The organism is Nesterenkonia aethiopica, from assembly GCF_039534665.1.
GTDB lineage: Bacteria > Actinomycetota > Actinomycetes > Actinomycetales > Micrococcaceae > Nesterenkonia > Nesterenkonia aethiopica.
Window position 1 is genome coordinate 1 of record NZ_BAAAVT010000001.1, and the last position, 115,343, is coordinate 115,343.

General features: G+C 69.2%; 97 protein-coding genes, 2 tRNA genes and 3 pseudogenes. 74 read left to right on the top strand and 28 right to left on the bottom strand.

From position 1 onward, the window contains the following. Positions 1-158 precede the first annotated feature (158 nt). Both ABD658_RS00005 and dapD read right to left on the bottom strand, forming a co-directional pair. A complete protein-coding gene (locus tag ABD658_RS00005; RefSeq protein WP_344682308.1) occupies positions 159-1,304 on the bottom strand; it encodes a hypothetical protein in 1,146 nt (381 codons plus the stop codon). Between the two features lie 112 nt (positions 1,305-1,416). Next, positions 1,417-2,388 (bottom strand): 2,3,4,5-tetrahydropyridine-2,6-dicarboxylate N-succinyltransferase, encoded by a 972-nt coding sequence (gene dapD / locus ABD658_RS00010; protein ID WP_344682306.1) that lies wholly within the window; start codon positions 2,386-2,388, stop codon positions 1,417-1,419. A 132-nt stretch (positions 2,389-2,520) separates the two neighbouring features. On the opposite strand from dapD, the gene dapE reads away from it, so the two are divergent. The 7 genes from dapE to ABD658_RS00045 all read left to right on the top strand — a co-directional run bounded on the left by dapE (position 2,521) and on the right by ABD658_RS00045 (position 10,199). Further along, positions 2,521-3,702 carry a succinyl-diaminopimelate desuccinylase gene (dapE, locus tag ABD658_RS00015; RefSeq protein ID WP_344743644.1) on the top strand — a complete coding sequence of 394 codons (1,182 nt, stop codon included), beginning with the start codon at positions 2,521-2,523 and terminating at the stop codon, positions 3,700-3,702. A 247-nt stretch (positions 3,703-3,949) separates the two neighbouring features. Further along, on the top strand, positions 3,950-4,957 hold the full coding sequence (locus ABD658_RS00020; protein ID WP_344682302.1) for a TAXI family TRAP transporter solute-binding subunit: 1,008 nt from the start codon (positions 3,950-3,952) through the stop codon (positions 4,955-4,957). Continuing rightward, positions 4,954-7,053: a TRAP transporter permease gene (locus ABD658_RS00025; protein WP_344682299.1), complete on the top strand. Its 2,100-nt coding sequence runs from the start codon at positions 4,954-4,956 to the stop codon at positions 7,051-7,053. The genes ABD658_RS00020 and ABD658_RS00025 overlap by 4 nt, the downstream gene beginning before the upstream one ends. Positions 7,054-7,097: 44 nt before the next feature. Beyond that, positions 7,098-7,814 carry an SDR family oxidoreductase gene (locus ABD658_RS00030; protein WP_344743553.1) on the top strand — a complete coding sequence of 239 codons (717 nt, stop codon included), beginning with the start codon at positions 7,098-7,100 and terminating at the stop codon, positions 7,812-7,814. Continuing rightward, the gene (locus ABD658_RS00035) at positions 7,811-8,272 is read left to right on the top strand and encodes a GNAT family acetyltransferase (protein ID WP_344682292.1); all 462 of its coding nucleotides are present in this window, start codon (positions 7,811-7,813) and stop codon (positions 8,270-8,272) included. The genes ABD658_RS00030 and ABD658_RS00035 overlap by 4 nt, the downstream gene beginning before the upstream one ends. 68 nt (positions 8,273-8,340) lie before the next feature. Beyond that, positions 8,341-9,468 (top strand): FAD-dependent oxidoreductase, encoded by a 1,128-nt coding sequence (locus tag ABD658_RS00040; RefSeq protein ID WP_344682290.1) that lies wholly within the window; start codon positions 8,341-8,343, stop codon positions 9,466-9,468. A gap of 296 nt (positions 9,469-9,764) precedes the next feature. Then, positions 9,765-10,199 (top strand): peptidoglycan recognition protein family protein, encoded by a 435-nt coding sequence (locus ABD658_RS00045; protein WP_311023639.1) that lies wholly within the window; start codon positions 9,765-9,767, stop codon positions 10,197-10,199. 93 nt (positions 10,200-10,292) lie between these two features. Here ABD658_RS00045 and ABD658_RS00050 read toward each other — a convergent pair. After that, a tRNA-Asn gene (locus tag ABD658_RS00050) sits at positions 10,293-10,364 on the bottom strand. 242 nt (positions 10,365-10,606) lie between these two features. On the opposite strand from ABD658_RS00050, the gene ABD658_RS00055 reads away from it, so the two are divergent. The 5 genes from ABD658_RS00055 to ABD658_RS00075 all read left to right on the top strand — a co-directional run bounded on the left by ABD658_RS00055 (position 10,607) and on the right by ABD658_RS00075 (position 14,221). After that, positions 10,607-11,125, top strand: coding sequence for an NUDIX hydrolase (locus ABD658_RS00055; protein ID WP_336581890.1), 519 nt, complete (start codon positions 10,607-10,609; stop codon positions 11,123-11,125). Further along, positions 11,122-11,682, top strand: a complete 561-nt coding sequence (locus ABD658_RS00060; RefSeq protein WP_344682283.1) for an LOG family protein — start codon at positions 11,122-11,124, stop codon at positions 11,680-11,682. The genes ABD658_RS00055 and ABD658_RS00060 overlap by 4 nt, the downstream gene beginning before the upstream one ends. Positions 11,683-11,687: 5 nt before the next feature. Then, on the top strand, positions 11,688-12,197 hold the full coding sequence (locus ABD658_RS00065) for a GNAT family N-acetyltransferase (RefSeq protein WP_344682281.1): 510 nt from the start codon (positions 11,688-11,690) through the stop codon (positions 12,195-12,197). 129 nt (positions 12,198-12,326) lie between these two features. Next, positions 12,327-13,202, top strand: coding sequence for a formyltetrahydrofolate deformylase (gene purU / locus ABD658_RS00070; RefSeq protein WP_070159315.1), 876 nt, complete (start codon positions 12,327-12,329; stop codon positions 13,200-13,202). 119 nt (positions 13,203-13,321) lie between these two features. Continuing rightward, positions 13,322-14,221, top strand: a complete 900-nt coding sequence (locus tag ABD658_RS00075; RefSeq protein WP_344682279.1) for a siderophore-interacting protein — start codon at positions 13,322-13,324, stop codon at positions 14,219-14,221. A gap of 24 nt (positions 14,222-14,245) precedes the next feature. On the opposite strand, the gene ABD658_RS00080 is transcribed toward ABD658_RS00075, so the two are convergent. Then, complete coding sequence (locus ABD658_RS00080) at positions 14,246-14,692, bottom strand: TM2 domain-containing protein (protein WP_085437175.1); 447 nt, start codon at positions 14,690-14,692, stop codon at positions 14,246-14,248. A 168-nt stretch (positions 14,693-14,860) separates the two neighbouring features. On the opposite strand from ABD658_RS00080, the gene ABD658_RS00085 reads away from it, so the two are divergent. From ABD658_RS00085 to ABD658_RS00100, 4 genes are all read left to right on the top strand, one after another. Then, the gene (locus ABD658_RS00085) at positions 14,861-15,727 is read left to right on the top strand and encodes a phage holin family protein (RefSeq protein ID WP_344682276.1); all 867 of its coding nucleotides are present in this window, start codon (positions 14,861-14,863) and stop codon (positions 15,725-15,727) included. A gap of 138 nt (positions 15,728-15,865) precedes the next feature. Next, a complete protein-coding gene (locus ABD658_RS00090; protein WP_311023649.1) occupies positions 15,866-16,519 on the top strand; it encodes a CDP-alcohol phosphatidyltransferase family protein in 654 nt (217 codons plus the stop codon). 26 nt (positions 16,520-16,545) lie between these two features. Further along, positions 16,546-17,796, top strand: coding sequence for a glycosyltransferase (locus tag ABD658_RS00095; protein ID WP_344682273.1), 1,251 nt, complete (start codon positions 16,546-16,548; stop codon positions 17,794-17,796). A gap of 52 nt (positions 17,797-17,848) precedes the next feature. After that, positions 17,849-17,925, top strand: a tRNA-Ile gene (locus tag ABD658_RS00100). Here the strand turns inward: ABD658_RS00100 and ABD658_RS15325 are convergent. From ABD658_RS15325 to ABD658_RS00115, 4 genes are all read right to left on the bottom strand, one after another. Continuing rightward, positions 17,882-18,754, bottom strand: coding sequence for a methyltransferase domain-containing protein (locus tag ABD658_RS15325; protein ID WP_425544545.1), 873 nt, complete (start codon positions 18,752-18,754; stop codon positions 17,882-17,884). The genes ABD658_RS00100 and ABD658_RS15325 overlap by 44 nt on opposite strands. Beyond that, a complete protein-coding gene (locus tag ABD658_RS00105) occupies positions 18,697-19,809 on the bottom strand; it encodes a glycosyltransferase family 4 protein (protein ID WP_344682271.1) in 1,113 nt (370 codons plus the stop codon). Before ABD658_RS00105 ends, ABD658_RS15325 begins: the two co-directional genes overlap by 58 nt. Beyond that, on the bottom strand, positions 19,806-20,216 hold the full coding sequence (locus tag ABD658_RS00110; RefSeq protein WP_083277734.1) for a 6-pyruvoyl trahydropterin synthase family protein: 411 nt from the start codon (positions 20,214-20,216) through the stop codon (positions 19,806-19,808). The genes ABD658_RS00105 and ABD658_RS00110 overlap by 4 nt, the downstream gene beginning before the upstream one ends. A gap of 76 nt (positions 20,217-20,292) precedes the next feature. Continuing rightward, on the bottom strand, positions 20,293-21,324 hold the full coding sequence (locus ABD658_RS00115; RefSeq protein ID WP_344682269.1) for a zinc-dependent alcohol dehydrogenase: 1,032 nt from the start codon (positions 21,322-21,324) through the stop codon (positions 20,293-20,295). A 96-nt stretch (positions 21,325-21,420) separates the two neighbouring features. Here ABD658_RS00115 and ABD658_RS00120 point away from each other — a divergent pair, with 96 nt between their 5' ends. Together ABD658_RS00120 and ABD658_RS00125 are read left to right on the top strand one after the other, a co-directional pair. Next, entirely contained in the window at positions 21,421-22,233 is an 813-nt protein-coding gene (locus tag ABD658_RS00120) for a CDP-alcohol phosphatidyltransferase family protein (protein WP_344682267.1), read from the top strand. A 36-nt stretch (positions 22,234-22,269) separates the two neighbouring features. Then, positions 22,270-23,394, top strand: a complete 1,125-nt coding sequence (locus ABD658_RS00125) for a glycosyltransferase (RefSeq protein ID WP_344682265.1) — start codon at positions 22,270-22,272, stop codon at positions 23,392-23,394. Between the two features lie 55 nt (positions 23,395-23,449). Here the strand turns inward: ABD658_RS00125 and ABD658_RS00130 are convergent, their stop codons facing one another. Beyond that, positions 23,450-24,214: a M23 family metallopeptidase gene (locus tag ABD658_RS00130; protein WP_344682263.1), complete on the bottom strand. Its 765-nt coding sequence runs from the start codon at positions 24,212-24,214 to the stop codon at positions 23,450-23,452. Positions 24,215-24,723: 509 nt separating this feature from the next. On the opposite strand from ABD658_RS00130, the gene rpsB reads away from it, so the two are divergent. The 6 genes from rpsB to ABD658_RS00160 all read left to right on the top strand — a co-directional run bounded on the left by rpsB (position 24,724) and on the right by ABD658_RS00160 (position 29,785). Next, the gene (rpsB, locus tag ABD658_RS00135) at positions 24,724-25,578 is read left to right on the top strand and encodes a 30S ribosomal protein S2 (protein WP_070161981.1); all 855 of its coding nucleotides are present in this window, start codon (positions 24,724-24,726) and stop codon (positions 25,576-25,578) included. Positions 25,579-25,720: 142 nt separating this feature from the next. Next, positions 25,721-26,563: a translation elongation factor Ts gene (gene tsf, locus ABD658_RS00140; RefSeq protein WP_070161983.1), complete on the top strand. Its 843-nt coding sequence runs from the start codon at positions 25,721-25,723 to the stop codon at positions 26,561-26,563. 315 nt (positions 26,564-26,878) lie between these two features. Then, positions 26,879-27,646 carry a UMP kinase gene (gene pyrH, locus ABD658_RS00145; RefSeq protein ID WP_344682261.1) on the top strand — a complete coding sequence of 256 codons (768 nt, stop codon included), beginning with the start codon at positions 26,879-26,881 and terminating at the stop codon, positions 27,644-27,646. Positions 27,647-27,772: 126 nt separating this feature from the next. Further along, complete coding sequence (frr, locus tag ABD658_RS00150; protein ID WP_311023665.1) at positions 27,773-28,330, top strand: ribosome recycling factor; 558 nt, start codon at positions 27,773-27,775, stop codon at positions 28,328-28,330. A gap of 5 nt (positions 28,331-28,335) precedes the next feature. Further along, positions 28,336-29,220: a phosphatidate cytidylyltransferase gene (locus tag ABD658_RS00155; protein ID WP_344682260.1), complete on the top strand. Its 885-nt coding sequence runs from the start codon at positions 28,336-28,338 to the stop codon at positions 29,218-29,220. A gap of 4 nt (positions 29,221-29,224) precedes the next feature. Next, positions 29,225-29,785 carry a DivIVA domain-containing protein gene (locus ABD658_RS00160; protein ID WP_344682258.1) on the top strand — a complete coding sequence of 187 codons (561 nt, stop codon included), beginning with the start codon at positions 29,225-29,227 and terminating at the stop codon, positions 29,783-29,785. Positions 29,786-29,918: 133 nt separating this feature from the next. Here ABD658_RS00160 and ABD658_RS00165 read toward each other — a convergent pair whose 3' ends face one another. Further along, positions 29,919-31,583 (bottom strand): solute symporter family protein, encoded by a 1,665-nt coding sequence (locus tag ABD658_RS00165; protein ID WP_344682257.1) that lies wholly within the window; start codon positions 31,581-31,583, stop codon positions 29,919-29,921. Then, the gene (locus ABD658_RS00170) at positions 31,580-31,996 is read right to left on the bottom strand and encodes a DUF485 domain-containing protein (protein ID WP_085437488.1); all 417 of its coding nucleotides are present in this window, start codon (positions 31,994-31,996) and stop codon (positions 31,580-31,582) included. The genes ABD658_RS00165 and ABD658_RS00170 overlap by 4 nt, the downstream gene beginning before the upstream one ends. Before the next feature lie 265 nt (positions 31,997-32,261). Here ABD658_RS00170 and ABD658_RS00175 point away from each other — a divergent pair, with 265 nt between their 5' ends. The 4 genes from ABD658_RS00175 to ABD658_RS00190 are packed head-to-tail and all read left to right on the top strand — an operon-like array spanning position 32,262 to position 35,996. Beyond that, positions 32,262-33,128: a sensor histidine kinase gene (locus ABD658_RS00175; RefSeq protein ID WP_344682253.1), complete on the top strand. Its 867-nt coding sequence runs from the start codon at positions 32,262-32,264 to the stop codon at positions 33,126-33,128. Continuing rightward, entirely contained in the window at positions 33,125-33,973 is an 849-nt protein-coding gene (locus tag ABD658_RS00180) for a LytR/AlgR family response regulator transcription factor (protein WP_344682251.1), read from the top strand. Before ABD658_RS00175 ends, ABD658_RS00180 begins: the two co-directional genes overlap by 4 nt. Next, positions 33,970-34,413, top strand: coding sequence for a hypothetical protein (locus ABD658_RS00185; RefSeq protein ID WP_070161995.1), 444 nt, complete (start codon positions 33,970-33,972; stop codon positions 34,411-34,413). Before ABD658_RS00180 ends, ABD658_RS00185 begins: the two co-directional genes overlap by 4 nt. Further along, complete coding sequence (locus ABD658_RS00190) at positions 34,410-35,996, top strand: sodium/solute symporter (RefSeq protein WP_344682248.1); 1,587 nt, start codon at positions 34,410-34,412, stop codon at positions 35,994-35,996. The genes ABD658_RS00185 and ABD658_RS00190 overlap by 4 nt, the downstream gene beginning before the upstream one ends. A gap of 26 nt (positions 35,997-36,022) precedes the next feature. Here ABD658_RS00190 and ABD658_RS00195 read toward each other — a convergent pair whose 3' ends face one another. The 3 genes from ABD658_RS00195 to ABD658_RS00205 are packed head-to-tail and all read right to left on the bottom strand — an operon-like array spanning position 36,023 to position 37,547. Next, on the bottom strand, positions 36,023-36,580 hold the full coding sequence (locus ABD658_RS00195) for a dihydrofolate reductase family protein (RefSeq protein WP_344682246.1): 558 nt from the start codon (positions 36,578-36,580) through the stop codon (positions 36,023-36,025). Beyond that, the gene (locus tag ABD658_RS00200; protein ID WP_344682244.1) at positions 36,577-36,942 is read right to left on the bottom strand and encodes a YciI family protein; all 366 of its coding nucleotides are present in this window, start codon (positions 36,940-36,942) and stop codon (positions 36,577-36,579) included. Before ABD658_RS00200 ends, ABD658_RS00195 begins: the two co-directional genes overlap by 4 nt. Then, positions 36,939-37,547: a dihydrofolate reductase family protein gene (locus ABD658_RS00205; protein WP_344682242.1), complete on the bottom strand. Its 609-nt coding sequence runs from the start codon at positions 37,545-37,547 to the stop codon at positions 36,939-36,941. The genes ABD658_RS00200 and ABD658_RS00205 overlap by 4 nt, the downstream gene beginning before the upstream one ends. Positions 37,548-37,663: 116 nt before the next feature. Here ABD658_RS00205 and ABD658_RS00210 point away from each other — a divergent pair, with 116 nt between their 5' ends. Then, a complete protein-coding gene (locus tag ABD658_RS00210) occupies positions 37,664-38,212 on the top strand; it encodes a winged helix-turn-helix transcriptional regulator (protein WP_344682240.1) in 549 nt (182 codons plus the stop codon). Between the two features lie 4 nt (positions 38,213-38,216). On the opposite strand, the gene ABD658_RS00215 is transcribed toward ABD658_RS00210, so the two are convergent. Both ABD658_RS00215 and ABD658_RS00220 read right to left on the bottom strand, forming a co-directional pair. Beyond that, positions 38,217-38,864, bottom strand: coding sequence for a hypothetical protein (locus ABD658_RS00215; RefSeq protein ID WP_344682238.1), 648 nt, complete (start codon positions 38,862-38,864; stop codon positions 38,217-38,219). A gap of 102 nt (positions 38,865-38,966) precedes the next feature. Beyond that, positions 38,967-40,007 carry a Gfo/Idh/MocA family protein gene (locus ABD658_RS00220; protein WP_344682236.1) on the bottom strand — a complete coding sequence of 347 codons (1,041 nt, stop codon included), beginning with the start codon at positions 40,005-40,007 and terminating at the stop codon, positions 38,967-38,969. A 218-nt stretch (positions 40,008-40,225) separates the two neighbouring features. Between ABD658_RS00220 and ABD658_RS15330 the strand changes: the two are divergent. Together ABD658_RS15330 and ABD658_RS00225 are read left to right on the top strand one after the other, a co-directional pair. After that, a pseudogene (locus ABD658_RS15330) lies at positions 40,226-40,843 on the top strand (MFS transporter); the annotation flags it as partial. Positions 40,844-40,883: 40 nt separating this feature from the next. Continuing rightward, positions 40,884-41,501, top strand: a complete 618-nt coding sequence (locus ABD658_RS00225; protein ID WP_344682234.1) for an MFS transporter — start codon at positions 40,884-40,886, stop codon at positions 41,499-41,501. Positions 41,502-41,547: 46 nt separating this feature from the next. Here ABD658_RS00225 and ABD658_RS00230 read toward each other — a convergent pair whose 3' ends face one another. After that, a complete protein-coding gene (locus ABD658_RS00230; protein ID WP_070160057.1) occupies positions 41,548-42,018 on the bottom strand; it encodes a GNAT family N-acetyltransferase in 471 nt (156 codons plus the stop codon). Between the two features lie 172 nt (positions 42,019-42,190). On the opposite strand from ABD658_RS00230, the gene dxr reads away from it, so the two are divergent. Continuing rightward, entirely contained in the window at positions 42,191-43,552 is a 1,362-nt protein-coding gene (dxr, locus tag ABD658_RS00235; RefSeq protein WP_344682232.1) for a 1-deoxy-D-xylulose-5-phosphate reductoisomerase, read from the top strand. Beyond that, a complete protein-coding gene (locus tag ABD658_RS00240; protein ID WP_344682229.1) occupies positions 43,549-45,093 on the top strand; it encodes a M50 family metallopeptidase in 1,545 nt (514 codons plus the stop codon). Before dxr ends, ABD658_RS00240 begins: the two co-directional genes overlap by 4 nt. 55 nt (positions 45,094-45,148) lie before the next feature. Here ABD658_RS00240 and ABD658_RS00245 read toward each other — a convergent pair whose 3' ends face one another. Beyond that, positions 45,149-46,348 (bottom strand): ROK family transcriptional regulator, encoded by a 1,200-nt coding sequence (locus ABD658_RS00245; protein WP_311023693.1) that lies wholly within the window; start codon positions 46,346-46,348, stop codon positions 45,149-45,151. A 206-nt stretch (positions 46,349-46,554) separates the two neighbouring features. On the opposite strand from ABD658_RS00245, the gene ABD658_RS00250 reads away from it, so the two are divergent. The 32 genes and pseudogenes from ABD658_RS00250 to ABD658_RS00405 all read left to right on the top strand — a co-directional run bounded on the left by ABD658_RS00250 (position 46,555) and on the right by ABD658_RS00405 (position 82,493). After that, entirely contained in the window at positions 46,555-47,295 is a 741-nt protein-coding gene (locus tag ABD658_RS00250; protein ID WP_344682222.1) for a sugar phosphate isomerase/epimerase family protein, read from the top strand. 50 nt (positions 47,296-47,345) lie between these two features. Continuing rightward, the gene (locus ABD658_RS00255) at positions 47,346-48,497 is read left to right on the top strand and encodes a Gfo/Idh/MocA family protein (RefSeq protein WP_344682220.1); all 1,152 of its coding nucleotides are present in this window, start codon (positions 47,346-47,348) and stop codon (positions 48,495-48,497) included. A 124-nt stretch (positions 48,498-48,621) separates the two neighbouring features. Continuing rightward, positions 48,622-49,929 carry an ABC transporter substrate-binding protein gene (locus tag ABD658_RS00260; RefSeq protein WP_344682218.1) on the top strand — a complete coding sequence of 436 codons (1,308 nt, stop codon included), beginning with the start codon at positions 48,622-48,624 and terminating at the stop codon, positions 49,927-49,929. A 12-nt stretch (positions 49,930-49,941) separates the two neighbouring features. Next, on the top strand, positions 49,942-51,009 hold the full coding sequence (locus ABD658_RS00265; protein ID WP_344682216.1) for a carbohydrate ABC transporter permease: 1,068 nt from the start codon (positions 49,942-49,944) through the stop codon (positions 51,007-51,009). Continuing rightward, positions 51,002-51,841, top strand: a complete 840-nt coding sequence (locus tag ABD658_RS00270) for a carbohydrate ABC transporter permease (protein WP_344682214.1) — start codon at positions 51,002-51,004, stop codon at positions 51,839-51,841. The genes ABD658_RS00265 and ABD658_RS00270 overlap by 8 nt, the downstream gene beginning before the upstream one ends. A gap of 74 nt (positions 51,842-51,915) precedes the next feature. Further along, positions 51,916-52,266, top strand: a pseudogene (locus tag ABD658_RS00275) (Gfo/Idh/MocA family protein); the annotation flags it as partial. Further along, on the top strand, positions 52,264-53,034 hold the full coding sequence (locus tag ABD658_RS00280; protein ID WP_344743646.1) for a Gfo/Idh/MocA family protein: 771 nt from the start codon (positions 52,264-52,266) through the stop codon (positions 53,032-53,034). The pseudogene ABD658_RS00275 and the gene ABD658_RS00280, both read left to right, overlap by 3 nt. A 65-nt stretch (positions 53,035-53,099) precedes the next feature. Further along, positions 53,100-54,119: a sugar phosphate isomerase/epimerase family protein gene (locus ABD658_RS00285; protein WP_070160071.1), complete on the top strand. Its 1,020-nt coding sequence runs from the start codon at positions 53,100-53,102 to the stop codon at positions 54,117-54,119. A gap of 175 nt (positions 54,120-54,294) precedes the next feature. Continuing rightward, positions 54,295-55,464, top strand: coding sequence for a flavodoxin-dependent (E)-4-hydroxy-3-methylbut-2-enyl-diphosphate synthase (gene ispG / locus ABD658_RS00290; RefSeq protein ID WP_070160073.1), 1,170 nt, complete (start codon positions 54,295-54,297; stop codon positions 55,462-55,464). Further along, entirely contained in the window at positions 55,418-56,392 is a 975-nt protein-coding gene (locus ABD658_RS00295) for a GNAT family N-acetyltransferase (protein ID WP_344682211.1), read from the top strand. The genes ispG and ABD658_RS00295 overlap by 47 nt, the downstream gene beginning before the upstream one ends. A gap of 66 nt (positions 56,393-56,458) precedes the next feature. Then, positions 56,459-57,529: a LacI family DNA-binding transcriptional regulator gene (locus ABD658_RS00300; protein WP_344682209.1), complete on the top strand. Its 1,071-nt coding sequence runs from the start codon at positions 56,459-56,461 to the stop codon at positions 57,527-57,529. A 215-nt stretch (positions 57,530-57,744) separates the two neighbouring features. Beyond that, positions 57,745-59,076 (top strand): extracellular solute-binding protein, encoded by a 1,332-nt coding sequence (locus tag ABD658_RS00305; protein WP_344682207.1) that lies wholly within the window; start codon positions 57,745-57,747, stop codon positions 59,074-59,076. Continuing rightward, a complete protein-coding gene (locus tag ABD658_RS00310) occupies positions 59,073-60,041 on the top strand; it encodes a carbohydrate ABC transporter permease (RefSeq protein WP_344682205.1) in 969 nt (322 codons plus the stop codon). The genes ABD658_RS00305 and ABD658_RS00310 overlap by 4 nt, the downstream gene beginning before the upstream one ends. After that, positions 60,038-60,928 carry a carbohydrate ABC transporter permease gene (locus ABD658_RS00315; protein ID WP_179542354.1) on the top strand — a complete coding sequence of 297 codons (891 nt, stop codon included), beginning with the start codon at positions 60,038-60,040 and terminating at the stop codon, positions 60,926-60,928. Before ABD658_RS00310 ends, ABD658_RS00315 begins: the two co-directional genes overlap by 4 nt. Before the next feature lie 92 nt (positions 60,929-61,020). Then, entirely contained in the window at positions 61,021-62,571 is a 1,551-nt protein-coding gene (gene arfA / locus ABD658_RS00320) for an arabinosylfuranosidase ArfA (protein WP_344682203.1), read from the top strand. Positions 62,572-62,748: 177 nt separating this feature from the next. Beyond that, positions 62,749-63,816 (top strand): hypothetical protein, encoded by a 1,068-nt coding sequence (locus ABD658_RS00325; protein ID WP_344682201.1) that lies wholly within the window; start codon positions 62,749-62,751, stop codon positions 63,814-63,816. Between the two features lie 75 nt (positions 63,817-63,891). Beyond that, entirely contained in the window at positions 63,892-65,697 is a 1,806-nt protein-coding gene (locus ABD658_RS00330) for a proline--tRNA ligase (protein WP_344682199.1), read from the top strand. Positions 65,698-65,709: 12 nt separating this feature from the next. Further along, entirely contained in the window at positions 65,710-66,513 is an 804-nt protein-coding gene (locus ABD658_RS00335) for a TSUP family transporter (protein ID WP_085437476.1), read from the top strand. A 245-nt stretch (positions 66,514-66,758) separates the two neighbouring features. After that, positions 66,759-67,829: a hypothetical protein gene (locus tag ABD658_RS00340; protein ID WP_344682197.1), complete on the top strand. Its 1,071-nt coding sequence runs from the start codon at positions 66,759-66,761 to the stop codon at positions 67,827-67,829. Between the two features lie 262 nt (positions 67,830-68,091). Next, positions 68,092-68,634 carry a ribosome maturation factor RimP gene (locus ABD658_RS00345; RefSeq protein WP_344682195.1) on the top strand — a complete coding sequence of 181 codons (543 nt, stop codon included), beginning with the start codon at positions 68,092-68,094 and terminating at the stop codon, positions 68,632-68,634. Between the two features lie 104 nt (positions 68,635-68,738). Next, positions 68,739-69,743: a transcription termination factor NusA gene (gene nusA, locus ABD658_RS00350; RefSeq protein WP_344743572.1), complete on the top strand. Its 1,005-nt coding sequence runs from the start codon at positions 68,739-68,741 to the stop codon at positions 69,741-69,743. 190 nt (positions 69,744-69,933) lie between these two features. Then, complete coding sequence (locus tag ABD658_RS00355) at positions 69,934-70,203, top strand: YlxR family protein (protein WP_237090035.1); 270 nt, start codon at positions 69,934-69,936, stop codon at positions 70,201-70,203. A gap of 202 nt (positions 70,204-70,405) precedes the next feature. Continuing rightward, positions 70,406-73,276: a translation initiation factor IF-2 gene (infB, locus tag ABD658_RS00360; protein ID WP_344743574.1), complete on the top strand. Its 2,871-nt coding sequence runs from the start codon at positions 70,406-70,408 to the stop codon at positions 73,274-73,276. A gap of 125 nt (positions 73,277-73,401) precedes the next feature. After that, the gene (gene rbfA, locus ABD658_RS00365) at positions 73,402-73,890 is read left to right on the top strand and encodes a 30S ribosome-binding factor RbfA (protein WP_311023717.1); all 489 of its coding nucleotides are present in this window, start codon (positions 73,402-73,404) and stop codon (positions 73,888-73,890) included. A gap of 15 nt (positions 73,891-73,905) precedes the next feature. Next, entirely contained in the window at positions 73,906-74,895 is a 990-nt protein-coding gene (truB, locus tag ABD658_RS00370; protein WP_344683670.1) for a tRNA pseudouridine(55) synthase TruB, read from the top strand. Between the two features lie 67 nt (positions 74,896-74,962). Further along, positions 74,963-75,346 (top strand): hypothetical protein, encoded by a 384-nt coding sequence (locus tag ABD658_RS00375; RefSeq protein WP_344683668.1) that lies wholly within the window; start codon positions 74,963-74,965, stop codon positions 75,344-75,346. Between the two features lie 13 nt (positions 75,347-75,359). Then, the gene (locus tag ABD658_RS00380; RefSeq protein WP_344683666.1) at positions 75,360-75,863 is read left to right on the top strand and encodes a hypothetical protein; all 504 of its coding nucleotides are present in this window, start codon (positions 75,360-75,362) and stop codon (positions 75,861-75,863) included. A gap of 64 nt (positions 75,864-75,927) precedes the next feature. Further along, positions 75,928-76,920: a bifunctional riboflavin kinase/FAD synthetase gene (locus ABD658_RS00385; RefSeq protein ID WP_311023723.1), complete on the top strand. Its 993-nt coding sequence runs from the start codon at positions 75,928-75,930 to the stop codon at positions 76,918-76,920. Positions 76,921-77,070: 150 nt separating this feature from the next. After that, positions 77,071-77,826 (top strand): class I SAM-dependent methyltransferase, encoded by a 756-nt coding sequence (locus ABD658_RS00390; protein ID WP_344683663.1) that lies wholly within the window; start codon positions 77,071-77,073, stop codon positions 77,824-77,826. 204 nt (positions 77,827-78,030) lie between these two features. Then, positions 78,031-78,300, top strand: a complete 270-nt coding sequence (rpsO, locus tag ABD658_RS00395; RefSeq protein WP_070161073.1) for a 30S ribosomal protein S15 — start codon at positions 78,031-78,033, stop codon at positions 78,298-78,300. 301 nt (positions 78,301-78,601) lie between these two features. Continuing rightward, positions 78,602-80,860, top strand: coding sequence for a polyribonucleotide nucleotidyltransferase (locus tag ABD658_RS00400; protein WP_344683660.1), 2,259 nt, complete (start codon positions 78,602-78,604; stop codon positions 80,858-80,860). Between the two features lie 361 nt (positions 80,861-81,221). Beyond that, positions 81,222-82,493, top strand: coding sequence for a glutaminase (locus ABD658_RS00405; protein WP_344683658.1), 1,272 nt, complete (start codon positions 81,222-81,224; stop codon positions 82,491-82,493). Here the strand turns inward: ABD658_RS00405 and ABD658_RS00410 are convergent. From ABD658_RS00410 to ABD658_RS00420, 3 genes are all read right to left on the bottom strand, one after another. Beyond that, positions 82,479-83,045 (bottom strand): PIN domain-containing protein, encoded by a 567-nt coding sequence (locus ABD658_RS00410; protein ID WP_344683687.1) that lies wholly within the window; start codon positions 83,043-83,045, stop codon positions 82,479-82,481. The genes ABD658_RS00405 and ABD658_RS00410 overlap by 15 nt on opposite strands. Before the next feature lie 4 nt (positions 83,046-83,049). Further along, positions 83,050-83,535: a helix-turn-helix domain-containing protein gene (locus tag ABD658_RS00415; RefSeq protein WP_344683656.1), complete on the bottom strand. Its 486-nt coding sequence runs from the start codon at positions 83,533-83,535 to the stop codon at positions 83,050-83,052. Between the two features lie 66 nt (positions 83,536-83,601). Next, on the bottom strand, positions 83,602-84,234 hold the full coding sequence (locus ABD658_RS00420) for an NUDIX domain-containing protein (protein WP_344683654.1): 633 nt from the start codon (positions 84,232-84,234) through the stop codon (positions 83,602-83,604). Positions 84,235-84,317: 83 nt separating this feature from the next. Between ABD658_RS00420 and ABD658_RS00425 the strand changes: the two genes are divergently transcribed. Then, positions 84,318-85,523, top strand: a complete 1,206-nt coding sequence (locus ABD658_RS00425) for an MFS transporter (RefSeq protein WP_344683652.1) — start codon at positions 84,318-84,320, stop codon at positions 85,521-85,523. A 24-nt stretch (positions 85,524-85,547) separates the two neighbouring features. On the opposite strand, the gene ABD658_RS00430 is transcribed toward ABD658_RS00425, so the two are convergent. From ABD658_RS00430 to ABD658_RS00445, 4 genes are all read right to left on the bottom strand, one after another. After that, positions 85,548-87,107, bottom strand: coding sequence for an FAD-dependent oxidoreductase (locus ABD658_RS00430; protein ID WP_344683650.1), 1,560 nt, complete (start codon positions 87,105-87,107; stop codon positions 85,548-85,550). Positions 87,108-87,201: 94 nt separating this feature from the next. Further along, entirely contained in the window at positions 87,202-88,023 is an 822-nt protein-coding gene (locus tag ABD658_RS00435) for a hypothetical protein (protein ID WP_344683648.1), read from the bottom strand. Between the two features lie 69 nt (positions 88,024-88,092). Further along, complete coding sequence (locus tag ABD658_RS00440; protein WP_344683646.1) at positions 88,093-88,875, bottom strand: hypothetical protein; 783 nt, start codon at positions 88,873-88,875, stop codon at positions 88,093-88,095. Further along, on the bottom strand, positions 88,872-89,444 hold the full coding sequence (locus ABD658_RS00445; protein WP_344683644.1) for a hypothetical protein: 573 nt from the start codon (positions 89,442-89,444) through the stop codon (positions 88,872-88,874). Before ABD658_RS00445 ends, ABD658_RS00440 begins: the two co-directional genes overlap by 4 nt. 176 nt (positions 89,445-89,620) lie before the next feature. On the opposite strand from ABD658_RS00445, the gene ABD658_RS00450 reads away from it, so the two are divergent. The 6 genes and pseudogenes from ABD658_RS00450 to ABD658_RS00475 all read left to right on the top strand — a co-directional run bounded on the left by ABD658_RS00450 (position 89,621) and on the right by ABD658_RS00475 (position 109,182). Further along, positions 89,621-91,495, top strand: a complete 1,875-nt coding sequence (locus ABD658_RS00450) for a DUF262 domain-containing protein (protein WP_344683642.1) — start codon at positions 89,621-89,623, stop codon at positions 91,493-91,495. 111 nt (positions 91,496-91,606) lie between these two features. Beyond that, on the top strand, positions 91,607-94,483 hold the full coding sequence (locus tag ABD658_RS00455) for a helicase-related protein (protein WP_344683640.1): 2,877 nt from the start codon (positions 91,607-91,609) through the stop codon (positions 94,481-94,483). Next, on the top strand, positions 94,483-99,144 hold the full coding sequence (locus tag ABD658_RS00460; RefSeq protein ID WP_344743580.1) for a DNA methyltransferase: 4,662 nt from the start codon (positions 94,483-94,485) through the stop codon (positions 99,142-99,144). Before ABD658_RS00455 ends, ABD658_RS00460 begins: the two co-directional genes overlap by 1 nt. A 2-nt stretch (positions 99,145-99,146) precedes the next feature. Further along, positions 99,147-105,653: a DEAD/DEAH box helicase gene (locus ABD658_RS00465; protein ID WP_344683635.1), complete on the top strand. Its 6,507-nt coding sequence runs from the start codon at positions 99,147-99,149 to the stop codon at positions 105,651-105,653. A 3-nt stretch (positions 105,654-105,656) separates the two neighbouring features. Further along, positions 105,657-107,993, top strand: coding sequence for a 3'-5' exonuclease (locus ABD658_RS00470; RefSeq protein ID WP_344683633.1), 2,337 nt, complete (start codon positions 105,657-105,659; stop codon positions 107,991-107,993). 159 nt (positions 107,994-108,152) lie between these two features. After that, positions 108,153-109,182: pseudogene (locus ABD658_RS00475) on the top strand (IS481 family transposase). A 3-nt stretch (positions 109,183-109,185) separates the two neighbouring features. On the opposite strand, the gene ABD658_RS00480 reads toward ABD658_RS00475, so the two are convergent. Beyond that, positions 109,186-110,043: a DUF4062 domain-containing protein gene (locus ABD658_RS00480; protein WP_344683631.1), complete on the bottom strand. Its 858-nt coding sequence runs from the start codon at positions 110,041-110,043 to the stop codon at positions 109,186-109,188. A 119-nt stretch (positions 110,044-110,162) separates the two neighbouring features. On the opposite strand from ABD658_RS00480, the gene ABD658_RS00485 reads away from it, so the two are divergent. Next, a protein-coding gene (locus ABD658_RS00485) for an IS3 family transposase (protein ID WP_344683629.1) occupies positions 110,163-111,340 on the top strand; the annotation gives its coding sequence in 2 pieces (ribosomal slippage) (positions 110,163-110,459 and positions 110,462-111,340; 1,176 coding nt in all). A gap of 101 nt (positions 111,341-111,441) precedes the next feature. On the opposite strand, the gene ABD658_RS00490 is transcribed toward ABD658_RS00485, so the two are convergent. After that, the gene (locus ABD658_RS00490) at positions 111,442-112,086 is read right to left on the bottom strand and encodes an Rv1352/Rv1906c domain-containing protein (RefSeq protein ID WP_344683627.1); all 645 of its coding nucleotides are present in this window, start codon (positions 112,084-112,086) and stop codon (positions 111,442-111,444) included. Between the two features lie 223 nt (positions 112,087-112,309). On the opposite strand from ABD658_RS00490, the gene ABD658_RS00495 reads away from it, so the two are divergent. Next, positions 112,310-114,331, top strand: a complete 2,022-nt coding sequence (locus ABD658_RS00495) for a serine hydrolase (protein ID WP_344683625.1) — start codon at positions 112,310-112,312, stop codon at positions 114,329-114,331. A gap of 3 nt (positions 114,332-114,334) precedes the next feature. On the opposite strand, the gene ABD658_RS00500 is transcribed toward ABD658_RS00495, so the two are convergent. Beyond that, a complete protein-coding gene (locus ABD658_RS00500) occupies positions 114,335-115,267 on the bottom strand; it encodes a VOC family protein (protein WP_344683623.1) in 933 nt (310 codons plus the stop codon). Positions 115,268-115,343 lie beyond the last annotated feature (76 nt).

A 115,343-nucleotide genomic window follows, 5' to 3' on the forward strand; every position in this document is an offset into this window, starting at 1 on the left:
CGTAAGACACTTCAGTGGGCCACCCCAGCTGAGAAGATGAGAGACATCATCCTCACCAGCTGACCATCAGCTGGTGCAACGACTCATAGAATCCGCCGCGCTTGAGTACCAGGAGATGTCCGGGAAAGTGACGCCTCGATCTGCGTGGTGCGGGCCGCTCAGAAGCCGATGACGACGGCGTCGTCGGAGATCTCCTCCACCTGTGACCAGCGTCCGGAGTCGCGACTCCATTCAAAGGCCCCGGCGTGGACCGTCTGGGTGCCGTAGACGTCGGCGGTGGCCACGGCCCAGTGCGCCAGGGTCCACAGCTCCCGGGTCGTGTCGGCCTGCTCGTCGTCCTCATCGCCGCCGGGCATGCTCACCGTGACGACGGTCCCGGCCTCCGGACCGGCGCCGTCCGCGTCATCACCGGCGGCGGCGCTGCGGTCGATCAGGATCGGCCCGAACTCCTCGAGCTCGTCCCGCGCGTCCTCATCGGCGCCCTCGTCCTCATCGGCGCCCTCGTCCTCGTCGGCGTCCGAGTCGTCGTCTGCGCCTTCGGCGTCGTCCTCGTCCTCGGACCCGAGAGCCTCCAGTGCCTCCTGGGCGTCGTCGGGCACTTCAAGGGCGGTGCCCAGGACCCCCGCCACCTCGTGGGCGAGGCCGTCAGGGTCCGGGTCGGGGGCGTCCTTGCGGGTGAGGCGGCAGGTCATGCCGATCGGCTGCGCACCGGTCAGCGGCGCCGCGAAGGCCCTGCCGCGCTCCGCGTGGCGTGAGTAGAAGCTGGGGTCCATGGGACGCTCCAGCACGTCGGCGGCTTCGGAGACGCTGAGCTCAGGCGTCCACGGGTCGTCCTCGTGGTCCCGAGCCGACTCCAGGGCGTCGTAGAAGCCCTCCACGGAGCTTGCGACCTCCACCGGGCCGTCATCGTCCGACCAGCTGGGTGACCCGCTGCGGAACAGCTCGCGGGCGTCGTATTCGTCGGTGGCCTCGAGGACCTGCAGGTCAGATTCCTGCAGGGAGATGGCCAAGGCGTCGGCGGCGGCCTCCCGCGGAAGTCCCCGGTCCACCGCCAGTGCCGCCACCAGTGCGGCATTCGCCGACTGGTGCGGGGTCAGCACGTGGAGCTCCCCGCCCACCTGCACCTCGCAGCGGGCGTCCAGCAGATACTCCTGCTCGTCGATGTGACGCCAGGTGGCCCAGACGACGCCCGCCAGGACCATCGCCAGCAGGACAAGCACCGCCAGGGCGCGGCGACGGCGCCGGCGGCGGACCATCTCGCGGGTCGCCACGATCGGGCGCTCCGCCCGGTGTCTGCTCATCATCTCTGCTTCACCATCAGGTGTTCGTCCGTCTCCGCCGCAGTGTCAGGAACCGCCCACCGTCGTGACGCCGGACGCCCGAGGGGCGGGTGGTCCGGCGTCACGACGTTGCGGCTCAGTTGGCGTGGAGGGCCGCGTTGAGCTCCACCTTCTGGCCCTTGCGCGGCACGGCCTCCAGGCGGCCGGACACGGAGTTGCGACGGAACAGCAGGTTCGGGACGCCGGAGAGGGCAGAGCCCTTGACGACCTCCACCACGTTGCCGTGGTCGTCGAGCACGGAGACCTTGGTGCCGGCGGTGACGTACAGGCCGGCCTCCACCACAGAGTCATCGCCGATGGAGATGCCGACGCCGGCATTGGCGCCGAGCAGCACCCGCTCACCCAGGGCCACACGCTCCGTGCCGCCGCCGGAGAGGGTGCCCATGATCGAGGCGCCGCCGCCGACGTCAGTGCCGTCGCCCACCACGACGCCTGCAGAGATGCGGCCCTCCACCATGGAGACCCCGAGAGTGCCGGCGTTGAAGTTCACGAAGCCCTCGTGCATGACCGTGGTGCCCTCAGCCAGATGTGCGCCGAGACGGACGCGGTCGGCGTCACCGATGCGCACGCCCACCGGCGTCACGTAGTCCACCAGGCGCGGGAACTTGTCGATGCTGTGCACGGTGACGTGACCGCGCGAGCGCAGCTTCAGACGGGTGGCCTCGAAGCCGTCCACCGCGCAGGGCCCGAAGTTGGTCCAGACCACGTTGGTCAGGTGGCCGAAGATGCCCTCCAGGTTGAGGGTGTTCGGCTGGGCGAGACGGTGCGAGAGCAGGTGCAGACGCAGCCACACGTCCGAGGTGCCGGCGGCCGGCGCGTCGAGGTCCGCCTCGATGGAGACCACTTCGGTGCGCACTCCTCGGTCGCTGTCCTCGCCGACGGCGGCCTCGAGGGAGGCCAGCAGCGCGGCGTCCTGGTTCTGGGCCAGCGGCGCCAGCACGGGGGCAGGGAACCAGGTGTCGAGCACGGTCCCGTCGGCGGTGACGGTGGCCAGGCCGTGGCCGGAGGCGATGCGGGAGGCGGATGCAGCAGTGTCGGTCGAAGTCATGCCGCCCATCTTACGGATTACAGTGGGGTCATGCCCGTCGATGAGACCTCCGCTGACAGAACCTCCGGCACCTCCTCCGCCACGTCCTCCGACTCTGCTCCCGGCGGTGCCTCCGCCCCCGCCGCTCCGCTGATGCTGGACCTCACCGCAGAGATCACCCAGCTGACCGAACAGGTGATCGCCTGCGAGTCGGTCTCCGGGAACGAGACCCGGTTGGCCGATGCGGTGGAGTCTGCCCTGCTGGGCCTGGGCGGCCTGCGGGTGCACCGGGACGGCGACACGGTGATCGCCCGCACCGAGACCGGCGCGGACCAGCGGGTGGTGCTGGCCGGGCACCTGGACACGGTGCCGCTGCCCAGCGACCCGGAGACCCGTGGCACCCCGGGCTTCCGCGGGACGGTCCCGCCGCAGTGGGTCGCCGCAGACGGTGCGGACGCATCCGCCGATGACGGCGAGCGCCCCGACGGCGACGTCCTCTACGGTCGCGGAGCCACCGACATGAAGGGCGGGGTGGCCGTCCAGCTGGCGTTGGCCGCCGACGTCGCGGACCGGCTGCGGACGATGACGGCCGCACAGAGCTTGGCATGCGACGTCACCTGGGTCTTCTACGACCACGAGGAGGTCGAGGCCGCCAAATCCGGCCTGGGGCGGGTGCTGCGGAGCACTCCGGAGCTGCTGGAGGCTGACTTCGCGGTGCTCCTGGAGCCGACCCACGGTGCCGTGGAGGGCGGCTGCAATGGCACGTGCCGGCTGCGTGTCACCGTGCCGGGGGTCGCCGCGCACTCGGGCCGCGCGTGGAAGGGTCGCAACGCGATCCACGCCGCCGCGCCGGTGCTCGCCGCGTTGGAGGCGTATGAGCCGCGCACGGTCGACGTCGACGGCCTGGCGTATCGGGAGGGCCTCAACGCGGTCTCGATCACCGGCGGCATCGCCGGCAATGTCATCCCGGACGCCTGCACCGTGGAGATCAACTACCGCTTCGCCCCGGACAAGACCGAGGCGCAGGCCCACGACCACGTCCGTGAGGTGCTGCGCGCCGCCGGCGTGGACGAGGAGCTCATCGAGGTCACCGACTCCTCTCCCGGGGCCCGGCCGGGCCTGGAGCATCCCGCCGCGGAGGCCTTCCTGGCCGCCGTCGACGGGGAGCCCAAGCCGAAGTACGGATGGACGGACGTGGCCCGGTTCTCCGCGCTGGGCGTGCCGGCGGTGAACTTCGGCCCGGGCGACGCGCTGCTGGCCCACACCGACGACGAGCACGTCACGGCCGGAGATCTGCGGGCGTGCCTGGCGTCGATGCGCCGCTGGCTGCTCTGAGGACCCAGTCGCCGGCTGCTCTGGGGACCGGGATGTCTGGGGCGTGTCGGCCGGGCCGACAGCGCCGATCCGTCTGACCTGGCACGGTGACGATCCCGTCGGGGCCGATGTGGCGGAGGTAACGATTCCGTAACCAGGGCCTCCCATCCTCCTGCAGAGCGCTGTGTCCGCATAGCCTTACTGGACGAGGTCAGAAGGGGGACCCCCGTTCTGACCTGCTCGCACACGTGAATGAGGAGGACACCCCATGAGGATCCGACGCACTGCCGCCGCTGTCACAGCGGCCGCAGCCATGGTCGCCCTGTCCGCCTGCGGCGACGACGCTGAGGGAAACGGTGAGGACGTGGAGGTCGGCGGCGAGGAGGACTTCGTCACCGATCTCACCTTCGGCACCGGGGGCACCGCAGGGACCTACTACCCGCTGGGCGGTGAGCTCTCGGACATCTTCGAGGCCAACACCAGCGCTGACTCGGTGAACTATGTCGAGTCCGGGGGCTCAGGCGAGAATCTGGGCCAGATGTTCCAGGAGGAGTGGCAGCTCGGCCTGACGCAGAACGACACTGCCAACGACGGCGTCAACGGTCAGCTGGACGACCTCGACGGCGTCGAGCTGAACAACATCGGCTGGATCGCCAACCTCTACCCGGAGGCCGCCCACATCGTGGTGCGGGCGGACTCGGGCTTCGACTCGGTCGATGACCTGGAGGGCGCCACCATCGCCGTCGGCGACGCCGGCTCCGGTACGCGCGCGATCTCCGATGCCATCCTCGCGGCCCACGGGCTGGAGGAAGGGGACTACACCCCGGAGGTCACCGACTTCGGGGCCTCCACCGAGATGCTGGCCGACAACCAGATCGACGCCTCGATCTTCGTCGTCGGCACCCCGGTGGCGGGGCTGACGCAGCTGGCCGCGTCCACGGATGTGGATCTGCTGGGCCTCGACGACGCGACCGCCGACGAGATCTCCGGCGACTCGGGTGCGGAGCCGTATGACATCTCCGCCGAGGCCTACGACTTCCTCGACGAGGATGTCGCGACCGTGTCGGTGTTCGCCGCCCTGGCCGCCTCCACGACCCAGGTCAGCGAGGACCTCGGCTACGAGATCACCGCGGCGATCTTCGAGCACGCGGACGAGATCACCCTGGATGTCGGGGAGTCGATCGACATGGAGGAGGCCCTGCTGGGCATCGGTGACGTGCCGCTGCACCCCGGCGCTGAGCGGTACTACGACGAGCAGGGCATCGACCTGCCGTGAGCGACGCACCTGGTCGGGACGCCCTCCCGGCAGGTGGGCAGGTCGATCCTGCCGCAGAGGCGAAGGCCGAGGAGGTCCTCCGCGAGCACGACACCTCCAGCCGGTTCCGCACGGACCTGGGCTGGTGGGGTTGGCTCGTGGGGGCCATCTCGGTCGTCTTCACCCTCTACCACCTGTACGCGGCGCTGGAGCGACCGTTCAACAACTGGATGCACGGCTCCCTCCATCTCGCGGGGGCGACGTCGCTGATCTTCCTGCTGTACCCGGCGAGCAGGCGTCTGCTGGACCGCCCCGCCACCGGGGTGCTCTGGAAGGACACGCTGCTCGGGCGGGGCCGCGGAGTGCCGTGGTACGACGCACTGCTGGCCGCGGCCGGCGTGTACTGCAACCTGTACATCTTCGTCGAGTATGAGCGCCTGACCGGCAACGCCGTGCAGATCCTGGGCTACTCGGACCTGGACCACGTCGTCGCCGTCGCCGGCATCCTGTTGGTGCTGGAGGCCACGCGGCGCTGCGTGGGCCTGCCGATCGTCATCATCGCGACCTTGGCGATGGTCTATGCGATCTTCGGCAACCACAGCCCGCTGTTCCCGCATCGGGGCATGTCCGTGGAGAACTTCGCCACCAGCACGTTCCTGTCCACCGGTCAGGGGGTCTTCGGCACGCCGATCCAGGTGTCCTCGAACTTCATCTTCCTGTTCCTGTTCTTCGCCGTGGTGCTGCTGCGCACCAACATCGGTCAGTTCTTCAACGACCTGGCCTTCCGCGCGGCCGGCCGATTCACCGGCGGCCCGGCCAAGGCGGCCATCGCGGCCTCGGGGCTGCAGGGGATGGTCTCCGGCTCCTCGGTGGCCAACACCGTGGCGTCGGGCTCCTTCACGATCCCGATCATGAAGAAGGCCGGGTTCAAGCCTCATGTGGCGGCCGCCACGGAGGCCACGGCCTCCACCGGTGGACAGATGATGCCGCCGATCATGGGCGCCGCGGCGTTCATCATGGCGCAGAACGTGCCGGACGTGGAGTACAACGACCTGATCGTCATCGCCGTGATCCCGGCCCTGCTGTACTTCCTGGGCGCGTTCCTCTCCATCCACTTCGAGGCGAAGCGCAACCACATCAAGGGACTGCCGATCGATGAGCTGCCCTCGCTGCGGTCGCTGATCACCCGGGCGGACCTGCTGCTGCCTCTGGCGGTCATCATCGGCACGCTGCTCTCGGGGATGTCGCCGATGCGGGCGGCCCTGCTGGGCATCGCCACCGCGTTCGTGCTGAGCTTCCTGCGCTCCTCCACACGGCTGGGGCCGCGGGGCATGGTGGAGCTGCTGGTGGCCGGTGCGCGCACGGCCCTGCCGGTGATCGCGGCCTGTGCCACTGCTGGCATCGTGGCCGGCACGGTGACCGCCACCGGGCTGGGAGGGCAGCTGGGGCGGGGCCTGGTGGACATCGCCGGAGGCAGCTTCCTGCTGGTCCTGGTGATGGTCATGGTGGCCTGCATCGTGCTCGGCATGGGGCTGCCCACCACGGCGAACTACGTGGTCACCGCGACGGTGGCCGCACCCATCCTCTACAACAACTTCGACGTCCCGCTGATCGCCGCCCACCTGTTCGTGTTCTTCTTCGGCATCCTCGCCGATATCACGCCACCAGTGTGTCTGGCCGCCTATGCGGGTGCGGGCATCGCCAATGCCAATCCGATGGCGGCGGGCGTCTCGGCGCTGCGAATAGCCATCGCGGGATTCCTCATCCCGTATGTGTTCATCCTCCAGCCGGCGCTGCTGCTGGAGGGCTCCTGGCAGGAGTTGGTGATCGCCCTGAGCACGGTGATCGTGGGCATGGTCGGAGTCTCCTCGGGGCTGGCCGGGCATCTGGTGGTGCGCGGCACGCTGCCCGAACGGTTCCTGCTCGTCGGCGGCGGCCTGGCGCTGATCTATCCGGATCTGCTGGTCTCCATGCCCGGGCTGGCCGCCATGGGTCTCGCGGTGATCATGCAGATCGTGCGTCGCGGGGCCTCGCGCGGGCCCGGGGCGGCCTCCGACTCGAGCCGCGGCGTCTCCGACGGCACGGACCCGGCCGACCACGGCGCCGCCCGCGCCTGACATGCCGTGAGCACGGGTCAGTCCAGCTCGATAGGCTGAGGCCCATGAGCACATCGACTGCAGCAGCCACTGAACGTCCCCTGGCGCTGGTGACCGGCGCGACGCGCGGCATCGGCCGGGCCATCGCCGAGGACCTCGGCCGCACCCATCACGTGCTGGTCGGCGGGACGACGCCCGATCGTGTCGGGGCCGTGGTCGCCGCGCTGCCGAGCGCCTCTGGCTTCGCGGCGGATCTGACCGACTCCGCCGCGGTGGCCGCCGCCGTCGAGGAGGCCGGGCTCGAGCGCCTCGACGTGCTGGTCCACTCCGCCGGCGTCGCCGACTCCGGAGAGGTCGGCACGGCAACGTCGGAGCTGTGGCGGCACGTGTTCGAGGTCAACGTGTTCGCCGTGGCGGAGCTCACCCGTCTGACTCTGCCGGCCCTGCGGGTGGCCCGCGGCCAGGTCATCGCCATCAACTCCGGCGCGGGCTATTCGTCCCGGGCCGGGGGAGGGATCTACTCCGGCAGCAAGTTCGCCCTGCGGGCGCTGACCGACGCGCTGCGTGACGAAGAGCGCGGCACGGTGCGGGTGACCTCGATCCATCCGGGCCGGGTGGACACGGACATGCAACGTGACCTGCAGACCCAGATGGGCAACACGGACTATGACGGCAGCATCTACATCGCCCCGCAGTCCGTGGCGGACACCGTTCGACTGGCGGTGGACATGCCGGAGGCCTCGATGGTGGAGGAGCTCTCCATCCGGCCGGTGCACCGGTGACCGGTCAGCCGGCGGGAGCGGCTCCCGGAGACGTCGTCGAGCTCCCGACCGACGCCGTGCCGGACGCGGTTGCGCTGTGGCATGAGGCGGGTCTGACCCGACCGTGGAACGACCCGGAGGGGGACTGCCGTCGCGCCCTCGAGGGCAAAGAGTCCACAGTGCTGTGCCTGCCGCCGTCGAGGGCCTCTGACGGGGCGAGCGGAGGTCGGCTGCGCGGCACCGTCATGGTCGGCCACGACGGGCACAGGGGATGGATCTATTATCTGGCCGTCCGTGATGATCTGCGGGGTCAGGGCTTGGGTGAGCGTCTGGTCAGAGCCGCCGAGGACTGGCTCCGTGCCCGGGGCATCCCGAAGCTGATGCTGATGGTGCGCCGGGAGAACCAGGCGGTGCATGCCTTCTATGATCGTCTGGACTATACCGAGCAGGACGTGGTCACCCTGGGCCGGTTCCTGTGACCGGCCGGAGGCACACCGGTCTCACCGGGGTGTGTGCCTGCCGGCGACGGTGAAGGGAGCTGGGACGTATGAGGGAGTCGAGCTGTCACGTGGTGATCGGGGCGGGTCTGGCCGGGGCCTCGGCGGCGTGGCGCCTGGCGCAGGCCGGGCACGAGGTCGCCGTCCTGGAGCGGGACGTGCCCGCCGGGCCTCTGGGCAGCTCCCACGGATCGGCGCGCATCTTTCGCTACGCCTATCCGGACCGGTTCTACGCCGATCTGGTGGTGCAGGCGGCCGCGGGCTGGCAGGAGCTGGAGCGCGAGGCGGAGGAGCCGCTGCTGACCCTGACCGGGGCGTTGGACCACGGGGAGGCGCGCAGGCCCGCTGAGCTGGCACAGGTGCTCGCCGGGGCCGGGGTCGATCACGAGCTGCTCGGCGCCGCCGAGGCCGCTGACCGGTGGCCCATGTTCTCCTTCGACTCGGAGGTGCTGTGGCACCCCGGGGCAGGGGTGCTCGACGCCGAACGTACGGTGGCCGCCATGCTGCGGCTGGCCCAGCGGGCCGGTGCGCGGCTGCAGACCGGCTGGGAGGTCAGCCGGGTGGAGGAGACCGCCTCCGGGGTCCGGCTGACCTCCTCGGACGGGCGCCGTTGGGATGCCGAGCATCTGGTCGTCTGCGCGGGCGGCTGGCTTCCGCGGCTTCTGGGGGAGCTGCCGCTGCCCGCCGGCTTCCTCCCGGCGAACCGCCGGCTGACGGTCCGGCAGGAGCAGGCCTTCCACTACCCCTACCGCGGGGGAGCGGCGGAGGCCTCCGCCTGGCCCACGTTCATCCACGGGGACCGTGACATCACCGTCTATGGGCTGCCCGGCGGGCGCGACGCCGACCATAGGGGCCAGAAGGTCGCCGAGTTCAACGGCGGCAAGGTCATCGGGTCTGCCGCGGATCAGGACGGCAGGATCGACGACGCCGGACGGGCCCGGGTGACCAGGTTCGTGGCCGACAGGCTGCCCGGGGTGGAACCGACCCCGTATGCGGAGACCACCTGTCTGTTCACCACCACCGCCGACGAGGACTTCCTCATCGACCGGCATGAGCGGGTCACCGTGGTCTCGCCCTGTTCAGGTCATGGGGCGAAGTTCGCCCCGCTGCTCGGAGAGTTGGTCCTGGCCGCGGCGACCGGCGACGGGGACGCGCCGGCGACGTTCCGCGCCCGATGATCCGTCGTGACGCGCCTCCTGACCCCTTGATCCCTGCGCAACGCTCCAGTAGCTTGCACCCCATGGATCTCACACGGCGAACTCTGTTCCTCGTCAGCGGTGCCGGAGCGGCGGCCGTCGGGCTCAGCGTCGGGGCTGTCCCCGCCCGTGCGTCCGATGCGAGCTCCTCGACGGATCCGGGTCAGGGCGCTGAGGGGCTGATCCGGCCCACTGCGTATGACGAGGACGGGCGGCGCCGCAATCCGGCGAACCCCCTGGGGTGCCCCTTGGGCCGAGGGGACTGAGCCATGGAGCCGGTGTGGAAGCATACGGAGAACTACTCGGCGGGACGGGAGGGCACGTCGGTGGACCGCATCGTCATCCATTACATCGTCGGCACATTGGCCGCGGCGGATGCGACGTTCGCCGACCCGGGCTCGGGGGTCAGCGCTCACTACGGCATCGGTGAAGGCGCTCTGCACCAGTACGTCAGCGAGATCAACACCGCCTGGCATGCGGGGGACCTGGCGATGAATCGGCGCAGCATCGGCATCGAGCATTCTGCGGACCCGGAGCGGGCGCCGAGCGAGGACACCTACGAGATCTCCATCGAGCTGTGCACCCGGATATGCCGCGAGCGCGGTCTGGACCCGCAGACTCAGATCATCCCTCACGGGGATGTGGTGGCGACCGCCTGCCCGGGGACGGTGTCCGTCCGACGGATCCGCGATGGGGTGGCTGCTCGGCTCTGACCGGCGATGACGAGAGCAGAGGGCGACGGTGTCAGCGAGCGGCAATGGCAGAGGGCCCCGACTCGTGGCGAGTCGAGGCCCTCATGCGATGAGCTCCCCCAGCTGGATTCGAACCAGCAACCCCTCGATTAACAGTCGAGTGCTCTGCCGTTGAGCTATGGAGGATTGCGACTGAAAGAGTGTAGCAGTCGAATCTCGGCCGAGGGAAATCGGACGGGCCGAGGAGGCGCACATCACCACACGCCGGGCGGGGGTGCTGGGGTTCGCCGAGCCTCTGCCGAGGGTCGAGACCCGCGGAATCACGCGGCGGCGGCGGACTGCCACCGTGCCGCTGATCACGTTCTACGACGGGTCTGTGGGCGGCAGGAGGCCTGACCTCGCCATGATCCGTGGTTACCATGGACGCCGTGCTGACCACTGAACATCCCCAGGACGCCTCCCCGCCGAGGCATGCGGCCCTCTCGGACGTGGCGCTGACGGCGCCCGTTCCGGGGCGGGCAGAGTCCGCCGACGCCATCCATGTGAGTGCGGTGGTCATCCGCAACTCGGACGGCGAAGTGCTCACGGTGCGCAAGAGCGGCACCGACCGGTTCATGCTGCCCGGCGGCAAGCCGGAGCCCGGCGAGACCCCCGTGCAGACCGCGGTGCGTGAATGTGCTGAGGAGCTCAGCGTGGAGCTCTGGCCGGAGGATCTGCGCGAACTGGGGACCTTCCACGCCGCAGCGGCCAATGAGCCCGGTCGGCTGGTCACCGGAGAGATCTTCCTCCACGACGCCGCACCTGCCGCCGTCGACGCCGCCCCGGCGTCCGAGATCGCCGAGCTGCGCTGGCTCTCCCCGGCTGCTGAGCCGATGCCGGAAGACCTGGCCCCCCTGCTGGCCGAGGAGGTCCTCCCGGCGCTGAAGGGCGAGGAGACCAGGGCGTGAGATCCTTGACCGTCTTCACCGGGTCCAGCCACGGGCATGACCCGGCCCACGCCCGTGCGGTGCGCCGTCTCGGTGCTCTGCTGGGGCGCCGCGGCATCACGGTGGTCTACGGCGGGGGGAACGTCGGGCTCATGGGCGCCCTCGCCGACGCCGCCCTGGGGGCCGGGGGAGAGGTCCACGGCGTGATGCCGCAGGGGCTGATGGACCGTGAGATCGCCCACCCCGGGTTGACGCGTCTGGAAGTCGTCGCCGACATGCACGAGCGCAAGCGCCGTATGGCCGAGCTGGGCGACGGCTTCCTGGCCATGCCGGGCGGCGCCGGCACCTTGGAGGAGCTCTTCGAGGTGTGGACCTGGCAGCATCTGGGCCTCCACCGCAAGCCGGTCGCGCTCTTCGACGTCGGGGGCTTCTGGCAGCCGCTGCTGGCCATGGTGGACCACATGGTCGAGGCCGGATTCCTCACCCGTCCCCGGCGGGAGGCGCTGATCGTCGACGATCAGGTCCCAGAACTTGTGGACAGTCTGGCCGCCTCCGCGGCCGATCTGACGGAGGTCTGAGTCCCATGGCCGACCCGGAGGTGGAGATCCTCGCCGGAGAGGTCCCCGAGGCCGCCCAGCTGGAGAACCTCTACGGGTCCGTCGGATGGACCGCCTACACCGGGGACCCCGCCCGGCTGCAGCGAGCGGTGGCGGGCTCCTTCGCGGTGGCCACCGCCTGGGCCTCCGATTCGGCTCCTCGAGCCGACGGAGCCGACGGAGCCGACGGAGCAGACGGAGCAGACGGAGGACGCCGCCTGGTCGGCCTGGCCCGGATCCTCAGCGACGGTGAGACGATCGCCTATCTGCAGGACGTGCTGGTGCGGCCGGAGCTGCACCGTCGCGGCATCGCACGACGACTGGTCGAGGAGGTGCTGGCGCCGGTGCGTCAGGTGAGGCAGAAGGTCCTGCTCACCGATTCCGAGCCCGGGCAGCGGGCCTTCTACGAGGCCTTGGGGTTCACCGAGGTCCGGGACGTCTCGCCAACAGGGCTGCGGGCGTTCGTGTCACTGGAGCCGACACCGCCGGAAGCCTGAGGTCGTGGCCCTCGGCGTGACTGCTATCCTCTCCCACGACCCCCGACGCCGGTCGGGCCGCTCCTCATCGGGGCGTCGCCGCCGTCGTCGTCCTCGGACCGCCCCGCCGCCTTCACCTCAGGAGTGACCATGACCTCCGTCGACGCGTCGCCGACCGACATCGCCCGGCTCATCATCAGCTGCCCGGACCAGCCGGGGATCGTCGCCGCCGTCTCGGATGTGATCACCGATCTCGGCGGCAACATCATCTCGCTGGACCAGTACAGCACCGGTGTCGCGGGTGGGCGCTTCTTCCAGCGCACGGTCTTCCACCTGCCCGGACTCGCCGCCGCCCGGCCGAGCATCGAGGAGGCGGTCCAGACGCGTCTGGCGGCGCGCTTCGACATGGAGTGGAGCCTCACCGACGCCGGCACGCCCAAGCGCGTGGCGATCTTCGCCTCCAAGGCGGACCACTGCCTGCTGGATCTGCTGTGGCGGCACCGCCGGGGGGAGATCCCGATGGACATCGCCATGGTGATCTCCAACCACCCGGACCTCGCCGACGACGTCCGGCCCTTCGGCATTCCCTACATCCACGTGCCGGTGGACAAGGGTGACAAGGCAGCGGCCGAGGCCCGGCATCTGGAGCTGCTGAAGGGCAATGTGGACCTCATCGTGCTGGCCCGCTACATGCAGATCATCTCCGAGGACTTCCTCCGCGAGGTGGGCGCCCCGGTCATCAACATCCATCACAGCTTCCTGCCCGCCTTCATCGGAGCCGGACCGTACCGCAAGGCGAAGGAGCGCGGGGTCAAGCTGATCGGAGCCACCGCGCACTACGTGACCAAGGACCTGGACGAGGGGCCCATCATCGAGCAGGACGTCATCCGGGTCTCCCATGAGGACGACGTCGCGCAGCTGACCCGCTTCGGCGCTGACGTGGAGCGTGCAGTCCTGTCCCGGGCGGTGCAGTGGCACTGCGAGGACCGCGTCATCCGCAACGGCCAGACGACCATCGTCTTCTGAGCGACGGCCCCACGGGCATGGATTCCATTACGGATGAGTGACGTTATCGGGGTCAGGCAGGTGAGGCATGCCTTTCCTGTAGACTCCGCGGTGCAGAACCCGTGGAAAGGACCTGCCGTATGTCTGCTCAGACCCCACCGTCCGCACCGGATCAGCCGGCACCGGATCAGCCGGCGCCTGTGCGACCCGACGCCGGCGGTGCCCGGAAGCCCCGGGTCCAGCATGTGCTGACGGTCCAGCAGGTGCGGCGGCTGTCGCCGCACCTGGTGCGTGTGGTGCTCGGCGGCGAGGGGTTCGCAGCCCTCGAGTTCAAGGACGCCACGGACCAGTACATCAAGATGCTCTTCGCTGATCCGGCGCTGGGGCTCGATCGGCCCTATGACTTCGATGCCCTGCGGGAGCGTCTGCCGATGGAGCAGATGCCGGTGACCCGCACCTACACGGTCCGTCACATCGATCACGACGCCGGCCAGCTGTGGGTGGACATGGTCACCCACGGCGAGGAGGGCCTCGCCGGCGGCTGGGCCCAGCAGGTCCGCCCGGGGGAGCTGATCAGCTTCTTCGGGCCCGGGGGCGCCTACGCACCGCGCGAGGAGGCCGACTGGCACCTGCTGGCCGGGGATGAGTCAGCCCTGCCGGCCATCGCGGCGGCGGTCGAAGCCTTGGAGGCCGACGCCCGCGGCGTCGTCGTGCTCGAAGTGCCCTCCGTCGAAGACCAGGTGTCGCTGGCTGCGCCGGACGGGGTGGAGGTGCGCTGGCTGCATCGCGGCGGCGAGTTCACGCCGGAGAGCACCCGGCTGGTCGAGGCGGTGGCGAGCCTGGAGATCCCTGCCGGGGACGTGCAGGTCTTCGTCCACGGAGAGCGTGAGCAGATGAAGCGGATGCGACGGCTGCTCGTCGAGGAGCGGGGACTGCCCCGCCGGGGGATGTCGCTCTCGGCCTACTGGGCCTTCGGGCGCGTGGAGGACCAGTTCCAGGCGGAGAAGCGGACCCCGGTGGGTCAGATCGACCCGGCCTGACCGGGGTCGGCGTACGAAGGATGCTCAGCCGCTGACCGCTGAGCTGGTGCCGATGACCAGGGCGGCGATGAGCAGGCCCACCAGGAACAGCACCGTCACGGCGGCGCAGGGACCGGCCCAGCGGCGGAAGCCGTCCAGCCGCACGTCCTGACGGTCGGACATCGTGCCGCTGAGCAGCAGGAACAGATCGATGATCGTCCAAGCGCCAACCACGCCCATGAAGATGAAGCCGAGGTTGACCGCGCCCGTGGCGAAGCCGACCATCGCGGTGCCGAACATCAGGGTCTTGAGAACCCCGGTGGGGAGTCGGCCCAGGTAGTAGCGCTGGGCGCCCATCGGTCCGAGGAACAGCGCCAACGCCCATGCGACGAGGAACTTCTTCTCGGACGTGGGCTGCGCTTCGAAGGCGGCGCGATCCTCCGCGGTGAAGGTGTTCGCGTAGAGCTCGTCCAGGTCCAGCTGCTCGGGCATGCCTCCATGGTAGTGCCCGCCGCCCAGCGCTCGGCGCACGGGATGGTGGCGGCGGAGCCCTGTCCCGGTCACCAGGGGCGTTGGTGGTAGTTTGGTCACGGAAGGCTGCGCAGCCCGCTGTGCCAGTCCCACAGGTCCGACCAGTCATTTCAGGATGGAGGCGCTGTCTTGGCTCAGCAAGGAGCAGGGCACACCCGCACCGCTGCCCCCCGCCCATCGCTCGTCGACCTGATCAAGGTCGTCCTGCGCCTGGGGCCGAAGCAGATCAATGACGAGATCCAGCTGGCCATCGGCCAGATGAAGACCAAGGGCATCGCGGCAGGCATCGCCGCCGCCCTGATGGTCGTCGGCCTGGTCTTTCTGACCTTCCTGGTGGTCGCCCTGATCGTCGCCGCCGTGGCGGCCTTCGGACTGATCTTCGAGCTCTGGGCGGCCGCCCTGATCGTCGCCGGGATCTTCCTGCTGATCGCGGCGGTCTTCGTGCTCATCGGCCTGCTGCGCCTGAAGAAAGCCATGCCGCTGATGCCCGAGGACGCGATCCGAGGGCTCCGACTGGACCTGGGGGTGGCCAAGGAGGGCAGCAGCTTCGACCCGCGCACGCTGGACCGGCAGGATGCCGAGCGTCGCCGGAAGAAGGAGGAGGCCAAGCGGGAGGCCCAGGAGCGCAAGAAGCAGCAGGCCAAGACTCCCGGCGAGGGCAGCCCGAAGAAGCCGAGCTACCGGGAGCTGCTGCGGCGCACCGCTCAGCGACGGGAGCACCTGGGGTCCCTGCATGATGAGATCCGTGAGCGCAGCGACAAGGAGTCGCTCAAGTCCGAGGCCCAGGGCGGCGTGGCCGGCCTGAAGGAGAAGCTGCGCGGCGCCGGCCGCTCCGCGGGCGACGCCGACGCCGGTGAAGCCCCACAGGGCTCGGGCGCCGACCACGAGGGACCGTCGGCAGGAGACTTCGTCGCGGCCCGGTGGAAGCCGTTGGCGGTGCTGGGCGCCTCCGCGGCTGCCGGCGCGGTGTTCCTGAGGGAACTGACCAAGCGCTGAGCACGGGACTCGGCGGAGAAAGATTCGGCTGACACGAACTCGGGGCACGGTCGCGCTGCCTCTGACCACAACTTCACACGACCCGTCCCCGTCGGCGATCGTCGACGGGGTTCCCCGCCGAGACCAGCAGAGGACCCTGTGAGATTCATCGGTGCCGGAACCCGGGAGGGTTTCGAGTACACCCTGCATGAGACATTCTGGACCGTTCCGAATGTCGTCACGGTCGTGCGCTTTCTGCTGCTTCCGGTCTTCGTGTGGCTGGTCGCCACCGGCTCCTATCTCGGGGCGTTCTGGGTGTTGGCGGTGCTGAGCTCCACCGACTGGGTGGACGGGTACATCGCGCGGCGCTTCGACCAGCTCAGCACAGTGGGGCAGTGGCTGGACCCGCTGGCGGACCGGCTCTCGCTGGTGATCGTCACCATCACGCTGGTGGTGTTCTCGGTGGCGCCGCTGTGGGTGGTGCTCGCTGTGGTGATCCCTGATCTGGTGCTGTTCGTCCACGCGGCCGTGCGCTTCGCCGGCTCCCCGCAACTGACCGTCTCGGTGCTGGGCAAGATCCGCACCGCCTGTCTGCTGGTGGGTGCGCCGCTGATCCTCCTGGGCCGCACACCGCAGCTGGAGGGCACTGTGCTGGTCATCACGGCGGAGCTGGTGCTCGCGGCGGGATGTCTGATGCACATCCTGGCGTCCATCGATTATCTTGTGAAGGCGCACCGCAAAGCGCGCCAGCTCCGAAGCCGGGGCATCAGGCCCCGCGATCGTGCCCAGTGGGCGCGGGAGTCGGGCGGGTGACTATCCCAGGAGGACACGAGCGGCTCATGCCCAGGACCCAGGACACGCTGCGCATCCTCATCGCGGCGGACACCTACCCGCCGGACGTCAACGGGGCGGCCGTGTTCTGTCATCGGCTGGCTCGGCATATGACCCGCATGGGTCACGAGGTCCACATCGCAGCGGCCCGGAACGACTCCGGACCGGACCTGGTCCAGCACACCGAGGATGCGACGGTCCACCGGTTCCGGTCCTTCAAGGCTCCCACGCACGAGTACTACCGGCTGTGCCTGCCCTGGCTGGTGGAACCCGCCATGGACCGGCTGATGGAGGAGGTCCAGCCCGACGTCGTCCACGTCCAGTGCCATTACATGATCGGCAAGGCCGCGATCGAGGCCGCTGAGCGGCGGAGGATCCGCACGATCGCGACGAACCACTTCATGCCGGAGAACCTGGACCCGTTCCTGCCGTTCCCCGACTGGTTCTGCCGCATCGTGGCCGAGAACTCCTGGCGGGACATGGGCCGGCTGATGGGCAAGGCTTCGGTGGTGACCACCCCGACGCCTCTGGCCGCGCAGACCATGCGGGAGCGTGCCGGCTTCGACCACGTGTTGCCGCTGTCCAACGGCATCGATGTGGACCACTATCAGCTGCGGCCGGGCGAGGAGATCGCACCTGGGCAGCGGCCCACCGTGCTGTTCGTGGGTCGGCTGGCCGTGGAGAAGAACGTCGATGTGCTCATCGACGCGGTCGCCGCCACCGATCCTGCCCTCGATATCGGACTGGAGATCGTCGGCGACGGCGAGCAGCGTGATGTGCTCGCGGAGAAGATCCTGGCGCTGGGCCTGCAGGACCGGGTGCGCATGCGCGGCCACGTCGACGAGGACCAGCTGCGCCTCGCGTACCTGGAGGCTGACGTCTTCTGCCAGCCGGGCACCGCCGAGCTGCAGTCGCTGGTCTCCTTGGAGGCGATGTCGGCCGGCCTCCCGGTGGTCTTGGCCGACGCCCTGGCGTTGCCGCATCTGGTGGAGCCGGGCGTCAACGGGCACCTGTTCGCCCCGGGAGACGCCGCAGACCTGGCGGCGAAGCTGGAGGACATCGTCACCCGCAGCTCAGAGCAGCGGGAGGCGATGGGCCGGCGCAGCCGGGAGATCGCCTCGCGCCACAGCATCACCAAGACCATGGAGGCCTTCGAGCAGCTCTATCGCGGTGCCGACTGGGTGGACCCCGGGCAGTACGGCAAGGCTCAGGGGTGGCGTCCGGCGGCTCGCCGTCCGCGCCGCCAGCGCACCCGATAGGATGTCCTCGGTTCACCCTCGGCGTCCAGGCGCCGGGACGGGTGACCGATCTGGGGCGTTAGCTCAGCTGGTCAGAGCAGAAGACTCATAATCTTTTGGTCGCGGGTTCAAGCCCCGCACGCCCCACCAGCACATCCTGGTGGCCGATCTCCAGGTGGAGCCGGCCGGCCGCCAGCTGCCCCAGCCGGTCGTCGCGCCAGCGCCGCGCCCGCTCGGCGCCGTCGGCAGGGGCGGTTCCCTCAGCGTCCAGCTGCTCCGCGGCGACGGCGGCCCGGTCCTCCACCAGCTGCCGCAGGAGAACGGCGTCGTCGGGGCCGAGCCGCCAGGGGGTCTCCCAGGTGCGCACCGGATTCCCCTGGCCGCGGGCGGCGTCCGTCAGGACGGCGACGGCGTCGGGCCCGCAGCGGCCGCCGCGTCGTTGGTGGCGGTTGAAGGCTTCGGTGACCAGCCCGTCCTCGGGGTGCCCGGGGTCCGCCGTCATCCGGCCGGTCACGGTGAGGGCGACGAGCAGGGGAGCGCTGCGCCGGATGCAGGTGTGCACCAGCTCCTGGACCTGGGAGGGGGTGAGCAGGTCCAGCAGTGCGGAGGCGATCGTCAGGGTGTGCCCGGCGGCGCCGTCCAGCGCGGCGCCGAGGTCGGCGACGTCGGCTTCACGCGTCTCCACCGGACCCGTCGCACCCCGCGCAGCAAGACGTTCGGCGGTATCGGCGAGCAGGTCGGGGTCATGGTCCAGCAGGAGCCAGCCCGGATCGCCGGACAGCAGGGGCAGCAGCCACCGGCCGCCGGCCCCTGTGCCGCAGCCGACGTCGACCACCGTGGTGGGACGCAGCTCGGCCAGCAGGGCGGCCACCTCTGGGCGTGTGGGCTCCCGGGCGGCGGCGTCGGCGGCTTCGCGGAGGCTCAGCCATTCGGCAGAGATCCGATCAGCCGACGCCAGTGGTTCGCGGTCTTCTCCCATGTGGGCAGACTATCGGCTCGGGTGCGGGCGGCCTCGGCCCACCGGCCGCGCAGGCTGGGATCCTCCATCCAACGGCGCAGACGCAGGGCCCACTGCTCGGGCCGGCCCGGGTCCGCGACATCGCCGGCGGCGCCGAGCGCCTCCACTGCGCCGGTACCGGCGGAGACGATCCCGGGCACGCCGTGGGCGCAGGCCTCGACCACCACCATCCCGTAGGTCTCGGCCCAGGAGGGCAGCAGCACCAGGTCGGTGTCCTCCCACAGGGCCTTCATCTGCGCTGGAGTGAGGGGACCGTGGTGGATCACCCGGCCGGGCAGGCGGCGTCGCAGCACCGTCAGCACGTGGGAGCCGTGGTCCGTCTCGCCGCCGGGGCCCGCCACCTGGAGGACCCAGGGTTGGTCGAGGAGAGCCGCGAGCGCCTCGGCGAGCAGGAGGTGGTTCTTCCGCGGGGTGAGGGAGGCCGCCACGGTCAGTCGCCAGGGCCCGGCGCGCCTCTCCACCGCTTGGGTGGCAGCCATCCGCCCGGCGTCGGGCCGGTCCACACCGGGGACTACGACGTCGACGTCGTCCCGTCCGTGACGTCGGTGCAGGTCTTCGGCGGCCCACTGACTGGTGGTCACCACTCGGGCGGCGGAGGTCACCGCTCGTTGCTCGGCCGACGACTGATCGGAAGGCGCCGGCCCCGGGACCTGGGCGGGTTCCGTTCCGGGGCGTTCGTGCTCGGCCTCCAGCGGCAGGTGGATCAGTAGCATGTCGGCGACGGGGCGCGCCTGACCGTTCGGGTCCGGGCTGAACAGCTCCGGTGCGGCGGAGCCGATGAGACCGTCCACCACCACGGCCGCGGCGGGGTGCTGAGTCCGTCGGGCGGCGAGGGTGGTTCTCAGTGCCGCGCGGCTGTCCTCGTCCGGGGAGGGCCAGGCGCCGGGGATGCGCAGAACCTCGGTGGGCAGGCCGAGGCGGTCCAGGCCGGCGATGACCCGTGCGTTGTACAGGGAGCCTCCGCTGGGGCCGGGCAGATCCGGCTCGACCCAGATCAGTCGGTCCGGAGGAGTCACAGCTCGATCCGCACGGAGGCGCTGGCCCGAGGGTTCTCCTCGGCCTCGACCTCGATGGCGGTCAGCCCGTGGTCGGCCGGCAGTACCTGGGCCAGCTGCTGGGCCAGGTACGCGATGATCACCTCGGTGGTGCTGAGCTTGTTCTCGAAGGCGGGGTGTTCGTCCAGGTTCTGGTGCCGCAGGGGGTCCAGGACGCCGGAGAGCAGCTCGGCGGCGGCTCCGATGTCCATCACCACCCCGTGCGGATCCAGCCCGGGGCGTTCGAAGGTCGCTCGGATGTGCAGGGTCGCTCCGTGCAGGTTCTGGGCGGGCCCGAAGAACGGGTCCGCCAGGCTGTGGGCGATCATCAGGTGGTCGTCCACGGTGAGCCGGAAACGGGTCATCGACGGCGTGCTCGTGGTGCTCATGGGTGCTCCTGTCGTGTCGGCGTCTGGCGGCGGGGAGGCGCGGGTGGGCGCGGGTGGGCGCGGGAGGCGCTGGCTCTCATCGGTGGTCCACCACGTGGCAGATGGTCCCTGCCCAGGCTGGGTCGCCGTAGGCCAGGGCATCCATGACCTGTGGGAGGTCCTCCAGGGGAGAGCGTCCCGTGATCAGGGAGTCGAAGCGATCGTCAAGCAGGGACAGCCCCAGGCGCAGGCGTGCGCGGCGGTCCCGACGCAGCCGGCGCGGCTGAGCCACCTCGCCCACCTGGGAGGCGATGATCCGCAGCCGGCGGGCGTGGAAGTCGCCTCCCAGCGGAATCTGCGGACGCTCGTCGCCGTACCAGGACTGCTCGATGATCAGCGCGTCGTCGCCGGCCACACGCAGCGCCTCGGCAAGGCCCGCGGCGGTGGCGGAGGAGTGCAGGACGACGTCGCTGTCCGGTGCGGCCGCCCCAGGAGCGACGGCGTGCAGTCCCAGGGCGTCGATGAGCTGCCGCCGGTCCTCGTCGACGTCGACGACCTCGAGCCGTTCCAGGGGGATCCTGTGCGCCAGCAGGGCGGTGCTCAGGCCAATCATGCCGCCGCCGATCACCGTAACCCGGTCGCCCAGACTGATGCCGGCCTCCCAGAGGGCGTTCAGGGCGGTCTCCGCGGCTCCGGCCAGCAGGGCCCGCTCCGCGGAGCAGCCGTCCGGCAGCGGGTGGCAGTCCTGGGCGGGGACGACCACGTGGTCCCGGTGGCCGGCCAGGGTGAACACCGTCCGTCCGCGGAGAGCCGCAGCGTCGGGTCCTTCTCCGTCACGGACGATGCCGACGTTCAGGTACCCGTGGCTGACCGGATGGGGCAGCTCGCCCAGCTGATGCGGAGCGCACATGATCCCGGCCACATCGTCGGGGACCATGCCCCGGTGGACCAGGCTCTCCGTGCCGCGGGAGATCCCGGACAGGAGAGTCTCCACCAGGACCTCGCCGGGGCCCGGTGTGGGCACGGGGGCGCTGACGACCTCACCCCGCCCGGGGGCGGTCGTCCAGTACTGGCGGCTGCGCAGGGCGCCGGACGGCGAGGTGCCGGGGCTCTGGTGCAGTTCCTCCATGGTCGTATCCTGCCACGTCAGCGGGGGCGGAGGACATGGCCGCCGCGGGGCGAGCCCCTGAGATGTGCGGAGGCGGCCGGGCCTATGATCGCTGGCATGGATCATCGCCATCGGCCTGTGCTCGGCACCCTCGCCGTCCTACTGGCAGGGGCGCTGCTGCTGCTCGCCCTCCTGGGGCTCGGCGATCACCTGGCGGCGGCTCTCACGGCCGGATTCTCCCGCGGGCCCGACGGCGGCCCCGTGGCCCATGAGGGATTCGGCGGCCTCGCCGTGGGGGCGGGGCTGCTGGCCTTCGCCGGGTGCCAGCTGCACGCGGTCCGTGGGGCCGGGGGATTCCGTGCCGCCGATGCGGTCACCCTGCTGCGTTCGGGGCTGTTGGGCATCTTCGCCGCCGGGGTGGTCGCAGCGTCCGGTGACCTCCCGGTGCCCACCGGCGTCGGTCTCCCGCTTCCGCTGATCCTGCTGGCCGGGGTGATCCTCCTCATGGACGGGCTCGACGGCGCGGTGGCCCGGGCCGGGGCGGGAGGAACGTCGGCCGGAGCCCGGTACGACGAGACCACTGATGCTGTGGTGCTGATGGTGCTCGCGCTGGCCGCCGCGCTCGCCGTCGGATGGTGGGCCGCACTTCTGGGTCTGCTGCGGCCCGGCTTCGCCCTGGGCGCTCGGATCCGACCGGCCTGGCGTCGCCCGTTGCCGGACTCCCGACGACGGAAGGTGCTGGGCATGGCACCGGGGATCCTGGTGCTGGCCGCACTGGCGCCGTGGCACCTGACTCCGTGGCACCTGGGGGAGGTGGAGTTCCCGCTGGAGCTGCTGCTGCGGGCCCTTCCGGTGGCGTTGGGCCTGGCCCTGGTGACGTTCTCCTTCGGTGTGGACATCCGCACACTGGAACGCCCCGCCGAGGAATGACGGTGCAGGAGGGGAGGACCGCGTCGGGTTGGCACAATGGCACCTGTGCTGCGACTCTTCTTCGACGCCCGATACACCCGCACCCGGGTCCACGACGGGATCTCCCGCTTCTCCGCCTCTCTGGTCGAGGCGGTCGCCGACCGGGCGGACGTCACCATGCTCATCAGCGATCCCGCGCAGCTGCGCCTGCTGCCCGCGGGGGTGCCCTGGCTGCGGATCAGCGCCCCCACCTCGGCGGCCGAGCCGTGGGTCGCCCGGCAGATCAACCCGCACCGTCCCGACGTCGTCTTCTCCCCGATGCAGACCATGGGCGGCTGGGGTCGGCGCTATCCGCTGATCCTCACGCTGCACGACCTCATCTACTACGAGCACCGCACGCCTCCCCGGGACCTGCCCGCTCCCATCCGCATGGGCTGGAGGCTGTACCACCTCAGCCCGTGGCCGCAGCGGCTCGTGCTGGACCAAGCGGACGCCGTCGCCACCGTCTCCGAGACGACGCGCGGGCTCATGCGCGCCCACCGGCTCACTCGCCGGCCGATAGAGGTCATTCCGAACGCGCCGCAACCGGTCCAGCGGCCGCGCGACCCGCACGTCGCACCGGTCCGGCAGCTGGTCTACATGGGATCCTTCATGGACTACAAGAACGTCGAGGGGGTGATCCGCGGGCTGCGTGGCCTGCCGGACCACACCCTGCACCTGTGCAGCCCGATCGACGACCGTCGCCGGGCGGAGCTGGTGGACCTCGCGCCGCGGGAGGACCAGCTGATCTTCCACGACGGGATCTCCGAGTCTGGGTACCGGCAGCTGCTCCGGGAGTCCGCGGCCCTGGTGACGCTGTCCCGCGCGGAGGGCTACGGCCTGCCCGTCATCGAGGCGATGGCTCAGGGGACGCCCACGGTGGTCTCGGATCTGCCGATCTTCCGGGAGATCGTCGGGCAGGCGGGCGCAGGACATGGGGCGCAGTGCGTGGACCCGGATCGCCCGGAGGCCTTCGCCGCCGCCGTCCGCCGGCTGCACGAGCCCGGGGTCTTCGCCGCCGCTTCCCGGGCGGCCCGCGCCAGGAGCCTCGACTTCAGCTGGGAGGACTCGGCTGATCGGCTCGTGCGCCTGGCCGACGGCCTCGCGCAGCGGTGGCGACGACGGAGCGATCCCTGGGACTGAGCCGCCGGGCGCCGTGCCGAGACGGAGCGGAGACGGAGCTGAGACGGAGCGGCCCTCATCCCGCCTCCAGCGGCAGGAGCACGGAAGGCTCCAGGTCGCCCAGGAGCAGCAGCGGATTGATGTAGTCCCCCTGGAGCCGCACGCCCCAGTGCAGGCATCGACGGTCGCAGTGGTGGCCTCCGTCGGCGTAGGTTCCCAGCTCCGCGACGACGTCGCCGGCCGCCACGGTGTCGCCCACGGCGAGCTCCGACGGGGCCGGCTCGAAGGAGCTCACCAGACCGCCGCCGTGGTCCAGGGTCAGCACCTCCCGGTCGACCACCGCACCGGTGAATCTCACTACGCCGTCGGCGGGGGCTCGGACGTCGCCTGTTGCGGCCGCCAGGTCCACGCCTCGGTGTCCGGCCGCCCAGGGAGAGGGCGGCGCGGCGAAGGGACGGATCACCTCCAGGGCTCCGCTGAGGGGAGGGCGCCAGGCCCCTGGGGTGGACGGCCCCGCCCCACCGGGGCCCTCCGAGATCCGTGACAGGGGTGCGACGGGCTCCGTCGGGGCGGCTGTGGCCGAGGGCGCCGGACCGCCGGCGCCGATCAGGGCGAAGGCCAGCAGCACCACGATCAGCACGGCTCCCGCACGCGGCGGCGTGGTCAGCGGCGAGACGAGTTCGACCGGTTGGCATGCGGCCGCCGGGCCGCTCGGCATGCTCCGGGAGACTGTGGCGCCGGTGGGAGGGAGGGGCGCACGGACCTCCGCAGTGCCGGCCGGCAGGCGGCTCGAGAGGTCTGCTGAGGGGACGCCGGAGCGGCGAGTGGGGTGCTGATCCATGGCGCCATGCTGGCCCGCTCGCCGGTCTCTCGGAACGGCCGCAGCCACCCTTGTGGAGGGGCCGGCGTGTCACCGCGGTCACCCGTCGTGCTGTGGAGGACTGCGCGCCGGGGGGATGCGATCCGTCTGTAGTACACTGATCCCCAGCAGTTGACGCTGACGTTCTATCGCCCTGCCCACTTCTGGGACTTTCCCGTCAAGGAAACCGGGAGGGACGAGCGCCCGCAGACGCTGACTACGCGCAGAGCCTGCCTCCTTCGCGTCGCCTGGGGCGTCGCAGGGAGGGTGATCCGCTCGGTCCGCATCGGATGGCCCCTCCAGGGCCGACCCGTCATGGGTCCGGTGCGGTCGGATCCACGATCCTCGCATCCCTGCTCTGCCAGGAGCCCCGGAGAACGGGGCGGCACGACCCGACCAACCGAAAAGAACCAGCCGGTGCTGCACGCACCTGTTCCGATCCTGATGATCGGTCGACCGCGTGTTCGAAGCCCGGCATCGAAAGGAACACCATGCCTGTCGTCACCATGCGCCAGCTCCTGGACTCCGGTGTGCACTTCGGCCACCAGACCCGCCGCTGGAACCCGAAGATGAAGCGCTACATCTTCACCGAGCGCAACGGCATCTACATCATCGACCTGCAGCAGTCGCTGTCCTACATCGACCGCGCGTTCGACTTCATCAAGCAGACCGTCGCCCACGGCGGCTCCATCCTGTTCGTCGGCACCAAGAAGCAGGCGCAGGAGGCCATCGCCGAGCAGGCGACCCGCGTCGGCCAGCCCTACGTGAACCACCGCTGGCTGGGCGGCATGCTCACCAACTTCGCCACGGTCTCCAAGCGCGTCCAGCGCATGAAGGAGCTCGAGGAGATCGACTTCGACGACGTCGCCGGCTCCGGCCACACCAAGAAGGAGCTGCTGCTGCTCAGCCGCGAGCTGGACAAGCTGCAGGCCAACCTGGGCGGCATCCGCAACCTCACCAAGACGCCGTCGGCGGTGTGGGTCGTGGACACCAAGAAGGAGCACCTGGCCGTGGACGAGGCCCGCAAGCTGGGCATCCCGGTCATCGCCATCCTGGACACCAACTGCGACCCGGACGAGGTCGACTACCCGATCCCGGGCAACGACGACGCCATCCGCTCCGTCGACCTGCTCACCCGTGTGGTCGCCGACGCCGTCGCCGAGGGCCTCATCGCCCGCGAGGAGAAGCGCGGCGGCGGCTCCGGCGCCGCCGCCGAGCCGATGGCCGAGTGGGAGCGCGAGCTGCTCGAGCAGCACGCCGCCGAGAAGGCCGGCCAGACCGAGGGCGAGGCCGCCGAGGCCCCGGCCGAGGCTGCCGCCGAGGCACCCGCCGAGAACGCCGAGTAAGACTCTCGTCGCGTCAGCTCCTCACGCTCGTCACCTGGGCTTCGCCGTCCAGGTGGCGGGCGTGAGGGCTGTGCAGAGTGCACTTTCATCGATCTGATCCGATTCATCGATCCCCATCGAACCCCAACGGAGGACGGGACTTATGGCGAACTACACCGCCGCTGACATCAAGGCACTGCGCGAGCGCACCGGCGCCGGCATGATGGACGTCAAGAAGGCACTGGACGAGGCCGACGGCAACTTCGACAAGGCCATCGAGGCCATCCGCATCAAGGGCCTCAAGGGCGCCGCCAAGCGCGAGGGCCGCTCGGCCGCCGAGGGCCTGGTGCTGGCCAAGGTCGTCGACGGCACCACCGGCTACCTGCTCGAGGTCAACGCCGAGACCGACTTCGTCGCCAAGTCCGACAAGTTCGTGGGCCTGGCCGAGAAGGTCCTCGAGGTGGCCGTGGCCAACGGCCTCGGCGACGTCGAGGCCCTCCTGGAGGCTGACGTCGACGGCAAGAAGGTCTCCGACTTCGTGACCGAGGAGGGCGCAGCCGTGCTCGGCGAGAAGATCGTCGTCCGCCGTCTGGCCAAGGTCGAGGGCGCCTACGTGGACGCCTACCTGCACAAGACCTCCAAGGACCTGCCGGCCCAGGTCGGCGTGCTCTTCGCGGTGGACTCCGACTCCGAGGCGGCCCAGACCGCCGCGCACGACGTGGCCGTCCACGCCGCCGCCATCGTGCCGCAGTTCCTCACCCGTGACGAGGTCCCGGCGGAGACCGTGGAGAACGAGCGTCGCATCGCCGAGGAGACCGCCCGCGCCGAGAACAAGCCGGAGCAGGCCCTGCCGAAGATCATCGAGGGTCGCACCAACGCGTACTTCAAGGAGCACGTCCTGGTCGACCAGCCGTTCGCCAAGGACCCGAAGCAGTCCGTCGCCCAGGTCCTTGAGGCCGCCGGCGCCGGCGCGACCGCTTTCGCCCGCTTCCGGGTCGGCAACTGACGCCTCGCACTCCACGCACCCCGACCCCGTCGTCGGGTTCTCGTCTCGGACCGTGCTCATGCCTACAATGAGGCAGAGCACATGATCTGAGACGTCAGGGGGTGGCCACGCACACGCGGTGGTCACCCCCTTTCCATGCCCGGAACCCGACCACATCCGTACGACGCCGACCCCTCGTCCCTGCCGTCTTCTCGCCCACACCGTCTTCTCGCCCACACCGTCTTCTCGCCGCCCGCCGCCGATCCTGTCTGCAGCACCGAGCATCGCTGGAGCGGCTCGGCGGACGGGCTGAGCCCCGAAAGGACTCTGACGCCGATGACCACACAGCCTGCCGTCCCCGTCTCCGCCCAGTCCACCGACCTCGAGCTCCCCGAGGGGGTCGAGCGTCGTCGCGTGCTCCTGAAGCTCTCCGGGGAGGTCTTCGGCGGCGGCAGCGTCGGCGTCGACCCGGCCACCGTGCGAGGGATCGCCGAGCAGATCGCCGCAGTCGGCGGCAAGGTGGAGGTCTCCGTCGTCGTCGGCGGGGGCAACTTCTTCCGTGGCGCCGAGCTTTCCAAGGCGGGGATGGACCGGGCGCGCGCCGATTACATGGGCATGCTCGGCACCGTGATGAACTGCCTGGCCCTGCAGGACTTCCTCGAGCAGGCCGGACAGCCGACCCGCGTCCAGACCGCCATCACCATGGGACAGGTCGCCGAGTCCTACATCCCGCTGCGGGCGATCCGCCACATGGAGAAGGGGCGTGTGGTGGTCTTCGGTGCGGGAGCCGGGATGCCGTACTTCTCCACGGACACCGTCTGCGCCCAGCGTGCCCTGGAGGTCGGCGCGGACATGGTGCTCATGGCGAAGTCCGGAGTAGACGGCGTCTACACCTCGGACCCGAAGACCAACGACGACGCCGAGAAGCTGGACCACCTGACCTACACGGATGCGCTGCGGCGCAACATCCGAGTCATGGACCAGACGGCGATGACCATGTGCAACGACAACGAGCTGCCCATGCGGGTGTTCGGCATGGAGGGCGAAGGCAACGTCACCCGCGCGCTGCTGGGAGACGAGATCGGCACCCTGGTGACCACCTGAGCGAGGCGGACGGCCCCGGTGCAGGTCAGCACGGCCCCGCCGGATGCCGACCCCCGGTGTGGGCCCGCCTCAGCGGGTCCGCACCACGTAGACTGAGACGGAAGTTCCCACCTCAAGGAGACCGACGTGATTGACGAGACCCTGGTTGAAGCCGAAGAGCTCATGGAGCGGGCCGTGGAGGCCACCAGTGAAGACTTCGCCACGGTGCGCACCGGCCGCGCCAACCCTGCGCTGTATTCGAAGGTGATGGTCGACTACTACGGCGCCGCGACGCCGCTGCAGCAGCTGGCCTCCTTCACGGTCCCGGATGCGCGGACCATCCTCATCACCCCCTACGACGTCTCCGCGATGCGAGAGATCGAGAAGGCCCTCTCGGACTCCGAGATCGGGGCGAACCCGTCCAACGACGGCAAGCAGATCCGCATCACCATGCCGGAGCTCACCGAGGAGCGCCGCAAGGAGTACGTGAAGCTCATCAAGGCCAAGAGCGAAGACCACAAGGTCTCGGTCCGCAACGCACGCCGCAAGGCCAAGGACACCATGGACAAGGCCGTCAAGGACGGCGAGGTGGGCGAGGACGAGCGCGACCGGGGCCTCAAGGAGCTCGAGGCGGCCACGAAGAAGCACGTGGAGCGCATCGATGAGATGGCCAAGCGCAAGGAAGCCGAGCTCCTCGAGGTCTGAGGCCCATGACAGGACCCGAGCGCACCGACGAGCCGTCTGAGGCGTCGAAGCCGGTGCGCACGCCGCGGGCAGGACGGGACCTGCCCGCGGCGATCATCACCGGCGCCGCCCTGCTGATCCCGGCGGTGCTGGGGATCATGTTCTTCCCGCTGCTGCTGATCATGGTGGCGGTCGTGCTGCTCTCCATGGGCGTCTGGGAGGTGGCCCGAGCCCTGGAGACGCAGGGGCTGCGGCTGCCCAAGGTGCCGCTGTTCCTGGGTGCGGCCGCCATGCCGCTGTCCGCATACTTCGGCGGGGTGGAGGCGCTCACCCTGGCACTGATGGTGACCTGCACCGCCATCGCGGTGACCGCCGCGCTGCTGCATGTGGAGGACCCCGGGCGGTCGATCATGTCCTCGATGTTCGTGGCCTGCTGGGTGCCGTATCTGATCTCCTTCGCGGTGCTGCTGCTCAGTCAGCCCGACGGGCAGTGGCGACTCGCCGTCGTCGTGCTGCTGGTGGTCTCCAATGACACGTTCGGCTACATCGTCGGCGTCCTGTTCGGCAAGCATCCGATGGCCCCGAAGATCAGCCCGAAGAAGTCCTGGGAAGGCTTTGCCGGCTCGATGGGAGGTTCCATCGCCGTCGGGGTGCTGGCCTCGTGGCTGATCTTCGGCGAGCCCTTGCACGTCGGAGCCCTGCTGGCCGCCGCGGTCGTCGTCGCCGCCACGGCAGGGGACTTCTCCGAGTCGATGGTCAAACGCGAGCTGGGGCTCAAGGACATGTCTCAGGTGCTTCCCGGGCACGGGGGAGTGATGGACCGGCTGGACTCCCTGGTGTTCGCGATGCCCACCGCCTATTTCGTGATCGTGGCGCTCACCCGGGATTCCGGGGGAGTTCCATTAGGCTGAGAGCATGGCGCACACAGAGAACGCACTGTTCACCCTGCTCGACCCCGAGGAGCAGGGCTACAACCGCGACGAGGTCGACGAGTTCATGGCCCGAGCTCGTGTGGCCTACGACTCCGGCACCGGCATGGCGCTCTCGGAGATCCGGGACGCCAGCTTCTCCATGGGCTCCGGCGGCTATGACCCCGCGGAGGTCGACGGCGCCCTGGACCGTCTGGAGGACGCCTTCGCCGCCGCCGAGCGGGACAGGTACATCGAGCAGCACGGCGAGGACGCCTGGTATGAGCTGCTCGCCGAACGGGCCGCGCCCCTGCGCGTGCGGCTGGAGCGTCCCGACGGGAAGCGATTCCGGGAGCCTGCGCACTCCTCGGCGCTGGGCTATCGCAAGGAGCAGGTGGACGAGCTCTGCCGGGAGCTGGAGCAGTACCTGGACGGGGAGAACCCGATGAGTGTGGACGAGGTCCGCACCATCATCTTCGCCGGCGCGCATGGATCCAACGGCTACGACGAGGCCCAGGTGGACGCCTTCCTGGATCGCATGACCGAGATCATGGCCTCAGTGGGCTGAGCGAGCGTCTCCTCCTCCTGCCGCCAGGAGGTCTCCGCCACATCCACGGCGAACGGCCCCCGCACGTCGCGTGCGGGGGCCGTTCGCCGTCTGCGCTCCGGCGCGCTCGGGAGTGGGCCGGGGAAGCCGCCTGTCAGTGCTCGGAGGCCTTCTCCGCGCCCACGCCGGTGAGCGAACGGATCTCCATCTCGGCCTGTTTGGCGGGGTCCTCGCGGACTGTGGAGGTCTTCGACCCGATCCAGCCGAGCAGGAAGGCCAGCGGGATGGACACCAGGCCCGGGTTGGTCAGCGGGTAGAGGGCCAGGTCGATCTCCGGGAAGAAGGAGGTCTCGGCACCCCAGACGACCGGCGAGAAGGCGATCAGCAGGATGGAGGATCCCAGACCCCCGTACATGGACCACAGGGCGCCCCGGGTGGTGAAGCCCTTCCAGAACAGCGAGTACAGGATGGTCGGCAGGTTGGCGGAGGCCGCCACCGCGAAGGCCAGCGCCACCAGGAACGCCACGTTCTGGCCCTGGGCGCCGATGCCGCCCAGGATCGCGAGGATCCCCACGACCACCACGGTCATCCGGGCGGCGCGGACCTCGCCCTTGTTGTCGATCTTCCCCTTCTTGATCACCTGCCCATAGATGTCGTGAGCGAAGGACGCGGAGGCGGTGATCGTCAGGCCTGCGACCACGGCCAGAATGGTGGCGAAGGCGACGGCGGCGATGACGCCGAGCAGCAGCGTGCCCCCGAGCTCATAGGCCAGCAGCGGGGCGGCCGAGTTCTGGCCTCCGGGGGCGGAGAGGATGTCCTCCTGGTTCAGCATGGCGGCGGCCCCGTACCCGAGCACCAGGGTGAACAGGTAGAAGGCGCCGATCAGCCAGATCGCCCAGACCACGGATTTCCGGGCGTCCTTGGCGGTGGGGACCGTGTAGAAGCGGATGAGCACATGCGGCAGGCCGGCGGTGCCGAGGACCAGGGCGATGCCCAGGGACAGGAAGTCCATCTTGGTCAGGAAGTCCAGCCCGTACTGCAGCCCCGGTTCGAGCAGGGCCTCCTGGCCGGTGCGGTCCACGGCGTCGCCCAGCAGGTCGGAGAAGTTGAAGCCGTAGAGTGCCAGCACCCAGACGGTCATGATCGCGGAACCGGCGATCAGCAGGGCGGCCTTGATGATCTGCACCCAGGTGGTGCCCTTCATGCCGCCGATGAACACGTAGACGATCATCAGCGCGCCGACCACGGCGATGATCAGCGACTGCCCGGCATGGGAGTCGATGCCCAGCAGCAGGGAGACCAGCGCGCCGGCGCCGGCCATCTGGGCCAGCAGGTAGAACAGGCACACCGCCAGGGTGGAGGCCGCGGCGGCGATGCGCACCGGCTGCTGGCGCAGACGGAAGCTCAGGACGTCGGCCATGGTGAACTTGCCGGTGTTGCGCAGCAGCTCCGCCACCAGGAGCAGCGCCACCAGCCAGGCCACCAGGAAGCCGATGGAGTAGAGGAACCCGTCATAGCCGTAGACGGCGATCGCTCCGACGATGCCCAGGAAGGAGGCCGCCGAGAGGTAGTCCCCGGCGATCGCGGTGCCGTTCTGGGTCCCGGAGAACGAGCGTCCGCCGGCGTAGTAGTCGGCGGCGGTGTTGTTGTTCTTCGAGGCGCGCAGCACGAAGAACAGGGTCACGCCGACGAAGATCAGGAAGATCCCGATGTTCGCCCAGGGGCTGCCGACCTCGGTGGAGAGCACCTCCTCCTCGCCGGAGGCGCTGAGTCTCGGCAGGGCTGCCAGGGGTGTCGATGACGTCAGGGCGGCGGTCATCGGCTCGCTCCTCCTGCGGGGGTCGTCGGGGTCGGCTCGGACGTGTCGGCGGCCGTGGGGGTCTCGTCGGGAAGCCCGACGCCGGCGGCCTCCAGCTCATGGCGGATGGCGCTGGACTTCGGATCCAGGGCCTTGGTGGAGAACGAGACATAGGCCGCGGTGATCAGGAAGGTGGTCAGGAACTGCGCCAGTCCGAGCACGATGCCGAGGTTGATGTTGCCCAGCACCGGGATGGCCATGATCTGCGGGGCGAAGGCGGCCAGCAGCACATAAGCCAGGTACCAGGCGAGGAAGACCACCGCCATCGGGAACACGAAGCTCCGGTGGGTCCTCTTCAGCTCCTGGAACTCAGGCCGGCTCTGCACCTCCTGATAGTCGACGGTCGCCGCGTGCGTCGCGGTCGGTGAGCTCATCGCTCCTCCTCGTGGTCATCGCTGCGCCGGCCGCCCGGTCAGCGGTCGGCGGGGCGGCGCCGCAGCAGCGGCGTCGCGGGTCGGTGACAGGGGTCTCCCCGTAAGTGCACGCTGACCACAGTGCCGCAGTGATCCAGGTCACGTGAAGCGGATCACGGGGTGACTGCGGCGAGCGGCGTCATCCGTGCGACGAGCGGTCATGTCCTCGTCGGCGGCCACCGCAGCTCAGCAGGAGGGGACGGAGGGCTGGCCTACGATGGTCCCCATGTTCGACGTCAGCCCTGCGATGGTCGCCCTGATGGGCCTGGTCGGTGTCCTCACCGCCTGCGTGCTGCTGCTGGCCACACGGCGCACCAGCCCGTCTGAAGGACCCGCCGCAGCCGCGGAGGGCGCCCAGGGCGCCGACGCCGACGGACAGGGCGGCGCCGCGGGTGCCGAGGCGGAGGGACCGGACTACCGACGCTTGGCCGAGTCGCGCCGTCGACAGCTGGTGGAGGCTGAGCTGCGCACGCTGCGGGCCCAGATCTCTCCGCATTTCATCTACAACAGTCTCAACGCGATCGCGGCGTTCATCCCCACGGACCCTGTCCGCGCCAGGGAGCTGGTCCTGGACTTCGCGGACTTCACGCGATACAGCCTGCGGGCCGAGGGGGACTTCTCCACGCTGGAGGAGGAGCTGGACGCCGTCGAACGCTACGTGCTGCTGGAGCAGGCACGCTTCGAGGACCGGGTGCAGGTGGAGCTGCAGGTCGCTCCTGAGGTCCTGGGAGTGCAGATCCCCTTCCTGGCGGTCCAGCCCTTGGTGGAGAACGCGGTGCTACACGGTCTCGACTCCGAGGACGGACAGGTGACGGTGCGGCTGAAGGCTGCCGACGACGGGACCCACGCGCTCATCTCCGTGGAGGACGACGGCGTCGGGGCAGACCCGGAGCATATGGCATGCGTGCTGGCCGGTCGGGCCGAGGGCTCGCACATCGGGCTGCGCAATGTGGACCTGCGGCTGCGCCAGGCCTACGGCGGCGGCCAGGGTCTGGTGATCGACACCGCCGTGGGAGCAGGCATGATGGTGTCCATGCGCATCCCCAAGTTCCAGCCGCAGCAGGCCCCGGACGCGGAGGTGGGAGCCCCATGAGCGCCGTGCCGTCAGGAGCGTCCCGTCCTGAATCGTCCCGTCCTGAATCGTCCCGGTCGGGATCGGCTCCGCAGGAGCGGGCGCTGCGGGTCCTCGTGGTCGATGACGAGCCGCCGGCGGTCGCGCAGATGCAGTGGCTGCTGGAGGCCGACCCGCAGGTGGGGAAGATCCACACCGCATCGAACGCGGCTCAGGCGAAGCACCAGCTGGACACCCGCCGGATCGACGTCGTGCTGCTGGACATCCACATGCCGGGCCCCTCCGGTCTGGCCCTGGCCCGTGAGCTGCCCGGCGACGATGCCGCACCGCAGATCATCTTCGTCACCGCGGACGCCGCACCGGCGGTGGAGGCCTTCGAACTCGCGGCTCGGGACTACCTCCTCAAACCGGTGCGCGCCGCTCGACTCGCTGAGGCGCTGCGCCGTGCGTCCGACGCCTTGCGGCCGGCCGCCGAACCCGCGCCGGACAGTGCGCCCCAGCGGGTCTCGGTGCTGCAGGGTGACACCACGGTGCTGCTGGACATCGCCTCCATCCGCTGGGTCCAGGCACAGGGGGACTACGCCCGTCTGCACACGGCCGAGGGCTCCTATCTGCTGCGGATCGCCTTGAGCGACCTGGAGGAGCAGTGGGCCGAGCACGGTTTCGTGAGGGTGCACCGTTCCTCGGCGGTCAACCTCCACCATGTCCGTCGGGTGCTCCACCGTCAGGGCCGGATGTCGGTGCAGCTGCGGGATCCTGCCGGCACGGAGCAGGAGATCGCGGTGAGCCGCCGGCTGATGCACCATGTCCGGGAGCGCCTGGAGGTCCACAGGGTCCGCGGCGCCGGTCGAGGCGGCCAGGGATGACCCACCCGGCTCATCCTGACCCGTCCGGGGCAGAGCACCTGGACGCCCAGCGGGCGGCCCGGGTGCGTGTGCGAGGGCCAGCGACGGCTCCGGAGGAGGAGGAGGTCCTGCTCGCCCCACGGCGCGGGCATGTCCGGAGGCGAGCGACCCCCGGACAGGTCAGGGAGCTGATCCGGCACCAGCTGCGACTGGGCGTGCTGCTGGGCCTGGGCTTCTTCCTGCTGGTGGTGGTGCTCTACCTGCTGCTCTCCACCGTGGCGGGGCTCGCGGACGTCACGGTGCTGGGGGTGCCGCTGCCGTGGGTGGTGCCGGCCGTCTGCTTCTATCCGCTGCTGATCCTCGGCGGCTGGCTGCACGTGCGCGCCAGCGATGCCGCCGAGCGACGCCTGCTGACCACGATCGGCGCGGCAGAGGCGCAGGGGGTGGAGCGGCGGCCATGAGCTCCCCGTCTGCGGTGCTTCTCGCGGTCGCCCTGGTCTGCGTGTTCTCGGTGGCGATCAGCGTCGGTGGTCTGCGGTCGCGCACCACCAGTGACTTCTATGTGGCCTCCCGGCGGGTGCCGCCGTGGATGAACGCCTCGGCCATCGCCGGGGACTACCTCTCCGCGGCCAGCTTCCTGGGGGTGGCCGGGCTGATCGTCTCCTACGGGGCACAGGGACTGTGGTTCCCGGTGGGCTACACGGCAGGCTTCTTCACGCTGCTGCTGTTCGTGGCCGCCCCGTTGCGACGTTCCGGGGCCTATACGCTGCCGGACTTCGCCACGCTGCGGTTCCGCTCCGCGCAGCTGCGGCGCCTGACCGCGCTGATCGTCATCATGACCGGCTGGCTCTACGTCGTGCCGCAGCTCCACGGCGCGTCCCTGACCCTGAGCACGACGGCGGGGATGCCCGGGTGGGTCGGCCCGCTGGTGGTGGTGCTGGTGGTGCTGCCCACGGTGCTGGCCGGCGGGATGCGGTCGGTCACGGTCGCGCAGGCGGTGCAGTACTGGATGAAGCTGTGCGCCCTGCTGATCCCGTGCGTGTTCATCCTGCTGCGCCTGCAGCGCGACGCGGCGGCCGGAGGCTCTCCGCTGACCGACGCGCTGCCCCCGCTCGGCGACATCTGGGAGACCGGGCTGCTGCCGCAGGCCCTCGACGGCGGCGCCGGCCTGTACCAGACCGCATCGCTGGCGCTGGCGCTGATGATGGGCACCGTCGGGCTGCCTCACGTGCTGGTGCGGTTCTCCACGAACCCGGACGGGGCCGCGGCCCGGCGCACGACGCTGCTGCTGCTCAGCCTGCTCTCGATGTTCTATCTGCTGCCGGTGATCCTAGGGGTGCTGGCCCGGCTGGTGCTGCCGGTGGCCGAAGGAGGCTTGGGGCCCGCGGCGGACGACGGCGGCGCCGTGACCCCGGCGCCGTCCGGCGGCACCGCCGCGGACGTCGGCGGAGGAACCGCCGATGCGGCGCTGCTGCGTCTGCCCGCTGCCGTCTTCGAGGGCGCGGCCGGCGATGTGCTGGTCGCGGTGGTCGCGGGTGGGGCCTTCGCCGCGTTCCTGTCCACGTGCTCCGGTCTGGTGGTCTCGATCGCCGGAGTCGTGTCCCAGGAGTTCTTCTCCGGCACCGTCCGTGGGTTCCGGCGTGGGGCCGTGGCGGCGGTGGGCCTGCCGCTGCTGGTCGGCGCCGTGACCAGCCAGGTGGCGCTCGCCGGTGCGGTGGCGATGGTGTTCACGTTCACCGCCTCCGCGTTGGGTCCGCTGATCCTGCTGGGGATCTGGTGGCGCGGGCTCACCGAAGCCGGTGCGATCGCGGGCATAGTCTCCGGGGCGGTGGTGTCGTCGCTGTCCCTGGTCATCGGGCTGGGGCTGGGGGAGCACACGGCTGGGGCGCAGGTTTTCCTGTATCCGGCACTGTGGTGCATCCCGCTGTCCTTCCTCCTCACCGTGGCGGTGAGCCGATTCGGTCGGCAGTCGCCGCCGCGCAGTGCCGAGGCCGTGCTGGCCCGCCTTCATCTGCCCGAGGCCGCCCAGGCCCTCTCGCGGTGAGGCGCCGAGGGCTCCACCGGGGTCCGTCAGCTGTCGCTGCGGTCTCGAGGTTCCCCGTCCCGACGCACTCGGAAGAGCCGGGTGCGGGGACTCTCCTCCACCACGTCCAGGTCGATCTGGCCGGTCGAGCCCTGAAGAAGGGGCGTCCCCTGGCCCAGCATCACCGGCACGGTGGTGACCATCACCAGGTCCACGGCTCCGGCCTCAAGGCACTGACGGGCGACGTCTGCGCCCAGGATGGAGACGATGCCGTCCGGGGCGGCGGCGCGGCACGTGCTCAGGGCGACGTCGAGGTCGGTGGTGACGGTGATCCCCGGTGGCGGCGTGGCCGGCGGCCGGTGGGTGAGCAGCACCTGCGGGCCCGACCAGGATCCCTCGAATGCGCCCTCCTTCTCTGCGTCCCCGGCATGCGGGTCGTCCCCGTCGTAGGTGGTGCGCCCCACCAACAGGGCCTGGATCTGCGGCATCAGCCGGTCCAGGATCGGGTCGGGGCCCATGTGGGGGAGGAGCCAGGACATGTCCCCGTCGGCACCGGCGATCCGCCCGTCCACCGTCACAGTGGCTGCGTAGAGGAACTGCGTCATCGCTGGTCCGTCATCAGGGGGCGCACCTCGGTGGAACCATACTCCAGATGCGGCATCTTCTCGGCGATGGCGTGGGCCTCGGCGTCGTCGGCGGCGGCCACGGCATGGACGGCGAAGACGATGCTGCGGCCTTCAGTGGCCTCGGCGTCGGTGGTCTCGGAGACCTCGTCAGTCCCGGCGCCGAAGCGCACCGTCTGCTCCTGGAGTGCGTAGGCGGCCACCAGCTGGCCCGCTTCGCGCAGTTCGGTGTCCAGGGCCTCCCAGGCGCTCATCTCGTCGTCGAGCTCGGTGGTGCCCTCCTGGGGCCCGGTGCCGGGGACGAAGCGGTGAATCAGCAGGTGTGTGGCGGTGTGGCGCGTCATGGTGTCCTCTCGAGAGTGCGGGGGCGGTAGGTGAGCAACGTGTTGCCTGAACGGAAGACGGTGGTGGGGCCGGCGTCGAGCAGCACCCGGTGCCGCAGGGCGTCCGTGAGCCGGCGGCCGCCGCCGAGCAGCACGGGGTGGACGAGGAGCCGCAGCTCGTCGATGAGGCCCTGCTCCAGCAGTGCGCAGGTCAGGGTCGGGCTGCCGAGGACGGCGACGTCCCCGCCGGTCTCGTCGCGGAGCGTGCCGACGACGCCGGCCAGGTCGTCTCCGTCCACCACACGGGTTCCGTCCCAGTCCTGCGGCGGGGCGTCGCGGCCGGTCACGACGGTCTTCGGCACGGTGTTCATGAAGGTCCAGACCTCCGGCATGGCAGCGGCCGCCGAGGGGGTGGTCCAGAACTCGGCGAAGTGGTCGAAGGTGCGGCGTCCCAGCAGCAGGGCGCCGATCTCGCGGGACTGCCGGATGTTCCAGGTGAAGAACTCCTCGTCGGTCAGGTTCCAGTCCAGCTCGCCGTCCGGGCCTTCGACGTATCCGTCCAGCGACATGAACAGGAAGGCGAAGATCTTCCGCGTGGAGGAGGTCGTCTCGGACGGGGACTGCATGGTGCCTCCAGGTGTGTGGGACAACTGCTTGCGTGGTGCATGCGGTGAGTCACATCCCAGCATAACCGGGTGTAGAATGCAAGCAGTCCTGTCCCTGAGGAAGGAGGGCGCCGTCCATGTCAGCTGATCCCGCCCATGAGCACCGCTCCGGCTGCCCTATCAACCTCACGCTGGAGGCGTTGGGGGACACCTGGTCGCTGATCATCATCCGAGACATCATCTTCGGAGACCGCAGGCACTACCGCCGCCTGTTGGAGGAGTCCGAGGAGGGCATCGCCTCGAACATCCTCGGCGATCGCCTCAAGCGGCTGCTGGCAGCGGGGGTCCTCACGCGCGAGCCCGACCCGTCTCATCGGCAGCGCCGCATCTACAGCCTCACCGAAGCCGGCATCCAGCTGCTTCCTGTGCTGGTGCAGCTCGGCGCCTGGGGGCGACGTCATCGACCGGCCACGGAGGAGCTCAGCGTCCGGGCGCAGCTGCTCGAGGAGGGCGGCCCTCAGCTGTGGGAGGAGTTCATGGATGAGCTGCGCCGCCACCACCTCGGGCAGGAGCAGGCCGGTCCCGGCCCGGAGGGGCCTTCGGTGCTGGAGCGCCTGGATGAGGCGTATCACGCCGCCCGGCGGGCCGCCGCGGAGTCGGCCGGCGGCGGTGCTGCCCGGACCTGAACTCTCATGCGGCGTCGAGTGCCCGGGCGCGCAGGGCGGTGAGCTTGGAGGCCACGGCCTCGGGCTCCGGGACTGAGACCACATATTCGGCGGCGAGTCGTCGCACCGTGTCTCCTCCGATGCTTCCCTGGCGGGCCGCTTTGCGATACAGCGGGTGGATGCGGATGACCACCGAGGTGCTCCCGCCCGTGTAGCCGATGCGCCCGGGGCCGTACCAGCGTGGACCGACCTCCATGGTTCCTCCCGTCGGGCCGGGGCGCACCGATTCGATGGCCTGCCAGGGGATCTCGGTGCGCACGACGCGCCACGTGCGCACTGCGACGCCGTCCTCCACCGTTGCGCGCACCGTGATGGTGGAGGCGCTGACCATCCACCACAGCCCGGCCCCCAGCAGAGCGCAGCTCACCAGCAGCGTCGGCAGGGTCCAGGAGCTCATCGGCTCCGCCCCCGGTGCCAGCTGCGCGACGCCGAGGACGGCCGGCGGCAGGAATGTGATGATCGCGATGACCGACAGGGTGAAGGTGTAGGCGGCGTGCTCCGGGCGCGAGACCGTCTCCAGCGAGCTCTCGCAGATGCGCAGCCGTGCGGGCGGCTCGGGGTGCGAGGCCGGGGAGGGCCTGGTCATCGAGCGGTCAAAGGGCACAGTGATCATCCCCTCGTCTGTGCTGTGGGGCCTCGCTGAGCCGACTCTCGTCAGCGACCGTCCGTTCCGCCCCGTGAGGGCCAGTTCATCAGGGGTCGCGGCGCGGTGTCATCATCCTGCGGGCTGAGATCGGTGATCCTCGTCCGGGTGGGGAGATCCCGAAGGCCAGGACTCGGAGGGGTAGCGCAGGCCGATCTGGGCACGGATCTCGTCCAGGGTGCCCATGATGCCCACCGAGTCGTCCACCGTGAGGACATCGCCGTCGAGGGTGGCCTGCTGGACGTACCGTTCGGCGGCACGGGCCTGCAGATGCATCCCCCGGCCCACCACGTCGGACTCATAGCGCTCCACCACGGTGCCGTCCGGCGCGGAGACGGTGAAGTTCGCCGCGGTGTACCAGACCCGATCGACGTCGATGCGGCCCTCCGAGCCCACGACGTGCGCCGTGTTCGGACCGACGCCGCGGGAGGAGGACAACGACGTCGAGAGTGCCCCGCCGCTGTGCCGCAGGATCGTGGCGACCTCGGTGTCGGCGCCGGTCTCTCCGAGGCGCGCCTGGGCCGTCACCGAGGTGGGGGCGCCCAACAGATCCCAGGCGAAGGAGATCGGATAGACCCCCAGATCCAACAGGGCCCCTCCGCCCAGGGCGAGGTCATTGATCCGATGGCTCGGCTCGGTGGGCAGTCGCTGGGTGTGGTCGGCGAACAGGGCGCGGATCTCGCCGATCGCGCCCCCGTTGACCAGCTCACGGATCCTGGCCATATGGGGCAGGTGTCGAGTCCACATGGCCTCCATGACCAGCAGGCCGCGCTCGCGGGCCAGGTCTCGCAGCTGCTCGGCCTCGGCCCGGTTCAGGGCGAAGGGCTTCTCCACCAGAGCGTGCTTGCCGTGCTCGAGCGCCAGACGGGCGTGCTCGACGTGGAAGGGGTGGGGCGTGGCCACGTAGACGATGTCCACGCCTGGGTCCTCGACGAGCTCCTGGTAGGAGCCGTGGGCGCGGGGGACACCATGGTGACGGGCGAAGATGTCAGCCGAGGCTCGGCTCCGGGAGGCGACTGCCGCCACCTCCATCTCCACGGCATGCAGGTCGTCGGCGAAGGAGCGGGCGATCCCGCCGGTGGCCATGATTCCCCAGCGCAGTGATGACGTCATGATGGGCGAGTCTACCCGAGGAATGCGCTTGCCAGTGATGCGCGTCACCGGTGTGTGGCACGATGATCACGCCGCCGCGATCCTGCCGCGATCCTGCCGCGGTCCTGCCGCAGGCGTGCAGCATGCAGGTGGAGAAGCGCAGAGGTCAGTGCAGAGGTCAGTGCAGAGGTCAGTGCAGAGGTCGAGGAACACGCACGGTGAGTCGAGGGGGATCGCGCATGGGGGAGCGGGAGACGCGTCCAGCCCCGGCCGAGCCCCTGCGACGTCGGCCGTTCCTGCGGTTCTTCTCTGCCGATGCCATCACCGCGGCAGGGCTGAGCATCAGCGTGGTGGCCGTGGACGTGTTGGTGGTCCAGGTGCTGGAGGCCACCGAGCAGCAGGTGGGGCTGATCCACGCCGTGCAGTTCCTGCCGTATCTGCTCCTGGGACTGCTGGCCGGCGCCCTGGTGGACCGGTGGCCGCGGCGTCCGGTGCTGGTCGTCTCTCACGCTGCCGCAGGGCTCGCTCTGCTCACCGTTCCGATGCTCTGGTGGCTGGGGCACCTCACGCTGTCGACGACGGCGGCCGTCCTGTTCCTCATCGGCGCCTGCGGAGTCATGAGCGTGGCGGCCGAGCAGTCTGCGGTGCCGGACCTGGTGGGCCGTGAGCAGCTGGTGCTCGCCAACGCCCGGCTGGGCCAGGCCCGCACGGTCGCCCAGACCTCGGGGCCGGCCGCCGCCGGTGTGCTCGTGGCCTGGGTCGGCGCGCCGATGACCCTGCTGCTCACAGCGGGAGGCCGGCTCGTCTCCGCGGGGCTGCTGGCCACGGTGGCGATGGGGCCAGCGCCGGCCCGCGACCGTGGCCGGAGCGGTCTCGACGGCGGCCTGACCCCGTTCCATGGGTCAGGGTCTGGCCTTCGTGTACCGGCATCGGACGTTGGCGCCCCTGGCGCTGTCCACCCACGTCTGGTTCCTGGCCAACAGTGCAGCGATGACGGTGTTCGCGCTCTACGCGCTGCGGTACCTGGGGATCTCTCCGGCCCTCTACGGCGTCGTCCTGGCCTGCGCGGGAGTGGGCGGACTCGCCGGAGCGCTGACGGCCCCGTGGATCGCCCGCAGCCTGGGGGAGGGGAGCACGGTGCTGCTCGGGCGAACGCTGATGCCCCTGGCCTGGACGGCGGTGATCCTGGTCCCGGACGCCTCAGCGGGCTCCGTGCTGGCTCTGGCCGGGGCGAAGACGCTCTATGGGTTGGCCATGGGCGTGGAGGATCCTGCCGAGGCCGGGTTCCAGCAGTCGGTGACGCCGCGGGGCATGCTGGGGCGGATGAACTCCACCATGCGGACGGCCAACCGGGGCTGTGGGGCCGCCGGTGCGGTCCTGGGAGGTGCAGCGGCAGGGGCGCTGGGCCTGCAGGAGACCCTCTGGATCACCGTGGCGGTGTTCGTGGTGGCCGCGCTGATCATCGTGTTCTCACCGTTGCGCGGGGCCCGAACCGCCCGTCATGCTCCGCTGTGAACCTCAGCAGCGAACCGCGGTGGTCAGGAGGCCGCGTGCGCCGGGATCAGCTGAGCTGGAGGATCTTCTCCTGCACGACCGCGGCCCGCACGTTGGAGAAGTTCGACTCCTCGCCGACTTCCACGAAGCCCAGCGCCTGCAGGATCTTCAGGGTTCCCACGTTGTCCACGACTACGCGGGCACGCACGGGGCGCTCCGGGAAGTCATGGAGGAACTTGGAGACGGCCTCGGTGGTGATGCCGCGGCCCCAGAACTGCTTGTCCGTCCAGAACATGATCTCGCGGGATCCGTCGTCCTCGAAGGCGGCGATGGAGCCGATCGGCTGGCCCTCGAAGTCGATGGTGCGCACGATCGTGTCCGGGGAGTTCAGCAGCTCGCCCCAGTGGTGGTCGAAGACGCCGCGGTCAGTCGGGTTCGTGGAGGCGAAGCCGGCCATGTGGGCGGCGTCGGCGTCCTGCTGGAACAGGAAGAACTGATCCAGGTCGCTCGGCTGTACTTCCCGCAGCGTGATCATCATGTGGCTCCTCGTCGTCGGCAGCACGGCCGAAGGTGGGGACAGGTGCAGTGCGTCCAGGGTACCGGCACAAGCTCCACGGACGTGCATCAGGTCTCCTCTCCGGGGCATCAGGCGTCATCAGGGACGGGCCCCCGATTCCCGGATATCCAGGCGGGACCGTGATAATAGGGCCATGTCCTCCCACCCCGCCTCCGATCCTGCCGGGCCGCAGCGTCCGGATCCCGTGCCGAGAATCCGACCCGGCGACGACGGCGCGTCCCGTGTGGTCCTGCTGGGCTCCACCGGCTCCATCGGCACCCAGGCGCTCGAGGTCATCGCCGCGAACCCCGGGCGCTTCGACGTCGTCGGGCTGTCTGCGGGCACCAACACTCGGCTGCTGGCCGACCAGGTGCGCGCCACCGGGGCCCGGGCGGCAGGCATCGCCGTCGACGGCGGCACGGCGGCGAATCCGGATCAGCCTCCCCTGACCCAGGCGCTGCGGGACACAGGTGTGACCCACGAGGTCGAGATCCTCACCGGGGAAGAGGCCGCCGTGGCGTGCGCGGGGGAGCTGGGCGCCGACGTCGTGCTCAACGGCATGACCGGCTCCATCGGTCTGCGGCCCACGCTGGCGGCGCTCGCCTCCGGGACGACGCTGGCCCTGGCGAACAAGGAGTCCCTGGTGGTCGGTGGGGCGCTGGTGGCCTCCGCCCAGCGGCGTCCCGGCCAAGTGGTGCCGGTGGACTCCGAGCACTCCGCCCTGGCGCAGGCGCTCAGCTCCGGACGGCACGAGCGTGGCCTCTGTGCCCCGGTGGTCACCGGTCGCAGCGAGGTGCGTCGGCTGATCGTCACCGCCTCGGGCGGTCCGTTCCGCGGGTGCAGCCCCACTCAGCTGGCCGAAGTGACCCCCGCTCAGGCGCTCCGTCACCCGAACTTTGCGATGGGGCGGGTGGTCACCACCAACTCGGCCACCATGGTCAACAAGGCGCTCGAGGTGGTAGAGGCCCATCTGCTCTTCGACGTCCCTCTGGAGGACGTCACCGCCGTGGTGCATCCGCAGCAGGTCATCCACTCGCTGGTGGAGTTCCAGGACGGCTCCACCCTGGCGCAGGCTGGGCCGCCGCGCATGTATGTGCCCATCGCTCTGGGACTCTCCTGGCCGGAGCGGCTGCCTCAGGTGGACACCGCCATCGACTGGACCCAGACGATGCGCTGGGACTTCGAGCCCCTCGACGACGACGCCTTCCCCGCCGTGAGTCTGGCCAAGCAGGCCTGTGCGGCCTCCGCCACCCACATGGCCGTGTACAACGCCGCCAACGAACAGGCGGTGGACGCCTTCCACGACGGTGCGCTGGGCTTCACGGAGATCCTGCCGACAGTGGAGAAGGTGCTTGCGGCGCATACGGCGAGCACCGGGGCACCGACCTTGGACGAGGTGCTGGAGGTGGAACGTGAGGCACGGGCCCACGCGGATGAGCTCATCGCCGCCGCTGCGGTGACGGTGCCCACGTACCGGGCGCCCCGCGCCGTCGAGGTGGGGGAGAGCCAGGCATGACGGTTCTGCTCATGACGCTGGGCATCCTGGTCGTCGCCGTGGGGATCATCCTGTCGATCGCCCTGCATGAGATCGGGCACCTGGTGCCTGCCAAGCTGTTCAAGGTCCGCGTCACCCAGTACATGGTCGGTTTCGGGCCCACCCTGTGGTCGAAGCGCCGGGGTGAGACGGAATACGGCGTCAAGGCGGTGCCGTTGGGCGGTTACGTGGCGATGATCGGCATGTATCCGCCGCCGGAGCAGGACGCCGGCGCGGATGCTCAGGGCTCGGATGCTCAGGGCTCGGAGGCTCAGGGCTCGGAGGCTCACGATCGCGGCCCCACCGATCCCTACCTGCGGGAGATCGGGGCCCAGTACGCGGCACCTGAGCCCCCCGGCACGCAGGACAGCCCCGGCGCGCAGGATCACGCGGGCACGGTGCCAGGCTCCCCCGACGCCGGGGACGCCCCGGTGCGGACGGTGAGCTCCCAGTCCACCGGGCTGTTCCAGCAGATGTCGGCCGAGGCCCGAGAGGTGGCCGCCGAGGAGCTGCAGCCCGGAGACGAGGACCGCATGTTCCATCGTCTGCCGGTGTGGAAGCGCATCATCATCATGCTCGGCGGACCGGCGATGAACGGGCTGATCGCGCTGGTGCTCACCGCCGGGATGATCACCGTCCACGGCACCGCTGAGCCGAACACCCAGGTCCGCGAGGTCTACGAGTGCGTGGTCTCGGCCGAGGCCGCCGACGCCGGGCAGACCGCCTGCACCGACGACGACCCCGCCGGTCCCGCCTATGAGGCCGGCCTGCGGCCCGGTGACGAGATCGTCGCCTACGGAGGACAGGAGGTCGAGGACTGGGAGGAGCTGACCGGGCTGATCCGGGACTCGGCCGGTGCCTCGACTCCCGTGGAGTACGTGCGCGACGGCGAGCGGCACAGCACCGCCCTGACCCCGATTCTCACGGAGCGTCCCGTGCTGGACGGGCTGGGGCGCGTCGAACGCGACGGCGACGGGGCGCTGGTCACCGAGCCGGTGGGCTTCATCGGCATGGGGGCCGAGCAGGAGCTGGTCCGCCAGCCCGCCTGGGAGGCCGGCCCGATGGTGTGGACGCAGTCCAAGGCTGTGCTCGAAGTGGTGGCCAACCTGCCGGTGCGGCTCTATGACGTGGCCGTCTCCACCTTCACCGAGGCCGAGCGTGACCCGGACGGGCCGCTGAGCGTGGTCGGCGTCGGCCGGATCGCCGGGGAGCTCTCTGTGCAGGACGAGATCCCGCTGGAGTCCCGCTTCGCCTCCCTGATCTCGCTGATCGCCGGCGTCAACGTGGCGCTGATGGTGTTCAATCTGATCCCGCTGCTGCCGCTGGACGGCGGGCATGTGGCCGGAGCTCTGTATGAGGCCTTCCGCCGTCGGCTGGCCCGTCTCTTCGGGCGTCCGGATCCTGGACCGTTCGACATCTCGCGGCTGCTGCCGCTGACCTATGTGGTGGCCGGGATGCTGTTGGTGATGGGCCTGCTGCTCATCTATGCCGACATCGTCAACCCCATACGCCTCTTCGGCTGACCCAGCGGCTGACCCGGACGGGACTGGCCCGGATCGGCGGAGGCGCGGCGACGGCTCAGGCGGAGGAGGCGTCGGCCAGCGCGTCGATGCCCGCGGGGGAGAGCGCATGGTGCAGCGCCAGCAGGCTGGCGCCGAGCAGGCCGGCGTCGCGCGTCTGGGCGGCGGTGTGGATGTCCAGGCGCTGGGTGGCCAGCGGCATGGCCCGCTGGTAGACGACTTCGCGCACCCCCGCCAGCAGGTGCTCACCGGCGCCCGCCATGCGACCTCCGACGGCGATGACCTCCGGGTTCAGGAAGCTGATGCTGGCGGCCAGCACCTCGCCGAGGTCGCGGCCCGCCTGACGCACCGCGCGGATGGCGTCCAGGTCGCCGGCGTCCACGAGCCGCACGACGTCCCGGCCGCCGGAGATGTCCCGGTGGCCGGCGCGGCGCAGCTGCTCGGCCAGTCGTGAGCCGGAGGCGACCGCTTCCAGGCAGCCTTCGTTGCCGCAGTGGCAGAAGACGCCGTCGCCGGAGCGGACGCGCACGTGCCCGATGTCGCCGGCGATGCCCTGGGCGCCGCGCTGCAGGCGGCCCCCGGAGATGATCCCGGCGCCGATCCCGGTGGCGACTTTGACGAACAGGAAGTGTTCCACCGGGCGGGAGAGCCGACTGTGCTCGCCGAGCGCCATGATGTTGACGTCGTTGTCCACCAGCACCGGGACGCGGACGTGCTGGTGGAACCAGCCGGGCACGTCGAAGCCGTCCCAGCCGGGCATGATCGGGGGGCGGGAGGGGCGCCCGGAGTCGAAGTGCACCGGACCGGGCAGGCCGATGCCGACGGCCATGATGTCCTGGCGGTCCCGTCCGAGCCCGGCGAGCAGCTCGTCGGCGAGCTCCATGACCCGGGCCAGTACCGGTTCCGGGCCGGCGGCGATGTCCAGAGATTCCTCATGGGCGCTCAGCTGGGCATTGAGCAGGTTCACCACCGCCAGACGCACATGGCTGGCTCCGAGGTCCACGGCCAGCGCCAGACGAGCGTCCGGCAGCAGGGCGACTCTCCGCGGGGGACGACCTCCGGTGGAGACGCCGTCGGCGGCCGGGCCGATCAGCCCGAGCTCCGTCAGGGCGGAGAGCCGGTCGTTGACGGTGGAGCGGGCCATCCCTGTGAGCGCGGCCAGCTCGGTGCGGCTCTTGGGCACACCGTCACGCAGGAGCTGGAAGACGTCGGAGGCTCCTGTTCCGCCGAGGGCGTTGATGCTTCTGGCCACGTGCATGGGACCAGTCAAGCACACTTCCATCGAAAACTGCGGCGCCTCTGAAGATCCGAGTCACAGTTCTGTTGACGATCGACAGAAGTGCGTCTACTGTGTGCAGAGAACGCAGAGTGACCCGCCTCACAGCTCGGAGAGATCGCTCTCATCAGCATTCGACCAGCGCCGCCCGCATCATCCGTCCACCCTCCCGAAGGAGCACCATCATCGTGAACTCTCTGTCCATCCAGCTCTACACGGTGCGAGACCACCTGACCACGGACGCCGGGGAGACTCTGGAGCGTCTGGCCGGCATCGGGTTCACCCAGGTGGAGCCCTTCGGTCTCGTGGACTTCGCCGATCAGCTTGCCGAGCCCATGGCCCGGCTGGGGCTCTCGGCGCCCACCGCCCACGTCAAGCTCGCGGGGGCAGACCTGGATGCGGTCTTCTCCGCCGCCCGTCGGCTCGGCGTCGGCACCGTCGTCGATCCGATGATCGACCCCGCCCGCTGGAGCAGCCGAGACGGTGTCGAGGGGGTGGCGCGCGAGCTGCGCGAGGCCTCGGCCCGCGCCGCCGACCAGGGCCTGCGCGTGGGGTATCACAACCACGCTTTCGAGCTGGAGAACCGGATCGCCGGCGTCCCCGCCCTCGAGGTCTTCGCGGAGGCGGCAGGGGATGCCGTCGACCTCGAGGTGGACACCTACTGGGCCGAGGTCGGCGGAGAGTCCGCTCCGGACCTGCTCCGCCGTCTGGGAGAGCGCGTCGTGGCCATCCATGTGAAGGACGGACCGAAGACGAAGGAGAACACCGATCAGGTGGCCGTCGGCTCCGGCAGCATGCCCATCGCGGAGATCCTCGCTGCTGCCCCGCAGGCCCTGCCGGTGGTCGAGCTGGACGACTTCGCCGGGGAGATCTTCGACGCCGTCGTCGCCAGCCACGCCCACCTGGCGGGCACCCCGCAGGGCGCCTGACCCAGCGGAGCAGGATGAACCACCCCATGAGAAGACACCAGGAGACCCCCATGGCTTTCAGCACGACCACTGCCGCCTCCCCGGCGGCCGAGCAGAGCTCCCCGGGAGGAGGCCGCGTGGGCGTCGGCGTCGTCGGCGCCGGCGTGATCAGCAACGAGTACCTGAAGAACCTGACCGCCTTCGCCGATCTGGAGGTGCGGTTCATCGCTGATATCGACACGCAGCGGGCCGCCGAGCAGGCTGAGGCCTGGGGCGTGCCGCACTCCGGCAGCTATGAGGAGCTGTTGGCGCGTGACGACATCGAGATCGTGGTGAATCTGACCATCCCGGCGGTGCACGTGGAGGTGGCCCTTCAGGCTGTGGCCGCGGGCAAGCACGTCTGGGGGGAGAAGCCCTATGCGCTGGACCGGGAGTCCGGACGCCGGCTGAAAGAGGCCGCGGAGCAGGCCGGGGTGCGGGTCGCCGTTGCGCCGGACACGTTCCTGGGGGCGGGTCTGCAGACCGCGCTGCGGAGCGTGCGCGACGGCTCCATCGGCACCCCGCTGACCGCGCTGACCCTCTTCCAGGTGCCGGGTCCCGAGTCCTGGCACCCCAGCCCGGAGTTCCTCTTCGCCCGCGGGGCCGGTCCGCTGTTCGACATCGGCCCGTACTACCTCACCACTCTGGTCCAGGTATTCGGGCCGATCCGGCGGGTCGCCGCCACCGGCTCCCAGGCCCGTGCCACTCGGGTCATCGGTTCCGGTCCGAAGGCCGGCACGGAGTTCCCGGTGGAGGTCCCCACCCATGTGAGCGCCCTGATCGAGTTCGAGTCCGGGGCCAGCGCCCAGTCGGTCTTCAGCTTCGACTCGAAGCTGCCCCGGGCGGGCTTCGTGGAGATCGCCGGCAGCGAAGGGACCGCGGTGTTCCCCGACCCCAACATGTTCGACGGCGAGACCACGCTGCACACCGGCGGTGAGGAGCCTCAGGTGATCCCGGCCGAAGGTTCCTTCCATACCCGCGGCACCGGGGTGGTGGAGCTGGCCCAGTCCATCCGCGCCGGTCGCCGGGAACGCGTCCCCGGCGACCTGGCCTTCCACGTGCTGGACGCGATGGTCTCCATCGCCGAATCCGTGGAGTCCGGTCAGTTCGTGGAGGTCACCAGCACCGTGGAGTCCTCCGCCCCTCTCGACGCGGACTGGGATCCGACCCAGCCGTCCCTCTGAGCTCTCCCGGGCCCCTGAAGCAAGGGCCCTCACCATCGCTCGTCACCACTCTCACCTTTGATGAAAGGACCCTGTCATGGCACTCACCGGTCGTTCCGCGCCCCGTCGCCGGACTCTCCGCCGCATGACCACCTTGCCGCTGGCCGTGCTCGCCGTCGGCTCCCTGGCCGCCTGCGGCTCCAGCCCCGCTGAGGAGGTGGACACGGAGAACCTCTCCGGCAGCATCACCTACTGGGCCTCCAACCAGGGCGAGTCGGTGACCCAGGACGAAGAGGTCCTCTCCGAGACCATCGACCGGTTCACCGACGAGACGGGCGTGGAGGTGGAGCTGGAGGTCATTCCGTGGAACGACCTGCAGAACCGCATCCTGACCGCCGTGTCCTCCGGCGACGCCCCGGATGTGCTCAACATCGGCAACACCTGGGCCACCTCGCTGCAGGCCACCGGGGCGTTCCTCGAGTGGGAGGGTGAGGCGCTGGAGGCGATCGGCGGTGAGGAGCGCTTCATCCCGTCCAGCTGGGCCACCGGCGGCGCCGAGGGCCAGGCGCCCACCTCCGTGCCGCTGTACGCGCTGAGCTACTCGCTGTACTACAACACGGAGATCTTCGAGGAGAACGGCATCGACGCGCCTCCGGCGACCTGGGAGGAGTTCGTCGAGGTCGCCCAGGAGCTGACTCAGGACACCAATGACGACGGCAGCATCGATCAGTGGGGCTTCACCATGGCCGGGGCCAGCATCTCCAACAACTCGCATGCCGCCTTCATCAGGGGGCTGCAGCACGGCGGTGAGCTCTACGATGACGACGGCGAGCCGGACTTCACCAACGACGCCGTGGTCGCCGGGGTCAACGAGTGGATCCAGCTGATGGGCGCAGACGGCGTGGTCTCGCCCTCCGATGCGGAGCTGGTCAACGGCGCCGAGTCCGTGGAGCAGGTCGCCAGCGGACAGGCCGCGATGGTCTTCGACCAAGCGCCCGGCAACGTGTTCGACAACCGCGGCTTCGAGGACTACCAGGCGGCCCCGATGCCGATGCTCGACGCCGACGCCACCGGCCTGGAGGCCACTCAGTCTCACGTGGCTGGCATCAACATGAGTGTCTTTGAGAACTCCGACAACATCGATGCCGCCGTCGCGTTCGTCGCCCACATGACCAGCGACGAGGAGCAGACCTACTTGAACCAGGAGTTCACCGGGTTGCCGGTGGTCAACGACCTCTATGAGGACGAGGCGTTCCAGTCCGAGGAGATCCAGCTCAAGCAGCAGATCCTGCAGGACCACGCCCAGCCGATGCCGCTCTACCCGTCCGAGAGCCAGATGGAGACGGTGGTCGGCACGGCGATGCGGGACCTGCTCGCCGACGTCGCCCAGGGCCGCGAGGTGACCGAGGACGACGTGCGCGACGCTCTGACCACGGCCGAATCGCAGATGTGACGGAGGCTGAGCATGCCGGTCGAACCGAAGTTGAAGGACCCGCCGGAGCCTGACCAGGGCGTCGCCGGGGCAGGGCGGGAGGCGTCGACGACGCGCCCCTCGCCCGGTGAGAGGAACCAGCGTCGTGCCCAGGCCGCCGTCGCCAGTCAGGTGGTGCAGACCGCCGGTGCCAGCCGCCGGTCGCGGCTGTTCCCGTACGGACTGATCGCCCCGGCCAGCGTCATGGAGATGCTGATCCACATCATACCGATGGTGCTGGGCGTCTACATCGCCTTCCTGGGGCTGAACCAGTTCACCATCGGCAACTGGCTGCAGGCGCCGTTCGTCGGCCTGGAGAACTTCGTCACCGGTCTGGACCCGGAGGGTCCGATCGGCAGCCAGTTCTACGCCGCGCTGCTGCGCACGGTGGTCTACACCGTGATCAGCGTCGGCGCGGCCTGGGCCCTGGGGATGTTCGCCGCCGTGCTGCTGACCTCCAAGGTCAAGGGGCGGGGCTTCCTGCGCACCCTGTTCCTGACCCCCTATGCGCTGCCGCAGTACGTCGGGGCCATCGCCTGGGCGTTCATGTTCAACCAGCGCGACGGCGTCATCAACAGGATCCTGGTCCAGGACCTCGGCATCCTGGATTCGGGCCCGTTCTGGCTGCTCGGCGGCAATGCCTTCTGGGTGACGGTGATCGTCACGGTCTGGCAGTTCTGGCCGTTCGCGTTCCTGATGCTGCTGGCCGCACTGCAGAACATCCCGGACGACGTCTACGAGGCCGCCGCGATGGACGGCGCGAGCCTGTGGAAGCAGTTCACCTCCATCACCCTGCCGATGATCCGGCAGGCCAACGTGGTGATGCTGCTGATCCTCTCGCTGTGGATCTTCAACCAGTTCAACATCCCCTATGTGCTGTTCGGTCCGGCCTCACCGCCGGAGGCGACACTGATCTCGCCGCTGATCTACGAACAGTCGTTCAACTACTGGAACTTCGGCGTCGGCGGTGCGATGAGCGTGCTGCTGCTGGTCGCCCTGGTGATCGCCTCGGCGTTCTACATCAAGCTGGTCATGCCGAAGGGGAAGGCGCTCCATGATTGAGACCCGGGGATTCAAGATCCTGCGTGCCGTGGGGCTGACGTTCCTCACCGCCATCGTCGTCCTGCCGCTCTACGTGGTCCTGGTGACCAGCGTGAAGCCGCTCGAGGACGTGCGCGGGGTGTTCAGCTGGTGGCCCTCCACGTTCACGCTGCAGCCCTATCTGGACATCTGGTCCACGGTCCCGCTGGCCCACTACTTCATGAACAGCCTGATCGTGGTGGTCACGGCGACGATCTGCTCGGTGACGCTGGCGGTCCTGGCGGCCTATGCGTTGTCCCGGTTCCCGTTCAAGGGAGCGCGCACCTTCTCCATGATGGTGCTCTCCACCCAGATGTTTCCGGGCATCCTCTTCCTGCTGCCGCTGTTCCTGATCTTCACCCAGATCCAGCGGACCGTGGGGATCCAGCTCAACGGGACCCACCTGGGCCTGATCCTGACCTATATGACGTTCTCACTGCCCTTCGCGATCTGGATGCTCAGCGGGTTCTTCGCCTCCATCCCCAAAGACCTGGAGGAGGCCGCCATGATCGACGGCACCGGCAGGATGGGTGCGCTGGTCCGCGTCGTGCTTCCGGTCGCACGGCCCGGGATCATCGCCGTCTCGGTGTACTGCTTCATCACCGCCTGGGGTGAGGTGCTCTTCGCCTCGGTGATGACCAACGCGGACACCCGTACCCTGGCGATCGGGCTGCGCGCCTATGCGTCGCAGACGGACGTCTACTGGAATCAGCTGATGGCCGCCTCGGTGGTGGTCTCGCTGCCGGTGCTCATCGGTTTCATGCTGGTCCAGCGGCACCTGGTCACCGGACTCTCGGCCGGGGCCGTGAAGTGAGGTCCGCCCCCGACGACGGCATCCCGGGCTGAGCAGCCCGGACGACAGACAGACACAGACGTGGTCCACAGAAGGAAGAGACATCCATGCAGAACCTGAAAGTCGGCATCATCGGGGGCGGGTTCATGGCCCGTACCCACACTGCCGCCGCCCGTGCGGCCGGCGCCGAGGTCGTGGGACTGGCCTCCTCGTCCCCGGAGCGCAGTGCGGCGGCGGCCGCTCCGCTCGGACTGGAGCCCGCCGCCGGCGTGGAGGAGCTGATCTCCCGCAGCGACGTCGTCCACGTGTGCTCGCCGAACGCCCGCCATGGCGAGCATGTCCGGGCCGCCCTCCAAGCGGGACGGCACGTGGTCTGCGAGAAGCCGCTGGCCGTCGACGCCGAGGAGGCCGCCGCATTGACCGCGCTCGCCGAAGAAGCCGGTGTGGTCGCCTCGGTGCCGTTCGTCTACCGGTTCCACCCGATGGTCCGGCAGGCTCGGGAGGAGACGGCGTCGGGTCGGATCGGGCGGCTGCTGACCGTCCGTGGGGCCTACCTGCAGGACTGGCTGCTGGACGCCGGCGAGTCGAACTGGCGGGTGGACCCGCAGGTGTCGGGGCGCTCGCGGGCCTTCGGGGACATCGGGTCCCATCTGGTGGACCTGCTGGAGTTCGTCTCCGGGGAGCGGATCGTGCGGCTCAGCGCGGCCACGACCATCGCTCACCCCCGCCGGGGCGGCGTCGAGGTGGTCACGGAGGACGCCGCCGCCCTGACCGTGGAGCTCTCAGGAGGGGCCCTGGGAAGCCTGATGGTCTCCCAGGTCAACGCCGGGCGGAAGAATCAGCTCACCCTGGAGCTCGCGGGCGCAGACGGCAGCGTGTTCTTCGACCAGGAGCACCCCGACGAGCTGTGGCTGGGCCGCACCGACGGCTCGGTGACGATCTCCCGCGACCCGGCGACGATGGGTCAGGACGCCTCGCGGCTCTCCGTGGTGCCCTCGGGCCACCCGATGGGCTACCTGGACGCGTTCACGGCCTTCGCGAGGGACACCTACGCCCGCATCGGCGGGGAGCATCCCCCGGGGCTGCCGACCTTCGCCGACGGCGTCCGGGCCAACTGCATCATCGACGCCGTGCTGGCTTCCGCGGAGTCGGGCGCCTGGGTGGACGTCGCGCCGGTCGGGGAGCCGGCAGGAGTGACGGTCCCTGTCCCGTGAACGCAGCGACCTCCGCCGGAGCGACCGCATCGAATCCCCGATCCCTGGATCTGAGAAGGAGAGACATGACCACAGAACACGCCTCCCATCCCGTCACCCTGTTCACCGGACAGTGGGCCGACATGCCGTTCGAGGAGCTGGCGGCCCGCGCCGCCGAATGGGGCTATGACGGCCTGGAGATCGCCGCCAGCGGAGACCACTTGGACCTGAAACGCGCCGACGAGGACGACGACTACGTGGCCTCGCGCCTGGAGGTCCTGGAGCGTCACGGGCTCAAGGTTTGGGCGATCTCCCACCATCTGGGCGGCCAGGCCGTCTGCGACGACCCCATCGACTTCCGTCACCAGGCGATCCTGCGTGACTATGTCTGGGGCGACGGCGACCCTGAAGGCGTGCGTCAGCGCGCCGCGGAGGACATGAAGCGTTCGGCGCGGGTGGCCCGCAAGCTCGGTGCGGACGTCGTCGTCGGGTTCACCGGCTCGAAGATCTGGCAGTACGTGGCGATGTTCCCACCCGTGCCGGCCGAGGTGATCGACGCCGGCTACCAGGACTTCGCCGACCGCTGGAACCCGATCATGGACGTCTTCGATGAGCAGGGGGTGAAGTTTGCTCTGGAGGTGCACCCCTCCGAGATCGCCTATGACCACTGGACCACCGTCCGAGCGCTGGAGGCGATCGGCCACCGGGAGGCGTTCGGCCTGAACTGGGACCCCTCCCACATGTTCTGGCAGGGGATCGACGCCGTCGGGTTCATCACCGACTTCGCTGACCGCATCTACCACGTCGACTGCAAGGACACCCGCCTGCGTCCGCCCAACGGCCGCAACGGCATCCTGGGCTCCCATCTGCCGTGGGGTGACCCGCGCCGCCGCTGGGACTTCGTCTCCACCGGCCACGGGGACGTCCCCTGGGAGGACGCCTTCCGCGCGCTGGAGCACATCGGCTACTCCGGACCGATCTCCATCGAGTGGGAGGACGCCGGCATGGACCGCCTCCACGGTGCCGCCGAGGCGGTGGGGCGGATCCGCTCGCTGTTGTGGAAGCGTCCTGAGGCCTCTTTCGACGCCGCCTTCTCGAACCAGTAGGCCAACGGGCAGGGCAGCCGTGCCGGTCAGCGTGCAGGGGCGGTCGGGCTCGACCCGAACACGGTGAGCCTGGCCACCCCTGCGGCTAGGAATGGGAGCTCGTCAGCTCGGCGGCGTACCATGGGAGCAGCCGGGAGAACCTCCCCGCTCGCCCAGTCAACACCCAGGAGAGTCCGTGACCGCCATCAACCTCGGCATGCCGTCCGCCCCTCCGCCCGTCCTGGCTCCGCGCCGGAAGACGCGGAATTTCCAGGTCGGCAGTGTCGGCGTCGGCAGTGATCATCAGATCTCCGTGCAGTCGATGACCACCACCAAGACGCACGACATCAACGCCACCCTGCAGCAGATCGCCGAGCTGACCGCCTCGGGCTGCGACATCGTGCGTGTGGCCTGCCCCACGGACAAGGACGCCGAGGCGCTGCCGATCATCGCGATGAAGTCGCAGATCCCGGTGATCGCGGACATCCATTTCCAGCCCAAGTACGTGTTCGCCGCGATCGAGGCCGGCTGCGGTGCGGTCCGCGTGAACCCCGGCAACATCCGGAAGTTCGACGACAAGGTCGGCGAGATCGCCAAGGCGGCCAAGGACCACGGCACCTCGTTGCGCATCGGCGTCAACGCCGGGTCCCTGGACAAGCGGCTCATGGACAAGTACGGAAAGGCCACCCCTGAAGCGCTGGTGGAGTCGGCGGTCTGGGAGGCCTCGCTGTTCGAGGAGCATGACTTCCACGACTTCAAGATCTCCGTGAAGCACCACGACCCGGTGATCATGGTCCAGGCCTACGAGATGCTCGCCGAGCGTGGCGACTGGCCGCTGCATCTGGGTGTGACGGAGGCCGGGCCGGCCTTCCAGGGCACCATCAAGTCGGCGACGGCCTTCGGTGCCCTGCTGGCCAAGGGCATCGGTGACACCATCCGTGTCTCGCTGTCCGCTCCGCCGGCCGAGGAGGTCAAGGTGGGCAGCCAGATCCTGGAGTCGCTGAACCTGAGGCCCCGGAAGCTGGAGATCGTCTCCTGCCCGTCCTGCGGACGCGCGCAGGTGGACGTCTACACGTTGGCGGACGAGGTCACCGCAGGGTTGGAGGGCATGGAGGTCCCGCTGCGCGTGGCCGTCATGGGCTGCGTGGTCAACGGGCCGGGGGAGGCGCGCGACGCCGACCTCGGTGTGGCCTCCGGCAACGGCAAGGGACAGATCTTCGTCAAGGGTGAGGTCATCAAGACCGTGCCGGAGGACCAGATCGTCGAGACGCTGATCGCAGAGGCCAACCGCCTCGCTGAAGAGATGGATCTGGACACCGATGGAGATGCTCAGGCAACGGGTGCCCCTGTGGTCTCCGTCAGCTAACACCCTCGCCGGCCGGATCCACCGGGCCACCGGCGGGGTCGTCCGTGTGCTCGACGCCGGGGACACCCCGGCGTTGCGCCGACTCATGGCGGCGGATCCCGTCTCCAACGTCTCGGTGATCACCACGCTCGCCGCCCGCGGCGGCGCCGGGCCGGGAAAGGGGCGCAACGGTGCGGTCTTCCTGGGCATCGACGCGCCTCCGGAGACGACGAGGCCGCCCGGACAGGAGGGTCCGGCCGTCGGGGGCACCGTCACCCGGAAGGAGCTCGCGGCCGCCTGCTGGGTGGGGTCCAACATCAATCCGGTCGGCGCCGACCTCGCCCAGGCGGAGCTGTTCGGCCTGGCGGTGGGGGCCATGCGGCGCCGGGTCTCATCCATCTATGGCCCCGCCGAGGCCGTGCTGGAGCTCTATGACGCCGTCGGGTGGCTCAGTCCTCGCGACGTCCGTGCCGATCAGCCGCTGCTGACGATCACCCAGGCCTCAACGGTGGAGCCCCTGACCGGGGTGCGGACCGCCACCGTGGAGGACTATCCCCAGGTGGAGCCCGCCTGTGCGGCCATGTTCACCGAGGAACTGGGCTTCTCTCCCTATGCTCAAGGCTCGGCCCAGTACCGCGAGCGGATCCGCGCCCTGATCCTGGCCGGACATTCGCAGGTGTTCACGGATCCTGCCACCGGAGAGGTCATCTTCAAGGCCGAGTACGGGGCGGTCACCGACGACGTCGTGCAGATCCAGGGGGTCTGGGTGCGGCCGGACCACCGGGGGCGCGGCCTGGCGGCCACCGGCATGGCCGCCGTCGTCTCCCATGCCCTCACCCTGGCGCCGACGGTGAGCCTGTACGTCAACAGCTACAACACCGCGGCGCTTCGAGCGTATCTGCGCGTCGGGTTCCGCCAGGTGGGCACCTTCGCCACGGTCCTGTTCTGACAGGCCGGTCTCCTCGACACGGCCCGAGTCGATCCGCGCCCGGGTGGTGATGCGTAGGCTGGAGCCATGCCTCACCCTCGAACGCGCGCCACCATGAAGGACGTCGCCCAGCTCGCCGGAGTCTCCCCGAAAACCGTCTCCAACGTGCTCACCGGCGCGGTGGCCGTCCGGGAGGGGACCCGGGAGCGGGTGCAGGCGGCCATGGATGAGCTGGACTTCGTCCCGAACCTGAGCGCCCGCGGGCTGCGCAACGGGCGCACCGGCATCATCGGGGTGGCGCTTCCGGATCTCGCCACGGCCTTCTCCGCCGACCTCGCCCACACGATCGTGGAGCAGGCCCATGAGCGGGGTCTGGCCGTGCAGTTCGAGGAGACCGCGGCAGAGCCCGAGCGGGAGCATGACCTGGTCTCCCGGGCGCGCACCCACCTGATCGACGGGCTCATCCTCAACCCGGTCCGTCTGGAGGATTCGGTGATCGAACGGGTGGACCATCTGCCGCCCGTGGTGCTCATCGGCGAGGTGGAGCAGCATCGCGCTGATCGGGTGTACGTGGACAGCCGCGTTGCCTCCCGGGAGATCACCGAGCATGTGCTCTCCCGCGGGGCGCGTCGCATCGCTGCGCTGGGCGGCGCGGTGCGCGGACAGGACGGCAAGGCCACCGCCGGTCTGCGCCTGCTGGGATACCTGGACGCTCTGCGCGATGCCGGCCTGGAGGCGGACCCCCAGCTGCAGGTGGACGTGGAGCAGTGGACCATCGGCGGGGCCGCGGCAGCTGTGGAGGAGCTGCTGGCCCGGCAGGTGCCCTTCGACGCCGTCGTCGCCTTCACCGACACGTTGGCCTTCGGTGCGCTGCACGCCTTGCACCGGGCGGGGCTCCGTGTGCCCGAGGACGTGCTGGTCACCGGCTTCGACGACGTGGAGCATGCGGCGTTCACCCTGCCGCCGCTGACCACCGTGGCCTTCACCCGGACCGACTACGTCAGTGCCGCCCTGGACCTGCTCTCAGCGCGGTTCGAGGAACGGGCGGGGCGGCGCGACGATGGCCCCTCTCAGGCGGTGGTGATCCCGCACCGGCTGGTGCTCCGCGAATCCACCCAGGGCACCCCCGCGGGGTATGTCCCGACGGGCTCGCCTTGACGGGCGTCAGGTCTCCAGTAGCATGGTGCCCATCGTGATGTGCGCCACAGGGAGATTCTCTGAGGCGTAGTTCCATCGATGGAATTCCTGTCTTCGATCACGCTCGGCCGAGCGTGGAAGGAAGGGGCTGGGTTCTCCGAGGCAGAATTACATCGATGTAAAGATGATGGGGCGCACCTGCGGACCCCATGGTCCCGACCAAGGAATGAGCATCTATGAGACGACCCATCCTCAGCAGGAGGCAGCTCCTCGGCGGCGCGCTCGCCGGCGCAGGAGCCGCCGCGCTGGCCGGATGCGCGCCCAACGTCGGGCCCGCTGACCGGACCACCCTGCAGTTCTGGCATCTGCTCAGCGGCGGCGACGGCATCACCATGGCCGAGCTGCTGGACGGCATCAATGACTCCCAGGACGACTTCTTCGTCCGCCCCACCGTGCTGGCCTGGGGCACCCCGTACTACACGAAGCTGGCGATGGCCGGGTCCGGCGGACGCGCCCCCGAGGTTGCCGTCATGCACGCCTCCCGCGTGCCCGGCTACGTCCCTGGCGGGCTGCTGGATCCCTGGGAGCTGGACCGCCTCGCCGAGGTCGACCTCGATGAGTCCACCTTCACCGGGCCCATGTGGGAGAACAGCATCGTGAACGGTCAGCTCTACAGCGTCCCGCTCGACGCCCATCCGTTCATCATGATGTACAACACGGACATCTGTGAGCAGGCCGGCGTCCTGGAGTCCGACGGCACCATCACCCGGCCGGACAGCCCGGACCGGTTCGTCGAACTCTGCGAGTCGATCGTCGACGTCACCGGGGGCAACGCCCTGTCCTTCGGGTTCCTGGGTGATGGTGCCCAGCTCTGGAGGCTCTTCTACACGCTCTACGCCCAGCACGGGCACCTCATGGAGTTCCCCGACGGCGGCGAGGCGGTCATCGACGACGACGCCTTCGTCAACTCCCTGGAGCTGATGAGCCGGCTGGTGGACGGCACCATCGCCTCCACCCGCGCCGACTACGACTCGGCAGTGGCCGGGTTCTCCACCGGGCAGACCGGGCTGTTCTTCACCGGCGTCTGGGAGCTCCCCACCATGGTGGGCGCGGGCCTCCCGCTGGACGCCACCACCATCCCGACCCTCTACGGCACGCCGGCCACCTACGCGGACTCCCACTCGCTGGTGCTGCCGCATCAGCTCGACCCGGACCCCGAAGCTCGGGAGCACACCTACGAGTTCGTCTCTGAGCTGCTGAAGAGCTCCTTCAGCTGGGCCGAGGCCGGCCACATCCCGGCGTACCTGCCGATCGTGGACAGCCCGGAGTATGACGAGCTGCTCCCGCAGGCCAACTACGCGGACGCGGCCGACCAACTCGTCTATGACCCGGCGGCCTGGTTCACCGGCTCCGGGGCGAACTTCACCAACGACGTCGGCCAGATCCTGCAGTCCACCGTGACGGCCGGAGATGGCTTCGAGGGAGCGCTGGAGGACTTCCGTTCCCTGGTGAACTCCATCCTGGCGAGCCCGAACCCTGTGGACCCGGAGGGGGCTGAGCAGGTATGAGCGACATCCGAATGACCACCACCGAGAAGACCGACCGCCTCGACGAGAAGGCACCGCCCGGCACCGGCATCGCCCAGGTCGGCGAACGGGCCGCACGCCGGAAGGAGCGCCTGGTGGCCTGGGCCTTTCTGGCCCCCTTCATGATCGCGTTCCTGATGTTCGTCGTCTGGCCGATGCTCCACGGCGCCTGGCTGAGCTTCACCGACCAGTCGCTGGCCGGTTCGGGCGGGAACTTCGTGGGCCTGGACAACTACGCCGAGGCCTTCGCCGACTCCACGATGTGGGGCGCGATCCGCAACACCGTGTGGTTCACGATCATCTCCACTGTGCCCCTGGTGCTTTTCGCGATGGTCATGGCCCTGCTGGTCAACACTGGCCTGCCGGGGCAGTGGCTGTGGCGACTCTCCTTCTTCATGCCGTTCCTGCTGGCCTCCACCGTGATCTCACAGATCTGGGCGTGGATCTTCAACCCGGAGATCGGCGCGGCCAACGCGGTGCTCTCCACCGTCGGGCTGGAGCCGCTGGCCTGGCTGCAGACCCCGCACCTGGACCTGATCTCCATCACCATCGCCACCGTGTGGTGGACGGTCGGCTTCAACTTCCTGCTCTACCTGGCCGCACTGCAGAACATCCCGGAGAGCCAGTACGAGGCCGCGGCGGTGGACGGCGCCGGCCGCTGGCGCCAGCTCTGGTCGATCACGATTCCGCAGCTGCTGCCCGTGACCGGGGTGATCTTCATCCTGCAGATCCTGGCCTCGCTGAAGCTCTTCGACCAGGCCTACCAGATGCTCGGCGGGATCTCCTCGGACACCTCGCGGCCCATCGTGCAGTACATCTTCGAGGCCGGCTTCGTCGGCTACCGCTTCGGCTACGCGGCGTCCATCTCGTACGTGTTCTTCGCCCTGATCGTCGTGGTCGGCGTGATCCAGATGGGCATCCTCAACCGCAGGAAGGGGCAGCGATGACCACCACGGCAGCACTCCCGCAGATCGGGAGCGTCAAGCGCAGCTACAAGCCGGGGGAGGGGCCTTTCACACCGGCCCGCATCCTGGCCTTCATCGCCCTGGCCGTGATGGCTCTGGTCTGGCTCCTGCCCTTCGTGTGGGCCGTGGCCACCTCGTTGAAGACCGAGACCGACGCCGCCTCCGGTCGGCTGACGCTCATCGGCTCGGAGGGCATCTCCTTCGCGGCCTTCGACACGGTCCTCTCCGAGGGCAACGTCTACATCTGGGCGTGGAACAGCTTCTGGACCTCGGCGGTGATCACCTTCCTCACCGTGGCGATCTCCGCGCTGGCCGCCTACGCGTTCTCCCGGATGCAGTTCCGCGGCCGGGCCACCGTGTTCTTCGCCGTCATCGCGTCGATCATCGTGCCGCCGCAGGTGCTGATCATCCCGCTGTACTACCAGATGCTGGCGTTCAACATGGTCGACACCTACTGGGGTCTGATCCTGCCGCAGGTGGTCATGGCGCCGATCGTGTTCATCCTGAAGAAGTTCTTCGACGCAGTGCCCATCGAGCTGGAGGACGCCGCCCGGGTGGACGGCGCCGGACGGCTCCGGGTCTTCTGGTCGGTGGTGCTGCCGCTGTCCAAGCCGATCCTCGGCGCAGTGTCGATCTTCGTCTTCATCCAAGCCTGGAACAACTTCCTGTGGCCGTTCATCATCATCAACGACACGCTGCTGATGACGCTGCCGGTCGGACTGCAGACCGTGATCAGCGCCTACGGCGTCGCCTATGCCCAGGTGATGGCCCAGGCTGTGCTGGCCGCGCTGCCCCTGATCGTGGTGTTCCTCTTCTTCCAACGCCAGATCGTCCAGGGCGTGGCCACCACCGGCTTCGGCGGGAAGTGACCTCCCCACCCCGGCGGCGCCGCCGGTGCCGCCGTCGAGGGCTCTCTGCTCTCCCTCAAGACATCCCCTCACCCTTTAAGAACAGGAGACCCATGTCCAAGGCCCATCTGACCGTCGACCGCGCCTTCACCGTCGCGGATGTCCCCCACCGGCTCTTCGGATCCTTTGTGGAGCATATGGGCCGGTGCGTGTACACCGGCATCTACGAACCCGGCCACCCGCAGGCCGACCAGCGCGGCTTCCGCCAGGACGTCATGAAGCTGGTCAAGGAGCTGGGCCCCACTGTGGTCCGCTACCCCGGCGGGAACTTCGTCTCCGGCTACCTGTGGGAGGACGGCGTCGGCCCGGTGGAGGACCGGCCGACCCGCATCGACGGCGCCTGGCACACCATCGAGACCAACGCCTTCGGCCTGCACGAGTTCGTCGACTGGGCCCGGGAGGCCGGTGTCGAGGTCATGGAGGCGGTCAACCTCGGCACCCGCGGGGTGGAGGAGGCCCGCGCCCTGGTGGAGTACGCCAACCACCCCGGCGGCACCTACTGGTCGGACCTGCGCCGGAAGAACGGCGCCGCCACCGGCACCACCCAGGACCCCTTCGACATCAAGCTGTGGTGCCTGGGCAACGAGCTCGACGGCCCCTGGCAGATCGGCCACAAGACGGCCGACGAGTACGGCCGGCTGGCCCAGGAGACCGCCAAGGCCATGAAGCTGGTGGATCCCACGCTGGAGCTGGTCGCCGTCGGCTCCTCGAACCGGGGGATGCCGACCTTCGGGTCCTGGGAGCACACAGTGCTGTCCCACACCTATGAGGAGGTCGACTACATCTCCATGCACGCCTACTACCAGGAGCACGACGGCGACGCCGTCTCCTTCCTGGCCGAGGCCGTGGACATGGACGCCTTCATCGACGGCGTGGTCTCCACCATCGACGCCGTGAAGGCCGCCGGCAAGCACACCAAGCAGGTCGACATCTCCTTCGACGAGTGGAACGTCTGGTACCAGCGAGGCCTGGACACCGAGGACCAGCCGCACAATGTGGCGAAGGACTGGCAGCAGCACCCGCGGCTGATCGAGGACTCCTACAACGTCACCGACGCCGTGGTGGTGGGCACCCTGATGCACTCGCTGCTGCGCCACGGCGACCGCGTGCGCATCGCCAACCAGGCCCAGCTGGTCAACGTGATCGCCCCGATCCTGGCCGAGCAGGACGGGCCCGCCTGGCGACAGTCGATCTTCTGGCCCTTCGCCCGCATCGCGGCCATGGCCCGCGGGCAGATCATGCGCCTGGCGGTGGACGCTGACCAGGTCTCCACCACGAGGTTCGGTGACGTCGACGTCGTCGACGCCGCCGCCACCTGGGACGAGACCACCGGCAGGCTGTCGCTGTTCGTGGCGAACCGCTCGCTGGAGGAGGCCAACGACCTCACCCTGGATCTGCACGGGCTGGATGCCACGGCGGTGGTCTCCGCCGAGGTGCTGAGCATCCCGGAGGGCCGTGACCGCAAGGCCGCCAATGTGCTGGACGACCAGGACGCCGTCGGGCTGACCCCCCTGCGTGAGGTGGGACTGGAGGACGGCGCGCTGCGGGCGACGCTGCCGCCGCTGTCCTGGGCGGTGGTGCAGCTGGACGTCGCCACCGCCTGAGGGAGCGAGCGACGACGGGCCGCGTGTGAGCTTCGGCTGACACGCGGCCCGTCCGCGCGTCGGTTCAGGTGGTGTCCCGCGGCTGGCCCCATACTGGACACGGATCCTGCGCGCGTGGGCCATCGGGCCCGCAGCGTCCTGCCGAGCCGTCCGCCGTCCCTGCGAGGAGCCTTCGAGATGTCCCAGTCAGCCCCAGGCCGCCGCCGCCGTCGTGTGGTCCCGGTCCTGGCCGTGGGTGTGGCGCTGGCGCTGACCGGGTGCGCTGACGACGTCGCCGTCCGGGACTCCGGCGGCGGGGGAGGGGCCATCGGGGACCCGGGTGGTGCCCAGCAGCTGAGCGCGCCGGAGCCCGAGGGCAGCCAGCTCTCCCATGAGGAGATGCGGGAGGCGCTCGAGAGCGAGTTCACCGGGGCGAGCATCACGGACACCGATGACGTGTTGCCGGGTCTGCGTGACCTGGAGACGGAGCTGCAGCGGCTCCGGGTGAACCCTCAGGAGTGCAAGCAGTATGTGGTGGAGTCCGCCAGCCCGCTGCCCGACGGCGCGCTGATGGCCCATGCGATCCAGCAGGACGACGGTGGGTCAGGCGACTCCGACGGTGACTCTGACAGTGACACGGACGGCGAGTCCGGTGGCGACTCGGACAGCGACGGGGCAGACGGCGCGCGGGAGGCCACCGTGTACTCGTTCACAGACTGGCGCTCCGCCGACGCCTACCTGGCGGGCGAGGAGGACGGCCTGCAGCTGTGCGAGTCCTACACCGTCACCCGTGACGTCGGGGGCGACGAGTCCCCCTTCACGGAGGTGGCGCTGGAGCTCCTCTCGGTGGGCACCGCCGCAGACGCCGGGCTGGGACTGACCCAGGAGATGACGGTCGGAGACGAGAGCACCCACCTGGTCGCAGTCGCGCTGCGCCAGGGTTCGCAGATCGTCCTCGTGGCCGAAGCCCCGAATGAGGAGCCGGAGGACGACGACGTCGAGGACCTGGTGGAGGATCTGCAGGAGCAGGCGGCCGTCGTGCTGTCGGAGCTGACCGGCGACGACCTGTCGCTGGAGGAGGATGAGGAGGACACCGACGGCGACGACGAGGGTGAGGAGGACACCGACGGCGAGGACGAGGGTGAGGAGAACTCCGACGGCGAGGACGAGGGTGAGGAGGACTCCAACGGCGAGGACTCGGACGAGGGTGCCGACGACGCCGCCGACGCCGATGCTGACGAGGACTCCGCTGACCAGGACTCCTGACGGTCAGGACCGACGGTGGGCCCTAGTAGACTTCCCTCTCGGCAGCAGTCCCGACGATCTGGAATTGAGTTCACCGTGCCCCTGAGACTGTCGAATCTGTTCCTCCGCACTCTGCGCGACAACCCCGCGGACGCCGAGGTGGCCAGCCACCGGCTGCTGGTGCGCGCCGGCTACATCCGCCGTGCCGCGCCCGGGGTCTACTCGTGGCTGCCGCTGGGGATCATGGTGCTGCGCAAGCTGGAGGCCATCGTCCGGGAGGAGATGGACCGGATCGGGGCCCAGGAGATCCACCTGCCCGCGCTGCTGCCCAAGGAGCCCTATGAGGCCACCGGTCGCTGGGAGGACTACGGGGACAACATCTTTCGGCTGCAGGACCGCAAGGACGCGGACTACCTGCTGGCCCCCACTCATGAGGAGATCTTCACCCTGCTGGTGAAGGACCTCTACACCTCCTACAAGGACCTGCCGGTCTCGCTGTACCAGATCCAGACCAAGTACCGGGATGAGGCCCGCCCTCGGGCCGGGCTGCTGCGCGGACGTGAGTTCATCATGAAGGACTCCTACTCCTTCTGCCTCGAGGAGGAGGACCAGCGAGCGGCCTATGACGCGCACCGGGCCGCCTACCTGCGGATCTTCGAGCGCCTGGGGCTGGACGTGGTCCCGGTGGACGCCGTCTCCGGGGCCATGGGCGGCTCCGCCAGCGAGGAGTTCCTCTTCCCCTGTGAGATCGGCGAAGACACCTTCGTGGAGTCCGACGGCGGCTACCGCGCCAACGTGGAGGCCGTCACCACGGTGCCCCCGCAGGAGATCTCCGTCGACGGCCTGCCCCCGGCCGAGGTGCACCACACGCCGGGCACCGGCACGATCGAGACGCTGGTGGCTGCGGCGAACGCCGACCACCCGCGCCCCGACCGGCTGTGGACGGCGGCGGACACGCTGAAGAACGTGGTCATCGCCGTCGTCATGCCCGACGGGGAGCGGCGCGTGGCGGTGATCGCCGTGCCCGGTGACCGCGATGTGGACCTCAAGCGCGTGGAGGCCACCGTCGGCCAGCACCTCGGCGCGGCCGGCGAGGTCACCGTGGAGGCGGCCACCGCGGAGGACCTGGAGGCCCACCCCCTGCTGGTCCGCGGATACATCGGGCCCGGCCTGGAGCTGGAGAAGCAGGTGCTCGGCGAGGAGGCCGCCAGCGGCATCCCGTACCTGGTGGACCCGCGCGTGGTGCCGGGCACCAGATGGATCACCGGAGCGAACCACCGGGACCAGCACGTCTTCGGTCTCGTCGCCGGGCGGGACTTCACCTGGGACGGCGTCATCGAGTCTGTGGTGGTCCAGGAGGGTGACCCCGCTCCGGACGGCTCCGGGCCGCTGCGCACCCGCCGCGGCATCGAGCTGGGGCACATCTTCCACCTGGGGAAGCGCTACGCCGAGGCTCTGGGGCTGCAGGTCCTGGACGTCAACGGCAAGCTCTCCACGGTCACCATGGGCTCCTACGGCTTCGGCGTCACCCGTGTGCTGGCCGCGATCGCCGAGGCCAACAACGACGAGCGGGGCCTGGTGTGGCCCGGCTCCGTGGCTCCGGCCGACGTGCACGTGGTGGCCACCGGCAAGGATCCGGCCATCGCTGAGGCCGCCGAGACCCTGGTGGCCTCGCTGGAGGCCCAGGGCGTGTCCGTGATGTTCGACGACCGGCCCAAGGTCTCGCCGGGTGTGAAGTTCTCCGACGCCGAGCTGGTCGGTGTGCCCACCATCGTGGTGGTCGGCCGCGGCCTGGCCGAGGGGACGATCGAGCTGAAGGACCGCCGCTCCGGACAGGCCGAGCAGGTGCCGGTCGACGACGCCGTCACGGCCGTCGTCGAGCGTGTCTCCTCGCTGCGCTGACGGCCGGCGCACGTGGAGGTCGTTCTCGGTTCATTCGCCGAGATCTCGCCGCTGACGATCCTGCTGCTGGTGGTGGTGGGCTTCGCCGCCGGGTGGGTGGACGCCGTCGTCGGCGGCGGTGGGCTGCTGCAGCTGCCCGTGCTGCTCACGGTGCCGGGCATCACTCCGGTGCAGGCGCTGGCCACCAACAAGCTGGGGTCGATCTTCGGCACCACCACCTCGGCGATCACTTACATCCGCCGCGTGAAACCCAGCCTGACCACGGCCGGGCCGACGGCGCTCGCGGCCCTGTGCGCGAGCTTCGGCGGGGCGATGGTGGCCGCGTGGCTTCCGGAGGCGGTGATCCTGCCGCTGATCGTGCTGGCGCTGTTGGCCGTGGGCATCTTCACGGCGGCCAAGCCGAACGTGGGCCAGCTGGAGAAGCTGCGCCATGTGGGGCTCGGGCACGTCTCCCGGGCGGTGCTGATCGGCCTGCTGGTGGGTTTCTATGACGGTGTGCTGGGCCCGGGGACGGGCACGTTCCTGATCATCGGGTTGGTCACCGTGCTCGGGTACAGCTTCCTCAACGCCTCGGCGCACGCCAAGATCGTCAACGCGGCCACGAACCTCGGCGCGCTGCTGTACTTCGGACCCGCCGGCCACGCGCTGATCGCGATCGGACTGCTGCTGGGCGTGGCGAACATGCTCGGCGGATACACCGGCGCGCGGATGGCGATCGCCAAGGGGTCGCGGTTCGTGCGTGTGGTGTTCCTGGTCGTGGTCTTCGCGCTGGTAGCGAACCTGAGCTGGGACCTCATCGTCACCTGGTTCGGCTGAGCGGCTCCTCCGGCCCGCCCCCCGTCCGTCCTCAGTCCGTCCCCGGCCCGCCCCGCCCCGACAAGATGTCGGATCCCCTTGCATCTTCGCGGGGATCAGACATCTTGATGAGGCGGCTTGGCGGGCCCGGGCGACCTCTGGCGCAGTACTCCACAGGATGGTGGGAAGCGCCCGGGCTCTCCACAGACACCGGATGGGTATCGCGGAGAGGGCCCTCCGTCCTGAAGGGTCATGGGATGGACTTCATGACGACGGCCCCCGCGGATGCCATGCAGCTCATCCGTTCACGCCTCCAGGTGGACGGGACCCACTCGACGAGCACATTGAGCCAGGCAGTTCGCCGGGGAGAGATGCTGCGCCTGCGGCGGAGCGTGTACGTCCCCGCTTCGTCGTGGCTTCAGGCCTACCCCTGGGACCGACACCTCATGACGGCGGCCGCCCATGCGCTGTGGCGCCCGGCGAGCGTGTTCTGCCGGGAGACCGCTTTGGCGTTGCACGGGCTCCCGCTGCTCCGCACTCCCCGGGACGTCCACATCCGGACGCTTCGGCGGCAGCAAGTGGGGCGGCGAAGCCCCGCGCCGCTGACCGGTGCCGCGTCGGACGCCGTCGTCCGCCAGATGCTGTCGCGGGAACGCGGTCCCGAGGGGCGGCGGCTCACGGCCCATGATCTGAACGGCGTCAGTACACGACGCGTCTTGACCCCAGAACCGTCCCTGGATGTCGAGGTGCTCGGTGGCCCTCCAGGGCTCGGCCAGGTGCTCCGCGTGGAGCTGCTGGAGGCCGCAGTGATGGACACGCTTCCGCGACTCAGGTTCGATGAGGCCGTCGTCGTGCTCGATGCGCTCCGAGCTGGCCGCCATCGACGTCTCACCGAGCTCTCCCAGGACAGTCTCGGACAGTGGGAGCATCTCCTCACGTCACGGATGGCCACGCAGCGGTGGACCCTTGCGTGGGAGGTGTCTGATCCGGCGGCGGAGTCACCGGGGGAGTCGCTGTCCCGTGCACGAATGGTCGAGGCAGGCCTGCTCCTGCCAGAGCTGCAGAAGGAGTTCGATCTGCCCGATGGCGGCCGTGCACGCGTCGACTTCTGGTGGCCGTCCCTCGGGCTGGTCGGCGAATTCGACGGCAAGGTGAAGTACACCAGGGCTCGAGATCTCACCGGTCGCGACGTCGCCGAGGTGGTCTTCGAGGAGAAGATTCGGGAGGACCAGCTGAGGTCTATGGGGCTGGGGGTCGTGCGGTGGTGCTGGCCGGAGGCCTGGCGACAGCACGTTCTCGGCAGGATCCTTCGGACGGCAGGCGTCCCGCCGCTGTGACAGACGATCGCCTGCTCGCCCCGCGCTCCTGCCCCCATCTGATGAGAGCGCCCCTGTTAGCTGGCAGGGGCGCAGAAATCTTGGGGAGGCGGGACGCTCACCTGGCAGTGGCAGTGGCAGTGGCAGTGGCAGTGGCAGTGGCAGTGGCAGTGGCAGTGCGCTGAGCGGTGCCCCTGGCGCAGCCGGGGGAGCGTGGCAGAAGGCGCCGTCCTGGGCCGATACAATCGAGGCGCACCAGCACCCGATGTCGGAGGTAGACACCATGGCCGCCCCTCGCCGACCCCGTGAGGGGGAGAAGGCCCGCGACCCCCGCGCCGCGGAGCTGCTCCCCGTGATCGAGCCGATCGTCTCTGCGCAGGGCCTGCTCTTGGAGGAAGTGGAGCTGGTCGACGGGGCCACCGCCACGGTACGGGTGGTCGTCGACTACGCCACCGGGACCGAGCAGGTCGACCTGGACTCCGTGGCCGCCGTCTCCGAGGCGATCTCCGCGGCGCTGGACGAGGCGGAGGCGCTGGAGGACCTCACCTCCTACGAGCTGGAGGTCTCCACGCCCGGGGCTACCCGTCCGCTGACCGAGCCGCGGCATTTCGCCCGCAACATCGGCCGGCTGCTGGAGCTGGAGCGGGAGGGACAGCCGGACATGCTGGCCCGTCTTCAGGAGGTCACCGACGACGGCGTGGTGGTCGCCGAGCAGCGGCCGGCGCCGAAGAAGGGGATGCCGGTGAAGTACAGCGAGCCGGTGGAGCTTCCCTTCGATGCCATCAGCCGCGCCCGGGTGCAGGTAGAGTTTTCCCACACGGAGTGACCATACCGAGCGATGAGCCGACCGGACCCCCGGTCGGATGACCAGCGACGGAGCACAGAACGATCGGACCGGGCCAGAGATGTCCGGGCGAACTGGAGGAACAAGTGGATATCGATATGAGCGCCCTGCGCATGCTCGTCAAAGAGCGTGACATTCCCCTCGAGAAGCTGATACCGGCCATCGAGCAGGCACTCGTGCTGGCATACCACAAGTCTCCGGGCGCCCTGAAGCACGCCCGGGCCGAGATCGATCAGTCCACCGGTCATGTGACCGTCTGGGCCAAGGAGTTCGACGAGGACGGCACGGTCCTGGGCGAGTTCGACGACACTCCCAAGAACTTCGGCCGCATCGCCGCCTCCACTGCCCGCCAGGTCATCATGCAGCGCATCCGGGACGCCGAGGACGATCAGGTCCTCGGCGAGTTCAAGGGCCGCGAGGGCGAGCTGATCTCCGGCATCGTCCAGCAGGGGCGGAACCCCCATATGGTGCAGGTGGACCTGGGCTCGGTCGAGGCGGTGCTGCCTCCGCAGGAGCATGTCCCCGGCGAGGTGTACTCGCACGGTTCGCGGCTTCGTGCCTTCGTGGTCGACGTCCACCGGGGGCTCAAGGGTCCCTCGATCACGCTGTCCCGCTCGCACCCGGGCCTGGTGAAGAAGCTCTTCGAGCATGAGGTGCCGGAGATCGCCGACGGCACGGTGGAGATCACGGCGATCGCTCGGGAAGCCGGCCACCGCACCAAGATCGCAGTGCGCAGCACGCAGTCCGGCATCAACGCCAAGGGCGCCTGCATCGGGTCGATGGGCTCGCGGGTCCGGGCGGTGACCACGGAGCTCAACGAGGAGAAGATCGACATCATCGATCACAGCGACGACCCGGCGGAGTTCATCGCCCACGCGCTGTCGCCGTCGAAGGTCACTTCCGTGACGATCCTGGACGAGAACGCCCGCTCCGCCCGCGTGATCGTCCCGGACTCTCAGCTGTCGCTGGCCATCGGCAAGGAGGGGCAGAACGCCCGCCTGGCCGCGAAGCTGACCGGCTGGCGGATCGACATCGCCTCCGACGCCGCCCCCAACACGCCGGCGGCCCCTGCTGCGCCGGACGCCCCCTGACCCATCACGACTGAGGAGTCGCCGCGTCCCCTGACCCACCGGTGGACCTCCGCCATGACGGTGACCGGCGCCGCCCGTGGGGGACGTGTCGCAGGATGATTCTCCAGTGACCACCTTGAGGGGGTAGACTGTCATGGTCCCTGTCCGCACCTGCGTCGGCTGTCGCCGACGGGTTGAGCAGGGAGACGTCGTGAGACTCGCGCTGGCGCCCGAGGCCGCGGAGCCCGATGTCGACCGGTCGCCCGGTCGGCGCCGTGAGGCTTCACAGCCTGGACGCGTGGTGGTCGACGCCGCAGGTCGGATGCCCGGCCGCGGGGCGTGGATCCATCCGGAGCAGGAATGCTTCGACACAGCAGTGCGGCGGAAGGCCTTCTCGAGGGCGTTCCGCCGACCTGTCAGCGTCGAGTCCCTCAGCTTCGACGACGTCGAGGCCGCCGCGCGGTCGAGACGCCGAAGCTGACGATGTCCCAGCACACACCAGATGAAAGCGGGTTGGAAAGAGATGGACACCCGATGAGCACCGACGGATGAGTGCCCAGTGAAGACATCCCTGAGTGACTCCGTCATGAATCTCAGAACGTTCGACGGCTCCGTCCGGTGAACCGCTGACATCAGCCCCGCTGATCTCGGCGGGGCACTGTGCGGGCCAGACAAGGAGTAATGTGGCCAAGGCCCGCGTACACGAGCTCGCCAAGGAGCTCGGCATCACGTCCAAAGATGCTCTTGCCAAGTTGCAGGAGATGGGCGAATTTGTGAAGTCCCCGTCATCCACGGTGGAACCCCCGGTGGCCAAGAAGCTCCGTGCGGCGTTCCCCGGCGCGAAGAAGGACGGCGCCAAGAAGGAGTCCTCGAAGGGCTCCGGCGCCCCCGCGTCGAAGGACGGGTCCCCGGCAGGCGCCTCATCGAAGCCTGCCCCGAAGCCCGGCGCAGGTTCTGCGCCGACCCCCAGCTCGGTCAAGCCCGGTGCGGTCAGGCCCGGTCCCAAGCCGGGGCAGAAGCCTGCTCCCGGCCCGGCCGAGCAGAAGCCCGCCGCCCAGGAGCCTCAGGCTCAGGCGCCGAAGGCTCCTCGCGAAGACGGCGGCCCCTCGGCGCCCGCCCAGGGCACCGACGCCCCCCAGAAGGGCGCGCCCAAGCCCGGCGCCAAGCCGGGTGCCGGCGCTCCGAAGCCCGGCGGCTCCCGTCAGGGTCCGCGTCCGGGCAACAACCCGTTCGCCCCGCAGCAGGGTATGGGCGGCAGCGAGCGTCCGGCTCCGCGTCCGGGCGGATCCGGAGGCCCTCGCCCCGGCTCCCGTCAGGGTCCGCGTCCGGGCAACAACCCGTTCGCCCCGCAGCAGGGTATGGGCTCCGAGCGTGGCGGCGGCCCCCGTCCCGGCGGTGGCCGCGGCCGGCAGGGTGCCCCCTCGCAGGGCGGCCCGCGTCCCGGCGGTCCGCGTCCGGGCCCGGCCCAGGGCGGCGGAGCCCGTCCGAAGCCGTCCATGATGCCCGGCCAGACGCCTGCCCCGGCAGGAGGTCGTGGCGGGCCCGGCGGCGGTCCCGGCCGTCCTGGTGCTCCCGCCGGCGGTCCGCCGCGGGGTCGTGGTGGACGTGGACGCGGCGGCACGGCGGGCGCCTTCGGGCGCGGCGGTCCGTCCCGTTCGAAGTCCCGGAAGTCGAAGCGCGCCAAGCGCCAGGAGATGGAGCAGCGCCAGACTCGTGAGATCGGCGGCGTCCGCGTCCCCAAGGGCGACGGCACCACGATCCTGCGGCTGCGTCGCGGCTCCTCCCTGGCCGACTTCGCGGAGAAGATCAACGCCGAGCCGGCAGCACTGGTCACGGTGCTGATGAAGCTCGGCGAGATGGCCACCGCCAACCAGTCCCTGGACGAGGAGACCTTCCAGCTGCTCGGTGAGGAGCTGGGCTACAAGGTCCAGATCGTCTCGCCCGAGGACGAGGACCGTGAGCTGCTCGAGTCCTTCGACATCGACCTGGCGGCCGAGGCCGAGGCCGAGGACGAGGACGACCTGGAGGCCCGCCCCGCGGTGGTCACCGTCATGGGTCACGTCGACCACGGTAAGACCCGTCTGCTGGACGCCGTCCGGAACTCCAACGTCACCGAGGGTGAGGCCGGAGGCATCACCCAGCACATCGGTGCCTACCAGGTCCACGTGGAGCACGACGGCCAGGAGCGCGGCCTGACCTTCATCGACACCCCCGGTCACGAGGCGTTCACCGCCATGCGTGCCCGTGGTGCGAAGGTCACCGACATCGCGGTGCTGGTGGTCGCCGCCGACGACGGCGTCATGCCGCAGACGGTGGAGGCGCTGAACCACGCCAAGGCGGCCGATGTGCCGGTCGTGGTGGCGGTCAACAAGATGGACAAGGAGGGCGCCGCCCCGGACAAGATCCGTGGTCAGCTCACCGAGTACGAGCTGATCCCGGAGGAGTACGGCGGCGACACCATGTTCGTCGACATCTCCGCGATCCAGGGCACGAACATCGACCAGCTGCTCGAGGCGGTCCTGCTGACCGCCGACGCGGCGCTGGAGCTGACCGCCAACCCGTCCAAGGAGGCCCGCGGCGTCGCCATCGAGGCCAACCTGGACAAGGGCCGCGGTCCGGTGGCCACCGTCCTGGTGCAGTCCGGCACCCTGAAGGTCGGCGACAACATGGTCGCCGGCACCGCCTTCGGCCGTGTGCGTGCGATGTTCGACGAGAACGGCAACGCGGTCGAGGAGGCCGTGCCGTCACGTCCGGTGCAGGTGCTGGGTCTGTCCTCGGTGCCGCGCGCCGGTGACAGCTTCCTGGTCACTCCGGACGACCGCACGGCCCGTCAGATCGCGGAGAAGCGTGAGGCCGCCGAGCGCAACGCGATGCTGGCCAAGCGTCGCAAGCGCGTGAGCCTGGAGAACTTCGACCAGGTCGTGGCCGAGGGCAAGATCGACACGCTGAACCTGATCCTCAAGGGCGATGTCTCCGGTGCCGTCGAGGCGCTGGAGGACGCGCTGCTGGGCATCGACGTCGGCGACGAGGTGCAGCTGCGGGTCATCCACCGCGGCGTGGGTGCGATCACGCAGAACGACGTCAACCTGGCCACTGTGGACAACGCGGTGATCGTCGGGTTCAACGTCCGTCCTGCGGAGCGCGTCCAGGACCTGGCTGACCAGGAGGGCGTGGACATGCGCTTCTACTCGGTCATCTACGCCGCCATCGATGACATCGAGGCCGCGCTGAAGGGCATGCTGAAGCCGGAATACGAGGAGGTGCAGCTGGGCAGCGCGGAGATTCGCGAGGTCTTCCGCTCCTCCAAGTTCGGCAGCATCGCCGGCTCGATCGTCCGCTCCGGCGTCATCCGCCGCAACGCCAAGGCGCGTCTGGTGCGCGATGGCAATGTGGTGGCGGACAACCTGGCCATCGAGTCGCTGCGCCGCTACAAGGACGACGCCACCGAGGTCCGCGACGGCTTCGAGTGTGGTATCGGCCTGGGGTCGTTCAACGACATCAACGCAGGCGATGTCATCGAGACCTGGGAGATGCGGGAGATTCCGCGCTCCTGAGCGTCCTGTGACGTCTGACACCTCCGGGGGTCGCATCCACGCGATGCGGTCCCCGGAGGTGTCCCTGTCTGGCCTGGGACTGTCCTAGGCTGGGTTTCATCTTTCGACTTTTCAAGGAGGCCATCATGGCTGATCCAGCACGCGCGGCACGGCTCGCGCAGCGCATCAAGGTGATCGTCGCCGAGGCGCTGCGCCGTCGGGTCAAGGACGAGCGCGCCGAGCTGATCACGGTCACCGACGCACGCGTCACCAATGACCTGCAGCATGCCACTGTCTATTACACCGTCATGGGCGACGACGACGCCCGCCGGAGTGCCGAGGAGGTGCTCGCCGCGCACCAGGGTGTGCTGCGGCACGAGGTTGGCCGGCAGCTGACCATCCGCCTGACCCCGACTCTGGAGTTCGTCGCCGACGAGATCCCGGAGTCCGCCGCGCATCTGGAGGACCTGCTGCGCAAGGCCAAGGAGCAGGACGAGAAGGTCGCCGCTCTGCGGGAGCAGGCCGCTCCGGCCGGAGGGGAGGACCCGTACCGTTCGCTCGCCGAGGGTGAGTCCGCAGGGTCCGGCGCCGAGGGTGCCGCGTCCGAGGGGACCGACTCCGCTGACGGACGCTGAGGGGCTGCCGCACCTATGGGCAAGAAGCAGCGCGCCGAGGAGATCGCCGTCGGCTCCGGCCTGGTGCTGGTGGACAAGCCGGCCGGTTGGACCAGCCATGACGTGGTCGGGCGGATCCGTCGGCTGGCGGGCACCCGCAAGGTCGGGCACGCCGGCACCCTCGACCCGATGGCTACAGGGGTGCTCGTGGTCGGGATCAATCGAGCCACCCGGCTGCTGACCCATATCGTGGGGGTCTCCAAGACCTATACGGCGACCATCCGGCTGGGCCAGTCCACCACCACTGACGACGCCGACGGCGAGGTGGTGGCCACGCGGTTCGCCAATGCGGTCTCCCGGGAGCGGCTGGACGCCGAGGTGGAGGCCCTGACCGGGGAGATCCAGCAGGTGCCCTCCACCGTCTCGGCGATCAAGGTCGACGGTCGCCGCGCCTATGATCGGGCGCGCCGGGGCGAGGACGTGCAGCTGGCGGCCCGCCCGGTGACCGTGCACCGGTTCGACGTGCTGGAGGTGCGCCGTCTCGAGGGCGGCCGGATGGTCGACGTCGACGTGGAGGTGGACGTCTCCTCGGGCACCTATGTGCGGGCGTTGGCCCGTGATCTGGGGGAGGCCCTGGAGGTGGGCGGCCATCTGACCGCGCTGCGTCGCACGGCGGTGGGGCCGTACCGCATCGAGAACGCGCTGACCCTGGAGCAGCTGGCCGAGGACTTCGGCTACGTGGACCTTGCAGAGGCGGCCGCGAGAATCTTCTCCCGGCGCGAGCTCACCCAGGAGGAGGCGGAGAACCTGGGCCACGGGCGCCGGATCACCGCCTCCGGCACCGGGGCGGCGGGGGAGCCGGATCGGCTCACCGCGGCGTTCGGGCCCGATGGCGAGCTGGTCGCACTGCTGCAGGACGTGCCGGCAAAGAAGGGCGCCTCTGCCTCCGGTGATGCCGCGCGGGCTGCGGCTGCGGAGCAGGTCAGCTTCCAGGCGAAGCCGGAGCTGGTGTTCGCCCCGCAGTAGGGCGTAGGTTTCTACAGGCTGTAGAGGTTGAGAGAATCGTCCAGTACCGTCCGGCAGGAGGAGCAGTATGACCCTGATGTTCATCATCGGCACGGTCGTGTGTGCCGCCTCCACGCTGATCTGCTGGGTCATGACGGCGCTGCGCCGCCACCCGGCGGACTCCTCGATCATCAGCCTCGCCGCCGTGGAGCTGTTCCTGGTGGTCTACGGCATCTACGCCGCCGTGCGTCAGCTGGGCTTCGATGCGTCGATCGCGGGGGAGGCCTGGGAGTTCTGGGGCTACGTGTTCACCGCCCTGCTGCTGCCGGCGGGAGTGTTCGTCTGGGCGATGATCGACAAGACCCGCTGGTCGAACCTGGTGATGAGCTTCGTCGGCCTGGTGGTGTTCGTGATGGTCTATCGCATGGAAGTCATCTGGTGGGGGAGTGCGACGGCTCCCTGTGCCTGCTGAAGAGAAGAGAGTGATGGTCCACAAGCATCTGAGCTCTGAGGACGGCCGCGACTCGGCCCCCGGCGTCGAGCGGCGGTCATCACCCACACCCCGGAACCGGGGGGTGGGCATGCTCATCATCACCGCCTATGGGATCTTCGCGGTCTCGGCCACCGCGCGGGCGCTGTATCAGATCTTCGCGCATTTCGAGGATGCCCCGGTGGCGTATCTGCTGAGCGCCTTCGCGGCACTGGTCTACGTGTTCGCCACCCTCGCCCTGGCCCGCACGTCGGTACTGGCGTGGCGGGCCGCGCTGGTGGCGGTGCTGATCGAGATGGTCGGGGTGCTGGGTGTCGGGGCCTGGACGTATCTGGATCCGGAGCTGTTCGACGAGGCCACGGTGTGGTCGCACTTCGGGCAGGGCTATGGCTTCGTGCCCCTGGTGCTGCCGTTCATCGGCCTGTACTGGCTTCTGAGCCATCGTCCGGGGCGGGACGCGCCGGGGGCGCCGCCGTCGTCGGGAATGGGCGCCGGCTGACGAGTGCTCCATAATGGGGAGCGGCAATGACGCCGACGCACCACCTGCAGAACTGAGGAGACACGTGCACTATTGGAACGGCCTGGATGAGGTTCCCGCGGACCTCGGTCCGACGGCGGTCACCATCGGCAACTTCGACGGCGTCCACCTGGGGCATCAGGAGGTCCTCACCCAGCTGGCCGCCGCGGCCGCCGAGCATGAGGCCTCCGCCGTCGCCGTGTCCTTCGACCCGCACCCGGCGCAGGTGCACCGGCCGCACCAGTGCCCGGAGATGATCACCGGGGTGCAGGAGAAGATCTATCGGTTGGCCACCACCGGCATCGACGCGATGCTGATGATCCGTTACTCGCTCGACCTGGCCGCCCTGACTCCCGCCGAGTTCGTGAAGCAGTACTTCGTGGACGCGCTGAACGTCCGAGTGGTGGTGGTCGGCCATGATGTGCGCTTCGGACGCGGAAACACCGGCTCCTTCGAGACGATGGTGGAGCTGGGGGAGCAGTACGGGTTCACCGTCGTGGGTGTCGAGGACTTCGGCCGGGACCGCCGGTGCTCCTCCACCTGGGTGCGGGAGGCGCTGGCCGCCGGTGACGTCGCTTCCGCCCGCGAGGTGCTGGGCCGGCCCCACGCGGTGCTCGGCGAGGTGGTCCATGGTGCCGCACGTGGGCGGGAGCTGGGATTCCCCACCGCCAACCTCGGACAGGACTCGGAGGGCATGATCCCCGCCGACGGCGTCTACGCCGGGTGGCTGACCGACGGCCACGGGCGGCGTTGGCCCGCAGCGATCTCGGTGGGCTCGAATCCCACCTTCGACGGTGTGCAGCGTGTGGTGGAGTCCTTCGTGATCGGCAGGCCCAAGGAGAAGGTCGAGGACTTCGATCTCTACGGTCAGCAGGTGCGGGTCGAGTTCATCGACCGGCTGCGCGGCATGGTCGCCTTCGAGGGGATCCCGCAGCTGATCAGCCAGATGGAGGAGGACGTGGCGCGCGCGAAGCTCACGCTGGGCACCGATGACCCGGAGCACCTGGATGCGCGGCCGGTCCCGGCGGTGGAGGGCTGAGCCCTGCCGCCCTCTCCTGAGCCGGGCCGTCCCGCCGCGGACCCGCCGCACCGTGCCGTCCCGAATCGGCCGAAGCTGAGGCCTGGAGAGCAGGTCATCATCGCCGATCCGGGGCGACGTCGCCTGCTGGGCGGGGCGTACGGCGAGCAGATGGGTCTCGCGGCGGCGCGTGAGTATGACGAGCTGCGGCCGCGGTACCCGAAGCAGGTCGTGGAGGCGATCCTCGGTCCGGTCGCGAGGGTCTCCGGCCCGCTGCGGGTGGCCGACGTTGGGGCGGGCACCGGCATCCTGACACGCCAGCTGCTGGCGGCGGGCGAGGATCGTGTGGCGCGCGTGCACGCGGTGGAGCCCAGTGGCCCGATGACCCAGGTGCTGCAGGAGACCGTTGACGACGACGAGGAGCTGCGACGCAGGCTGCAGGTGCACCTCACCTCGGCGGAGGACACCGGGCTGGAGCAGGGCGCGGTCGACGTCGTGGTCGCCGCCCAGGCCTGGCACTGGTTCGAGACCGGGGCCGTGCAGCGGGAGGCGCATCGAATCCTGGCCGAGCGTGGAGCGCTGGCGATCGTCTCCAACCATCTGGACACCTCCGACCCGTGGGTGCACCGGCTGACCCGCATCATGCGCGCCGGGGACGTGCACCGTCCCGGCTGGAGCCCTCCGCTGGACCCGCGGCTGTTCGCGCCGCCGCGCACCGAGGAGTTCACCTGGTCGCGGCGGCTGACCGCCGACGACGTCCGCCGCCTGGCCGCCACGATGAGCTCCTGGCTCCGGGCCGGTCCGAAGGAACGTGCCCGGCGTCGGGAGAACCTGGACTGGTACCTGGACGAGCACACCGGGCTGGCCGGCGACGACGTCGTCGAGCTGCCGTACCTCACTGTGCTGCACACGGCGCAGCGCCGGTGAGAGGCGGGTCCGTGCCTCATTCCTGACCTGTGGAGCGCCTGTCCCGTGGCCGTGCGGGGTCTCATTCGCCCCGATCGCGGCATGTGCGGTAAAGTGGAGCGTTGCTGTGCTGCAGTCCGCGGTGGCCAGCACCGGAATCCTGAGGGGCGAACGCCCCACAGTGTCCGGCACCTGATCGCGGTACAACCATCAAGGAGCAATCCCATGGCTTTGGATCCCGCTGTCAAGCAGGAGATCATCAAGGAGTACGCGACCCACGAGGGCGACACCGGTTCGCCTGAGGTTCAGGTCGCCGTGCTGACCCGTCGGATCAGCGACCTCACGGAGCACCTGAAGTCGCACAAGCAGGACCACCACACTCGTCGTGGCCTGATGATCCTGGTGGGTCGTCGTCGCCGCCTCCTCAAGTACCTGCAGAACAACGACATCGAGCGGTACCGTGCGCTGATCAAGCGCCTCGGCATCCGCCGGTGAGTGTCTGAAGGCACCAGGGCAGGCGTGCAGACGCTGATACCAAGCTGACGGAACAGGTGGCTCCACACGCGGTCGAATGACCGTGGGAGTCACCTGTTCTGTATGCGAGACTATGAGAGACAGGCACGCCGGTGCCGAGCTGGACCCCATGTGCTCCGGTCCTCGGTAGTGGCCTCCGGGAGCCGCGCGTGATGCGCAGGCGGCCCGTGGGCTTCGATCGATGGCCGTCATATGGCCTGATCCACCTCCTCCCACCGGCGACCGTGCCTGTCTGTTCGACAACAGAGAGGAGACACCTGCCATGCAGGGTCCCGAGGTTCACTATGCCGAGGCCGTGATCGACAACGGTCGATTCGGCACCCGCACCATCGAGTTCGAGACCGGACGGCTGGCCAAGCAGGCCGCCGGGTCGGTCCTGGTCACCCTCGACGAGGAGACCACCATCCTGTCCGCCACCACGGTGGGCAGGTCCCCGCGCGAAGGCTTCGACTTCTTCCCCCTGACGGTGGACGTCGAGGAGCGCATGTACGCCGCTGGGCGCATCCCCGGCTCGTTCTTCCGCCGTGAGGGCCGCCCCACCACGGACGCGATCCTGGCCTGCCGCCTGATCGACCGTCCGCTGCGTCCGGCCTTCAAGAAGGGCATCCGCAACGAGGTCCAGGTCGTGGAGACCATCCTGTCCATCAACCCGGACGACCTCTACGACGTGGTGGCCATCAACGCCGCCTCCGCCTCCACCCAGCTCTCCGGTCTGCCGTTCTCCGGTCCGATCGGCGGCGTGCGTGTGGCGCTGATCCACGACTCTGAGGGCGCCCAGTGGGTGGCGTTCCCGAAGCACTCGCAGCTGGAGAACGCTGTGTTCGACATGGTCGTGGCCGGCCGTGTGGTCGGTGACGACATCGCCGTGATGATGGTCGAGGCCGAGGCCAGCGACAACTCCTGGAAGCTCATCAAGGAGCAGGGCAAGACCGCCCCCACCGAGGAGATCGTCGCCGAGGGTCTCGAGGCGGCCAAGCCGTTCATCAAGGTCCTGTGCGAGGCCCAGGCCGACCTGGCCTCCCGCGCGACCAAGGAGCCGGTCGAGGTGCCGTTCTTCCTGGACTACGAGGACGACGTCCTCGAGGCCGTGAAGGCCGCCGCCGAGGAGAAGCTCACCAGCATCTACCAGATCGCGGACAAGCAGGCCCGCGAGACCGCCGACGCCGAGCTGAAGGCCGAGCTGGTCGAGAAGCTGGCCGGCGAGGGCCAGCAGTTCGAGGGTCGCGGCGGCGAGGTCGGCAAGGCCTTCGGCGCGGTGACCAAGCAGGTCATCCGCCAGCGCATCCTGCGCGACCAGGTCCGCATCGACGGCCGTGGGCTGACGGACATCCGCCAGCTGACCGCCGAGGTCGAGGTGCTGCCGCGCGTGCACGGCTCGGCGATCTTCGAGCGCGGCGAGACCCAGATCATGGGTGTCACCACGCTGAACATGCTGAAGATGGAGCAGTCCATCGACAGCCTGTCGCCGGAGACCAAGAAGCGCTACATGCACAACTACAACTTCCCGCCCTACTCCACCGGTGAGACCGGTCGCGTGGGCTCCCCGAAGCGCCGCGAGATCGGCCACGGTGCGCTCGCCGAGCGCGCGCTGGTCCCGGTGCTGCCGTCGCGCGAGGAGTTCCCCTACGCGATCCGCCAGGTGTCCGAGGCGCTGGGCTCCAACGGCTCCACCTCCATGGGCTCGGTCTGCGCCTCGACGCTGTCCCTGCTCAACGCCGGTGTGCCGCTGAAGGCCCCGGTGGCCGGCATCGCCATGGGTCTGGTCTCCGACGAGGTCGACGGCGAGACCCGCTACGCCGCGCTGACCGACATCCTCGGCGTCGAGGACGCCTTCGGCGACATGGACTTCAAGGTCGCCGGCACCGAGGAGTTCGTCACCGCGATCCAGCTGGACACCAAGCTCGACGGCATCCCCGCCTCCGTGCTGGGTGCGGCCCTGAAACAGGCCCGCGAGGCTCGTCTGCACATCCTGGGCGTCATCAACGCCGCCATCGACGCTCCGGACGAGATGTCGGAGTTCGCTCCGCGGATCATCTCCGTGATGGTGCCGGTGGACAAGATCGGTGAGGTCATCGGCCCGAAGGGCAAGATGATCAACCAGATCCAGGAGGACACCGGCACGGACATCTCCATCGAGGACGACGGCACCGTGCTGATCGGCGCCACCAACGGGGAGGCCGCCGAGGCCGCGCGCAGCGCGATCAACGCGATCGCCAACCCGCAGGTCCCGGAGATCGGTGAGCGCTACCTGGGCACCGTGGTCAAGCTGACCACCTTCGGTGCGTTCATCTCGCTGACCCCCGGCAAGGACGGGCTGCTGCACATCTCCGAGCTGCGCAAGCTCAACGATGGCAAGCGCGTCGACGACGTCGAGGACGTCGTGGGTGTGGGCCAGAAGCTGCAGGTCGAGATCACCAAGATCGACGACCGCGGCAAGCTGTCCCTTGCCCCGGTGGTGGACGAGGACGCCGACGGCAACGACAAGCAGTCGGTCAACCAGGTCCTGGTCGACGCCGAGTGATTCCGCTGGTCTGACGCCAGCTCCCAGCTGACGCCAGCACCGCGCTGACCTGCGGGTCAGCCCAGTCGACGGCCGGTGGCCGTTCCCCTCACGGGGAGCGGCCACCGGCCGTCGTCGTGTCTGGGCGATGCTGGGTGCCGGGCGGGGGCTCCGGCATCGAGTGGTCACAAACGCCGGTATCTCGGGTCTCTTCGCGGCGTGTCAGAGGTCAGATGCCGGGATTCATGGCCACTCGGTGGAGTCACTCGGTGGGGTTGCTCAGGGGTGTTGGTCGGGCTGATGATGAACGGGGTGCTCTGAACGGGCTCTCACCTGCGGACCGAAGCGGCCCGCCGTCGTCGTACTGCGCGAGAGGAAGCTCATGCGTTCTCCGATCCTGGACTACCTGGACACCCTGATCGCCGAGACCGACCACATCGTGGGCGGTGCGCCGGCCGATTACATCCCGGAGCTGGCCGCCGCCGATCCGGACACGGTGGCTGTGGCTCTGTGCACGGTCAACGGCACCGTCTATGCCAGCGGGGATGCTGAGCACCACTTCAGCATCCAGTCCATGTCCAAGCCGTTCGCCTACGCGCTGGCCATCGAGGACCACGGTCTGGACGGGATCCGCGAGAAGATCGGAGTGGAGCCCAGCGGGGAGGCCTTCAACGAGCTTTCCCTGGACCCGGAGACGGGCAGGCCGCGGAACCCGATGATCAATGCCGGGGCCATCGCCACCCACGCGCTGATCGGTTCTGAGCATGAGCCGGCCCTGGGCAGGGTCCTGGACTTCTTCGGGCGGCTGACCGGCCGGGAGGTCCAGCTCGACCAGGCCGTGGCGGACTCTGAGCTGGCCACCGCGGATCGGAATCTGGGCCTGGCGTATCTGCTGCATGCGGCCGGACAGCTGGCCGGGGATCCGCAGGAGTCGGTGACCGGGTACATCCGGCAGTGCGCTGCCTCCGTGACGGTCTCGGACCTGGCGCTCATGGCGGCGACGCTGGCCAACGGCGGTATCCAGCCGCGCACGGGGGAGCGGCTGCTGTGCCGGGAGAGCACCCGGCAGCTGCTTAGTGTGATGGCCACCTGTGGGATGTACGACGCCGCCGGGGACTGGCTGACCAGCGTGGGCATCCCGGCCAAGTCCGGAGTGGCCGGCGGCATCATCGGGGTGCTGCCGGGGCAGGTGGGCGTGGCGGTCTTCTCCCCACGGCTGGACGGCCACGGCAACAGCGTGCGTGGCGTGGAGATGATGCAGCGACTCTCTGATGACCTCGGCCTGCATCTGATGGAGGCGAGTCGACCGGCGCGGTCGGCCCTGCGGGAGACCCTGCGCGTCACCCTGGAGGACCAGCCGGCGACCATCTACGTGCTGCAGGGGGACCTGGTGCTCAGCAGCATCGAGGCGCTGGTCCATGAGCTCATCCAGACCCCGCCGTCCACCGATGTGGTCGTGTTCGACATGAGTCGGGTCGACGAGGTGCTTCCGGTGGCCCGGAGGACCTCCTCGGAGATGGCCGCGAAGCTGCTGGACGAGGGGCACCGCATTGTGATCGTGGACCCGGAGTCCACCATCGAGGACTTCACCGACAGTCGCGGCCGGGGGATCGAACGCTGGAGCCCGGAGCGGCTGGGCTCAGCGATGGGCTGAGCGGAGTCGTCGCAGTTCGGAGGCGAAAAGGGGGAGGGCTGCCTTGTCGTGGAGCAGGTCAGCGTATTCCTTCCACGTCAGGGATGGGTGGCGCATGTCCGTGACGATACGATCGGTGATCTCCAGAATCTCCTGAGGGTGGAGGTCCAGCTGATCCAGCAGGAAGTCGTCAGGTGTGAGGACCTCTATCTCATAGGGTGCGGTCGATGTGCGGGGAAGATCTTTCCTGTTCGACGTGACGATGACTTCTGCGTTGGCCCGGACCGCTGCCGCGAGGACCTGCCGGTCCTTCTCGTCGTTCGTCATGGAAGGTATGAGCCCGACATAGTCATTGATCATCGCATCCGGAAAGTGATCCTGCATGGTTGATACCCGTCTTCGCGCGGACTCAGGGGTGAGGTTCAGCCGTGAGACCAGGTTGCGTTCGACTTCGTCGAGGATGTCCGCGGACCAGAGGATGCGGAAGTGGCGCGCATCGGCCATGCGAAGCAGGAGGTCCGTGGTGGTCATGGGGATGAGTACGCAGGCGTCGATCACTACGGCAAACGCCATGCCATCACCGCGTAGAGGTGGAGTCAGGCGTGGAGAAGTAGGTCCCGTCAGCAACTGACTCGGCGGTGAGTGCCTCAAGCGCCTGGCGTCGACGGTGACGAGAGGTCTCCTCGTACGTGATGAGGTCTTCCAGCGTCACTCGGCGGTGGCGGCCGACCTTGGTGAAGGGGATGTCGCCATGTTCGAGGAGCTTCACCAACGTCGGGCGTGAGACGCCGAGGTGGTCGGCTGCCTGTTGCGTTGTCAGCTGGGCGTTCGTGGGAACGACGGACACTCCCTGGCCTCGGGACAAGGCGTCCACGATATGGGTCAACATGCGATACACCTCGGCGGGGATCTCCTGTCGCTCTCCTGTGGGCGAGATGAGACAGGGAGCCTGGCGCTCGATCGCAGGGGGATTGTGCCGCAACAGGCGAGCCAGCTCTCGGATTTCATCTGCGTGGACAGGGTCGGGTGTTGCGGTGACCCGATCACGGGTAGGTGTCGTCATGAATCAATTCTACGCACTATCCGAAATATTCGAAAGGCGTGGGCTCAGCGATGGGCTGAGCGGCGGCTACGGCGCGATGCCTCGGGGCTGATCCTCCCAGGGTGCGCGGGCGTCTCGGAGCTGTCCTCCGCCGGTACGTACGGCGTGCAGCGCCAGCAGGGCGACGACGGCGGAGGGGTTGTGGATCTGCCCGGACAGTACGGCCGCGACCGCCTCATCCAGGGGCACCCAGGTGGGCACGATCTCGGCCTCCTCGCCGTCTCGGGTGTGCCGGTCGGCCTCGGGCACCTCGCTGAGTCCCTCGGCCAGATAGACGCGGATCGCTTCGCTGGAGGCACCGGGGCTGGAGTAGAAGTCCACCAGGGTGTGCCAGGTCTCGGCGCGCAGATCGGCCTCTTCGAGGAGCTCCCGCTGGGCGGTCTCCAGCATGGGTTCGCCGTCGACGTCGAGGAGCCCGGCGGGCACCTCCCACAGGTGCATGCGCACCGGGTGCCGGTACTGGCGGATCAGCAGCACCCGGTCCTGCTCGTCCACCGGCAGGACAGCCACTGCGCCCAGGTGCTTCAGGTATGCGCGGTGCAGGGTCTGCTGGTGCTCGCCGAAGCGGAACTCGTCCTCCACCAGGGCGAACAGGCGCGCGTCATGGTGGAGGCGGGAGGAGTCGACCGGGTGCTGGGCAGGGGTGTCGTGGAGCGCCATGGGGCCAGCCTAACTCTGGCCCGCGAATCTCCGGTGCCCATCTGCTTGTATGTTGTGCACAGCAAGCACGAGAGGCGGAGCAGATGACACAGGCGCAGCGCGGCGCACCGGGCGCACCCTTCTGGGCCGTGGCCCTGCTGCTGTTCAGCGCGGGCTGGGCCGCGAATCACTTCGCCTCGATGCTGCCGGTGCTGCGCGTGGAGGGCCCGCTCTCTGCGGTGGCGGTGAACTCGGCTTTCGGTGTCTATGCGGTGGGTCTGCTGCCCGGGCTGTTGGGCGGCGGTGGTCTCGCCGATCGGTTCGGGCCGCGGCCGGTGGTCCTCACCGGCAGCCTCACCGCAGCGGTGGGCAACGTGGTGATGATCTTCGGATTCACCGAGCCGTTCATCCTCACCGGCCGGCTCATCGTCGGCGTCGGGGTGGGCCTGGCGGTGAGCGCGGGAACCGCGTGGGCGGCGGGTCTGCGCGGTACACCCGGTGCGGCCCTGGCCGGGCTGATCCTGACCTGCGGTTTCGCCGCCGGGCCGGTGATCACCGGGGCGTTCGCCGCGGTGCTGCCAGGTGCCGGGCGGTTGACGGTGCCGTATGCGACGACGGCGGCGCTGTCACTTCTTGCCGTGGCTGCGGCGTTGCGCGCCGGCAAGGGCGCCACCGCGCCGAGTCCTGGTTCTGGGCCGGGAGCTGGGCCGGGGGAGAAGCCCCGGTCTGCCCCGGGGCCGCAGCGTGGAGGGTTCAGGGCGCTGGCAGCGGCGCTGCCGATGGCGCTGTGGGTGTTCTCCTGCGCCACTGTGGCGTTCGTGGTGCTGCCGGCTCGGCTGCCGGCCTCCGAGGAGCTGCGCATGCTGCTGCCCGGGGCTGCGGCGGCGTTGGCGTTCTCCACGGGGTTGGGTGTGCAGGTGATGGCCCGGCGACAATGCTGGGGGCCGTTCGCCGGTGTGGCCGGCGCGCTGCTGGCGGCAGCGGGGTTCGTCCTGGTCGCCGTGGGCGGTCAGGCGCCGTCGGTATGGCTGTTCCTCGGCGGGATCCTCCTGTTGGGCGCGGCCTATGGGCTGTGTCTGCGGGAAGGGCTCGTCGACGTCGACAGATTGGTTCCGCCGGCGTCACGGGGCTTGGTCATCGGGGTGTACTACACCTTCACCTATCTCGGCTTCGGGCTGCCGGTGCTGCTGGAGGCTCTCGGCCCCGCTTGGGGCCCGTCGCTTCCGTTGGTGGTGCTGGCCGGGGCCGCCGTCGTCGTCGCGGTCCTGCGCGCGCTCCATATCCGCTGCACCGATCACCTCATCCGGTAGCGGGCGCCTCCGCGGGAGGTGGTCTCATTCCTCGCGGGGCCGGGAGAGGTCATGCAGCGCCGGGCCCTCCAGGCGGGTGCCGTCGGGGGCGAAGCGGGAGGCGTGCAACGGGCAGTCCCAGGAGAGCTCGGCGTCGTTCCAGCGCAGGATCCCGCCCATATGCGGGCACACCGCGGAGACTGCGCAGGTGGTGCCGTCCACGGTGGAGACCCCCAACGGACGGCCGTGCCGCTGTCCCACGACGCCCTCGCCCTCCAACGGCGCCTCATGCGGCAGGGAGGTCAGCTCGGCGGAGGCCCACCCGGTGGCCAGCTGCGCACCCACCAGCACGTTGTCCTTGATGCCGGTGGCGACGTCGGCGGCACTGGTGGTGTGCGCGTTCAGGGTCTCCGCCCAGCGGGGCGTGTGGTCGTGGATCTGGGCAGTGATGGCCAGGGCTGCGGCCACCGCGTTGGTCATGCCCCATTTGGCGTAGCCGGTGGCGGAGAGGATCCTCTCCTCACTGTGCGGCAGGGCACCGACCAGGGGAATCTGGTGGATGCTGCGGTAGTCCTGCGCGGACCACGTGTGGGTTCGCCGTGCGCCGGGGTAGTGCTGCTGCACCCAGGCATCCAGGTCATCGACGGCGGCGGCGTGTGAGTCCGGGCGGCCCACGAGGTGGTCGTTGCCGCCGACCAGCAGAAGCTCCTCGCCGTCGGCGGTGGGTACGCCGCGCAGCGTGCGGTCCGGAGCGTCGATGCTCAGATGCATGCCGTGCGGGGGCGCGAGGCCGGCGGGAAGCCGGTAGGTGGCGGCGTAGGACCGGTGGGCGGAGAGGGTGGCGAAATGCCCGCCGCGGTCCAGCACCGGCACGCCGGTGGCGAGCACCAGGTGGTAGGTGTGGACCTCTCCGGCGCTGGTCTCCACGGTCAGGTATTCCTGCTGACGGGGGCCGAGTCCGGTGACACGGACTCCCTCCACGATGAGCCCGTTGCGGTCCAGCAGCTCCTCGGCCAGGACCTGCAGCACGTCCATGGGGTTGATCTGCGCCTGGTCGGCCAACCGGATCGCCCCGGTGATGTCGAAGGGCAGGTCTGTGGGTTGGGCCCAGCCGACGTCGAGCCCGGCGGCCTGCGCGGCGGTGAGCTCCGCACGGAGGGCGGCCACGCCGTCGTCGGTGGTGGCCAGCGTGTAGGCGTCCCGGCGCTGATAGGGGACGTCATGCTCGTCCAGGTGACGCAGCAGCCAGGCCTGGCCCTCCTGGTTGGCCTCCACATAGGCACGCAGCATCTCATCCGACTGGTGCTCGCGGATGCGGGAGAGCACGTTGCCCTGCAGCAGGGAGATCTTGCCGGTGGTGTTCCCGGTGGCCAGCGCCCCGACGCTGCGCGCCTCCAACACGGCGACGTCCTTGCCGGCCCGAGCCAGCAGCACCGCAGTGGTCAGCCCGGTCAGCCCGGCCCCTGCGACGACGACGTCATGCCACTCGTACGGGCCTTTCGAACCGGAGGTGCGGATGGCGGGGGAGGCGTCGAGCCAGTGGGAGCGCATGGTGTCCTCCGCGGTGGTGAGGGGCAGGGCCGGATGCGGTGACCTGGTGCCCATCCTGGTGCGGCGGAGTCGGTCAGTCCAGGGTGGACGGCGGGGGCCGTCCACGCGCCAACCCCCGGGTCATGGCCGGGGAAAGCCCCAGTTGGTGTCACCCCGACGTCGGCAGCACCACCGTGTCCGAATCCCACCCATCCTCGTCGAAGACCTCCAGGTGCAGCTCCCCGCCGAGCTCGGCACCGGGGAACGAGGCGACGTAGTGGCTCATTGAGTCCGGTGCCAGGTTCCAGGCGTCCCAATCGCCGTCGGACTGGGACTGGCGCCCTGAAGGGCCGCGGTAGCTGGCCAACGGCATCTGCAGGCGTGCGTCGCCGGTGTGCAGCTCGTGGGCCACCAGCAGGTGGGTGTCGTTCGCGTTTAGGTAGGCGGCGATGAACTCCACGGTGGAGCCGCCCAGGGTCTCGACGGACTCCCCGGAACCGACGATCAACCGGTCCTCGATCTTCCGGCCCTCGATGAGGAAACTGTAGATCTGGCCGTCCTGTCCGGTGAACTCGGTATAGGCCGTGCAGCTGGTCTCGCCGTCGTAGGTGGCGCAGGCTTCGTAACCGTCCTTCACGTCGCCGGTCTCACCGCGTTCTTCTGTGAATCCGGCGTCGATGTTCGCCTCCTGCAGGTGCGTGAAGTAGGTCAGGTAGTCAGCAGCTGGTGAGTGCGGCACCACCAGGTCGGCGGCGTCCCGCAGGGCGCTGGGCGTGCTGGCCGCGATGGCCTCGACGAACTCGTGCAGCTGATCCTCGCTCGGCAGGTCTGGGTCATCCTCCGGCTCAGCCTCCTCTGTGGAGTCGTCGGCGGCAGCAGGCTCGATGGTCTCAGGCGGAGCCTCGGTGACGGTGGGCGAGTCTCCGGCGCCGCAGCCGGTCAGCGCCAGCAGGGCGATGATTGCGGCGGGTGCGTATCGGTGCGTGGTCATGGGTGTCTCCTCAGTAGATGTGAGCGGGTGGTGCAGGTGCAGGTGCAGGTGCAGGTGCAGGTGCAGGTGTCAGGGGCTTTCGGCGTCGCGCCGGAGCTGTTCGAACTCGTCCTGCAGGACCTCGACCATCCCTTCGGCGGCGCGCAGGTCCTCCCGGTAGTCGAAGCCCCCGTAGGCGCCGGTGGCGAGTTCGTCCTGCCTGAGCTGCAGCAGCTTGACCACGGTGCGGCGGTAGCGGCCCATCTCTCGGGTGACCATCGCGTGATCCGGGTGGGAGGTGTCCTCGAGGATGTGCTGTTGGTGGCGGTGGTGCTGGCTGAAGCGGGCGACGGCGTCGAGGACCTTCTCCTGCTGGATGCCGGTGAACTCCGGGCGTTCGCGGATCATGAGCTCGATGTTGCGCAGTTCCCGCTCCACCTCCGGCTCGTGACGGCAAAGGTGGGCGCGCCAAGTTCCTGAGGCGTTGTTCGGATGGGAAGTGGGCGTCGACGTGCCCGCGACGTTCGGCGAGGGCTGGGACTGGGACGGGGGAGGCCCCTCGACTTTTGGACGCGAGGCAGTTCGCTCGGATGTATGGCTGGATGACGACGGCGTCTCGCTGGGGGCCAGGGGAGGGGGATCGTTGGTCTGAGTCCCGGCGAGATTGGTGAAGAACGCTGCGAGGAAGATCGAGCAGATGGCTGAGATCACCGCTGAGGCGATCAGGGCGATGAAGACGCCGAAGGCGCCCCCGAAGCCGATGAACTCTCCGATGAGGATCATCAGGAGGATCATCAGCACGGGAAACGGCACGATGAAAGCCGCGGAGACCTCGAAGTCTTCAGAAGGGTCAGGCCGTGGTTCGATCGTCATCGGTGGTGCCCCTCATCCTGAGCCGCTGACCCAGCTGGACCCACGATCGGCCCGTACCGCAGGCCGCTGGCCGGGGCGGTGGAGCCCCCGACGTCGGCCGGTTCAGCTGGCGACGACGGTGTGGCACCGGAGGCGCTGGGTCGGTCCCAGAGGCTGAGCGCCCGGTCTCCGAGCAGTCCGAGTCCGATCAGCAGCGCGAGACTGACCAGCCCCTGGGTCAGGGCGAGATGATCTGCAGCCTGCTCGATCTGGATCTCCAGCAGGTCGGTGGTGTGCCAGCCGTTGACCACCGACTGTTGGGGTGCCCCGGTGGCGCTGTCCTCGTTGAGCCGCTGGCGCAGGTCCGCCGCGGAGACCTCCTCAGACCACTGCTCGGAGCCTCCCTGCAGGGCCGCTCCGGCAGCGGTCACGAAGACCGCGACCATGCTGACTCCGATCACGGTCAGCCAGAGCGTGCGGATGATCTTCACGCTCGGGGCGCCGGTCGATCGGAGTTTCGGCGCGGCGTGGTCCGCGTCGCCAACCATGTCGAAGACCTCGTCGTCATGGGTATCCGGATATGTCTTCATGTCTCCTCCTGCAATGCGAGTGATGTGCTCAAGACACTACGGAGGACCTCTGACATTTCTTGCCAAGTTCTTGGAGAATCGAAAGTGTGTTCGAGCGCCTCGTATTTTGGTAAAGCTGATGGCGACCTGTCGTAGGTCCGGGATACGATTTCAGGGAATGTCCAGGAAGGAAGTGCATGAGCAGCATCACCCCGCATTACCGCACGGTCCGGCAGCTTCTGCAGTCGCGCTCGTTCTCCATCGATGAGTACCAGCGGGAGTACAAGTGGGGGCAGGCCAACATTGAGGAGCTGGTGACGGACCTGCAGACCACCTTCGAGGCGAACTACCGTCCTGGGGACACCCCGAAGGACGCGTCGGCCTACGGGGAGTACTTTCTCGGATCGATCATCGTCACCCAGCGCGGCACCAGGAGTTACTTGGTGGACGGCCAGCAACGGGTCACCTCGCTGACGCTGTTGCTCATCCACCTGTTCCGGACCGCCCGGGAGCAGGGCCTGCGGGTGGCCTCGTCCATCGAGCCGCTGATCTATTCGGATGACTACGGGGACGAGAAGTTCAACCTGGACATCACCGAGCGTCTGCCGGCGCTGCGTGCGCTCTTTCATGGGGAGGAGTTCGACCCCGATGGGAAGGACGAGTCCATCCAGACCCTGGTGGCCCGGTATCGGGACATCGAGGCGCTGGACCTGGAAGAGGATCTCGGAGACGCACTCGAGCCGTTCATCTACTGGCTGTTGGGCAATGTCGGGCTGATCGAGATCTCGACGGACACTGACCGTCACGCCTACGCGATCTTCGAGACCATGAATGATCGTGGTCGCCCGTTGAGCCCGGTGGACATGCTCAAGGCCTATTTGCTGGGCGCGATCGACGACGCAGACCGCCGCGCCCACGCGAATCAGCAGTGGAAGAGGACCATTCATGAGCTGATCTCCTGGGGTGAGGAGCCGAACCCTGAACGGGACGCCTCATTCATCAAGGCCTGGCTGCGGGCCCAGTACGCGGAGACGATCCGCGAGCGGAAGTCTGGGGCGCGGGACCAGGACTGGGAGCTCATCGGCACCACGTTCCACCGGTGGGTGCGGGACCATGCGGCTCGCCTGGGAGTAGGTACGGGAGAGCGGAATCTGCGGATGATCACCGAAGAGGTGCCGTTCTTCAGCCGGGCCTACCAGCTCATCCTGGATGCGGGTGCCACCTATACCCCCGGGCTGGAGGCGGTGTACTACAACGCGCACAATCAGTTCACCTGGCAGCCCACTGTCCTGTTGGCATCGCTGGGCACCCATGACGACGACGAGACCGTGCGGCGGAAGATCGGCGCCACCGCCACCTACCTGGACATCTGGCTGATGCGTCGGGCCGCGAACTACATCATGGTGAACTACTCGAGCGTCTCCTATGCGATGTTCCTGCTCTGTCAGGAGATCCGGGGCCTCTCTCTGCCGGAACTGGTCGACACGCTCCAGAGAAAGCTGGCGCAGGATGCCGAGGAGGTGTCCTTCGCCGGCAGCGCGCGGAAGGGGCGGCGTGGGATCTCCGAGCTGCGTGTCAACCAGTTCAGCCGCCGGTACATCTACCACCTGCTGGCACGGCTCACGGCCTATGTGGAGAAGGAGTCGGGCCGCCCAGACCCGTTCCCGCACCTGGTGGACCGGTCCCAGCGCAACCCCTGGGACATCGAGCACATCTGGCCCCACGATGTCGCCCAGTACGCGGACCAGTTCGACTCGGAGCAGGAGTTCCTCGACGCCCGCGACCACGTGGCCGGTCTGGTGCTGCTGCCGGCGGACGTGAACCGCAGCTACCAGGACCAACCGTTCGAGGTGAAGGCTCCGCACTATGCGAAGCAGAACCTCTACGCGGCGAGCCTGACGGAGTCGGCCTACACCCATCAGCCGCAGTTCACCGGGTTCGTGGCCCGCAGCGAGCTGAACTTCCGGCCGTATGAGAGCTTCGGCCGGGCAGAGCAGCTGGAGCGCCGGGAGCTGGTGGAGAAGCTGGTGGACCGGGTGTGGTCGCCGGAGCGGGTGGGGGAGTTTGTCTGACGTGCCCCTTCTAATCAGCATTGACCCGACACAGATTTCATGGCATCCATTCCCGGCGCAGTACGGTGAATCAGTATCTCCAGGTCAACGGAGCAGTGTGAGGACCACAGCGTGACAGTGCAAGCGGCAGCGCCCCAGCAGGAGCTCAAGGTCGCCCCCGGCTCGGTCGTCCGGGTTCGAGATGAGGACTGGGTGGTCACCCAGACGGCGGCGACCAGCTCGGGCCTCATGGTGCGAGTCCAGGGGCTCAGCGAGCTGGTCCGAGACACCGAGGCTGCGTTCTACTCCGAGCTGGATGACATCACCGTGGTGGATCCCCGCCGAGCCCGGGTCACGGCGGACGATTCGGCCACCTACCGTCGGGCCCGCCTGTTCCTGGAGACCACCCTGCGCAAGACGCCGGTGCCGGCCACCAGCAGCAGCCTGACGGTGAGCACCAGCATGCTGTCCCGTCCGCTGACCTACCAGCACATGGCGGTCGCCAAGGCGCTGGATCCCAGCCATGTGAGGCCGCGCATCCTGATCGCGGACGCGGTGGGGCTGGGCAAGACCCTGGAGATCGGGATGATCCTCTCGGAGCTGGTGGCCCGCGGCCGGGGCGAGAACATCCTGGTGGTCACGCCGCGTCACGTCCTGGAGCAGATGCAGCATGAGCTGTGGTGCAGGTTCGCGCTGCCGTTCGTCCGGCTGGACTCGGTGGGCATCCAACGGGTCCGGCAGACCATCCCGGCCACCCGCAATCCGTTCACCTACTTCAAGCGGGCCATCATCTCCCTGGACACGCTGAAGACGCCTCGATACCGGGAGCACCTGAAGAAGCGCCGCTGGGATGCGGTGGTCATCGACGAGTCCCACAACCTCACCAACACCGGCACGCTGAACAATGAGCTGGCCCGCCTGCTCGCCCCGCGCACCGATGCGCTGGTCCTGGCCAGCGCCACCCCGCACAACGGGCGCATGGAGTCCTTCGCGGAGCTGCTGCGGCTGCTGGATCCCACGGTGGTCAGCCCGGAGGGCGAGATCGATGAGGAGGCCGCCCGACAGCTGATCGTGCGGCGCCACCGGTACAGCACAGAGGTGGCCCAGGAGGTGGGCGCCGACTGGGCGGAGCGGGCGGAGCCGCAGAACCTGCTGGTCCCGGCCAGCCCGGCGGAGGACGCCGTGGCTCGGGAGCTCTCCCGGACGTGGCTCTACAGCGACGACGGCGGCCCCTCCAGCAATCGCCTGTTCGGCTGGACGTTGGCCAAGGCGTTCCTCTCGAGCCCGGCCGCTCTGATCGAGACGATCTCGGAGCGGCTGAAGCCGGCACGGCAGGCAGGTCCCACGGAGCGGGAGGCGCTGGAGCGGCTGCTGCGGCTCGCCCGGGAGGCCGAGCAGGGCGCCTCGGCGAAGTTCCAGGCTCTGGTGGAGCATCTGAAGGGGATCGGTGTGGGCCGCGGTCAGCCCACCCGGGCGGTGGTGTTCGCCGAGCGGGTGGCCACGTTGACGCATCTGCAGCAGGAGCTGCCGAAGGCGCTGGGGCTGAGGCCGCAGAACATCGGACTGCTCCACGGCGGGCTCTCGGATGTGGAGCAGCAGGAGATCGTCGAGCAGTTCAAGCGCGGGCAGTCGGAGCTGCGGGTCCTGGTCACCGGGGATGTCGCCTCGGAAGGGGTGAACCTGCATGCGGAGTGCCATCACCTGATCCATTTCGACATCCCCTGGAGCCTGATCCGCATCGAGCAGCGCAACGGTCGTATCGACAGGTTCGGGCAGAAGCATTCCCCGCAGATCACCACCCTGATGTTGGAGCCCAGTGATGAGCATTTCGCCGGGGACGTGCGGGTCTTCACCTCCTTGATCAAGAAGGAGCACGAGGCCCACCGGCTGTTCAGCGATGTCGCCTCGCTGATGGGGAAGAACTCGGTGGAGGCGGAGGAGCGGGCCATCCGGGACGCCCTGGCCTCACACCAGGAGCTGGATGAGGTTGTCCCGGATGCGGGCGCCCTGACGTTGGACTCCCTGGAGGCGCTGCTCGCCGGTGCTGATGGCGCCGCAGACGCCGCCGGCGGTGCCGGCACAGATGACGACGCCGCCCCGGGTGTCACCGCCGGGCGTTTCCCGGTGACGGTGGAGCCCCCGGTGCGTCTCTACGGCTCGGAGCTGGAGTTCCTGGAAGAGGCGCTGGTGGAGGCCTTCGGGGATCCCCGCCAGAAGGTGGACTGGGAGGTGGACCCCCGGTACAGCATCGCCTCCTTGACGCCGCCGGCAGATCTGCGACGCCGGCTGCGGCATCTGCCGCAGGACTACCTGAAGGAGCGCCGGGTCACCGAGAAGCTGCAGTTGGCCACGACCCCGCAGGCGGGGGAGCGGTCCTTGACTGCGGCACGCGCCTCCGAGGACTCCCACTGGCCTGCCGCTCATTTCCTGGGTCCGCTGCACCCGGTGCTGGACTGGGCCAGTGACCGGGCGCTGGCCTCGATCAGCCGCAATGAAGTGCTGGCCGTGCGCGGAGAGGTGGAGGATCCGACCTTCCTGATCCTGGGCACCATCACCAACCGGCGGGGCCAGGTGCTCAACCGCACGTTCCTGAGCGTGACGCACGGATTCTCCACCCCGATCCCGGATCTCGCGGAATTCTTCGCCGAGGTCGGCTTCCACGCCGGTGCGCCGAACCCGGGCCCGGTGGACACCGCCCCGCTGCAGGATCAGCTGCCGGCGGCAGTGGAGAACGCGGAGCGGCACCTGAAGACCATGCGCAGCGCGCTGGCCGAGGATGCCCTGCACCGGCTGGAGGGCTGGATGGCCCGTGCCGAGCGGTGGACACAGGAGTCGGGTGCGCTGATCCAGCGGGCCGAGGTGCAGAAGCGGCGGGAACGGGTCGAGGAGGAGCGGCGCGTGGCGGAGGACATGCGTCCGGACCAGCATCTGGTGCGTCCGCTGCTGGTGATCACTCCGCGGGAGACCCCGGTGCAGGTGCTGTCAGTCCGTGAGCAGGAGGAGGTCTGATGCCTTCGTATGAGTCGATCGTCCTGGTGGAGGACTGGATCAGCGAGCACTTCTTCACCGCGGAGGGGAAGGGCACCACGTTCCAGAAGCAGGTGGAGACCCTGCGGAAGTCCTGGGACCGGGAGGCCAAGGAGGGCCGCAGCACTGTGCTGTCCCGGTTCACCCGGGCCCGCGGCGAGCTGCTGGACATCCTGGTGGGCCTCACCGAGTCCGGCGCGGACCCGGTGGCTCAGGAGTCAACGGCGCTGCGGGCCGGTACGCTCCTGCGGGACATCCTCGGCCTGCCCGGGGACCGGGAGGAGCTGACCCTGGAGCGCGGCAGCTCGGACCTGGTGGTCTCCGGGGTTCGGCTCGGAGGCTCCTCTGAGGTCCTGTGGTTGGATGCCGCACCGGCGGCCAGCACAGAGTCTGGGCTGAGCGAGACACCGCTGCTGGGGGCCAACTCTGTGGACGGCAGGCCGCGGGCCGGGCAGCCGGTGGCCAAGCTGCTCTCGGAGCTGTATCTGGCGGATCCGTCCCCGAAGTACATCGTGGTGTGCGCCGGCCAGCACCTGTACCTCACGGAGCGGGAGCGCTGGCCGGAGGGCCGGTATCTGGCCGCCGATGTGCAGCTGATCGCGGACCGCCAGGAGACCCGCAAGTACGGTGAGGTGGACCGGTTCCTGGCAATCTTCGGCCGGGAGTCCCTGCTGCCGGACGCGGACGGTGCCATCTGGTGGGACGCCCGGCTGGACGAGTCCCGTCAGCACGCCGTCGGCGTCTCGCAGGACCTGCGGGACGGCATCCGGGAGTCCATCGAGATCATCGCCAATGATGTCCTGGACCGTCGCCGGGAGCAGGGCCTGCCTGTCCATGACGTGGACGGTCAGGATCTGGCCCGCCAGTCGCTGCGGTTCCTGTACCGGATCCTGTTCCTGCTCTATGCAGAGGCCTCCCCGGAGCTGGGCGTGCTGCCCAAGGGCATGGGAGAGTATGACGCCGGCTACGGGCTGGAGCGGCTCCGGGAGCTGGCGATCACGGACCTCCCCACCCAGCGCGCCCAGCGTGGCGTGCACCTGTATGAGTCCCTGCACCTGCTCTTCCAGCTCGTCAACGGGGACCACCCCTCCCAGCGGCGGACGGTGGATGCCGACGACGACGGCGCGCGCGCCCGCGAACGGCACGCCTCGGGCCACGATGAGGAGGGCCTGGAGACCGATGAGGGGTTGCGCTTCGAACCGTTGAGGGCCGACCTGTTCGACCCCCGGGCGACGGCGCTGATCGATGAGGTCGGGCTGAGCAATCTGGAGCTGCAGCAGGTGCTGCAGCGGCTGCTGCTCAGCCGCGCCGGCCGCACCGGGGAGCGTGGCTTCATCTCCTACGCCAACCTGGGCATCAACCAGCTGGGCGCGGTCTATGAGGGCCTGATGTCCTATACCGGGTTCATCGCGCAGGAGGACCTGCGGGAGGTCACCAAGAACGGTGACGCGGAGAAGGGCTCCTGGGTGGTGCCCCTGGACCGCGCGGAGGACATCGAGCCGAAGCACTTCGTGACCCGCGTGGACGAGGAGACCGGGCTGAAGGAACCGGTCCTGCATCGGCAGGGCAGCTTCGTCTTTCGGCTGGCCGGGCGGGAGCGCCAGCAGTCGGCCTCCTACTACACCCCGGAGGTGTTGACCCGCTTCGTGGTCTCCCAGGCGCTGGAGGAGCTGCTGGATGAGGACACCCCGGCTGACGAGATCCTGCGGCTCTCCGTCTGTGAGCCGGCCCTGGGTTCCGGGGCGTTCGCCATCGAAGCGGTGCGTCAGCTGGCCGAGGAGTATCTGACGCGGAAGCAGAAGGAGCTGGACCGGGAGATCCCTGCCGAGCAGTATCCGCAGGAGCTGCAACGGGTCAAGGCGCAGATCGCCCTGCACCAGGTCCATGGAGTGGACCTCAACGAGACCGCCGTCGAGCTGGCCGAGGTGTCCCTGTGGCTGGACACCATGCAGCCAGGCTTGCAGGCCCCGTGGTTCGGGCTGCGTCTGAAGCGCGGCAATTCGCTGATCGGCGCGCGCCGGGCCACCTATTCCGCGCAGCAGGTCAAGGCGAAGAAGCATCTCTCCGAGGAGCCTCAGCCGCATACGCTCACCGGCCTGGTGGAGGCCCTGGCGGAGGACCGCCGGGACCCGGCGGTCTCGGGCCGGATCCATCACTTCCTGCTCCCTGGGGAAGGGTGGGGTGCCGCCGCGGACGCCAAGGAGGTCAAGGACCTGGCCGGCGACCGGCAGAAGGAGCTCAAAGCCTGGGCCCGCAGCACCCGGAAGGCGCTCACCGGTCCGCAGGTGAGGCGCCTGCAGGGACTGGCCTCTCGAGTGGAGACCCTGTCGGGCATCGCGCTGCGGCGGCTGCAGATCGCCGAGTCCCAGGCCCGGCGGTTCATCGACTACTGGCCGCACGAGCGCACCCCGGAAGACACTCAGGTCACCAGGGAGGAGATCGAGCAGGCGCTCGCCGACCCGGCCGGCGCCTACCGGCGGCTGAAACGGGTCATGGACGCCTGGAACGCCCTATGGTTCTGGCCGCTCACGGAAGATGCCGTCCAGCCGCCTACAGTGGACCAGTGGCTGGACGCGCTCGAAGGCCTCTTGGGTGTGCAGGGGAAGGAGTCTCAGACCGTCGGCCAGCGGACCTTCCTGGGAGCGGCCGACTGGCAGGAGCTCAACGCTTTCGAGGAGCTGGACCTCGGGCTGGCCACGGCGGCGTCCCCGCAACGGGTGGAGGAGAGGCACCCCTGGCTGAGGGTCTGCGACCGCCTCGCCGAGGAACAGGGCTTCTTCCACTGGGAGCTCGAGTTCGCCCCGGTCTTCGGCCGCGGTGGCTTCGACCTGCAGGTCGGAAATCCGCCCTGGGTGCGGCCCCGCTCGGATGAGAAGGCACTCCTGGCTGAGCACGACCCGTGGTGGCAGTTGGCCGAAAAGCCCACTCAGGTGCAGGTGCGGGAGAAGCGTGCGGCAACGTTGGAGCAGGAGAGCCGCAGACGTCAGTTCATCGACGACGCAGTTCCCACGGCAGTGCTGGCCGACGTGCTCGGTGCGACGTCGCGGTTCGCGGTGTTGAAGGGCCTGCAGCCGGATCTGTATCGCGCCTTCATGGTCCAGACGTGGCGGCATGTCTCCGCGCGGGGTGCGGTGTCGCTGATCCACCCGGAATCGCATTTCACGGAGAAGAAGGCCCAGCATCTGCGGGGCGAGACGTACCGGCGGCTCAGGCGTCACTGGCAGTTCATCAACGAGTTGTCCTTGTTTGAGATCGACCATCACGTCAGCTACGGGGTCCATGTCTATGGGACGAGTCAAGAACGGCCGCGGTTCCAGATGGCGGCCTCTCTGTACCACCCGGACACCGTCGAGCGGTCCTTCAGCCATGAGGGCGGCACCGAAGTGCCGGGTCTCAAGGACAGCGAGGGCCGGTGGGACACGCGTCCGCATCCGGAGCGCTTCATTGAGGTGACCCTGGAGACGCTCAACGTCTGGGCACAGATCCTGGATGAGCCGGGGACCTCGCCGTGGCACGCCCGCATGGTATATCCCGTCAACAGGGCCAGCATGAGCGTACTGGAGAAGCTCAGCCACGCCCCTCGGGTCCGGGAGCTGGGCATGCAGTACTCGCGCGGCTGGGACGAGTCGATCGATCGGCGGAAGGGCTACTTCGAGGTGGGGTCGCGGGTGAATGGCTCCTGGAAGGACGTCATCCTCCAGGGCCCGCACTTCACAGTGGCCACGCCGTTCGCGAAGCAGCCGAACCCCACGATGAAGAACAACCTCGACTGGACCGAGTTGGACCTCGAGGCGCTGCCGGCGGACTTCATCCCCCGCACCAGCTACCAACCCAACCGCTCCGGGGAGGTCGACTACGACGCCGACTACGGCACCTGGGAGATGCCCAATGGGACGAAGACCCCGGTCCGTGACCACTACCGGCTGATCTGGAGGCAGATGGCGTCGACGACAGGGAACCGGACGATGCATACGGCCGTCATACCACCGGGAACCACTCATATCTCATTCGCCGCGGGTGGGACTGATGTAGCAACCCTCCTAGACGTTTCAGGGATGTGGTCGTCGCTCCCGATTGATTTCCTCGTCAAGGTGACGGGAATCGCCAACCTGCATGTGTCATTCGTTGATCGTCTGCCAGCTATTCGAGGTACGGCGGTTCACGAGATACTGCGTCGCAACGTCGCCCGCCTCGTTTGCCTCACCGAGGCGTACGCGCCGCTCTGGAACGAGGTCATGGACACGCCCTGGACGCCGGAGTCGCCTGCCCGCGTGGCGGCCGAACGGCGTCAGCTGCTGGTCGAGCTGGACGCCCTGGCCGCACTGAGCCTCGCCCTCACCGCGGACGAGCTGTGCACCATCTACCGCACCCAGTTCCCGGTGCTGCGCGGCTACGAACAGACCGATCTTTATGACGCCAACGGCCGCAAGGTGCCCCAGGAGATGGCCAAGCTCTACCGCAAGGGCGGCAAAGACGGCATGGCGGCAGAGGACCTGCGCTGGACGCACCCGCAGTCCGCAGTGGAGTACACCTTCGAGTTCCCCTTCCGCACGTTCGACCGCGAAGAGGACATGCGGGAGGCCTATGCACGGTTCTCCGCCATGCTCGAACGAGACGGCCAGATCCTGGCGACGGAGGTGTGACCATGGCCGAGCTGCTGCCCACCTGGCAGGCCGGGGACCTGATCGAACGCCTCGAACGGTACCTGACCACCACATTCGCGCTCTCCGACACCTCCGCCCGGGAATCCGTCCGCACCTTCCTGCGGGACCCGGAAGCGGGCATGTTCAAAGGCCCCTATGTCCGCCTGCGGCTGCCCTTCGACGCCGCCCAGGACGGGTGGGAGGATTCCCTGGACTTCTACGGAGCCGACTTCCCGCCCTACGGCCACCAGGCTCGCGCCTTCCACCGGCTCACCTCCAAGGGGGACGGCACCCGCATGTTCCGTCGCCCGGAGCCCACCCTGGTCACCACCGGCACCGGCTCCGGCAAGACCGAGTCCTTCCTCTACCCGATCCTGGACCACGTGCTGCGCGCCCAGCAGGCCGGCATCACCGGGGTCAAAGCACTCATCCTCTACCCGATGAACGCCCTGGCCAATGACCAGGCCGGCCGCCTGGCCGACCTCATCATGCAGCACCCGGAGCTCAAGGGAGTCCGCGCCGCCCTCTACACCGGCCAGGCCACCAGCACCCGCAGCAGGGTCACCGCGGACGGCCTCATCAACGACCGCCACGAAATCCGGAAGAACCCGCCGGACATCCTGCTCACCAACTACAAGATGCTGGACATGCTGCTGCTCCGGCACGAGGACTCCGCCCTCTGGCGGGACTCGGCCACCAGCCTCCAGTACCTGGTGCTGGACGAGTTCCACACCTATGACGGCGCCCAGGGCACCGACGTCGCCATGCTGCTGCGGCGCCTCGGCCACACTATGAAGTCCCACTGGCCTCAGCGCCTGGAGACCCTCACCCACGGCCCCACGGAGGAGGACCGGGCCCGGCCCCTGGGGCACCTCACCCCGGTCGCCACCTCGGCGACCCTCGGCGGCGCCGGGGGAGCAGACACCATGCTCGAGTTCGCCGAGACGATCTTCGGCGAACCCCTCACTCCGGACGCCCTCATCACCGAGACCCGGATGAGCCTCGAGACCTGGAGCGGCCGCAGCCCCGTCCCGCCGGTGGAGCCCCGCGCCGTCGAGGAGCTGCCCCATGTCATCGCCGCCACCACCCAGGCCGTGCGGCAGAACCCCTCCCACCAAGGCGTGCTCGATGCCGCCCTGGACGCGCTGTTCCACCAGCACCCCGGCACCGAGCCGCAGGAGCTGCTCGCCGCGCTCCGCCACCATCCCCTCACCGGGGCCCTCGTCGCGCACACGCGGCAGGCGTCGTCGCTGCGGGGCCTCGCCGCCGAGCTCTTCCCGCGCCTGCCCGGCACCGTCACCTCAGAGGACGTCGCGGAGTTCCTCAGCCACCTCATCGCCCTGTACTCCCATGGGCGTGCTGTCTGCGGCCGCGAGGCGCTCACCGTGGAGACCCACCTGTGGGTGCGCGAACTGAGCCGCATCGACGCCGCCGTCGACGTCACCTACTCCTTCCGCTGGAGCGACGACGGCACCACCGATGCCGAAGCCGCCACCGCGGACGAGGAGGACCCCCAGAAGCTGCACCTACCCGCCATCTTCTGCCGCCACTGCGGCAAGAGCGGCTGGGGCGCCAAGGCCGCCCCTGAGGACGGGCACCTCATCACCACCAGCGATGAGATCCGCCAGGCCTCACTGCACCGGGACTCCAGCTTCCGGGCCCTGATGAACGCCGTCCGGGAGGCCGATGACGCCGAACGGCAGGGCCTCACCGCCGCGGAGACCCGCCCCACCGGGCTGCGGTACCTCCACACCGTCCACCACACGCTGCAGTCCGAGCCCCCGGATGTCGACGATGAGGACTTCCAGCGCGGCTACATCATCCCGGTCAAGCTCCACGTCTCCCACGAGGCCGGCGACCTCTCCCGAGACGACACCTGCCCGGTCTGCCTCACCCCGGGCGCCATCCGCTTCGTCGGCAGCGCGATCGCCACCCTGACCTCCGTGGCCGTCACCAACCTGTTCGGCGCCCCGGACCTGGACACCCGGGAGAAGAAGGCCCTCATCTTCACCGACTCCGTGCAGGACGCCGCCCACCGGGCCGGCTTCATCCAGGCCCGAGCCCACACGTTCACCCTCCGCTCCGCCCTGCGGAACGCGTTCGGCGAAGCCCGCGGACAGGTCATGACGCTCAGCCAGCTGGTGGACCGGACCATGATGATCCCACCCGGACCGGAGGAGACCGCACGGCGCTACCGGCTGTTGCCCCCAGACCTGGCCGACCGCGCAGGCTTCCGTGAGTTCTGGGAGCCTCGGGCCACACCCCGGCAGCGCCAGCAGGCCGAGACCCGCGTGAAACGGCGCCTGCTGTTCGACGCCTCCCTGGAGCTCGGACTCCAGGCGCGTCTCGGCCGGACCCTCGAGCTCACCGGCACCGTCGTCGCCGAGGTGGACGCCGGCACCCGGGCCTCGCTGCTCACCGCCGCCCAGCGCGCCTGGGACGCCAAGCTGCACGTGCTGCCGGACATCGGACTGCCCACCGAGCAGCGTTACCTGAACTGGGTGCGCGGGGTGCTGGTTCGCATGAGGCTCCAGGGCGGCATCGACCACCCCTGGCTGGAGCCCTACATCCGGCACGACGGCGCCCGGTACCACGTGTGGGGAGGTCGGCGTCGGCATGAAGGCATGCCCGCCTTCCCCGACACCCGCCCCGCGCCGGCCTTCCCGGTGATCGGCCCCAGCAACTCAGAGCGCGGTCTGGACGCGGTGACCGCCCCCTCCAGCTGGTACACCACCTGGACCCACCGGACCCTCGGTGTCAGCAGGGAGGACGCCGGCCGACTCGTCCGCGAACTGTTCGAGGAGCTGGCCCGCACCGGGGTCCTGCAGATCCACACCACCGAACCCGGGGCGCGGGCCTACTCGCTGCACCCGGACCGGATCCTGCTGGCCACCCCCACAGACGAGGATCTGACCGCCGGACGGCTCAACCTGCGCTGCGAGGTCTGCGAATCCCAGAGCTTCGGCACCGCCGACGTCGTCGACCAGCTCACCGGCGCACCCTGCCTGCAGAGCACCTGCACCGGCACCATCCACCCCTCACCCAGCCCCGGAGACGACTTCTACCGGAGCATGTATGAGAACCCCTCCTCCCGGCGGATCGTCGCCCGGGAGCACACCTCCCTGCTCGACGACGAGACGCGCGTGGAGTACGAGGACGCCTTCCGCAGCTCGGAGGAGCACCCGGATGCCCCCAACGTGCTCGTGGCGACCCCCACCCTGGAGATGGGCATCGACATCGGGGACCTCTCCTGCGTGGTGCTGGCCTCCATGCCCCGGTCCGTGGCCAGCTACGTGCAGCGTGTGGGCCGGGCCGGACGCCTCACCGGCAACTCGCTGATCCTCGCCTTCGCCCGCGGCCGGGGGGAGCACCTGCCCAAGCTCTACGACCCGCTCTCGGTGATCAACGGCGAGGTCCGGGCGCCGTCCACCTACCTGCAGGCCGACGAGATCCTCACCCGCCAGTACGTCGCCTTCCTCTCGGACCACCTGGCCCGGGACCCGCAGGCCGCCCACCCCGGGTCGGTGAAACAGGCCCTGGCCTCCACCGCGCCGGACTCCTACCTGGGGCAGATCCTGACACTGAATGAGGAACGCGGTGCGGAGCTGATCGAGGAGTTCATCACCCAGTTCGGCGGGCACCTTGACGAGTCCACCCGGGAGAGGCTGCGCCGCTGGGCCGCCGAGGAGCTGCCGAGCGTGCTGCACGCCGCCCACCAGCGGTGGACCCAGGACCAGGAGGACCTCCAGCGTCGCATCGCGGACGTCGAGCGTGCCGTCACCGAGCTGGACGCCGAGCACGATCGCCGGTCCAAGGACTACCCGGACCAGGACCACCCCAAGGTCCAGGAGGCCCTGCGGAACCTCAAATCGGCCCGCTCCCAGCTGAAGCGTCTCTACAGCCAGGCCCGGGAGGAGCGCAGCGAATACTGGCTCTCCGCCCTCGAGCACTACGGAGTGTTCCCCAACTACACGCTCATCGGCGACGCTGTCACCCTGGAGGTCGGCATCTCCTGGCGGGACGAGGAGACCCAGCAGTTCGTCGCCGCCAGCGAATCCTTCAGCCGAGCCGCCGGGGTGGCGCTGCAGGAGCTGGCGCCGGGGACCAGCTTCTACGCGCAGGGCATGGAGATCTCGATCGACGCCGTCGAGCTGGGCCCCGACGCCCGCGAGATCCAGGACTGGCAGATCTGCCCCTCCTGCGGCTGGCACAAGGCCGTGGAACGCATCTCCGAGAACCCGGTGAAGCACCAGGGTGCCGTGGCCTCCTGCCCGCGCTGCCGCGACGCCGGCATCGCCGACATCGGACAGATCCACTCCGTGGTGAAGCTCAGCAAGGTCAGCGCGGAGATCCGCCGGGACGAGGCGATGATCTCCGACAGCCGCGATGAGCGGCAGCGCACCACCTTCAGCGTCATCGCCGCCGCGGACATCGACCCTGCCGGTTCCCAGTCCTGGTATGTGAAGAACACCGGGCTGGGCGTGCGACACCTCCGTTCGGTGGACCTGACCTGGTACAACCTCGGGAAACAGGGCAGGGGCGGCACCCAGCTGCGCATCGCCGGTCATGAGGTCGCCGCCCCGCAGTTCCCGCTGTGCACCTACTGCGGCCAGCAGGACCGCCACGCCCGGGAGAATCACGCTCAGGACCACCGGTTCTGGTGCCGCCACCGCACCAGCCAGCAGGAGCACACCCGCCAGGTGATCCTCGCCCGGACGCTCACCACCCAAGGGGTCTGCCTGACCCTGCCGCTCGAGGCCACGGCTGCCGACGAGTTCGCCGTCCCCACGCTGAAGGCCGCCCTGCTCATGGGGCTCCAGCAGCACCTGGGAGGCACCCCGGGCTCCCTCGGGGTGCTCAGCGTGCCCGACCCCACCGCGGGAGAGGGACGCGAAGCCCTGCTGCTGCATGACACAGTCCCCGGAGGAACCGGGTACCTGTCCGTCTTCCTGGACCCGGAGAAGGTCCACGGCGCGCTCACCGCGGCCTGGCAGACCGTGCGCGGCTGCCCCTGCCGGGACGAGCAGCGTCGGGCCTGCCACCAGTGCCTGCTGCCCTTCGCCGACTACGGCCAGGAGGACCGCGTCTCCACCGTCACCGCCGAACGGCTGCTCGCCGGCATGCTCGGCCTGACAGACGGCCCTGCTGACGATGGCCAGGGCCCGGCGGAGCCCTCCGTGGACACCTGGGAGATCCAGGAGGAGATCGAAGCCGACAGTGCAGGTGAGTCGCACCTGGAGGTCGCCTTCCGCACCGCGCTCAAAGCACGCCTGAAGGCGATCAACGCCCGAGTAGAGCCCCGGCCCGGTCCCACCGGTGAGGTGTTGGACATCGTGATGCCGGACCACCGGCGTCGCTGGAAGCTCGAACCGCAGGTCGACGTCGCCGGCAGCCGGCCGGACTTCCTGCTCTCCGCCGACGACCCGAACCTGCCCACGCTCGCGGTGTTCACCGACGGGCGGGCCTACCATGCGGACCCGGCCCACAACCGGGTCGGAGACGACGCGACCAAACGCCACCGCATCCGCGACGTCGGCACCCGCCGCCATATCCCCTGGGCCGTGACGGCCGAGGACGTGGAACGGTTCCACCGGGGAGCTGACAGCACCCCCGACGACGCCGGCGCCGGGGACTGGATCAGCGACCGAGCCCTGGGCATGTTCATGCAGCACCACAGTCTGGACGCCACCATCACCAAGGCGCTCGCCGCAGGGTCCATGGAGCTGCTGTGGACCTGGATGCTGCACCCGGACCTGGACGCCTGGGAGAAGGCCGCAGACATCGCCCCGGCGCTGGCCATGACCACGCTGCACCGTGACGGCCACCCCGGAATCAGCCTGCGAGCAGGCCTGCCGGCCGCAGTCACCGACACCCTCGCCGAGCATCTCCGCAGCGCGGGGACGGCAGGCCAGGGCCCGGCCTGGTGGGACCGTCAGGACGACCATCTGCAGATGATCACCGCCGGCGACCCCACCAGCAGGACGCCCGGGGCCCTCCGCACCGTGCTGCTCCTGCAGGACGACGCCGATGCCCTGCACAGCCCCAGCTACGCGCAGTCCTGGCGGCGCTGGCTGTTCTGGAGCAACCTCACCGCCTTCCGGGAGAGCACCGACCAGGTCATCACGGCCACCACGTCCAGCGTCGCCGAGATCCTCGGGGAACGCCTGGACGTGCCGGTCAGTGCCCAGCCCGCGGATGAGCCTGAGCCGGTCCGTGCTGAGGAGCCGGTGCTGCCCTCGGCGTGGGCCGCCATCCTCACCGAGGCCTACGCCGACGAGCGGAGCTATCTGACCGAGCTCGCGCAGGTCGACGGCCTCTCCGCCCCGGACTTCGGCCTGGAGATCGACGGCGTACCGACCCAGCTCGTCTGGAGTCGGGAGCGCGTTGTCGTCACCTATGAGGTGGATGAGGCCCACGCGCTGCAGAAGTCCGGGTGGACCGCCCTGCCCACAGACGACGTCCCCGGCGTCCTGAAGGCGCTGAGCATCAGCCGCGGAAGAGAGGACTGACCCGTGCCCTTCGTCTCCATGGCCTCCACCAAGAACAAGGTGGACGGCTCCATCAAGAAACGGATCTACGACTTCCTGCAGAAGCTCCAGGTGGACGACACCGCACCGGGGCTGCACATCGAGCCGATGAAGGAGCCGCAGGACCGCCGCGTCCGCACCGGACGGGTCACCCAGGAATGGCGCGCTGTGCTGTACAAGATGGAGGTGCCCGGCGAGGACGCCCACTACGTCTACTACGGCACCTGGCACCACGACGAGGCCATCAGGATCGCCCGCTCCACCGTGCTGCGGCTCAACCCCGCCCTCGGGACGCCGGAGTTCGAGGACCGAGGCGCCCCGCAGACGCCCCAGGAGGACGTGGCGCCTCAGCAGACCGATCTCCCGTCCGGCCCGGAGGCTCCACCGGAGACCCCGCCGGAGGAACCGACGTCAGGGGAGTCCGCGTCGATGGAGCCCGCGTTGGAGGGGGCCGCGGCCGCCGGGGCCACCACCGCGACGGTGCCGTGGACCAACGCGCTGAGCACCGGGTGGACGGCAGACGCGCTGCACGAGCAGGGCGGCATCAACCCGGACCTGGCCGCCCGCGCCCTGGCCGCCACCAGCCAGGCCGAGCTGAGCGCGGTCATCGACGACGCCCCGGAGAGCCAGGGCCTGGTGCTCCTCGGCCTGGCCAACGGCGAGACTCTGGACCACGTCCGGGAGGACCTGCACCTCAGCCCGGTGGAGGAGGGCGCCGAATTCAGCACCGACCAGCAGGTCGTCGACGCGATCCGCCGCGGCAGCGCCGGCTTCGCCTACGTCGGGGATTCCGACGAGGAGCTGCGCACCGCCCTGGAGTCCATGGACATCGACCGGTGGCGGGTCTTCCTGCACCCCGAGCAGCGCGTCTACGCCGAGAAGTCGACCAACGGGGCCTACCGCCTCTCCGGAGGGGCGGGCACCGGCAAGACCGTTGTCCTGCTGCACCGGGCTCGGCACCTGCACCGGAAGAACCCGCAGGCCCGCATCCTGCTGACCACCTTCACCAAGACGCTGACCGCCTCACTCGCGGAGAACCTGCGGCGGCTGGATCCGGAGATCTCCCTGGTCGGACTGGGGGAGCCCGGCGTCGCGACCCTGGGCATGGACCAAGTCTCGGCACAGATCGTCCGCCACGCCTCCCCGGAGGAGGTCGACGCCGCCGTCGAGCGGGTGCTGGGGGCGGGTAGGAACCGGCTCAGCCGCCGCGTCGGCAAGACCGCCGAACTCTTCGACGCTGCCGTCGAGCGGGTCCGGCCGGACCTGCCCGAGGAGCTGACTGCCCCGGCCTTCCTGGACCAGGAGTACACCACGGTGGTCCTGGCCCACCGCATCACCAGCGAACGCGACTATGTGCGCGTCTCCCGAGCCGGACGCGGCACAGCCCTGAACCGAGCCGCCCGCCAGCAGGTCTGGAAGGTCTTTGCCCAGTTCCGGCAGACCAATCAGCTCGACGATGCGGCCACCTTCCCGGAGCTGGCCGTCATCGCCGCGCAGATCCTCCGTGACCGAGCGGAGCGTGGCGAGCCCCTGCCGGTGGACCACGTGCTCGTGGACGAAGGCCAGGACTTCCACCCCGGCCACTGGATGCTGTTCCGGGCTCTGGCGGCCGAAGGACCGGACGACCTGTTCATCGCCGAAGACTCCCACCAGCGCATCTACGGGCAGAAGATCACCCTCTCCCGCTATGGGATCCACGTGCGCGGCCGTTCCCGCAGGCTGCGGCTGAACTACCGCACCACCGCGGAGAACCTCGCCTATGCCGTCTCCCTGCTCTCCGGGGACACCTACGTGGACATGGAGGAGGAGATGGAGCGCTCGGACGACTACCGCTCCGTCCGGTCTGGTCCGGCGCCGGTGACCATCGCAGCCGCCGACGTCGGCGAGGAGGTCGCCGCCGTCGCGGCACGGATCCGCGGATGGCTGGAGGCCGGGCACCGTTCCTCCGGCATCGGGATCCTGGTCCGCAGCGAGAAGGCGCTCACCGATGTCATCGAACGGTTCAGCGCCATGGAGCTCTCAGACCGCCAGGGGCCGGTGCGGCTGGTCGACGCCCGCCGGGCCGCCCAGCTGCGCCCCGAGGAGATCCCGGCGATGACCATGCACGGCGCCAAGGGCATGGAGTTCGAATGCGTGGCCGTCATGGGGGTGGGGGAGCAGGACATGCCCGCCCGCTGGACGCTGAACCGGATGCCCGAGGCCGAGCATCAGGACGTGCTCATGAGGGAACGCTCTGTGCTCTACGTGGCGGCCTCCCGCGCCCGGGACGAGCTGCTGGTCACCTGGTCCGGTCAGCCGAGCTCCCTGCTGCCGGAGATGTGAGCCGGACCGAGGCTTGCCGGAGGCAACGCCTAGATGTTGCGGGGCTTGACGTTGTTTACAGCACCGACGGGATGAGCGAAGAAGAGGAGCAGGCCCTCTCCGCGGCATGATGGGTAATCGCGAAAGAACCGTCATCAGCGGAAGCGAGCCTGCTCCTCGATGTCCCACGATAACGCGCCACTGACCCCGGAAGGACGACTCCGCCTCATCGGCCGGATCCAGAACGGACGACCGCTGTCCCACGTCGCTGCTGAAGCCGGAGTCTCGAGAGCCTGTCTGTCGAAATGGCACAAGCGCTACCAGCACCACGGCGAGGACGGCCTCCACGATCGCTCGTCGCGGCCGCAGGCATCGCCGGATACCACCCCGGACTGGGTGGTGGAGCTGATCGAGACCTGGCGCCGGGAGCATAAGTGGGCGGCCTCCCGCATCGCCGTCGAGCTTGAGAGAGAGCACGGTTTCGGCATCCACCCACGCACCGTGGGCCGCTGGTTCAAGCACCTGGGGATCAACAGGCGTCGCCACCTGAATCCGGGCGGCGAGTCCAATCGGCAGCCCGGCACGATCACCGCGACCGCCCCTGGGGCGATGGTGCACCTGGATGTGAAGAAGGCCGGCCGGATCCCCGAGGGCGGCGGCTGGTTCGCCCACGGCCGAGACTCCGACGCCGCTCGCGCCGCCAGCCGGTCGAAGAGCGCTGCGAAGAGTCAGGGACAGAAGATCGGCGGCTACACGTACCTGTACTCGGCACTGGATGGATACACCCGCCTCGCCTACACCGAGGTGATGCCGGAGGAGAAGGCCGCCACCGCGGTGGAGTTCTTGAACAAGGCCAGAGCGTTCTTCGCCGCCGAAGGCATCACTCGGCTGGGCCGGGTGGTCACCGATAACGGGGTGAACTTCGCCGCCGGTGACTTCACGCAGGCGGTGAACAACCTCGGTGGGATCCATCAGCGGATCAGGCCCTACACCCCGCGGCATCACGGCAAGGTCGAGCGATATCAGCGGATTCTGGCCGAGGAATGCCTCTAGGGGAGGACCTACGACTCCGAGTCGGCCCGAGGAGAAGCGATGAAGGTCTGGGTTCAGCACTACAATCATCACTGCCCCCCACTGAGCTGCAGACGGTCAAGCTCCTGCCAGCCTCGTCCCGGGGCGCGTCACCAACGTCATGCCCTCCTACATCTAGGAACTATCCGACGTGGAAGTCCTTCTCTTTCGCCTCGTCGTCTTCGACCCAACGGATGCGAAGGATGTCCTCGCCGCTGCCGCCCAGTGAGTAATCTGTGGGAACTCGTCGGGTTTGTCCTGCATGGATCGTAGTGGGAGATTCGCCAGTCATGACGTGCATACGTGGCTGGTCACCAACTGACTCGAAGGTCACCTGCTCGGCGTCGAGATCTCCGATATTCGTGACATCGATCCAACGACGCGTCTTATAACGGGGTTTGCCCTTCTTGTCGTAGTCCCGCAGCTCACGCTCCTGCTGAGGCTGAGCGCGGAAGCGGACCCCGTTCGGCGATGACTCGATAACTGGAACAGCGAGTGAGAGCTGCTGAATGTCGTACTCGATGGCCCGCCAGACTTCATGCGTGATCTGGCTGGGATTGTTGAACTCCCCAAAGATGCCCAACTGGCTGATCTCTTCTTTGAACTCTCGGAGGCCGGCGAGCTGTTCGGGGTCGACATCGTTGGGGTGCGGTGCAGCGGAGAAGTAGATATGGACTGGCTTGTTCTGACCTCTGGATCGCTGGATTTCCTCTACTGTCCCGGAGATAGCTTCAGGGGTAGGTGATCCCAGCCGACTGCCGAAGAGGGCGAACACAATGTCTGACCGGTCTACGCCTTGAGAATTGATCAGCGCCTGGGGGTGGTCACCCAGCGTTGGGACAGAGGAGGTTTCGTAGCGCCACGGTTGGAGGATCGTTTTCTTCCCTTCGGCGTTGGCGTCGTTCCAGCCGTGGATGGCTGCTTCGACGGCGTCTCTGGCCTCTGTGATGTCAGAGGGTGAAGCGATCATTACCCGTAGAACATTCGCTGTGTATGCCATATCGGCATCCTATGCGGCGCCACTGACACGGTCTGGTGGCTTCATGCTCGGGACTGCTGAACGGATAGGAGAGATCTGAGCATGGCGTGCCAAGTGGGTGCGCTTGGAAGGATGACCCTATGGCCTCTCCCTATCCGAAGGAGTTCCGCGACGACGCCGTGCGCGTCGCGGAGAACCGTGAACCCGGCGTGACGATCGAGCAGATCGCCAAGGACTTCGGCGTGCACCCCATGACGCTCCAGAAGTGGCTTCAACGCGCCCGCATGGAACGCGACGAGAACGCCACATCCACCGCGGTGCTCTCATCGGCCCAGGCCGATCAGCTGGGTGAAGCGAACCGACGGATCCGTCTGCTCGAACAGGAGAACGAAGTCCTACGCCGCGCGGCGGCGTATCTCTCTCAGGCGCACCTGCCGTCAAAAGGCTCTACCCGCTCGTAAGAGAGCTCGCCGATGACGGGGTCCCCGTGACGGTGACGTGCCGGGTACTGAAGCTCTCCCGAGCTCCGAATTACCGCTGGCTGGCCAGCCCTGTCACCACCGCGGAACTGGCCCAGGCGTATCGCGCGAACGCGCTGTTCGACGCTCACCGTGACGATTCCAAGTTCGGATACCGGTTCCCTCTCGACGAGGCCCGTGATGCAGGGACGGACATGTCTGAACGCACGGCCTGGAAGATCGCTTCCGAAAACGGCTGGTGGTCGTCGTTCGGAAAGAAGACGCGTAGAAAGGGCAAGAAGGTCGGCCCGCCGGTGCACGATGATCTTGTCCAGCGTGAGTTCGCCGCAGATGCTCCGAACCGGCTCTGGCGGACCGATATCACCGAGCACACCACTGGTGAGGGCAAGCTCTTCCTCTGCGCGATCAAGGACGCTTTCTCGGGCCGGATCGTCGGGTACTCGATAGACGCTCGGATGAAGTCGCGTCTGGTCGTGAGTGCGATCGACAACGCCGCGGTATTGCGTGGCGATGTCGCTGGCTGCGTGGTCCACAGTGACCGAGGCAGCCGATTCCGTTCCCGGAAAGCAGCGCGAGCCCTGGCCTGTCTTAGCATGGTCGGCTCGATGGGTAGAGTTGGCGCTGCCGGGGACAACGTTGCGATGGAGTCGTTCTTCTCGCTTCTCCAGAAGAACGTTCTCGATCGCCGTTCCTGGGCGACGCGGGAGGAGCTGCGCATCGCGATCCTCACCTGGATCGAGCGCACATATCACCGGCGTCGGCGGCAGGCACGGCTGGGTAAGTTGACCCCGGTCGAGTTCGAAGCCACGATGAGACCGTCCATGGCCCTCCTGGCCTGACTAACCGCTATCCCCTACCCCTTCAGCAGACCCACCTTTAACCGAATCAGCGTGACTTGCCGTCTTAGTCCTTCTGCCGGCCTTGTGTCAGTCGAATACGATCACTGCCTCTCCCACACCCCGCATCCAGAGGTCTCGAACGCTACGTCGGTCTCGGCGATCGTGACCAGGGCCTGACCGTCGTCGACGAAGCCGTTGGTGATGATGTCCTGGAACTCGCCGCTGGTTCCGCTGAGGCGAGCCCAGTAGCAGCCCCAGGATCCCGGCTGTGTCGTGTAGGTCCCGGGCTCGACGTCACTTCCGACCATGTAGACGCCGTCCCCAGGGATCGTCGGCCCGGAGGCCTCTGATTCATCCGGCTCCTCCGACTCCGGCTCGGAGTCGTCGTCCTCCTCCTGGGTTGACTCGATGTCTGCCTCACGGGCCGCGAGGGCCTCTTCCAGCTCCTCCAGATCGTCGGCCCACTCCTCGAGTTCCGCTTCGCGGGTGTCGAGTTCCTCATCCCGCTCGTCCGCAGCCTCGCGCTGCTCCTCCAGGTCCTCCGGCTCCACCTCGACCTCGACTTCGACCTCCTCGGTGACGGTCTCGGTCACCGTCTCAGTGACGACCTCCGGCTCCATCTCGGTGCAGGCGGTCAGGGCGAAGGACGCCGCCAGCAGAGGGATCGAGCCAACGGCAAGGCGGCGGGGCGCCGTCGTCATGGACTGCGCAGGGGTGCTGAACGGGGTGCTGATGGCGGTGAACATGGTCTTCTCCTCACAGAACGGTGCGGTGCATCATGCGCGAAGACCCGTTGCCGTCGATGGGGAAGCGGGTGATGGAAACACGCTCGAGAGCCCGGGTTCATCGCGTGAGTACAACCTACGAGAGCCCTCTGACATATCGGAATAGCGAGTTGATTCAGAATGAGAATTACACGCGTGTAGCGTTGAGGGTGAGTCTCTGTCACCTGGGAATCGAAGGAGAGACATGCCTGAGGCGTTGAGCGTCCTGGACGAACGGATCCGCGAGCTCACCTCTGCCCAGCCCTTCGCGGTCCACTGGCAGATCCGCGACCTGACCTCCGAGGAACCCACCACCATCGGCGACGGCGCCCACACCCAGGTGCCCTCCTTCAGTACCCGTAAGGTCAGCGTCCTGCTGGCCTGCCTCGCCCTGGTCCGCCAGAGCCGGCTGAGCCTGGAGACGCGGCTGCCCATCACCGAGGAGCTCACAGACGGCGTTCAGGCCGGCACCATGAAGGACCTCGCCGCCGGAGTCGAGCTCACCCTAGAAGACCACCTGCGGCAGATGATGATCACCTCGGACAACATCTGCACCCAGCTGGTCTTCGACGCCATCGGCGGGGCAACACAGGCCGGCCCCGCCCGGCCTGCCGGCCTCCACCAGGACGACCGCGCCGCCGCCGCACTGCAGCAGGTCAACGACTACTGCGCCTGGGTGGGTCTGCGGAACACCCTGCACCGGGAGATCTTCCCTCGCAGCGGCGAGCTGACCTGGCACCACAGCATCGAGCAGATGACCGTCACCACCGCCGCCGACCAAGCCCACCTGCTCGCCGAGCTCGGCCGCGGCACCCAGAACGCCGAGGCCGCCGAGGCTCTGCACCTGACCCCGCAGCTGTGCCGCTTCGCCGTCGAACTCATGTACGGGCTCTACACCCCGCTGCTCGGTGCGCAGACCACCCGCGTGCGCTTCGCCGAGAAGAACGGGCGCGGCCTGCGCAGCCTGTCCCAGATCGGGCTCGCCACCGCCGACGACGGCGCCCCGGTCGCCGCCGTGGCCGTCTTCGCCGAGACCATCCCCACCCAGCTTCCCGACGGCCCACCCGGCCGAATCGCCGCCTACGAGCTCTTCGGGCGGATCGGGCGGGCGATCGAAGACTGGCATGACGGACTCGGCCGCGGGGAGGGGAAGCGCGCCCCGTCGGACGCGCGGGGCACGCACCCCGCCCGCGTCCCCATCCTGCTTCGCGTCCCAGAGGACGTTCCGGGAACCGACGCACAGTTGGAGGCCGCCGCGGCCCACCCCGGAGTCCTGGCCGCCATCGGTGGCGTCACGGGAGGCGGGCATGACGGCGGCACCGTAGGCCGTGACGTCCTCGGTCACCGCGAATTCCACCCTCTGGCTGGGGTGGGGAAGCTGCTGGCCGCCGTCACCCTCGCTGAGATGGAGGCCGCCGACCCCGGCCTGCTGGAGATGCCGGTGAGGATCACCGCCGCGCACCGGCGCGCCGCCGTCGTCGGGCCCCTGCGGCTGCCGCCAGGCTCGAGGGGACACGCAGGCGAGGGTGCCGCCGACCTGACGCTGGGTCTGCATGACGCTCTCGGACTCATCATCGGCACGTCCGACGCGGCCACGTCCTTGGCCGTCCGGGACGCCCTGGAGACCAGGGGAGTGGACCTCGCGGCGGAGACCCGGGCATTCTTCGACAGGTTCAGGCTCCGTGACGAACCCTCGTTCCATACCCAGATCACCGGGCTCGAGGGCCCGGAGACCGCCCGCGGCGACCTGCTGACCGGGGAGACCTCAGCCCACGAGCTACGCCAGCTGCTGATGATGCTGGTCGCCTACGGCGGACTCCTGGAAGTCGAGGTACCGGACCGAGGAAAGCTCGGACTGAACCCAGCAGCCGCACGTCGCGTCCTGGGCTGGATGTCCCAGGTGTTCGAACCCTCCGGACTCGCTTGGGCCCTTCCCGGCTACGGCCCGAAGAAGGTGCCGCAGTGGACGGTCTCCGGACTGGAGTCCCGGGATGCTGACCACGGAGGCGACGGCAGTGAAGGCTGGACCTCGGTGCTCATCACTCGCCGACCCGGCGTCGCGCCGAGCGACGGGGGAGTCCTCTGGATGGCCGCCCACGTGCCGGCTCGCACGGGCAGGGACGCCTCCCGGATCCTCGGCGAACTCGGGCTGACCCTCCACCGGCGCGGACTCAGTCGGCCCACGCTTCGAGGGAACGTGGCGCCGATGTCCATCAGCGACAGCTGATCGTCACCAGCTGAGCAGCTCCTCGGTCTCGGTCCCGGGCACGGCCACCGAGACCTGGGTGCCCCACGGGTCCTCGGTGACCACCCGGTGCCCCTCATCGGCGAAGCTGATCCCCTGCGCGCGATACCGGGACACCAGGGCATGCAGGTCCTCGCGGCCCGGCACGGTGATCGCCAGATCACCCAACCCTAGGCGGGAGGACCGGGGTCCGGCCCCACGGCTGTTCCAGGTGTTCATCGCCACGTGGTGGTGATACCCGCCGGCCGAGGCGAACAGGGCGCTGTTCCAGCTGGCGGTCGGATCGAAGCCCACCGCGCCCACATAGAACTCACGCGCCCGGGCGACGTCGCCCACCTGCAGGTGCACATGCCCCACCCTGCCGGCGCGGGCGGCGCCGGCGTCGAGCACCTCCTGATCCAGGTGGCGCCGCAGGTACGCGGCAGGATCCAGGGGGAGGTTGTCCATGCGGACCTGCGTCCCGGTGATCTCCCAGGTCTCCCGGGGCCTGTCCCGGTAGAGCTCGATGCCGTTGCCCTCCGGGTCGGTGAAGTAGAACGCCTCGCTGACCAGGTGATCGGCCGAGCCGACATACCGGGACTGCGGGTGCTGTGCGGCCCGATGGACGGTCGCCGCCAGGGAGGCCTCGTCCTCGAACAGGAACGCCGTGTGGAACAGACCCGCCTCCTGCGGATCCACCCCGGGCAGATCCGGAGTGTGGATCAGCCGCACCATCGGCGTGGCACCGCGGCCCAGCACCCGGTGGACCTCCCGGCCCCGAGTGCGCTCCTTCAGCGGCTCCATCACCAGGGCAGTCTCGTAGTAGGCAGACATCGCCTCCAGGTCACCCACGCGCAGGGTGACCGCATCCATGGCGGTGGCGGGGTTCAGGGTGCGGCCATCGGCGGTCGGGATGGAGTCGGGGGAGAGGTTCGGCATGAGAGCTCATCCTTGCGGCGTCGGCGGTGCCCACAGTCCGGCCACCGGGTAGTTGTTGCTACAAGTATGAACACGG

Excerpts from the sequence above, each read along its gene's own strand:
- ABD658_RS00005 (WP_344682308.1), bottom strand. The coding sequence starts at position 1,304 with ATGATGAGCAGACACCGGGCGGAGCGCCCGATCGTGGCGACCCGCGAG.
- dapD (WP_344682306.1), bottom strand. The coding sequence starts at position 2,388 with ATGACTTCGACCGACACTGCTGCATCCGCCTCCCGCATCGCCTCCGGC.
- dapE (WP_344743644.1), top strand. The coding sequence starts at position 2,521 with ATGCTGGACCTCACCGCAGAGATCACCCAGCTGACCGAACAGGTGATC.
- ABD658_RS00020 (WP_344682302.1), top strand. The coding sequence starts at position 3,950 with ATGAGGATCCGACGCACTGCCGCCGCTGTCACAGCGGCCGCAGCCATG.
- ABD658_RS00030 (WP_344743553.1), top strand. The coding sequence starts at position 7,098 with ATGAGCACATCGACTGCAGCAGCCACTGAACGTCCCCTGGCGCTGGTG.
- ABD658_RS00040 (WP_344682290.1), top strand. The coding sequence starts at position 8,341 with ATGAGGGAGTCGAGCTGTCACGTGGTGATCGGGGCGGGTCTGGCCGGG.
- ABD658_RS00065 (WP_344682281.1), top strand. The coding sequence starts at position 11,688 with ATGGCCGACCCGGAGGTGGAGATCCTCGCCGGAGAGGTCCCCGAGGCC.
- purU (WP_070159315.1), top strand. The coding sequence starts at position 12,327 with ATGACCTCCGTCGACGCGTCGCCGACCGACATCGCCCGGCTCATCATC.
- ABD658_RS00075 (WP_344682279.1), top strand. The coding sequence starts at position 13,322 with ATGTCTGCTCAGACCCCACCGTCCGCACCGGATCAGCCGGCACCGGAT.
- ABD658_RS00080 (WP_085437175.1), bottom strand. The coding sequence starts at position 14,692 with ATGCCCGAGCAGCTGGACCTGGACGAGCTCTACGCGAACACCTTCACC.
- ABD658_RS00095 (WP_344682273.1), top strand. The coding sequence starts at position 16,546 with ATGCCCAGGACCCAGGACACGCTGCGCATCCTCATCGCGGCGGACACC.
- ABD658_RS15325 (WP_425544545.1), bottom strand. The coding sequence starts at position 18,754 with ATGGGAGAAGACCGCGAACCACTGGCGTCGGCTGATCGGATCTCTGCC.
- ABD658_RS00110 (WP_083277734.1), bottom strand. The coding sequence starts at position 20,216 with ATGAGCACCACGAGCACGCCGTCGATGACCCGTTTCCGGCTCACCGTG.
- ABD658_RS00115 (WP_344682269.1), bottom strand. The coding sequence starts at position 21,324 with ATGGAGGAACTGCACCAGAGCCCCGGCACCTCGCCGTCCGGCGCCCTG.
- ABD658_RS00120 (WP_344682267.1), top strand. The coding sequence starts at position 21,421 with ATGGATCATCGCCATCGGCCTGTGCTCGGCACCCTCGCCGTCCTACTG.
- ABD658_RS00125 (WP_344682265.1), top strand. The coding sequence starts at position 22,270 with ATGGCACCTGTGCTGCGACTCTTCTTCGACGCCCGATACACCCGCACC.
- ABD658_RS00130 (WP_344682263.1), bottom strand. The coding sequence starts at position 24,214 with ATGGATCAGCACCCCACTCGCCGCTCCGGCGTCCCCTCAGCAGACCTC.
- rpsB (WP_070161981.1), top strand. The coding sequence starts at position 24,724 with ATGCCTGTCGTCACCATGCGCCAGCTCCTGGACTCCGGTGTGCACTTC.
- tsf (WP_070161983.1), top strand. The coding sequence starts at position 25,721 with ATGGCGAACTACACCGCCGCTGACATCAAGGCACTGCGCGAGCGCACC.
- pyrH (WP_344682261.1), top strand. The coding sequence starts at position 26,879 with ATGACCACACAGCCTGCCGTCCCCGTCTCCGCCCAGTCCACCGACCTC.
- ABD658_RS00155 (WP_344682260.1), top strand. The coding sequence starts at position 28,336 with ATGACAGGACCCGAGCGCACCGACGAGCCGTCTGAGGCGTCGAAGCCG.
- ABD658_RS00160 (WP_344682258.1), top strand. The coding sequence starts at position 29,225 with ATGGCGCACACAGAGAACGCACTGTTCACCCTGCTCGACCCCGAGGAG.
- ABD658_RS00165 (WP_344682257.1), bottom strand. The coding sequence starts at position 31,583 with ATGACCGCCGCCCTGACGTCATCGACACCCCTGGCAGCCCTGCCGAGA.
- ABD658_RS00170 (WP_085437488.1), bottom strand. The coding sequence starts at position 31,996 with ATGAGCTCACCGACCGCGACGCACGCGGCGACCGTCGACTATCAGGAG.
- ABD658_RS00175 (WP_344682253.1), top strand. The coding sequence starts at position 32,262 with ATGTTCGACGTCAGCCCTGCGATGGTCGCCCTGATGGGCCTGGTCGGT.
- ABD658_RS00180 (WP_344682251.1), top strand. The coding sequence starts at position 33,125 with ATGAGCGCCGTGCCGTCAGGAGCGTCCCGTCCTGAATCGTCCCGTCCT.
- ABD658_RS00185 (WP_070161995.1), top strand. The coding sequence starts at position 33,970 with ATGACCCACCCGGCTCATCCTGACCCGTCCGGGGCAGAGCACCTGGAC.
- ABD658_RS00190 (WP_344682248.1), top strand. The coding sequence starts at position 34,410 with ATGAGCTCCCCGTCTGCGGTGCTTCTCGCGGTCGCCCTGGTCTGCGTG.
- ABD658_RS00195 (WP_344682246.1), bottom strand. The coding sequence starts at position 36,580 with ATGACGCAGTTCCTCTACGCAGCCACTGTGACGGTGGACGGGCGGATC.
- ABD658_RS00200 (WP_344682244.1), bottom strand. The coding sequence starts at position 36,942 with ATGACGCGCCACACCGCCACACACCTGCTGATTCACCGCTTCGTCCCC.
- ABD658_RS00205 (WP_344682242.1), bottom strand. The coding sequence starts at position 37,547 with ATGCAGTCCCCGTCCGAGACGACCTCCTCCACGCGGAAGATCTTCGCC.
- ABD658_RS00210 (WP_344682240.1), top strand. The coding sequence starts at position 37,664 with ATGTCAGCTGATCCCGCCCATGAGCACCGCTCCGGCTGCCCTATCAAC.
- ABD658_RS00215 (WP_344682238.1), bottom strand. The coding sequence starts at position 38,864 with ATGATCACTGTGCCCTTTGACCGCTCGATGACCAGGCCCTCCCCGGCC.
- ABD658_RS00220 (WP_344682236.1), bottom strand. The coding sequence starts at position 40,007 with ATGACGTCATCACTGCGCTGGGGAATCATGGCCACCGGCGGGATCGCC.
- ABD658_RS00225 (WP_344682234.1), top strand. The coding sequence starts at position 40,884 with ATGGGTCAGGGTCTGGCCTTCGTGTACCGGCATCGGACGTTGGCGCCC.
- ABD658_RS00230 (WP_070160057.1), bottom strand. The coding sequence starts at position 42,018 with ATGATGATCACGCTGCGGGAAGTACAGCCGAGCGACCTGGATCAGTTC.
- dxr (WP_344682232.1), top strand. The coding sequence starts at position 42,191 with ATGTCCTCCCACCCCGCCTCCGATCCTGCCGGGCCGCAGCGTCCGGAT.
- ABD658_RS00240 (WP_344682229.1), top strand. The coding sequence starts at position 43,549 with ATGACGGTTCTGCTCATGACGCTGGGCATCCTGGTCGTCGCCGTGGGG.
- ABD658_RS00245 (WP_311023693.1), bottom strand. The coding sequence starts at position 46,348 with ATGCACGTGGCCAGAAGCATCAACGCCCTCGGCGGAACAGGAGCCTCC.
- ABD658_RS00255 (WP_344682220.1), top strand. The coding sequence starts at position 47,346 with ATGGCTTTCAGCACGACCACTGCCGCCTCCCCGGCGGCCGAGCAGAGC.
- ABD658_RS00260 (WP_344682218.1), top strand. The coding sequence starts at position 48,622 with ATGACCACCTTGCCGCTGGCCGTGCTCGCCGTCGGCTCCCTGGCCGCC.
- ABD658_RS00265 (WP_344682216.1), top strand. The coding sequence starts at position 49,942 with ATGCCGGTCGAACCGAAGTTGAAGGACCCGCCGGAGCCTGACCAGGGC.
- ABD658_RS00270 (WP_344682214.1), top strand. The coding sequence starts at position 51,002 with ATGATTGAGACCCGGGGATTCAAGATCCTGCGTGCCGTGGGGCTGACG.
- ABD658_RS00285 (WP_070160071.1), top strand. The coding sequence starts at position 53,100 with ATGACCACAGAACACGCCTCCCATCCCGTCACCCTGTTCACCGGACAG.
- ABD658_RS00295 (WP_344682211.1), top strand. The coding sequence starts at position 55,418 with ATGGAGATGCTCAGGCAACGGGTGCCCCTGTGGTCTCCGTCAGCTAAC.
- ABD658_RS00300 (WP_344682209.1), top strand. The coding sequence starts at position 56,459 with ATGCCTCACCCTCGAACGCGCGCCACCATGAAGGACGTCGCCCAGCTC.
- ABD658_RS00305 (WP_344682207.1), top strand. The coding sequence starts at position 57,745 with ATGAGACGACCCATCCTCAGCAGGAGGCAGCTCCTCGGCGGCGCGCTC.
- ABD658_RS00310 (WP_344682205.1), top strand. The coding sequence starts at position 59,073 with ATGAGCGACATCCGAATGACCACCACCGAGAAGACCGACCGCCTCGAC.
- ABD658_RS00315 (WP_179542354.1), top strand. The coding sequence starts at position 60,038 with ATGACCACCACGGCAGCACTCCCGCAGATCGGGAGCGTCAAGCGCAGC.
- arfA (WP_344682203.1), top strand. The coding sequence starts at position 61,021 with ATGTCCAAGGCCCATCTGACCGTCGACCGCGCCTTCACCGTCGCGGAT.
- ABD658_RS00325 (WP_344682201.1), top strand. The coding sequence starts at position 62,749 with ATGTCCCAGTCAGCCCCAGGCCGCCGCCGCCGTCGTGTGGTCCCGGTC.
- ABD658_RS00340 (WP_344682197.1), top strand. The coding sequence starts at position 66,759 with ATGACGACGGCCCCCGCGGATGCCATGCAGCTCATCCGTTCACGCCTC.
- ABD658_RS00345 (WP_344682195.1), top strand. The coding sequence starts at position 68,092 with ATGGCCGCCCCTCGCCGACCCCGTGAGGGGGAGAAGGCCCGCGACCCC.
- rbfA (WP_311023717.1), top strand. The coding sequence starts at position 73,402 with ATGGCTGATCCAGCACGCGCGGCACGGCTCGCGCAGCGCATCAAGGTG.
- truB (WP_344683670.1), top strand. The coding sequence starts at position 73,906 with ATGGGCAAGAAGCAGCGCGCCGAGGAGATCGCCGTCGGCTCCGGCCTG.
- ABD658_RS00375 (WP_344683668.1), top strand. The coding sequence starts at position 74,963 with ATGACCCTGATGTTCATCATCGGCACGGTCGTGTGTGCCGCCTCCACG.
- ABD658_RS00380 (WP_344683666.1), top strand. The coding sequence starts at position 75,360 with ATGGTCCACAAGCATCTGAGCTCTGAGGACGGCCGCGACTCGGCCCCC.
- ABD658_RS00390 (WP_344683663.1), top strand. The coding sequence starts at position 77,071 with ATGGGTCTCGCGGCGGCGCGTGAGTATGACGAGCTGCGGCCGCGGTAC.
- rpsO (WP_070161073.1), top strand. The coding sequence starts at position 78,031 with ATGGCTTTGGATCCCGCTGTCAAGCAGGAGATCATCAAGGAGTACGCG.
- ABD658_RS00400 (WP_344683660.1), top strand. The coding sequence starts at position 78,602 with ATGCAGGGTCCCGAGGTTCACTATGCCGAGGCCGTGATCGACAACGGT.
- ABD658_RS00405 (WP_344683658.1), top strand. The coding sequence starts at position 81,222 with ATGCGTTCTCCGATCCTGGACTACCTGGACACCCTGATCGCCGAGACC.
- ABD658_RS00410 (WP_344683687.1), bottom strand. The coding sequence starts at position 83,045 with ATGGCGTTTGCCGTAGTGATCGACGCCTGCGTACTCATCCCCATGACC.
- ABD658_RS00415 (WP_344683656.1), bottom strand. The coding sequence starts at position 83,535 with ATGACGACACCTACCCGTGATCGGGTCACCGCAACACCCGACCCTGTC.
- ABD658_RS00420 (WP_344683654.1), bottom strand. The coding sequence starts at position 84,234 with ATGGCGCTCCACGACACCCCTGCCCAGCACCCGGTCGACTCCTCCCGC.
- ABD658_RS00425 (WP_344683652.1), top strand. The coding sequence starts at position 84,318 with ATGACACAGGCGCAGCGCGGCGCACCGGGCGCACCCTTCTGGGCCGTG.
- ABD658_RS00430 (WP_344683650.1), bottom strand. The coding sequence starts at position 87,107 with ATGGGCACCAGGTCACCGCATCCGGCCCTGCCCCTCACCACCGCGGAG.
- ABD658_RS00435 (WP_344683648.1), bottom strand. The coding sequence starts at position 88,023 with ATGACCACGCACCGATACGCACCCGCCGCAATCATCGCCCTGCTGGCG.
- ABD658_RS00440 (WP_344683646.1), bottom strand. The coding sequence starts at position 88,875 with ATGACGATCGAACCACGGCCTGACCCTTCTGAAGACTTCGAGGTCTCC.
- ABD658_RS00445 (WP_344683644.1), bottom strand. The coding sequence starts at position 89,444 with ATGAAGACATATCCGGATACCCATGACGACGAGGTCTTCGACATGGTT.
- ABD658_RS00450 (WP_344683642.1), top strand. The coding sequence starts at position 89,621 with ATGAGCAGCATCACCCCGCATTACCGCACGGTCCGGCAGCTTCTGCAG.
- ABD658_RS00460 (WP_344743580.1), top strand. The coding sequence starts at position 94,483 with ATGCCTTCGTATGAGTCGATCGTCCTGGTGGAGGACTGGATCAGCGAG.
- ABD658_RS00465 (WP_344683635.1), top strand. The coding sequence starts at position 99,147 with ATGGCCGAGCTGCTGCCCACCTGGCAGGCCGGGGACCTGATCGAACGC.
- ABD658_RS00480 (WP_344683631.1), bottom strand. The coding sequence starts at position 110,043 with ATGGCATACACAGCGAATGTTCTACGGGTAATGATCGCTTCACCCTCT.
- ABD658_RS00490 (WP_344683627.1), bottom strand. The coding sequence starts at position 112,086 with ATGTTCACCGCCATCAGCACCCCGTTCAGCACCCCTGCGCAGTCCATG.
- ABD658_RS00495 (WP_344683625.1), top strand. The coding sequence starts at position 112,310 with ATGCCTGAGGCGTTGAGCGTCCTGGACGAACGGATCCGCGAGCTCACC.
- ABD658_RS00500 (WP_344683623.1), bottom strand. The coding sequence starts at position 115,267 with ATGCCGAACCTCTCCCCCGACTCCATCCCGACCGCCGATGGCCGCACC.